Annotated in this window: 113 protein-coding genes and 4 tRNA genes; 39 read left to right on the top strand and 78 right to left on the bottom strand. The window is 69.8% G+C overall.

Annotation, left to right across the window (positions count from 1 at the left end; translation table 11 throughout):
- Positions 1 to 14: 14 nt before the first annotated feature.
- Positions 15 to 4,856, bottom strand: a complete 4,842-nt coding sequence (locus ACFYUS_RS00585) for an FG-GAP-like repeat-containing protein (protein WP_388844099.1) — start codon at positions 4,854 to 4,856, stop codon at positions 15 to 17.
- Positions 4,857 to 5,439: 583 nt separating this feature from the next.
- On the opposite strand from ACFYUS_RS00585, the gene ACFYUS_RS00580 reads away from it, so the two are divergent.
- From ACFYUS_RS00580 to ACFYUS_RS00570, 3 genes are all read left to right on the top strand, one after another.
- Positions 5,440 to 12,444, top strand: coding sequence for a polymorphic toxin-type HINT domain-containing protein (locus tag ACFYUS_RS00580; RefSeq protein ID WP_388844098.1), 7,005 nt, complete (start codon positions 5,440 to 5,442; stop codon positions 12,442 to 12,444).
- Between the two features lie 600 nt (positions 12,445 to 13,044).
- Positions 13,045 to 14,124 carry a type I pantothenate kinase gene (coaA, locus tag ACFYUS_RS00575; RefSeq protein WP_388844096.1) on the top strand — a complete coding sequence of 360 codons (1,080 nt, stop codon included), beginning with the start codon at positions 13,045 to 13,047 and terminating at the stop codon, positions 14,122 to 14,124.
- A gap of 18 nt (positions 14,125 to 14,142) precedes the next feature.
- Entirely contained in the window at positions 14,143 to 15,093 is a 951-nt protein-coding gene (locus ACFYUS_RS00570) for a DUF389 domain-containing protein (RefSeq protein ID WP_388844094.1), read from the top strand.
- Between the two features lie 95 nt (positions 15,094 to 15,188).
- On the opposite strand, the gene glmM is transcribed toward ACFYUS_RS00570, so the two are convergent.
- The 4 genes from glmM to ACFYUS_RS00550 all read right to left on the bottom strand — a co-directional run bounded on the left by glmM (position 15,189) and on the right by ACFYUS_RS00550 (position 19,552).
- Positions 15,189 to 16,547 (bottom strand): phosphoglucosamine mutase, encoded by a 1,359-nt coding sequence (glmM, locus tag ACFYUS_RS00565; RefSeq protein ID WP_388844092.1) that lies wholly within the window; start codon positions 16,545 to 16,547, stop codon positions 15,189 to 15,191.
- 113 nt (positions 16,548 to 16,660) lie between these two features.
- Positions 16,661 to 17,173 (bottom strand): 30S ribosomal protein S9, encoded by a 513-nt coding sequence (rpsI, locus tag ACFYUS_RS00560; RefSeq protein ID WP_030750225.1) that lies wholly within the window; start codon positions 17,171 to 17,173, stop codon positions 16,661 to 16,663.
- A 44-nt stretch (positions 17,174 to 17,217) separates the two neighbouring features.
- Complete coding sequence (gene rplM, locus ACFYUS_RS00555; protein ID WP_388844090.1) at positions 17,218 to 17,661, bottom strand: 50S ribosomal protein L13; 444 nt, start codon at positions 17,659 to 17,661, stop codon at positions 17,218 to 17,220.
- Positions 17,662 to 17,929: 268 nt separating this feature from the next.
- The gene (locus ACFYUS_RS00550; RefSeq protein ID WP_388844088.1) at positions 17,930 to 19,552 is read right to left on the bottom strand and encodes an ABC-F family ATP-binding cassette domain-containing protein; all 1,623 of its coding nucleotides are present in this window, start codon (positions 19,550 to 19,552) and stop codon (positions 17,930 to 17,932) included.
- 56 nt (positions 19,553 to 19,608) lie between these two features.
- Between ACFYUS_RS00550 and ACFYUS_RS00545 the strand changes: the two genes are divergently transcribed.
- On the top strand, positions 19,609 to 20,625 hold the full coding sequence (locus ACFYUS_RS00545; protein WP_388844086.1) for a hypothetical protein: 1,017 nt from the start codon (positions 19,609 to 19,611) through the stop codon (positions 20,623 to 20,625).
- On the opposite strand, the gene truA is transcribed toward ACFYUS_RS00545, so the two are convergent.
- The 33 genes from truA to ACFYUS_RS00380 all read right to left on the bottom strand — a co-directional run bounded on the left by truA (position 20,599) and on the right by ACFYUS_RS00380 (position 40,705).
- The gene (gene truA, locus ACFYUS_RS00540; protein ID WP_388844084.1) at positions 20,599 to 21,453 is read right to left on the bottom strand and encodes a tRNA pseudouridine(38-40) synthase TruA; all 855 of its coding nucleotides are present in this window, start codon (positions 21,451 to 21,453) and stop codon (positions 20,599 to 20,601) included. The genes ACFYUS_RS00545 and truA overlap by 27 nt on opposite strands.
- Before the next feature lie 82 nt (positions 21,454 to 21,535).
- On the bottom strand, positions 21,536 to 22,006 hold the full coding sequence (gene rplQ / locus ACFYUS_RS00535; RefSeq protein WP_031012120.1) for a 50S ribosomal protein L17: 471 nt from the start codon (positions 22,004 to 22,006) through the stop codon (positions 21,536 to 21,538).
- Between the two features lie 181 nt (positions 22,007 to 22,187).
- Positions 22,188 to 23,210, bottom strand: coding sequence for a DNA-directed RNA polymerase subunit alpha (locus tag ACFYUS_RS00530; protein ID WP_004946635.1), 1,023 nt, complete (start codon positions 23,208 to 23,210; stop codon positions 22,188 to 22,190).
- Between the two features lie 132 nt (positions 23,211 to 23,342).
- Positions 23,343 to 23,747, bottom strand: coding sequence for a 30S ribosomal protein S11 (gene rpsK / locus ACFYUS_RS00525; protein WP_003956432.1), 405 nt, complete (start codon positions 23,745 to 23,747; stop codon positions 23,343 to 23,345).
- A gap of 66 nt (positions 23,748 to 23,813) precedes the next feature.
- Entirely contained in the window at positions 23,814 to 24,194 is a 381-nt protein-coding gene (gene rpsM, locus ACFYUS_RS00520) for a 30S ribosomal protein S13 (protein WP_351192692.1), read from the bottom strand.
- Between the two features lie 190 nt (positions 24,195 to 24,384).
- Positions 24,385 to 24,498: a 50S ribosomal protein L36 gene (gene rpmJ, locus ACFYUS_RS00515; protein ID WP_003956441.1), complete on the bottom strand. Its 114-nt coding sequence runs from the start codon at positions 24,496 to 24,498 to the stop codon at positions 24,385 to 24,387.
- A 59-nt stretch (positions 24,499 to 24,557) separates the two neighbouring features.
- On the bottom strand, positions 24,558 to 24,779 hold the full coding sequence (gene infA, locus ACFYUS_RS00510; RefSeq protein WP_003956442.1) for a translation initiation factor IF-1: 222 nt from the start codon (positions 24,777 to 24,779) through the stop codon (positions 24,558 to 24,560).
- A 788-nt stretch (positions 24,780 to 25,567) separates the two neighbouring features.
- Positions 25,568 to 26,419: a type I methionyl aminopeptidase gene (map, locus tag ACFYUS_RS00505; protein WP_388844081.1), complete on the bottom strand. Its 852-nt coding sequence runs from the start codon at positions 26,417 to 26,419 to the stop codon at positions 25,568 to 25,570.
- Between the two features lie 96 nt (positions 26,420 to 26,515).
- The gene (locus ACFYUS_RS00500) at positions 26,516 to 27,163 is read right to left on the bottom strand and encodes an adenylate kinase (protein ID WP_388844079.1); all 648 of its coding nucleotides are present in this window, start codon (positions 27,161 to 27,163) and stop codon (positions 26,516 to 26,518) included.
- On the bottom strand, positions 27,163 to 28,482 hold the full coding sequence (gene secY, locus ACFYUS_RS00495; protein ID WP_359507655.1) for a preprotein translocase subunit SecY: 1,320 nt from the start codon (positions 28,480 to 28,482) through the stop codon (positions 27,163 to 27,165). The genes ACFYUS_RS00500 and secY overlap by 1 nt, the downstream gene beginning before the upstream one ends.
- 214 nt (positions 28,483 to 28,696) lie before the next feature.
- Positions 28,697 to 29,152: a 50S ribosomal protein L15 gene (gene rplO, locus ACFYUS_RS00490; RefSeq protein ID WP_388844077.1), complete on the bottom strand. Its 456-nt coding sequence runs from the start codon at positions 29,150 to 29,152 to the stop codon at positions 28,697 to 28,699.
- A 1-nt stretch (position 29,153) separates the two neighbouring features.
- Complete coding sequence (gene rpmD / locus ACFYUS_RS00485; protein ID WP_041130781.1) at positions 29,154 to 29,336, bottom strand: 50S ribosomal protein L30; 183 nt, start codon at positions 29,334 to 29,336, stop codon at positions 29,154 to 29,156.
- Complete coding sequence (gene rpsE, locus ACFYUS_RS00480; RefSeq protein ID WP_015035588.1) at positions 29,336 to 29,938, bottom strand: 30S ribosomal protein S5; 603 nt, start codon at positions 29,936 to 29,938, stop codon at positions 29,336 to 29,338. Before rpsE ends, rpmD begins: the two co-directional genes overlap by 1 nt.
- Positions 29,939 to 29,983: 45 nt before the next feature.
- A complete protein-coding gene (gene rplR / locus ACFYUS_RS00475; RefSeq protein WP_030687809.1) occupies positions 29,984 to 30,367 on the bottom strand; it encodes a 50S ribosomal protein L18 in 384 nt (127 codons plus the stop codon).
- A 3-nt stretch (positions 30,368 to 30,370) separates the two neighbouring features.
- Positions 30,371 to 30,910 (bottom strand): 50S ribosomal protein L6, encoded by a 540-nt coding sequence (rplF, locus tag ACFYUS_RS00470; protein ID WP_388844075.1) that lies wholly within the window; start codon positions 30,908 to 30,910, stop codon positions 30,371 to 30,373.
- A gap of 21 nt (positions 30,911 to 30,931) precedes the next feature.
- A complete protein-coding gene (rpsH, locus tag ACFYUS_RS00465) occupies positions 30,932 to 31,330 on the bottom strand; it encodes a 30S ribosomal protein S8 (RefSeq protein WP_015035585.1) in 399 nt (132 codons plus the stop codon).
- A gap of 208 nt (positions 31,331 to 31,538) precedes the next feature.
- Positions 31,539 to 31,724, bottom strand: a complete 186-nt coding sequence (locus ACFYUS_RS00460; protein WP_003948630.1) for a type Z 30S ribosomal protein S14 — start codon at positions 31,722 to 31,724, stop codon at positions 31,539 to 31,541.
- A gap of 5 nt (positions 31,725 to 31,729) precedes the next feature.
- A complete protein-coding gene (gene rplE, locus ACFYUS_RS00455) occupies positions 31,730 to 32,287 on the bottom strand; it encodes a 50S ribosomal protein L5 (RefSeq protein ID WP_388845926.1) in 558 nt (185 codons plus the stop codon).
- Positions 32,284 to 32,595 carry a 50S ribosomal protein L24 gene (gene rplX, locus ACFYUS_RS00450; RefSeq protein WP_388844073.1) on the bottom strand — a complete coding sequence of 104 codons (312 nt, stop codon included), beginning with the start codon at positions 32,593 to 32,595 and terminating at the stop codon, positions 32,284 to 32,286. The genes rplE and rplX overlap by 4 nt, the downstream gene beginning before the upstream one ends.
- A gap of 2 nt (positions 32,596 to 32,597) precedes the next feature.
- Positions 32,598 to 32,966, bottom strand: coding sequence for a 50S ribosomal protein L14 (gene rplN / locus ACFYUS_RS00445; RefSeq protein WP_003956455.1), 369 nt, complete (start codon positions 32,964 to 32,966; stop codon positions 32,598 to 32,600).
- Between the two features lie 127 nt (positions 32,967 to 33,093).
- Positions 33,094 to 33,375, bottom strand: a complete 282-nt coding sequence (gene rpsQ, locus ACFYUS_RS00440; protein ID WP_123454679.1) for a 30S ribosomal protein S17 — start codon at positions 33,373 to 33,375, stop codon at positions 33,094 to 33,096.
- Positions 33,375 to 33,599 (bottom strand): 50S ribosomal protein L29, encoded by a 225-nt coding sequence (gene rpmC / locus ACFYUS_RS00435; protein WP_056552388.1) that lies wholly within the window; start codon positions 33,597 to 33,599, stop codon positions 33,375 to 33,377. Before rpmC ends, rpsQ begins: the two co-directional genes overlap by 1 nt.
- Positions 33,599 to 34,018: a 50S ribosomal protein L16 gene (gene rplP / locus ACFYUS_RS00430; protein WP_017239579.1), complete on the bottom strand. Its 420-nt coding sequence runs from the start codon at positions 34,016 to 34,018 to the stop codon at positions 33,599 to 33,601. The genes rpmC and rplP overlap by 1 nt, the downstream gene beginning before the upstream one ends.
- Before the next feature lie 5 nt (positions 34,019 to 34,023).
- The gene (gene rpsC, locus ACFYUS_RS00425; protein ID WP_015035579.1) at positions 34,024 to 34,863 is read right to left on the bottom strand and encodes a 30S ribosomal protein S3; all 840 of its coding nucleotides are present in this window, start codon (positions 34,861 to 34,863) and stop codon (positions 34,024 to 34,026) included.
- Positions 34,863 to 35,210: a 50S ribosomal protein L22 gene (rplV, locus tag ACFYUS_RS00420; RefSeq protein ID WP_030359020.1), complete on the bottom strand. Its 348-nt coding sequence runs from the start codon at positions 35,208 to 35,210 to the stop codon at positions 34,863 to 34,865. The genes rpsC and rplV overlap by 1 nt, the downstream gene beginning before the upstream one ends.
- 42 nt (positions 35,211 to 35,252) lie before the next feature.
- A complete protein-coding gene (rpsS, locus tag ACFYUS_RS00415) occupies positions 35,253 to 35,534 on the bottom strand; it encodes a 30S ribosomal protein S19 (protein WP_015035577.1) in 282 nt (93 codons plus the stop codon).
- A 12-nt stretch (positions 35,535 to 35,546) separates the two neighbouring features.
- Positions 35,547 to 36,383 (bottom strand): 50S ribosomal protein L2, encoded by an 837-nt coding sequence (gene rplB, locus ACFYUS_RS00410; RefSeq protein ID WP_030208986.1) that lies wholly within the window; start codon positions 36,381 to 36,383, stop codon positions 35,547 to 35,549.
- A gap of 40 nt (positions 36,384 to 36,423) precedes the next feature.
- On the bottom strand, positions 36,424 to 36,747 hold the full coding sequence (gene rplW / locus ACFYUS_RS00405; protein ID WP_041130775.1) for a 50S ribosomal protein L23: 324 nt from the start codon (positions 36,745 to 36,747) through the stop codon (positions 36,424 to 36,426).
- Complete coding sequence (gene rplD / locus ACFYUS_RS00400; protein ID WP_041130774.1) at positions 36,747 to 37,397, bottom strand: 50S ribosomal protein L4; 651 nt, start codon at positions 37,395 to 37,397, stop codon at positions 36,747 to 36,749. Before rplD ends, rplW begins: the two co-directional genes overlap by 1 nt.
- A 7-nt stretch (positions 37,398 to 37,404) precedes the next feature.
- On the bottom strand, positions 37,405 to 38,049 hold the full coding sequence (gene rplC, locus ACFYUS_RS00395) for a 50S ribosomal protein L3 (protein ID WP_030687820.1): 645 nt from the start codon (positions 38,047 to 38,049) through the stop codon (positions 37,405 to 37,407).
- A gap of 13 nt (positions 38,050 to 38,062) precedes the next feature.
- Positions 38,063 to 38,371: a 30S ribosomal protein S10 gene (gene rpsJ / locus ACFYUS_RS00390; protein ID WP_003948644.1), complete on the bottom strand. Its 309-nt coding sequence runs from the start codon at positions 38,369 to 38,371 to the stop codon at positions 38,063 to 38,065.
- 446 nt (positions 38,372 to 38,817) lie between these two features.
- Complete coding sequence (locus tag ACFYUS_RS00385) at positions 38,818 to 40,059, bottom strand: RNA polymerase sigma factor (protein WP_388844069.1); 1,242 nt, start codon at positions 40,057 to 40,059, stop codon at positions 38,818 to 38,820.
- Positions 40,060 to 40,342: 283 nt separating this feature from the next.
- Complete coding sequence (locus ACFYUS_RS00380; protein WP_388844067.1) at positions 40,343 to 40,705, bottom strand: YciI family protein; 363 nt, start codon at positions 40,703 to 40,705, stop codon at positions 40,343 to 40,345.
- A gap of 213 nt (positions 40,706 to 40,918) precedes the next feature.
- Here ACFYUS_RS00380 and ACFYUS_RS00375 point away from each other — a divergent pair, with 213 nt between their 5' ends.
- On the top strand, positions 40,919 to 42,892 hold the full coding sequence (locus tag ACFYUS_RS00375; protein ID WP_388844065.1) for a PIG-L family deacetylase: 1,974 nt from the start codon (positions 40,919 to 40,921) through the stop codon (positions 42,890 to 42,892).
- Positions 42,893 to 42,985: 93 nt separating this feature from the next.
- On the opposite strand, the gene tuf is transcribed toward ACFYUS_RS00375, so the two are convergent.
- From tuf to ACFYUS_RS00350, 5 genes are all read right to left on the bottom strand, one after another.
- Entirely contained in the window at positions 42,986 to 44,179 is a 1,194-nt protein-coding gene (gene tuf / locus ACFYUS_RS00370) for an elongation factor Tu (RefSeq protein ID WP_388844063.1), read from the bottom strand.
- 148 nt (positions 44,180 to 44,327) lie between these two features.
- Positions 44,328 to 46,454 carry an elongation factor G gene (fusA, locus tag ACFYUS_RS00365; protein WP_388844061.1) on the bottom strand — a complete coding sequence of 709 codons (2,127 nt, stop codon included), beginning with the start codon at positions 46,452 to 46,454 and terminating at the stop codon, positions 44,328 to 44,330.
- 39 nt (positions 46,455 to 46,493) lie between these two features.
- A complete protein-coding gene (rpsG, locus tag ACFYUS_RS00360) occupies positions 46,494 to 46,964 on the bottom strand; it encodes a 30S ribosomal protein S7 (protein WP_015035567.1) in 471 nt (156 codons plus the stop codon).
- Positions 46,965 to 46,966: 2 nt separating this feature from the next.
- Positions 46,967 to 47,338, bottom strand: a complete 372-nt coding sequence (gene rpsL, locus ACFYUS_RS00355) for a 30S ribosomal protein S12 (protein WP_003948652.1) — start codon at positions 47,336 to 47,338, stop codon at positions 46,967 to 46,969.
- Between the two features lie 335 nt (positions 47,339 to 47,673).
- Entirely contained in the window at positions 47,674 to 48,123 is a 450-nt protein-coding gene (locus ACFYUS_RS00350) for a helix-turn-helix domain-containing protein (protein WP_388844059.1), read from the bottom strand.
- A gap of 250 nt (positions 48,124 to 48,373) precedes the next feature.
- Here ACFYUS_RS00350 and ACFYUS_RS00345 point away from each other — a divergent pair, with 250 nt between their 5' ends.
- The 3 genes from ACFYUS_RS00345 to ACFYUS_RS00335 are packed head-to-tail and all read left to right on the top strand — an operon-like array spanning position 48,374 to position 49,840.
- Complete coding sequence (locus ACFYUS_RS00345) at positions 48,374 to 48,649, top strand: WhiB family transcriptional regulator (RefSeq protein WP_388844057.1); 276 nt, start codon at positions 48,374 to 48,376, stop codon at positions 48,647 to 48,649.
- Entirely contained in the window at positions 48,642 to 49,643 is a 1,002-nt protein-coding gene (locus ACFYUS_RS00340) for a hypothetical protein (protein ID WP_388844055.1), read from the top strand. Before ACFYUS_RS00345 ends, ACFYUS_RS00340 begins: the two co-directional genes overlap by 8 nt.
- A complete protein-coding gene (locus ACFYUS_RS00335; RefSeq protein ID WP_388844053.1) occupies positions 49,637 to 49,840 on the top strand; it encodes a hypothetical protein in 204 nt (67 codons plus the stop codon). The genes ACFYUS_RS00340 and ACFYUS_RS00335 overlap by 7 nt, the downstream gene beginning before the upstream one ends.
- A 53-nt stretch (positions 49,841 to 49,893) precedes the next feature.
- Here the strand turns inward: ACFYUS_RS00335 and ACFYUS_RS00330 are convergent, their stop codons facing one another.
- On the bottom strand, positions 49,894 to 50,718 hold the full coding sequence (locus ACFYUS_RS00330) for a hypothetical protein (protein WP_388844051.1): 825 nt from the start codon (positions 50,716 to 50,718) through the stop codon (positions 49,894 to 49,896).
- Positions 50,719 to 51,396: 678 nt separating this feature from the next.
- Between ACFYUS_RS00330 and ACFYUS_RS00325 the strand changes: the two genes are divergently transcribed.
- From ACFYUS_RS00325 to ACFYUS_RS00310, 4 genes are all read left to right on the top strand, one after another.
- Positions 51,397 to 51,804, top strand: coding sequence for a hypothetical protein (locus ACFYUS_RS00325; RefSeq protein WP_388844049.1), 408 nt, complete (start codon positions 51,397 to 51,399; stop codon positions 51,802 to 51,804).
- Between the two features lie 107 nt (positions 51,805 to 51,911).
- Positions 51,912 to 52,523: a phage tail protein gene (locus tag ACFYUS_RS00320; RefSeq protein WP_388844047.1), complete on the top strand. Its 612-nt coding sequence runs from the start codon at positions 51,912 to 51,914 to the stop codon at positions 52,521 to 52,523.
- Between the two features lie 88 nt (positions 52,524 to 52,611).
- Positions 52,612 to 52,902, top strand: coding sequence for a hypothetical protein (locus ACFYUS_RS00315; protein WP_388844045.1), 291 nt, complete (start codon positions 52,612 to 52,614; stop codon positions 52,900 to 52,902).
- 119 nt (positions 52,903 to 53,021) lie between these two features.
- Positions 53,022 to 53,315, top strand: a complete 294-nt coding sequence (locus ACFYUS_RS00310) for a hypothetical protein (RefSeq protein WP_388844043.1) — start codon at positions 53,022 to 53,024, stop codon at positions 53,313 to 53,315.
- A gap of 30 nt (positions 53,316 to 53,345) precedes the next feature.
- Here ACFYUS_RS00310 and ACFYUS_RS00305 read toward each other — a convergent pair whose 3' ends face one another.
- A complete protein-coding gene (locus ACFYUS_RS00305) occupies positions 53,346 to 54,104 on the bottom strand; it encodes a hypothetical protein (protein ID WP_388844041.1) in 759 nt (252 codons plus the stop codon).
- 306 nt (positions 54,105 to 54,410) lie between these two features.
- Between ACFYUS_RS00305 and ACFYUS_RS00300 the strand changes: the two genes are divergently transcribed.
- The 15 genes from ACFYUS_RS00300 (at position 54,411) to ACFYUS_RS00230 (ending at position 66,885) form a co-directional block, all read left to right on the top strand.
- Positions 54,411 to 54,626 (top strand): hypothetical protein, encoded by a 216-nt coding sequence (locus ACFYUS_RS00300; RefSeq protein ID WP_388844039.1) that lies wholly within the window; start codon positions 54,411 to 54,413, stop codon positions 54,624 to 54,626.
- 93 nt (positions 54,627 to 54,719) lie between these two features.
- On the top strand, positions 54,720 to 55,706 hold the full coding sequence (locus tag ACFYUS_RS00295) for a hypothetical protein (RefSeq protein WP_388844037.1): 987 nt from the start codon (positions 54,720 to 54,722) through the stop codon (positions 55,704 to 55,706).
- 29 nt (positions 55,707 to 55,735) lie between these two features.
- Positions 55,736 to 56,938 carry a phage tail protein gene (locus tag ACFYUS_RS00290; protein ID WP_388844035.1) on the top strand — a complete coding sequence of 401 codons (1,203 nt, stop codon included), beginning with the start codon at positions 55,736 to 55,738 and terminating at the stop codon, positions 56,936 to 56,938.
- Positions 56,935 to 58,185, top strand: a complete 1,251-nt coding sequence (locus ACFYUS_RS00285) for a tape-measure protein (protein WP_388844033.1) — start codon at positions 56,935 to 56,937, stop codon at positions 58,183 to 58,185. The genes ACFYUS_RS00290 and ACFYUS_RS00285 overlap by 4 nt, the downstream gene beginning before the upstream one ends.
- Positions 58,186 to 58,249: 64 nt before the next feature.
- The gene (locus ACFYUS_RS00280; protein WP_388844032.1) at positions 58,250 to 59,173 is read left to right on the top strand and encodes a phage distal tail protein; all 924 of its coding nucleotides are present in this window, start codon (positions 58,250 to 58,252) and stop codon (positions 59,171 to 59,173) included.
- Positions 59,174 to 59,224: 51 nt separating this feature from the next.
- On the top strand, positions 59,225 to 60,421 hold the full coding sequence (locus ACFYUS_RS00275; protein WP_388844031.1) for a hypothetical protein: 1,197 nt from the start codon (positions 59,225 to 59,227) through the stop codon (positions 60,419 to 60,421).
- 34 nt (positions 60,422 to 60,455) lie between these two features.
- On the top strand, positions 60,456 to 61,637 hold the full coding sequence (locus ACFYUS_RS00270; RefSeq protein ID WP_388844030.1) for a hypothetical protein: 1,182 nt from the start codon (positions 60,456 to 60,458) through the stop codon (positions 61,635 to 61,637).
- Positions 61,638 to 61,679: 42 nt separating this feature from the next.
- A complete protein-coding gene (locus ACFYUS_RS00265) occupies positions 61,680 to 62,825 on the top strand; it encodes a hypothetical protein (RefSeq protein ID WP_388844028.1) in 1,146 nt (381 codons plus the stop codon).
- A 12-nt stretch (positions 62,826 to 62,837) separates the two neighbouring features.
- Positions 62,838 to 63,968: a hypothetical protein gene (locus ACFYUS_RS00260; protein WP_388844026.1), complete on the top strand. Its 1,131-nt coding sequence runs from the start codon at positions 62,838 to 62,840 to the stop codon at positions 63,966 to 63,968.
- Positions 63,968 to 64,537 carry a hypothetical protein gene (locus ACFYUS_RS00255; RefSeq protein ID WP_388844024.1) on the top strand — a complete coding sequence of 190 codons (570 nt, stop codon included), beginning with the start codon at positions 63,968 to 63,970 and terminating at the stop codon, positions 64,535 to 64,537. Before ACFYUS_RS00260 ends, ACFYUS_RS00255 begins: the two co-directional genes overlap by 1 nt.
- A 17-nt stretch (positions 64,538 to 64,554) precedes the next feature.
- Positions 64,555 to 64,935, top strand: coding sequence for an ATP-binding protein (locus ACFYUS_RS00250; protein WP_388844023.1), 381 nt, complete (start codon positions 64,555 to 64,557; stop codon positions 64,933 to 64,935).
- A 70-nt stretch (positions 64,936 to 65,005) separates the two neighbouring features.
- On the top strand, positions 65,006 to 65,917 hold the full coding sequence (locus tag ACFYUS_RS00245; RefSeq protein WP_388844022.1) for a peptidoglycan-binding protein: 912 nt from the start codon (positions 65,006 to 65,008) through the stop codon (positions 65,915 to 65,917).
- Between the two features lie 17 nt (positions 65,918 to 65,934).
- The gene (locus ACFYUS_RS00240) at positions 65,935 to 66,168 is read left to right on the top strand and encodes a hypothetical protein (protein ID WP_388844020.1); all 234 of its coding nucleotides are present in this window, start codon (positions 65,935 to 65,937) and stop codon (positions 66,166 to 66,168) included.
- Complete coding sequence (locus ACFYUS_RS00235; protein WP_041130749.1) at positions 66,155 to 66,418, top strand: hypothetical protein; 264 nt, start codon at positions 66,155 to 66,157, stop codon at positions 66,416 to 66,418. Before ACFYUS_RS00240 ends, ACFYUS_RS00235 begins: the two co-directional genes overlap by 14 nt.
- A 170-nt stretch (positions 66,419 to 66,588) precedes the next feature.
- Entirely contained in the window at positions 66,589 to 66,885 is a 297-nt protein-coding gene (locus ACFYUS_RS00230; RefSeq protein WP_388844018.1) for a hypothetical protein, read from the top strand.
- A gap of 60 nt (positions 66,886 to 66,945) precedes the next feature.
- Here the strand turns inward: ACFYUS_RS00230 and ACFYUS_RS00225 are convergent, their stop codons facing one another.
- The 10 genes from ACFYUS_RS00225 to ACFYUS_RS00180 all read right to left on the bottom strand — a co-directional run bounded on the left by ACFYUS_RS00225 (position 66,946) and on the right by ACFYUS_RS00180 (position 80,096).
- Complete coding sequence (locus tag ACFYUS_RS00225) at positions 66,946 to 70,845, bottom strand: DNA-directed RNA polymerase subunit beta' (protein WP_189800405.1); 3,900 nt, start codon at positions 70,843 to 70,845, stop codon at positions 66,946 to 66,948.
- A 98-nt stretch (positions 70,846 to 70,943) separates the two neighbouring features.
- The gene (rpoB, locus tag ACFYUS_RS00220) at positions 70,944 to 74,426 is read right to left on the bottom strand and encodes a DNA-directed RNA polymerase subunit beta (RefSeq protein ID WP_388844016.1); all 3,483 of its coding nucleotides are present in this window, start codon (positions 74,424 to 74,426) and stop codon (positions 70,944 to 70,946) included.
- A 549-nt stretch (positions 74,427 to 74,975) separates the two neighbouring features.
- Positions 74,976 to 75,359, bottom strand: a complete 384-nt coding sequence (rplL, locus tag ACFYUS_RS00215; RefSeq protein ID WP_388844015.1) for a 50S ribosomal protein L7/L12 — start codon at positions 75,357 to 75,359, stop codon at positions 74,976 to 74,978.
- Between the two features lie 111 nt (positions 75,360 to 75,470).
- Positions 75,471 to 76,001: a 50S ribosomal protein L10 gene (gene rplJ, locus ACFYUS_RS00210; protein ID WP_030687887.1), complete on the bottom strand. Its 531-nt coding sequence runs from the start codon at positions 75,999 to 76,001 to the stop codon at positions 75,471 to 75,473.
- A 251-nt stretch (positions 76,002 to 76,252) separates the two neighbouring features.
- Positions 76,253 to 77,188 (bottom strand): hypothetical protein, encoded by a 936-nt coding sequence (locus tag ACFYUS_RS00205; protein ID WP_388844013.1) that lies wholly within the window; start codon positions 77,186 to 77,188, stop codon positions 76,253 to 76,255.
- Positions 77,189 to 77,305: 117 nt separating this feature from the next.
- On the bottom strand, positions 77,306 to 78,034 hold the full coding sequence (rplA, locus tag ACFYUS_RS00200) for a 50S ribosomal protein L1 (RefSeq protein ID WP_388844011.1): 729 nt from the start codon (positions 78,032 to 78,034) through the stop codon (positions 77,306 to 77,308).
- 77 nt (positions 78,035 to 78,111) lie between these two features.
- Entirely contained in the window at positions 78,112 to 78,546 is a 435-nt protein-coding gene (rplK, locus tag ACFYUS_RS00195; protein ID WP_030687894.1) for a 50S ribosomal protein L11, read from the bottom strand.
- A 158-nt stretch (positions 78,547 to 78,704) separates the two neighbouring features.
- Positions 78,705 to 79,586 (bottom strand): transcription termination/antitermination protein NusG, encoded by an 882-nt coding sequence (gene nusG / locus ACFYUS_RS00190; protein ID WP_388844009.1) that lies wholly within the window; start codon positions 79,584 to 79,586, stop codon positions 78,705 to 78,707.
- Positions 79,587 to 79,630: 44 nt separating this feature from the next.
- Positions 79,631 to 79,918: a preprotein translocase subunit SecE gene (gene secE / locus ACFYUS_RS00185; RefSeq protein ID WP_388844007.1), complete on the bottom strand. Its 288-nt coding sequence runs from the start codon at positions 79,916 to 79,918 to the stop codon at positions 79,631 to 79,633.
- Between the two features lie 105 nt (positions 79,919 to 80,023).
- Positions 80,024 to 80,096, bottom strand: a tRNA-Trp gene (locus ACFYUS_RS00180).
- A 205-nt stretch (positions 80,097 to 80,301) separates the two neighbouring features.
- On the opposite strand from ACFYUS_RS00180, the gene ACFYUS_RS00175 reads away from it, so the two are divergent.
- Together ACFYUS_RS00175 and ACFYUS_RS00170 are read left to right on the top strand one after the other, a co-directional pair.
- Entirely contained in the window at positions 80,302 to 81,528 is a 1,227-nt protein-coding gene (locus ACFYUS_RS00175) for a pyridoxal phosphate-dependent aminotransferase (protein WP_388844005.1), read from the top strand.
- Between the two features lie 152 nt (positions 81,529 to 81,680).
- Entirely contained in the window at positions 81,681 to 82,700 is a 1,020-nt protein-coding gene (locus ACFYUS_RS00170; protein WP_388844003.1) for an adenosine deaminase, read from the top strand.
- A gap of 60 nt (positions 82,701 to 82,760) precedes the next feature.
- Here ACFYUS_RS00170 and ACFYUS_RS00165 read toward each other — a convergent pair whose 3' ends face one another.
- From ACFYUS_RS00165 to ACFYUS_RS00125, 9 genes are all read right to left on the bottom strand, one after another.
- Positions 82,761 to 84,041 (bottom strand): RNA-guided endonuclease InsQ/TnpB family protein, encoded by a 1,281-nt coding sequence (locus ACFYUS_RS00165; RefSeq protein ID WP_388844001.1) that lies wholly within the window; start codon positions 84,039 to 84,041, stop codon positions 82,761 to 82,763.
- A gap of 166 nt (positions 84,042 to 84,207) precedes the next feature.
- Positions 84,208 to 85,362, bottom strand: coding sequence for a UDP-N-acetylmuramate dehydrogenase (locus ACFYUS_RS00160; RefSeq protein WP_388845923.1), 1,155 nt, complete (start codon positions 85,360 to 85,362; stop codon positions 84,208 to 84,210).
- Positions 85,363 to 85,382: 20 nt separating this feature from the next.
- Positions 85,383 to 86,915, bottom strand: a complete 1,533-nt coding sequence (locus tag ACFYUS_RS00155; protein WP_388843999.1) for an MFS transporter — start codon at positions 86,913 to 86,915, stop codon at positions 85,383 to 85,385.
- Between the two features lie 111 nt (positions 86,916 to 87,026).
- Entirely contained in the window at positions 87,027 to 87,596 is a 570-nt protein-coding gene (locus ACFYUS_RS00150; protein ID WP_388843998.1) for a TetR/AcrR family transcriptional regulator, read from the bottom strand.
- A gap of 90 nt (positions 87,597 to 87,686) precedes the next feature.
- Positions 87,687 to 88,115, bottom strand: a complete 429-nt coding sequence (locus ACFYUS_RS00145; RefSeq protein WP_388843997.1) for a MaoC family dehydratase — start codon at positions 88,113 to 88,115, stop codon at positions 87,687 to 87,689.
- A gap of 2 nt (positions 88,116 to 88,117) precedes the next feature.
- Positions 88,118 to 88,570 (bottom strand): MaoC family dehydratase N-terminal domain-containing protein, encoded by a 453-nt coding sequence (locus ACFYUS_RS00140; protein ID WP_030687915.1) that lies wholly within the window; start codon positions 88,568 to 88,570, stop codon positions 88,118 to 88,120.
- 101 nt (positions 88,571 to 88,671) lie between these two features.
- Positions 88,672 to 88,836, bottom strand: coding sequence for a 50S ribosomal protein L33 (gene rpmG, locus ACFYUS_RS00135; RefSeq protein ID WP_003956487.1), 165 nt, complete (start codon positions 88,834 to 88,836; stop codon positions 88,672 to 88,674).
- An 88-nt stretch (positions 88,837 to 88,924) separates the two neighbouring features.
- Positions 88,925 to 88,997, bottom strand: a tRNA-Met gene (locus ACFYUS_RS00130).
- Positions 88,998 to 89,041: 44 nt separating this feature from the next.
- Positions 89,042 to 89,114: transfer RNA gene (locus ACFYUS_RS00125), tRNA-Thr, on the bottom strand.
- 205 nt (positions 89,115 to 89,319) lie between these two features.
- Here ACFYUS_RS00125 and ACFYUS_RS00120 point away from each other — a divergent pair.
- Together ACFYUS_RS00120 and ACFYUS_RS00115 are read left to right on the top strand one after the other, a co-directional pair.
- Positions 89,320 to 90,600, top strand: a complete 1,281-nt coding sequence (locus ACFYUS_RS00120; protein WP_388843995.1) for an amidohydrolase family protein — start codon at positions 89,320 to 89,322, stop codon at positions 90,598 to 90,600.
- 2 nt (positions 90,601 to 90,602) lie between these two features.
- Positions 90,603 to 91,259: an SDR family oxidoreductase gene (locus tag ACFYUS_RS00115; RefSeq protein ID WP_388843993.1), complete on the top strand. Its 657-nt coding sequence runs from the start codon at positions 90,603 to 90,605 to the stop codon at positions 91,257 to 91,259.
- A 90-nt stretch (positions 91,260 to 91,349) separates the two neighbouring features.
- On the opposite strand, the gene ACFYUS_RS00110 is transcribed toward ACFYUS_RS00115, so the two are convergent.
- Positions 91,350 to 91,431: transfer RNA gene (locus ACFYUS_RS00110), tRNA-Tyr, on the bottom strand.
- Positions 91,432 to 91,604: 173 nt separating this feature from the next.
- Here ACFYUS_RS00110 and ACFYUS_RS00105 point away from each other — a divergent pair.
- From ACFYUS_RS00105 to ACFYUS_RS00090, 4 genes are all read left to right on the top strand, one after another.
- Positions 91,605 to 92,096 carry a YajQ family cyclic di-GMP-binding protein gene (locus tag ACFYUS_RS00105; RefSeq protein ID WP_041130732.1) on the top strand — a complete coding sequence of 164 codons (492 nt, stop codon included), beginning with the start codon at positions 91,605 to 91,607 and terminating at the stop codon, positions 92,094 to 92,096.
- A 107-nt stretch (positions 92,097 to 92,203) separates the two neighbouring features.
- Positions 92,204 to 92,758 (top strand): methylated-DNA--[protein]-cysteine S-methyltransferase, encoded by a 555-nt coding sequence (locus ACFYUS_RS00100; protein ID WP_388843991.1) that lies wholly within the window; start codon positions 92,204 to 92,206, stop codon positions 92,756 to 92,758.
- Positions 92,755 to 93,387: an alpha-ketoglutarate-dependent dioxygenase AlkB family protein gene (locus ACFYUS_RS00095; protein WP_388843990.1), complete on the top strand. Its 633-nt coding sequence runs from the start codon at positions 92,755 to 92,757 to the stop codon at positions 93,385 to 93,387. Before ACFYUS_RS00100 ends, ACFYUS_RS00095 begins: the two co-directional genes overlap by 4 nt.
- 22 nt (positions 93,388 to 93,409) lie before the next feature.
- On the top strand, positions 93,410 to 94,648 hold the full coding sequence (locus tag ACFYUS_RS00090; protein WP_388843988.1) for an APC family permease: 1,239 nt from the start codon (positions 93,410 to 93,412) through the stop codon (positions 94,646 to 94,648).
- Between the two features lie 34 nt (positions 94,649 to 94,682).
- Here ACFYUS_RS00090 and ACFYUS_RS00085 read toward each other — a convergent pair whose 3' ends face one another.
- From ACFYUS_RS00085 to ACFYUS_RS00025, 13 genes are all read right to left on the bottom strand, one after another.
- Complete coding sequence (locus ACFYUS_RS00085; RefSeq protein ID WP_388843986.1) at positions 94,683 to 95,075, bottom strand: YccF domain-containing protein; 393 nt, start codon at positions 95,073 to 95,075, stop codon at positions 94,683 to 94,685.
- On the bottom strand, positions 95,072 to 95,935 hold the full coding sequence (gene htpX / locus ACFYUS_RS00080) for a zinc metalloprotease HtpX (RefSeq protein WP_388843984.1): 864 nt from the start codon (positions 95,933 to 95,935) through the stop codon (positions 95,072 to 95,074). The genes ACFYUS_RS00085 and htpX overlap by 4 nt, the downstream gene beginning before the upstream one ends.
- Before the next feature lie 156 nt (positions 95,936 to 96,091).
- Entirely contained in the window at positions 96,092 to 96,541 is a 450-nt protein-coding gene (mscL, locus tag ACFYUS_RS00075; RefSeq protein ID WP_388843982.1) for a large conductance mechanosensitive channel protein MscL, read from the bottom strand.
- 32 nt (positions 96,542 to 96,573) lie between these two features.
- On the bottom strand, positions 96,574 to 98,094 hold the full coding sequence (locus ACFYUS_RS00070; protein WP_388843980.1) for an NADH-quinone oxidoreductase subunit N: 1,521 nt from the start codon (positions 98,092 to 98,094) through the stop codon (positions 96,574 to 96,576).
- Complete coding sequence (locus ACFYUS_RS00065) at positions 98,091 to 99,644, bottom strand: NuoM family protein (protein ID WP_388845920.1); 1,554 nt, start codon at positions 99,642 to 99,644, stop codon at positions 98,091 to 98,093. Before ACFYUS_RS00065 ends, ACFYUS_RS00070 begins: the two co-directional genes overlap by 4 nt.
- Before the next feature lie 27 nt (positions 99,645 to 99,671).
- Positions 99,672 to 101,648, bottom strand: coding sequence for an NADH-quinone oxidoreductase subunit L (locus tag ACFYUS_RS00060; protein WP_388843978.1), 1,977 nt, complete (start codon positions 101,646 to 101,648; stop codon positions 99,672 to 99,674).
- Positions 101,645 to 102,004 carry an NADH-quinone oxidoreductase subunit NuoK gene (gene nuoK, locus ACFYUS_RS00055; RefSeq protein WP_388843976.1) on the bottom strand — a complete coding sequence of 120 codons (360 nt, stop codon included), beginning with the start codon at positions 102,002 to 102,004 and terminating at the stop codon, positions 101,645 to 101,647. The genes ACFYUS_RS00060 and nuoK overlap by 4 nt, the downstream gene beginning before the upstream one ends.
- Positions 102,004 to 102,552, bottom strand: a complete 549-nt coding sequence (locus ACFYUS_RS00050) for an NADH-quinone oxidoreductase subunit J (RefSeq protein WP_388843975.1) — start codon at positions 102,550 to 102,552, stop codon at positions 102,004 to 102,006. The genes nuoK and ACFYUS_RS00050 overlap by 1 nt, the downstream gene beginning before the upstream one ends.
- Complete coding sequence (locus ACFYUS_RS00045; RefSeq protein ID WP_388843973.1) at positions 102,549 to 103,124, bottom strand: NuoI/complex I 23 kDa subunit family protein; 576 nt, start codon at positions 103,122 to 103,124, stop codon at positions 102,549 to 102,551. The genes ACFYUS_RS00050 and ACFYUS_RS00045 overlap by 4 nt, the downstream gene beginning before the upstream one ends.
- Positions 103,125 to 103,126: 2 nt before the next feature.
- Positions 103,127 to 104,095 (bottom strand): NADH-quinone oxidoreductase subunit H, encoded by a 969-nt coding sequence (locus tag ACFYUS_RS00040; protein ID WP_388843971.1) that lies wholly within the window; start codon positions 104,093 to 104,095, stop codon positions 103,127 to 103,129.
- Positions 104,092 to 105,438, bottom strand: coding sequence for an NADH-quinone oxidoreductase subunit C (locus ACFYUS_RS00035; RefSeq protein WP_388843969.1), 1,347 nt, complete (start codon positions 105,436 to 105,438; stop codon positions 104,092 to 104,094). The genes ACFYUS_RS00040 and ACFYUS_RS00035 overlap by 4 nt, the downstream gene beginning before the upstream one ends.
- Positions 105,435 to 105,998, bottom strand: coding sequence for an NADH-quinone oxidoreductase subunit B (locus ACFYUS_RS00030; RefSeq protein ID WP_388843967.1), 564 nt, complete (start codon positions 105,996 to 105,998; stop codon positions 105,435 to 105,437). The genes ACFYUS_RS00035 and ACFYUS_RS00030 overlap by 4 nt, the downstream gene beginning before the upstream one ends.
- Complete coding sequence (locus ACFYUS_RS00025) at positions 105,989 to 106,417, bottom strand: NADH-quinone oxidoreductase subunit A (protein ID WP_174518279.1); 429 nt, start codon at positions 106,415 to 106,417, stop codon at positions 105,989 to 105,991. The genes ACFYUS_RS00030 and ACFYUS_RS00025 overlap by 10 nt, the downstream gene beginning before the upstream one ends.
- A gap of 160 nt (positions 106,418 to 106,577) precedes the next feature.
- On the opposite strand from ACFYUS_RS00025, the gene ACFYUS_RS00020 reads away from it, so the two are divergent.
- The 4 genes from ACFYUS_RS00020 to ACFYUS_RS00005 all read left to right on the top strand — a co-directional run.
- A complete protein-coding gene (locus tag ACFYUS_RS00020; RefSeq protein WP_388843966.1) occupies positions 106,578 to 107,759 on the top strand; it encodes a sensor histidine kinase in 1,182 nt (393 codons plus the stop codon).
- A gap of 119 nt (positions 107,760 to 107,878) precedes the next feature.
- Positions 107,879 to 109,177 (top strand): sensor histidine kinase, encoded by a 1,299-nt coding sequence (locus tag ACFYUS_RS00015; protein WP_388843964.1) that lies wholly within the window; start codon positions 107,879 to 107,881, stop codon positions 109,175 to 109,177.
- A gap of 112 nt (positions 109,178 to 109,289) precedes the next feature.
- Complete coding sequence (locus ACFYUS_RS00010; RefSeq protein WP_388845917.1) at positions 109,290 to 109,961, top strand: LuxR C-terminal-related transcriptional regulator; 672 nt, start codon at positions 109,290 to 109,292, stop codon at positions 109,959 to 109,961.
- 283 nt (positions 109,962 to 110,244) lie between these two features.
- Positions 110,245 to 111,587 (top strand): 2-oxoacid:acceptor oxidoreductase family protein (locus tag ACFYUS_RS00005; RefSeq protein ID WP_388843962.1); only part of this gene is annotated, 1,343 nt, incomplete at its 3' end.

The following is a 111,587-nucleotide window of genomic DNA, read 5'->3' as shown; positions in this document are numbered from 1 at the left end:
AGTGCGTCAGTGCGTCACCAGGTTCCGGCGTCCGCGTACCACTGGCGCGTCGGCCAGTCCACGGTTCCCGCGAGGTTGCCGTAGAAGGTGAACAGCCGTGTCTTGCCGTCCCCGTAGTTGTACGACACGGTGATGTCGGGGCGTCCGTCGCCGTTCACGTCGCCGGAGATCAGGTTCCCGGTGCTCGTGGCGTACCAGTCGCCGGGCTTGCTGGAGTACGGCACGACGAAGCCGTCGAAGCCGCCGTCGGCACGGGCGTGGAAGATCCGGATCTCGGTCCGGCCGTCGTCGTACCCGTACATCACGGCGAGGTCCTCGCGACCGTCCTTGTTGTAGTCGGCCGTGGTCATCTTGACCCGCTCGCGCTCCCAGGTGCCGGCCGGCACGTACCAGGAGCCCACGCCGCGGCCGAGCGTGCCGTCGGCCTGCGCCGTGAAGGTGTAGAGGCGGGCCTCTCCGGTGGCGTAGCCGTAGAAGCCGATGAGGTCGTCACGGCCGTCGCCGTTCGTGTCCCCGACGGTGTAGCGGGCGCTCGACGACCACCAGTTGCCCGCTCCCGTCCGGTACGACAGAACCGGGTTGTCGAAGGTGCCGTCGGTGCGGGCGAGGGCCTTGAAGAAGCCCGTGTCGCCGTTGCCGTAGTCGTACACGAAGACGAGGTCGTCGCGGCCGTCGCCGTTGAGGTCGGCGGCCATCGGCGTGCTCCGGTTCCAGTCCCAGCCGGTGGTGATGTTGATGCTGCTGCGGTGGATCGGCAGCCCCGCCGGCTGGGTCAGGAACGAGAAGGCGGTGACGTGGCCGTCCGAGTAGCCGTAGAAGCCCATGAGGTCGTCACGGCCGTCGCCGTCGAAGTCTCCGGCGGCCCACTTGCTGTGGCTGTTGTTCCAGTCGCCCGGGTCCTCGGAGGAGTACTCCTGCGGCGGGTTGTGCCCGCCGTCGGCGTTGGCCTTGGCCACGTACAGGCCGATGCTGTCCTTCAGGTAGTCGTAGACGGTGAAGATGTCGGTCCTGCCGTCGCCGTCGTAGTCACCGGCCAGATCCGTCCGCAGGCTCGCGGTCCGGTCCGTCCAGGCGTGCGAGGCGACCTGGCCGCTCTCCCGGTTCCAGCGGATGTACCCGGTCTGGAAGTCCGAGCGCCGGCCGCCGAAGACCGTCTTCTCGGGCGACTTGGGGAACCCGAGGGCTCCGGTGTGACCGCCCAGGCTCAGCCAGTGGTCGCGGATGGCTCCGCCGACCGGCCAGGCGCCGGTCGTGCTGCTCCAGTAGAAGGAGATGTTGTCGGTGGTGGAGCTGCCCTGGCGGAAGTGCTGGACCGACCCCGGCTTGGTCGCCGTCGCCGTCTCGTCACCGGTCGGGTAGCCGTACACGGCGACGCCGCCGAGCTTCAGGTACTGGCTGTAGATGCTGCCGCGGATCATCTGCGATCCGATGCCGTTCCGCCAGTAGATCGCTCCGGCCTTGCCCGCCTTGCTGAAGGTGATGGACGTGCCGCCCTGGACGTTCGTCGGCCGCTCGTCGGAGGTCGGGTAGCCGAGGACACCGGTCTCGCGCCCGGTGCTGTTCCACTTGCTGAAGACGCCGTCGGAGACGGCCCAGGCGCCGGTCGACTTGCTCCAGGAGATGGTGCGGTTGGTCGTGGTCGTGCCGGCCTCGGCGAAGTTGACGAACCGGCCGCCGTCGCTGACGTTGGTGACGCCGGACGTCGGCTTGCCGTAGCCGGTCGCGCCGCCGAGCGCCAGGTACTTGCCGAGGATCGGTCCGCAGACGGAGAAGGTTCCGGTGCCCGACGCGGCCGGGAAGCTCTGGCAGTCCGCCCAGTCGTAGCCCGTGGTGGCGAGGTACCGCTCCGGCCCGAAGGCGGAGCCGCCGGAGAGCGCACGGCCCGGGAACTCGACCGTGCGGCCGGCGCCGTTGCGCGACCACAGGTCGGCGTAGCCGTCGTTCTCGAAGTCACCGGTCGTCGTCAGGTGCGGGAAGGCGGTGCCGGTGAAGCCCGTACCGATGGAGGTGGCCCGTACCGCAGCGTCACCGAACACGGCGAGGTCGAGGGCGACACCGCTCGGGTCGGGCGTCTCCGGCTTGCGGCTCCGGTACTCGTGGATGGTGCCCTTGACCTTGTCCCGGGCCCAGATCTCCGGCAGACCGTCCTTGTTGAGGTCGCCGGGGGTCATGAGGGTCATGTCCTGCCAGTCGGCGTTGCCGAGGGCGATCGGGGCGAAGAGGATGTTGCCGCCCCGTGAGCCCAGGTAGAGCCAGAGCGAGGAGCCTTCCTTGACCAGCAGGTCGGGGTTGTCCAGGTCGCTGATCAGGCCGTCCTCGTTGTCGTCGTTGACGCTGGGGACGGAGAGGATCTCGGCTCCGTTCCTCCAGTGCGCGTTCTCCGACAGCGAGGCGCCGGCGTCGTCGACGTCGTCCTCGTCGAGGGTCTTCAGGCGTCGGACCGCGTTGTCGCTGTTGAGCAGCCGGCCGTTGCCGTCGCCCCGGTAGGCGTTCAGCTCGTACACGCCGTCCTTGTCGGCGGCGGGCTGCAGGGCCAGGACGTCCTCGTAGTAGTCGGCGTCGTCCCAGCTGCCGCCGTTCGTCACCGGTCCCGCCGCGAACGAACTGTCGTCAGCGACCTGCCCCGTGGCGAAGGTGCCGTCGCCGCGCCCCGGGTACGTCCAGAGCGATCCCGATCCGGGGTCCACGGAGACCAGGTCGACGAGCGTGTCGCCGTTCAGGTCGCCCAGCCGGTCACGCGTGGCGGAGCGTGTGGGAAGGAACATGTACGCCTTCACCGGGGAACGGTTGTTGGCCGAGTCCTCACCGCGTACGTACAGGTACTGGGGGCCGGCGCTCAGCGGCCGGATCTTGAGGGTGACCGATCCGCCGGTCGTGGCGGGCTTCGCCGACTTCTCCTTCGTGTCGGAGTCGGTCCACCAGACGTACTCGACGATGTCCTTGACGGGCTCGCGGGAGTCCATCGAGAAGACGAAGTTGCCGTCCGTCCGGGCGGGCATGTCGCACGTGCCGTTGGCCACGCCGTTGGGGCACGCCCCGGGAGTGACCGTGGGGGTGTGCTCGGGGAACTCGTACGAGCTGACCTTCGGCGCGTACTTCGGCGGCTTCCAGTCGTAGGTGAAGTTGCAGCGGCCCGCCCAGAGGCTGCTGCCGACACCGTCCTTGACGACGGCGTCGTACCAGTACGTCCCGGACGGCAGGGTCGTGCCCGCCGGGATGCGCAGCATGGCGGTCCCGCCGCTGCTGGCGTTGACGGTCCTGACCGTGGCGCTCTTGGCCGTCGTGAGCGCGTACCGGAACTCGACCGTGAGGTCGGCGTCCTCCGCGTCCTTGAAGCCGGTGGCCTTCAGCACGATCTCGTCGGTCGTGCCGATGACGCCGCCCGCGCACGGGAGCGACGGGTCGATGGAGGTCTTCGGCTTGGTCGGGAGAGTGTTGTACCAGGTGGACACCCGCGCCGAGTTGGGGTCGAACTTGCGCCACGAGGTGTCGATGGTGTTGGACTTCGAGGTCAGGACGAAGGCCCAGTTGCCCCAGTCGGCGGCGGTGGCGTCGGCGATCGCGTCCGTGACGTCGAACTCCACCAGGCCCGCGGTGTCCGTCGGGCAGTTGCGGCCGCCGAAGGACTCGCCGGAGGAATCCACGACCGCGCCCCACGCGGGCTGGTTGTTGTAGGTGATGTTCTTCGGCAGGGTCTTGCCGATCGTCCGCACCTGGACGTCACCGGAGTTGCAGGACCAGGAGCCGGCGTGAGTCTGCTTGATGCGCAGCGTCGACTTGATGATCTGCTTGTCCCAGAGGCTGGAGACGGGGATGTTGAAGTACGTGTTGGCGCGGACGGTGCCGCCGATGGTGGTGTCGTTGGCGTAGCCGACGCGCGCGTAGTCCGAGATGGTGCCGCCGTTGTAGTAGACGGTGTTCTCGGAGCCGGGGTACGCGGTGTGCTTGTACGCGATCGACCAGGCGTTCTTCCAGGCGTCGGGCGCCCACTTCGGGTCGATGACGACCGGGTACACGGTCTTGGGGTCGTCGAGGAGCGCGGCGTCGGGGGTGAGGGTGAGCTTGCCCGCTCCGAGCTTCACGCCGAGCTTCGCCTGCCGGCTGCCTTCGGTGGCGCCGTCGAGGGTGTCCTGGAGGGACCGCGCGGCCGGCCGGGCCGCGGCCTTGGGCGTCTTCGCGTCCACCGGGGTCGCCGCCTCGGAGCCCGCGGAGTCCCACATCTGCGGCTGCGGGGCGACGAAGAGGGAGTTGCGCGAGGGGGTCTTGGCGAGGACCTCGCCGGCCGCACCCGTCGCGAGCTGGAGTCCGCGCGTCTTCACGCCGAACTCGACGGACCTGACGGCCCGGTTCTTCGCGGCCGCGGGCGTCTTGACGACCAGGGCGTGCGAGAAGGAGACGTCGTCCGCGGTCGCGGTGAGGTCGACGCCGGGCAGCACGTTCGCGTACGTGGCGGTGCGGCCGCTCACCGTCGGCTTGGGCAGCTTCCCGTACGGCCAGGTGAGGGTGACGGTCCGGCCCTCGCGGAACATGGTCGCGAAGACGTCGTCGCCGCCGCCGGAGAAGGTGACGGACATCGCCGAGGCCTTGGGGGCGATGCGGCCGTCGGAGCGCTCCGCCAGGTCGGGGTCGATGGCGACGAGCTCGCCGCCCTGGCGGACGCGGACCGGGAGGAGCGCCCGGTCGACGCGGGCCGTGCCGTCGGGGTTGACGTACACCTCGTCGGTCTCGGTGCGCCGGGACACGATCTCGACGGGCTTGCCGGTGCGCTTGGCCTCCTTGAGGGCCTGCGCCGTCACCCGGGCCTCCTGCTCCGCCTGGGTGGCGGCGGGAGCGTCGCCCGCCGACGGCGTCCCCACACTGGCGTACCCGGGCGGTGCTGCGGAAAGGAGCCCTGCGGACATCGTCGCGACGACGAGTGCCGAGAGCCCTCTCCTCATGACCCCCCCGGGGTCGGACGTTCTCGATCTGAACAGTGTCATGAAGTGGGTTCCGTCCCCATTCTTGATGGTGAATTCCGTTTATCCGGGACCGTGCGACACTCCCCCAAATTCCGGCGGAAGCGTCCCCCTTGCGCGATCGTCAGGAGTCGAACGGAATCGTTCAGGCTGCTTTGTAGCAGGCAACTCGGACACCGGGCGACGAAAGTCCGGCCGACTTGACATATTCCAAGCAACTTCGTCGGCGACATGTGCAGGAATGGCCATGACGTGCCCTTTTTGCACACAGGTGGCACATAGGCTGCTCACAGCCACTCCTTGTTAGCCGTTCTCCGCGCTGCATAACCTGCGCCCCAATCGTCCGATCAACGAATTAGGGGTGGGGATCAACGTGCCATTTCGGCATGCCAGAAAACACTTCAGACATACATCACGGAGATGGCGCTCCGGGATTTCCGCGCTCGCCTTGGCCCTGCTGGCCTCCGGGGCGTCTCTCTCTCCCGTGGCCGCGCAGACCGCGGGAGGCAAGGGCCTTCCCGAACTCCAGAAGGTCACGGACGTCCCGGCGGCGCCCGCGACCTCCAAGCCGCCCACCGCACCGCAGGACCAGAGCAGCCGCGCGGCCCTCAAGACGGCCCCGAGTGTGAAGTGGCCGGCTCCGGCGACCGCCGAGGCCACCGTGCCCGCGGGCGACCAGACCGCCCGGTCCGCGCTGCGCGTCGCCACCGGTCAGCAGGACAAGGCCGCACCCGTCGGCCCCTCGGCCCGCGCGGGATCCCTGCCGGTCCGACTCGCGGCCGGCAACGCGGCCGTCACCAAGGGCGCCACCGCCCCCGCCGCCGGCGCGCCCGCCGTCACGGCGAAGGTCTCCGTCCACGGCGAGGAAGCCGCCCGCAAGGCCGGAGTCCGCGGCCTGCTCCTCTCCGTCCAGCGCACCGACGAGGGCAAGGGCACCAACCCGGTCTCCGTCGAACTGGACTACCGCTCCTTCTCCCACGCCTACGGTGGCGACTGGGGCTCCCGCCTGCACTTCAGCGCCATGCCCGCCTGCGCGCTGACCACGCCGCAGAAGCCCGAGTGCCAGGCGTCCGTCCCCGTGCCGAGCGTCAACGACACCGAGTCGGGCACGCTGACCGGCACCTACGCGGCGCGTTCCGCCGCGGCCGGCTCCGGGGCCATGGTCCTCGCCGCCACCGCGGGCGCGTCCGGGTCCAAGGGCACCTACAAGGCGACCTCGCTCAGCCCCACCGGCTCCTGGTCGGCCGGCGGCTCCACCGGTGACTTCTCCTGGACCTATCCGATGGAGATCCCGTCGTCCCTCGGCGGCCCGGGCCCTTCCCTCTCCATCGGCTACAACTCCGGCAGCGTGGACGGCCGCACCCTCGCGACCTCCCAGCAGCCCTCCTGGGTCGGTGACGGCTGGGACACCGGATCCAGCTTCATCGAGCGCACCTACGTGGCCTGCGCCGAGGACCGCGCGAAGGACAGCGGGTTCAACAACCCCACGACCCACCCGACGGGCGACCTCTGTCACGGCCCTCCGATGGTCACCCTCTCCCTGAACGGGTCGTCCACCGCTCTCGTCCTCAACGACGCCGACCACAAGTGGTACACCGCCAATCAGGACGGCTCCAAGGTCGAACTGGAGACGGGCGCCGAGAACGGCGACAAGGAGGGCGAGTACTGGGTCGTCACCAACTCCGAGGGCGTCAAGTACCACTTCGGCCTCAACCATCTGCCCGGCTGGACGAGCGGCAAGCCCGAGACCAACTCGGCGCTCAACGTGCCCGTCTACGGCAACCACGAGGGCGAGCCCTGCCACGCCGCCAGCTACGCGGCCTCGGTCTGTGACCAGACCTACCGCTGGAACCTCGACTACGTCGTCGACCCGCGCGGCAACGCCCTCACCTACTGGTACGGCAAGGAGCGCAACTACTACGGCTCCAACGTCACCGACACCGGCACCTCGACCGCCCGCGGCTACGACCGCGGCAGCTGGCTGCAGCGCGCCGCGTACGGCCTGCGCTCCGACGACCTGTTCGCCCCCGCGCCCGCCGAGGTGACGTACGACGCCCGCGAGCGCTGCATCGTCACGACGTCCTTCGACTGCGCCGAGGAGAAACTCACCTCCAAGTCCTCGTACGACGTCGCCAAGAACTGGCCGGACGTACCCTCCGACCAGCTCTGTGCCTCCGGCGAGACCTGCACGGACCGGTACTCGCCCGCCTTCTTCACCCGTAAGCTCCTGAGGAGCATCACCACCAAGGTCCTCAAGAACGGTGTCTCGACCCCGGTCGACACCTGGACCCTGGATCAGGACTTCCAGTCCACGGGCGACGGCGCCGTCAACGGCGAGTACCCGCTCTGGCTGAAGAGCATCCAGCGCACCGGTCAGAACGGGGCGCCGCTCACGCTGCCCGCCGTGACCTTCACGGGCATCCAGCTGCCCAACCGCGTCGACAACGACACCGACGGCAACCCGCCGTACCTGCGCTGGCGGGTCCAGCAGATCCAGACCGAGACCGGCGCCCGCACGGTCGTCAAGTACGCGCCCACGGAATGCTCCACCGTCCCTGGCGCCGTCAACCTCCCGTCCGCGCCGGACAGCAACACCCTGCGCTGCTACCCCGTCGTCGTCGAGACCAACGACCCCACCGATCCGACGGGCCTGAAAAAGCTCTACTCCACCGACTGGTTCCACAAGCACCGCGTCGACCAGGTCCGGGAGGAGGACAAGAACGGCACCTCGCCGACCCGCGAGGCCAACTACGAGTACCTCGGCACGCCCGCCTGGGCGTACGACGACGCGAGCGAGCTGACCAACAAGCCCGCCCGCACGTGGTCGGTGTACCGCGGCTACTCCAAGGTCCGCGTCCTCAACGGCGTCGAGCCCGACGTGCGCACCCGCACGGAGACCCTCTTCTACCGGGGCCTCGACGGCGACCTCAAGTCCGACGGCACCCGCCGCTCCGTCCAGGTGACGGACTCCGAGAAGAATTCCGTCGACGACCACCCGATGCTCGCCGGCCAGGTCAGGGAGACCCAGTACTTCGACGGTGTCACGGGCTCGCTGCACTCCGCGACGATCAACACCCCGTGGCTGTACGGTCCGGTCGCCTCGCGGAACCGCTCCGCCACCGGGGCCGCGCCCCTGGAAGCCTGGGTGCAGGGCCTGAAGTCCACCTCCTCGCGCACGATCCTGTCGGGCAGCCGCGGCGAGCGCCGCACCGCCGTCGAGCACAGCTACGACAACAGCGGCCGCACCGTCTGGACCTGGTCCAAGGGCGACACCACCGACGCGAACGACGACCAGTGCACGCGGTTCGAGTACCTCGACGATGCCGCGAAGTGGTTCAAGTCCCAGCAGACCAGGGCCGTAACCGTCACCATGCCGTGCGACATCGGCACGATCTACGACGCCGACACCGTCGTCTCCGACGTCAAGGTCCAGTACGACGCCGTGGGCAACGTCGTGAAGACGGAGTCGCTCTCCGGCTTCGAGAACCGCGTCCCGCAGTACACCACCCAGGGCACCGCGACCTTCGACGACTACGGCCGCATCACCTCCGCGACCGACGTCTACGGCAAGACCACCACGACGGCCTACACGCCGGCCTCCGGCTCGGTCGTCACCAAGACCGTCACGACGAACGCCCTCGGGCACACGGCCACCACCGAGGTCGACCCCGGACGTGGACTTCCCCTCGTCCAGACGGACACCAACGGCCGCAAGACCGTCATGGAGTACGACGCGCTCGGGCGGACGAAGAAGGTCTGGTCGCCCGATCGCAACTCGACCACGACCACTCCGGACGCGGAGTTCGACTACACCGTGGGCCAGAACGCCCCGGTCGTCATCACCAACAAGCACCTCCTGGAGAACGGCACCTACCGGGTCAGCTACGACTTCTACGACGGCGCGCTGCGCCTGCGGCAGACCCAGAACCCGGCGATGAACGGCGGCCGGGTCGTCACGGACACCTTCTACGACAGCCTCGGCCGGGTGTGGAAGGAGAACGGCGGCTACTACAACAGCGACAGCGGTCCGACCGCGACGATGTTCCCGCCGACCGACAACACCGTCCCCTCGTCCACGGTGACGAAGTACGACGGCGTCGGACGTCCGACCGACACCATCGCCCGGTCCAAGGGCCTGGAGACCTGGCGGACGACCACCACGTACGGCGGTGACTGGACGGCGGTCGATCCCCCGGCCGGCGAGACGCCGACGATGGCGATCCTCGACGCCTTCGGCCGGAAGACCGAGCTGCGGCAGTACAAGGGCGACGGTCCCTCCGGCGCGTACGACAAGATCAGCTACACGTACACCCGCAAGGGGCAGCTGGACACGGTCACCGACCAGGCCGGCAACAAGTGGTCGCAGACCTACGACATCCGCGGCCGCGTCAAGACGACCTCCGACCCCGACAAGGGCACGACGACCCTCGAGTACGACAACGGCGACCGCGTCGTCTCCATGACGGACGGCCGGACGCCCGGCCGGACCATCGCGATGGCCTACGACGCCCTGGGCCGCGTCACCGCCACGCACGACGGCTCGCTCACCGGGCCGAAGCTGACGTCGCAGACGTACGACACGGTCCCGGGCGCCCTGGGCCTCCCGGCCTCCTCGACCCGCTACGTCACCACGGACGCCGGCACGAACGCGTACACGCAGGCCATCACGGCCTACGACACCGAGTACCGGCCCAAGACGACCACGGTGACGATCCCGCCCAGCGAGGGCAAGCTCGCCGGCACGTACAAGTACACCAACACGTACACCTCGCGGACCGGTCTGCCGGAGTCCACGACCCATCCGGCGGTCGGCGGCCTCCCCGCGGAGACGGTGTCGATCGGGTACAACGCGCTCGACGCCATCAACACCATGACGGTGGGAACCAGCACCTTCGTCGCGGCGACCGAGTACACCTCGCTCGGCGACGTGGTGCGCACCCGGGTCGACTCGGCGGGCAAGGCGCTGATCACCAGCAACCTGTTCGACGAGCAGACGCGCCGGGTCACCCGCACGACGAACCACCAGGAAGTCGGCACGGTCGACACCGTCACGCTCAACGACGTGGTGACCGACTACGACGCCGTCGGCAACGTGAAGCGGATCACGGAGACCACCGGCGACAACCCGACGCCGGCCACCACCGACGTCCAGTGCTTCGCCTACGACCACCTGCGCCGGATGACCGACGCGTGGACGGCGAGCGACGCGTGCGCCCTCAAGCCCGGCGCGTCCGGGCCGGGCTCGGCACCGAAGGTCGGCGGCCCGGACTCGTACTGGCACTCCTACACCTTCGACGCCGCCGGCAACCGTCTCAGCGAGACGAAGCACGACCCGCTCGGCGACACCAAGAAGGACGTCAACCGCGCGTACACCTACGCGACCGGCCTGCCCACGAAGAGCCGGCTGGAGAAGGTCAACACGACGGGTCCCCAGGGCCAGCGTGAGGAGCTCTTCGGCTACGACGACGCGGGCAACACCACCTCCCGGACCGTCCAGGGCGACACGCAGAACCTCCTGTGGAACCTGGAGGGCCGCCTGGAGAAGGTGACCGCCGGCACCAAGGAGACCTCCTTCGTCTACGACGCGGGCGGCAACCGCCTCATCAAGCGGGACCCCAGCGGCACGACCCTGTACCTGCCCGGCACCGAGCTCCAGCTCGACACCGCCGGCAACGTCGCCAAGACGACCCGGTACTACGGCCACCCCGCCGGACCCGCGATGGTCAAGGTCGCCCAGGGCGGCACGATCAAGAAGTCGTACCTGCTCGGCGACCGCAACGGCAGCTCGACGGCCTCGGTCGACGCGGCGACCAAGACGGTCACGCGCCGCAAGTTCACCCCGTACGGCGAGGAACGCGGCACGGCCCCGTCGGTCTGGCCCGACGACAAGGGCTACCTCGGCGGCACGAAGGACGCCTCGACGGGCCTGACCCACCTGGGCGCCCGCGAGTACGACCCGACACTGGGCCGGTTCATCTCGGTCGACCCGAAGATGAACATCGCCGAGTCGCAGACGATGAACCCGTACGCGTACGCCAACAACAGCCCGATCACCTTCGCGGATCCGTCGGGCCAGGCGTTCTGCGAAGGGCCCGGGGACAGCTGCGGCAAGAAGATCCAGACGGAGGGCAAGACCACCAATCAGGTCTACGAGGACGCCGGAGTCAAGGACGTCTACATCCCCCCGCCGCCGACGAAGCCGACGACGACCCTCAGCGAGGACGACGTCAAGAAGGCGTCGAACATCCGGAAGAAGTCCAAGGCGGACGTGATCCTCGAGATCGCGTGGGAGGTCGCCAAGGGCATCAGCGGATTCGACGACATCCAGGCCTGCCTCGGCGGCGACGTCTGGGCATGCGGGTCACTGGCGCTGGACATAGCCGTGCCGTTCGCCGCCAAGTCCAAGAGACTCGCCAAGGCCCTTGAAAAGGCCTGGAAACTGTACGACCGCTGGAGCGACGAGGTCCGCTGGGCCACGGGACTCCTGAAGCGGGCGGACAACGAAGCCGCGGCCATGGCGAAATACGCCGAGGACATGGCGAACTGGAAGAAGGAGGCGAACGCCGCGAAGGCGGCGGCCAGAAAGGCCGACGACGCGGCGGCGGACGCGGCGAGAAAAGCCGACGGAGGCGACGCGGTCTCCAGCGGGTCCTGCCCCATCAGAAACAGCTTCACCCCCGAGACGAAGGTCCTGCTCGCCGACGGCTCCACGAAGCCGATCAAGGACCTGAAGCCGGGCGACAAGGTCCTCGCGACGGACGAGAAGACCGGCGAGACGGCCGCCAAGGACGTCGCCGCGACGATCATCGGCAACGGCGAGAAGCACCTCGTCCGCATCACGATCGACACGGACGGCGCCAAGGGCACCAAGACGGCCCCGATCACGGCCACGGACGGCCACCCCTTCTGGGTCCCGTCCCTCCGCAAGTGGGTCGACGCCAAGGACCTGAAGCCGGGCCAGTGGCTCCGCACGAGCGCCGGCACCCACGTCCAGATCACCGCGGTCCAGGCCTGGACCCAGACCGCCAGCGTCCGCAACCTGACGGTCGCCGACTTCCACACGTACTACGTGCTGGCGGGCCCGGCTCCGGTTCTGGTGCACAACTGCGGTGAAGGTGGCGGAGGCCGCGCGGCTCAGGAATCTGGTGATTCTTATGAGGAATTCCTCGTTGACCACCTTGGTGGTGGCGGAGGCTTCTTCGAAAGAAAGGCATCCGGCGGAAACACTCGCCAATTCGACGGCGCATTCATCGATAACGCCACAGGCCGCGGCACTTGGTACGAGGCGAAGTCAGGAAGATTCTGGACCGACACACTGGCCGACCCTGATCGCTTGGAGAAGTTCAAGGGCGTAGAGGGAGAGAAGATCTCTATAGCACGGGCAAAGGGGATTGACTACCGGATCATCTCAGAGAATCCGATCCCGACAGAATTCACTTCCTGGTTCGACAAAAAGGGCATACCCTGGGCAGTGATCCCTAGATCTTGACGCCCTCAAGAGCCCTTGCTCAGCGCGGGTATCGTGTAGATTTCGGGGTGTTCGCCCTTGGTCGACCACCGATCAAGGGCGAACACCCCTCGACGTTAACGGAGAAGGTTCTAATGGGGTTGTGCCTGTTCCCTGATGACGGAGACGTCAATGGGCCAGACGCATGCTTTTCGTACCGTGAATTCTCATCGTTCCGCAGACGCCTGGCTTCCGAGGAAGGGTTCCCTTTGGAGAACATGGAGGGGTTCGGTGGAGACACTCCGTGGAGTGACGTCACCACAGTCCTTGAACCACTCCTCAACCATCCAGATGACCACGGAAGAAATCTTTCACTCAAAGAGTGCACTCTAATGCTGCCGCGCCTTGAAGATATACTGTCCACTTGGGTGCCGGACTCGAACTTGGACTCTGAGCTCCGAAATCAACTAAGAGAACTTCGCGATCTCGTCGCCGTCCTCCGAGTTTGTGTGAAAAAGAAGGTAGAACTGTCCTTTGTCTGAGGCGATGGCGAGGGAGGGCTGGCGCCTGGTTCTCCCGCCCCGGCCGCCACGTGATCCACCCCACCCCCCACACCCCCGCCCGACCCGGGACAATGGCGGGGTGATCACTTCGCCGCCACGAAGCCCCGACGGAGTCCCCGGCAACGGCGCCGGGACCGGAGAGGGTGCCGGAAACGGGAGCCCCCGCAACGGGGCCGGCACCGGCACCCCCCGGACCGGGACCGGGCACCGCAAGCCGTCCGAGGCGACCCCGTACGTCGACCTCACCCGGGCCGAGTGGAGCGCCCTGCGCGACAAGACGCCGCTGCCGCTGACCGCCGACGAGGTGGAGCGGCTGCGCGGCCTCGGGGACGTCATCGACCTCGACGAGGTCCGGGACATCTACCTGCCGCTCTCCCGGCTGCTCAACCTGTACGTGCAGGCCACCAGCGGCCTGCGCGGAGCCCTGAACACCTTCCTCGGAGAGAGCGCGGAGCAGCGCGGAACGCCCTTCGTCATAGGGGTGGCCGGTTCGGTGGCCGTCGGCAAGTCGACGGTCTCCCGCCTGCTCCAGGCGCTGCTGGCCCGCTGGCCGGAGCACCCGCGGGTGGAGCTGGTGACGACGGATGCCTTCCTCTACCCGATGGAGGAGCTGAAGGCGCGCGGCCTGATGTCCCGGAAGGGTTTCCCCGAGTCGTACGACCGCCGGGCCCTGACCCGCTTCGTCGCGGACGTCAAGGCGGGCAAGGAGGAGGTCACGGCCCCGGTCTACTCGCACCTGATCTACGACCGGGTGCCCGGCGAGCGGCTCGTCGTCCGCCGCCCGGACATCCTCATCGTGGAGGGGCTGAACGTCCTCCAGCCGGCGCTTCCCGGCAAGGACGGCAGGACCCGCGTCGGCCTCGCCGACTACTTCGACTTCTCGGTGTACGTGGACGCCCGCCCCGAGGACATCGAGCGCTGGTACCTCAACCGCTTCCGCAAACTGCGCGACACCGCCTTCCAGGACCCGTCCTCGTACTTCCGGCGCTGGACGCAGGTCTCCGAGGAGGAGGCCTTCGACTACGCCCGCACGATGTGGCGGACCATCAACAAGGTGAACCTCCTGGAGAACGTGGCCCCGACCCGCGGGCGGGCGACCCTCGTCGTCCGCAAGGGACCGGACCACAAGGTGCAGAGGCTGAGCCTGCGCAAGCTCTGAGGTCCGTAAGCTCGGCCCATGCTGCATTTGCGGATGATCGTCCCTGCGGACCGCACGGCGGCCGCGGTCGAGCTGATCGAGTCGACGGTCGGCACCACCCATCTGGTGGTGCTGCCCGGCGTGGCCAGGGAACCCGTCGGTGACCTGGTCCTGTGCGACATGGCGCGCGAGTCGGCCGACGAACTGCTGCACGGGCTGCGGAACATGGAGATCGACCGGGACGGGTCGATCGCGGTGGAGAACATCGACCTGTCGATGTCCACGCGGGCGGACACGGCCGAGGAGGAGGCCCCCGGCGAGGGCGCGGACGCCGTGATCTGGGAGCAGCTGGCGGAGGCGACGCACGAGGAGTCGACGCTCTCCTTCACCTATCTCTCGTTCATGGGGCTCGCGACGATGATCGCGGCCTGCGGCGTCGTCCTGGACAACACGATCCTGATCGTGGGCGCCATGGCGGTCGGCCCGGAGTTCGGCCCGCTCGCCGGAGTGTGCACGGCGATCGTGCAGCGGGCGCCGAGGCTGGCGGCCCGCTCGCTGACGGCGCTGCTCTTCGGCTTCCTGTCGGCGATCCTGGCGACGACCCTGTTCAGCCTGCTCATGGACTGGCTGGGCCTGTTCAGCGCCTCGATGCTGGACGCGGAACGTCCGCAGACCAGCTTCATCTGGCAGCCGGACCCGTTCTCGTTCGTGGTGGCGCTGCTGGCGGGCGCGGCCGGCACGCTCTCCCTGACCTCGTCCAAGTCGGGCGCCCTGGTGGGGGTGGCGATCTCGGTGACCACGGTCCCGGCGGCGGCGAACGCGGCGGTGGCGCTCAGCTACGGCGAGTTCGGGCAGATGGGAGGGTCGATCGGACAGCTGCTGCTCAACCTGCTGGGGATCATGCTGGCGGGTACGGCGACCCTGGCCCTGCAGCAGCGGCTGTGGCGGACCCAGCGCGGGCGCCTCAAGCGTCGGCTGCGCAGGGGCTGACGCGGGCCGGGGGCACCTCGTACGAAAGGGCCCGCCGCACCGGATCCCCGGCGCGGCGGGCCCTCACGCATGTGCATGACGGTGCCTCAGAAAGGCTAGCCCAGTGCGGACTTCACGACGTCCGCGAGGCGCTGCGCGACCGCGCGGGCCTGCTCGATGTCGGCGGCCTCGACCATGACACGGACCAGCGGCTCGGTGCCGGAGGGGCGCAGCAGGACGCGGCCGGTGGAGCCGAGCTCGCGCTCGGCGTCGGTGACGGCGGCGGCGAGCTCGGCGGAGGTGGTGACCCGGGACTTGTCGACGTCCTTGACGTTGATGAGGATCTGCGGCAGCCGCTCCATGACGCCGGCGAGCTCCGCGAGCGACTTGCCGGTGGCGGCGACGCGGGCGGCCAGCATGAGGCCGGTGAGGGTGCCGTCGCCGGTGGTGGCGTGGTCGAGCACGATGACGTGGCCCGACTGCTCGCCGCCGAGGGCGTAGCCGTTCTCCTTCATGGACTCCAGGACGTAGCGGTCGCCGACCGCGGTCTGGACGAGGTTCAGGCCCTCGCGCTCCATGGCGAGCTTGAAGCCCAGGTTGGACATGACGGTCGCGACGACGGTGTCGCCGCGCAGGGTGCCGGCCTCGCGCATGGCGAGGGCGAGCACGGCGAGGATCTGGTCGCCGTCGACCTCGTTGCCGGAGGCGTCCACGGCGAGGCAGCGGTCGGCGTCACCGTCGTGGGCGATGCCCAGGTCGGCGCCGTGCTTGACGACGGCGGCCTTGAGCAGCTCCAGGTGGGTGGAGCCGCAGCCGTCGTTGATGTTGAGGCCGTCGGGCTCGGCACCGATGGTGACGACGTCGGCGCCGGCCCGGGCGAAGGCGGCGGGCGAGACGCGGGCGGCGGCGCCGTGGGCCTCGTCGAGGACGATCTTCAGACCGTCGAGACGGTTGGGGAGGACGGCGAGGAGGTGGGCGACGTACGTGTCGAAGCCCTCGTCGTAGTCGCGGACGCGGCCGACGCCGGCACCGGTCGGGCGCTCCCAGGGGGCGCCGGTGCGGTGCTCCTCGTACACGGCCTCGATCTTGTCCTCCAGCTCGTCGGCGAGCTTGTGGCCGCCGCGGGCGAAGAACTTGATGCCGTTGTCGGGCATGGCGTTGTGGCTGGCGGAGAGCATCACGCCGAGGTCGGCGCCGAGGACGCCGGTGAGGTGGGCGACGGCCGGGGTGGGCAGGACGCCGACGCGCAGCACGTCGACGCCGGCGCTGGCGAGGCCCGCGACGACGGCCGCTTCGAGGAACTCTCCGGAGGCGCGCGGGTCACGTCCGACCACGGCGGTCGGCCGGTGGCCCTCGAAGGTGCCCGCCTCGGCGAGCACGTGCGCGGCCGCGACGGACAGGCCGAGCGCCAGCTCCGCCGTCAGGTCCGCGTTGGCGACGCCGCGTACGCCGTCCGTGCCGAAGAGTCGTCCCACAGCTGTCCTCCGAAAATACGTGCCCAAAGCTTTGAAAGGGGTTATGAAAAAACGTACGCCCCGACGGCACGGGCAGTGCCGCCGGGGCGTACGAAAGCAGCGAGCAGGCGTGATTAGCGCTTGCTGTACTGCGGAGCCTTGCGGGCCTTCTTGAGACCGGCCTTCTTCCGCTCGACCGCACGGTCGTCACGGGAGAGGAAGCCGGCCTTCTTCAGCGCCGGGCGGTTGTTCTCGACGTCCGCCTCGTTCAGCGCACGGGCCACGCCGAGGCGCAGGGCGCCGGCCTGGCCGGAGACACCGCCACCCGCGATGCGGGCGATGACGTCGTAGCGGTTGTCGAGCTCGAGCACCTTGAAGGGCTCGTTGACTTCCTGCTGGTGCACCTTGTTGGGGAAGTAGTCCTCAAGGGTGCGACCGTTGATCTTCCACTTGCCGGTGCCCGGAACGATCCGGACGCGGGCGATGGCGTTCTTGCGACGGCCCAGGCCGGCGGCCGGCTGCGGGTCGCCGAAGCGGGACGCGAGGGACTCGGAGGTGTAGTCACCCTCGACGATCTCGGTCTCGGTGGTGTACTCCTCGACGCCCTCGAACTCGTCGACGGGGGTCTCGGGGGTGGTCTCGGCCACGATGCTCCTCAGATTTCTTTCGTTCTTAGGGGGTGTGGCCGGAATTACTGCGCGACCTGGGTGATCTCGAACGGAACCGGCTGCTGGGCAGCGTGCGGGTGGTTCTCGCCCGAGTAGACCTTCAGCTTCGAGAGCATCTGACGGCCCAGGGAGTTCTTGGGGATCATGCCCTTGATGGCCTTCTCGACGGCCTTCTCGGGGTTCTTGTCGAGCAGCTCGTCGTAACGGACGGAGCGCAGACCACCCGGGAAGCCAGAGTGGCGGTAGGCCATCTTCTGGGTCTTCTTGTTGCCGGACAGGTGGACCTTGTCAGCGTTGATGATGATGACGAAGTCGCCCATGTCCATGTGCGGGGCGTAGACCGGCTTGTGCTTGCCTCGCAGGAGGTTCGCAGCCGTCGTGGCCAGACGGCCCAGGACGATGTCCTGCGCGTCGATGATGTGCCACTGGCGAGTGACATCGCCGGGCTTGGGGCTGTACGTACGCACTTCGTAGCCTTCGCTTCTTCAGTGGATGGAGTCCAGACACACCTGAAGCGATCATGCAGCTGGGGCCTGCACTGCCGGGACACCGCCCGTATGCGAGCCACTGGTAACTGCTCCAGGGAACCTGCGTAAGGGCCCCTCGCGTGAGAACGACGAAGCCAATACGCATAACAAACCGCAACAGTACCCGCGCCACCCCGGACGGGTCAAAACACCGGGGCCCCGGCAAACCCCGGGGCCCGGGGCCGGGTCCCCCGCCGGCCGCCCGAGGTCACCGCGCCCGCTCGACCCGCCGCTCGTCCCACACCGGCTCGCTGGTCTCCCGTACGACGCCGTCGGAGCCGAAGACCAGGAAGCGGTCGAAGCTCTTCGCGAACCAGCGGTCGTGCGTGACGGCCATCACGGTGCCCTCGTAGGACTCCAGGCCCTCCTGGAGGGCCTCGGCCGACTCCAGGTCCAGGTTGTCCGTGGGCTCGTCGAGGAGGAGTGCCGTCGTGCCCGCGAGCTCCAGGAGGAGGATCTGGAAGCGGGCCTGCTGGCCGCCCGACAGTCGGTCGAAGGACTGGTCGCCCTGGCGCTCCAGCTCGTACCGCCGCAGCATCGACATCGCCGCGCCGCGGTCCTTGGCGTGCTCGGTCCACAGGATGTCGACGAGCGGCCGCCCGGCCAGCTCGGGGTGGGCGTGGGTCTGCGCGAAGTGCCCCGGCACGACCCGGGCGCCCAGCTTCCACGTCCCCGTGTGGGCGACCGAGGGGTCCCCCGCGAGCAGCCGCAGGAAGTGCGACTTCCCGGAGCCGTTCGAGCCGAGGACGGCGACCCGCTCCCCGTAGAAGATCTCCAGCGAGAACGGCTTCATCAGACCGGTCAGCTCAAGGTTCTCGCAGGTCACGGCCCGCACCCCGGTCCGCCCGCCGCGCAGCCGCATCCGGATGTCCTGCTCGCGCGGCGGCTCCGGCGGCGGCCCCGCCTCCTCGAACTTCTTCAGCCGGGTCTGCGCCGCCGCGTAGCGGGAGGCCATCTCGTGGCTGACCGCGGCCGCCTGCCGCAGGTTGACCACCAGCTTCTTCAGCTGCGCGTGCTTCTCGTCCCAGCGCCGCTTCAGCTCCTCGAAGCGGGCGAACCGCTCCCGCCGGGCCTCGTGGAAGGTGTCGAAGCCGCCGCCGTGCACCCAGACGTCCGACCCGGCCGGGCCGGGCTCGACCGCGATGATCTTCTGCGCGCCCCGGGAGAGCAGCTCCCGGTCGTGGGAGATGAAGAGCACGGTCTTGCGGGTCTCCCGCAGCCGCTCCTCCAGCCACCGCTTGCCGGGCACGTCGAGGTAGTTGTCCGGCTCGTCCAGGAGCAGCACCTCGTCGGGGCCGCGCAGCAGCGACTCCAGGACCAGCCGCTTCTGCTCGCCGCCGGAGAGGGTCCGTACCTGACGGAACTGCGCCTTCTCGTACGGGACGCCCAGCGCGGCCATCGTGCAGATGTCCCAGAGGGTCTCGGCCTCGTACCCCTGCACCTCCGCCCAGTCGCTGAGGGCCTGCGCGTACTTCATCTGCGCGGCCTCGTCGTCGACCGTCATGATCAGGTGCTCGGCCTCGTCGACGGCCTTGGCGGCCTCCCGGATCCGGGGCTGGGCGACCGAGACCAGCAGGTCGCGGACGGTGGACTCGTCCCGTACGGAGCCGACGAACTGCGGCATCACGCCGAGCCCGCCGCTGACCGTGACGGTGCCGCCGTGCGGCTGGAGCTCTCCGGCGATCATCCGGAGCAGTGTGGTCTTGCCGGCGCCGTTGGCCCCGACGAGGGCGACGACGGCCCCCTCCCCGACCCGGAAGGAGGCGTCCCCGAGAAGGACCCTCCCGTCGGGAAGGTAGTACTCCAGATGCGCGGCCTCGACATGTCCCATGGGAGGCATTGTCACCGCCCGCTCGGCTCCGGCCCAACCGGTTTAGGATGCGCGGCATGAGCTTTGGGGGACCGCAGTGGCCGCAGGAGCCGCAGCAGCAGGGGCAGCAGGGGTACGGACAGCAGCCCGGCTACGGGTATCCGCCGCCGCAGGGGAACGGGCAGCAGCCCGGCTACGGGTACCCGCCGCAACAAGGGCACGGGCAGCAGCCGGGCTACGGCTACCCGCAGCCCCAGCAGCCGGCCCAGCCGAACCCCTTCCCCGGCGCGCAGGGCAGCGGTGACACCCCCGACTGGGGCGCCATGGCCGACGCCTCGGCCTCCCGCGGCCGCCGCAAGCGCCTCCTGCTGATCGCCGGCGGGGTCCTGGCGACGGCGGCCGTGGGCGCGATCGTCGCGACCGCCGTCGTGAGCACCAACAAGAAGAACGACGACGCCAAGAACCACCCGGTCCCCACCGGCACGGTCGCCCCCACCGGCGAGCCGACCCCCGACCCGACCTTCTCCTCGGTGGCGCCGCCGCCCCCGCCGAACCCGAAGGACTACATCTCGGACCCGAAGAAGGACAAGGCCCCGCTCACCGCCGAGGGCCTCTTCCCGGGCAAGAAGCTGAGCATGAACGACCGCCCGTACAAGAAGGGCGCGACCTCCTCGACCACGAACTGCGCGGCCGTCACCCAGGGCGGCCTCGGCACGGTCCTGAAGCGGAACGGCTGCCAGCGGGTGCTCCGGGCCACATACGTGAAGGACGGCGTGGCGATCACCGTCGGCGTCGCCGTCTTCCCCTCCGAGGCCTCCGCCCAGAAGGCGAAGGAGCAGGCCACCGGCGGGATCGCGCCGCTGACGGGCGCGGGCGTGGGTGATTTCTGCCACGCCACGGTCTGTCTGCGCCGCTCGAACGCGATCGGCCGGTACGCCTACTTCACCCAGGCCGGCTTCGCCAACGGCAAGAAGGTCTCCCTGGCCGACAAGCCGGTCTTCCAGGCCAGCGACGACCTCGGCACCTTCGCCTTCAACCAGATCTACGCCCGGGGCCGTGCCCAGGCCTCAGCAGCAGCCGCCGCCGGGGAGTGACCGCTTGTTGCGGGCCTCCTTGCTGCGGGCGGCGAGCAGCGCGTCCTCCGGGTAGCCGACCTCTTCGAGGGTGAGGCCGTGCGGCCGCACGACGTGGACGGCCGAGTCCCGCACACCGGCGGCGAGCACCTTGCCGGGCCAGTCGACCGGCCGGTGGCCGTCGCCGACGAAGAGCAGGGCGCCGACGAGCGAGCGGACCATGTTGTGGCAGAAGGCGTCCGCCTTCACGGTCGCCTCCAGGATGCCGTCCTCGCGCCGCTCCCAGCGCAGCACCTGGAGCGTGCGGATCGTGGTGGCGCCCTCGCGCTTCTTGCAGTACGCGGCGAAGTCGTGCTCGCCGACGAGCGCGGTGGCGGCCTCGTTCATGGCGTCCATGTCGAGGGCCCAGTCGTGCCACAGCACGTGCCCGCGCAGCAGCGGGTCGACTCCGCCGGGGTTGTCGGTGACGCGGTAGGCGTAGCGGCGCCAGACGGCGGAGAACCGCGCGTTGAACCCCGCGGGGGCCTCCTCCACCTTCCACACCCGCACATCGTGCGAGAGCCGCCCCGCGAGCCGCCGGAGCAGCTTGTCCCGGTGCTCGGCCCACAGCTCCACGGGCAGGTCGACATGGGCGACCTGGCCGCGCGCGTGCACCCCGGCGTCGGTCCGGCCGGCGACGGTCAGCTCGTACGTCTCCTTGGACCGGGTCACGGTCCGCAGGGCGTCCTCGATCTCGCCCTGTACGGTCCGCTGCCCCTGGGCCTGCTTGGCCCAGCCGGAGAAGTCCTTGCCGTCGTACGAAAGGTCAAGGCGTACCCGTACGAACCCGTCCTGCACGTCATCGCTCACGCGAAGATCCTCTCAAAGACACGGGAGCGGGCCCGCACCCCAGGGGGTACGGGCCCGCTCACGAGAAACGTACGAAAAACGCTTACGCGTCCTTCGCCTCGTCCTCGGTCGCCTCGACGGCGGCGGCCTCGTCGGCCTCCTTGACGGCGCGCTTGGTGGCGGCCTCGGCCTCGGCAACGGTCGCCTTCTTGGCGATCTCGCCCTCGACCAGCTCGATCACGGCCATCGGGGCGTTGTCGCCACGACGGTTGCCGATCTTGGTGATGCGGGTGTAGCCACCCGGACGCTCCGAGTAACGCGGGGCGATCTCGGTGAAGAGGGTGTGGACGATGCCCTTGTCGGTGATCGTCTGCAGCACCAGGCGACGGTTGTGGATGTCGCCCTTCTTCGCCTTGGTGATCAGGCGCTCGGCGACCGGACGCAGGCGACGGGCCTTGGCCTCGGTCGTGGTGATGCGGCCGTGCTCGAAGAGCGACTTCGCCAGGTTGGCGAGGAGCAGCTTCTCGTGCGCGGCGGAACCGCCGAGGCGGGCACCCTTCGCGGGACGCGGCATGGTGTTTCTCCTTGGTGTCTGCCCCGGCCGTATGAGGTACCGGGGTCAGTATCCGAGCAGGCGGTCGCCTGTCGGAGATCCGGGAGCAGCCCCGAAGGGACGCTCCCGGAAGGGGCGCGGGGAACTGCGCGATCAAGCACAGTGCACCCGCACCAGGGTACGGACCGTAAGGCCCGAGCTCTTAGTACTGCTCGGTCTCGACGAAGCCCGCGTCCGCGTCGTCGTCGGCGCCGAAGGCGTCCGCCGCGGCGGTCGGGTCGAATCCGGGCGGCGAGTCCTTGAGCGCGAGGCCCATACCGGCCAGCTTCGCCTTGACCTCGTCGATCGACTTCGCACCGAAGTTGCGGATGTCGAGCAGGTCGGCCTCGGAGCGGGCGACGAGCTCACCCACGGAGTGGATGCCCTCGCGCTTGAGGCAGTTGTACGAGCGAACGGTGAGCTCGAGCTCCTCGATCGGCAGCGCGAGGTCGGCGGCGAGGGCGGCGTCCGTCGGGGACGGGCCCATGTCGATGCCCTCGGCGTCGATGTTCAGCTCGCGGGCGAGACCGAACAGCTCGACCAGGGTCTTGCCGGCGGACGCCATGGCGTCACGCGGGCGCATGGCCTGCTTGGTCTCGACGTCGACGATGAGCTTGTCGAAGTCGGTGCGCTGCTCGACTCGGGTCGCCTCGACCTTGTAGGTGACCTTCAGCACGGGGCTGTAGATGGAGTCGACCGGGATGCGGCCGATCTCCTGGCCGACCTGCTTGTTCTGGACGGCGGAGACGTAGCCGCGACCGCGCTCGACGGTCAGCTCCATCTCCAGCTTGCCCTTGGCGTTCAGGGTCGCCAGAACGAGGTCGGGGTTGTGCACCTCGACACCGGCCGGGGGCGCGATGTCGGCGGCGGTGACCAGACCCGGGCCCTGCTTGCGCAGGTACATCACGACCGGCTCGTCGTGCTCCGAGGAGACGACCAGCTGCTTGATGTTGAGGATGAGGTCGGTGACGTCCTCCTTGACGCCCGGCACGGTGGTGAACTCGTGCAGGACGCCGTCGATGCGGATGCTGGTGACAGCGGCACCCGGGATCGAGGAGAGGAGGGTACGGCGGAGGGAGTTGCCGAGGGTGTAGCCGAAGCCCGGCTCGAGCGGCTCGATCACGAACCGCGAGCGGAACTCGTCGACGACCTCTTCGGTCAGCGACGGACGCTGAGCGATAAGCATGTCTGTGATTCCTTCAGTCGTGGACGCCCACTATTTGACGCCCTCGGGGGTACTGCGTACTGCAAGGGTACGGGCGGTACGTCCCACGAAGGGTCGCACCGCCCGAAAAGTCCTGCTCAAGCAGCCCGTGCGTCAGACGCGGCGGCGCTTGGGGGGACGGCAGCCGTTGTGCGGCGTGGGGGTGACGTCCTGGATCGAACCGACCTCGAGGCCCGTGGCCTGGAGGGAACGGATCGCGGTCTCGCGGCCGGAGCCCGGACCCTTGACGAAGACGTCAACCTTGCGCATGCCGTGCTCCTGCGCGCGGCGAGCGGCCGACTCGGCGGCCATCTGCGCGGCGAACGGGGTGGACTTGCGCGAGCCCTTGAAGCCGACGTGGCCGGCGGAGGCCCAGGAGATCACGTTGCCCGAGGGGTCCGTGATCGAGACGATCGTGTTGTTGAACGTGCTCTTGATGTGCGCGTGGCCGTGAGCGACGTTCTTCTTTTCCTTGCGGCGCACCTTCTTGGCAGCGCCCTGACGACCCTTGGGGGGCATGTCGTTCTCCTACGGGAGGTGGTCGGTCCTACAGCGAAGACCGCTTGGTCAAGCGTCCGCTGAGGACTACTTCTTGCCCGGCTTCTTCTTACCGGCGATGGCGCGACGCGGGCCCTTGCGGGTACGGGCGTTCGTGCTGGTGCGCTGACCGCGGACGGGCAGGCCACGACGGTGGCGCAGACCCTGGTAGCAGCCGATCTCGACCTTGCGGCGGATGTCGGCGGCGATCTCGCGGCGGAGGTCACCCTCGGTCTGGAGGTTGGCGTCCACGTACTCGCGGATCTTGACGAGGTCTTCCTCGGCAAGGTCGCGGACACGGGTGGACTCGTTCACGCCGGTGGCGGCGAGGATCTCCTCGGACCGGGTGCGCCCGATACCGAAGACGTAGGTGAGTGCGACCACCACACGCTTGTCGCGCGGGATGTCAACACCGGAAACGCGTGCCATTCAATGGCTCCTGTGTTCTCGGGGGTCTGCTGCAGAACCGTTCCCGGCTGCCGTATGAGGTACAGGTCGGGTCCCCGGCCCCCGCCGGAGGTGCCGTCAGCCGTGGGACACGGCCGGACGGGCTCTGCGTATGTACGTATTGCTATGCGTCGCGCGAAGAACTGCGAAGTTGCAGGTCGGTCGGCGTGCGTCAGCCCTGGCGCTGCTTGTGGCGCAGGTTGTCGCAGATGACCATGACCCGGCCGTGACGGCGGATCACCTTGCACTTGTCGCAGATCTTCTTGACGCTCGGCTTGACCTTCATGGGATGTGAGGTTCTCCGGGTCAGTGCCACCACCCGCGCGGAGGCGGGTACGGCAAGATCTACTTGTACCGGTAGACGATCCGGCCACGCGTCAGGTCGTACGGAGAGAGCTCCACGACGACCCGGTCGTCCGGGAGGATTCGGATGTAGTGCATCCGCATCTTGCCGGAGATGTGCGCGAGGACCTTGTGACCGTTCTGGAGCTCCACCTTGAACATGGCGTTCGGGAGGGACTCGATCACGGTGCCCTCGATCTCGATGGCACCTTGCTTCTTGGCCACGCTTCGCCTTTCGAATCGGCTACCTTGATCGACTCTCGCCGCCGCATGCGGACACACGGGTACACGAGAGCCGACGCATCAGTCTACGTCAGGCCCCAGGAAAAGACGAATCGGGAAGTCTGCCCACCGTAGAAGATCATTACGCGAAGACCGAAATCGGTCTCCGCCCTACGCCGGCGGGACGCCTTCTCCGACGCCGCCCCCGCGAGCGAGGCACCCGGGGGCACCTCACAGGCTTCGGCCTCCTGCGCCGGACTCCGCCCCATCCCCCGCGCAGCCCTCGCGGGCTCGGCGCCCGGGGGCGCCTCACAGCCTTCGGCCTGCCGCGCCGGCCTCCGTCCCTCGGACCTGGGCTCCGCGCGCCGGCCGCCAGGCCGCCGTACTACGCCAGCGGGTCCGGCGCCGCCGTCACGCCCAGCTCCGCGAGCTTGGCCCTGCCGCCGACCCATCCCCCGACGCAGCCCTCGCGGGCTCGGCGCCCGGGGGCGCCTCACAAGCTTCGGGCCGCTGCGACGGCCTCCGACCGCCGGGCACGATGGCCCCGGGGCCCGTCCAGGTGCGGGGCCTCCCTCGCGTGGGCTACGCCAGCGGGTCCGGCGCCGCCGTCACGCCCAGCTCCGCGAGCTTGGCCCTGCCGCCGACCCATCCCCCGACGCAGCCCTCGCGGGCTCGGCGCCCGGGGGCGCCTCACAAGCTTCGGGCCGCTGCGGCGGCCTCCGACCGCCGGGCACGATGGCCGGGACGATGACCCCGGGGCCCGTCCAGGTGCGGGGCCTCCCTCGCGTGGGCTACGCCAGCGGGTCCGGCGCCGCCGTCACACCCAGCTCCGCGAGCTTGGCCCTGCCGCCGTCGACCGCGGTGAGGACCAGGGGGCCCTCCTCGGTGAGGGCGATGGAGTGCTCCCAGTGGGAGGACCAGGTGCCGTCGGTGGTGATGACGGTCCAGTCGTCCTTGAGGACCTCCGTGTGCGGGGTGCCGAGGGAGACCATCGGCTCGATGGCGAGGCAGAGGCCGGGGACGAGCTTCGGGCCCTTGCCGCGCTTGCGGGAGACGTAGTTCAGGAGGTGGGGGTCCATGTGCATCTCGGTGCCGATGCCGTGGCCGCCGTAGTCCTCGATGATGCCGTAGCGGCCCAGGCTGTGGTCGCCGACGGCGGGACGGGGCTGGCGCTTGATGTACGTCTCGATCGCCTTCGAGATGTCCACCAGACGGTTGCCGAGCTTCATGGCCGCGATGCCGGCCCACATCGACTCCTCCGTCACCCGGGAGAGCTCGATCAGCTCCGGGGCGTGACCGGTGCCGACGAAGGCGGTGTACGCCGCGTCGCCGTGCCAGCCGTCCACGATCGCGCCGCAGTCGATCGAGATGATGTCGCCGTCCTTGAGGACGGTCTTGTCGTCGGGGATGCCGTGGACGACGACCTCGTTCACCGAGGTGCAGATCGTCGCGGGGAAGCCGCCGTACCCGAGGAAGTTCGACTTCGCCCCGTGGTCGGCGATGACCTTCCGCGCGACCTCGTCGAGGTCCTTCGTCGTGGCGCCCGGCACGGCCGCCTCACGGGTCGCCGCGTGGATGGCCGCGACGACCAGCCCCGCCTCGCGCATCTTCGCGATCTGCTCGGGGGTCTTGATCTGCACCATCGTGGCCGCGGCCTTTCCATCGAGTACGGGGAACAGAACAACGATACGGCCGCGGCGCCCCCGAGGGGCACCGCGGCCGTATCGAACGAACCGGGGTTACTTCTTGAGCGCGTCCATCGCCTTGGCGGTGACCTCGTCCACCTTGCCGAGCGCCGAGATCGTCACGACCAGGTCCTGCGCCCGGTAGTAGTCGATGATCGGCTCGGTCTCCGTGTGGTAGACCGCCAGGCGCTTGCGGACGGTCTCCTCGTTGTCGTCCTCGCGCTGGTACAGCTCGCCGCCGCAGACGTCGCAGACGCCCTCGGTCTTCGGGGCGTTGTACGTCACGTGGAAGACGTGCGCGGATTCGTTGCGGCAGATGCGGCGACCCGCGATCCGCTTCACGACCTCGTCCTCGGGGACCTCCAGGTCCAGGACCGCGTCCAGCTCGATGCTGTTGGCCTTGAGGAACGCGTCCAGGGCCTCGGCCTGGGCCACGTTCCGCGGGAAGCCGTCGAGCAGGAAGCCGCCCTCGGCGTCCGCCTGGCGCATGCGGTCCTCGGCCATCCCGATCGTCACGGAGTCCGGCACGAGCTGGCCGGCCTTCATGTACGACTGCGCCTCTACGCCCAGCGGCGTGCCCTGCGAGATGTTGGCACGGAACAGGTCGCCCGTAGAGATGTGCGGGATGCCCAGGTTCTTGGCGAGGTACGCGGCCTGCGTGCCCTTGCCCGCACCGGGCGGTCCGACGAGGACGATTCGCATCAGCGGAGGAACCCTTCGTAATTGCGCTGCTGGAGCTGGCTCTCGATCTGCTTCACGGTCTCCAGCCCCACACCCACGATGATCAGGATGCTCGTTCCACCGAAGGGGAAGTTGGCATTGGCACCGCCGAAGCCTGCCAACGCCATCGTCGGCACAAGAGCGATCAGACCCAAGTACAGCGAGCCCGGCCAAGTGATCCGGTTGAGCACGTAGCTCAGGTACTCGGCAGTAGGTCGACCAGCCCGGATACCCGGGATGAAGCCACCATACTTCTTCATGTTGTCCGCAACTTCCTCGGGGTTGAACGAGATCGCCACGTAGAAGAAGGCGAAGAACACGATCAGGAGGAAGTAGGCAGCGATGTAATACGGGTGGTCACCCTTGACGAAGTGGGCTTCGATCCAGGTCTTCCAGCCCGCGGTGCTGTTCGAGAACTGCGCGATCAAGGCCGGGATGTAGAGCAGCGACGACGCGAAGATGACAGGAATCACACCCGCCTGGTTCACCTTCAGCGGGATGTAAGTGGACGTACCGCCGTAGGAGCGCCGGCCGATCATGCGCTTCGCGTACTGCACGGGGATGCGTCGCTGGGCCTGCTCGACGAAGACCACGAGGGCCACCATCACGAAGCCGATGAGGATGACGGTCCCGAACTCGATCCAGCCCTTGGCGAGCTTGCCGCTCTGCTTGATGGCCCACAGGGCGCCCGGGAAGCCGGCCGCGATCGAGATGAACATCAGGATCGACATGCCGTTGCCGATGCCACGGTCGGTGATGAGCTCACCGAGCCACATGACGACACAGGTGCCGGCGGTCATGGTGATGACCATGGTGGCGATGGTGAAGATCGACTGGTCGGGCACGACCTGGTCGGCGACGATGCAGCCGCTGAAGAGCGCACCGCTCTTGGCGGTGGCGACGAGGCCGGTGCCCTGGAGGATGGCGAGCGCCACGGTCAGGTACCGGGTGTACTGCGTGATCTTGGCAGTACCGGCCTGACCCTCCTTCTTGAGGGCTTCGAGGCGGGGGATCACGACGGTCAGCAGCTGCAGGATGATGCTCGCCGTGATGTACGGCATGATGCCGAGCGCGAAGATGGTGATCTGCAGCAGCGCCCCGCCACTGAACATGTTGACCAGGCCGAACAGGCTGTTGTTGCCCTCGCTGGCCTGCTTGACACACTGCTGGACGGCCTCGTAGCTGACGCCGGGCACCGGGATGTGGGCCCCGAGGCGGTACAGCACGATGATGGCGAGCGTGAAGAGCAGCTTCTTGCGCAGGTCGGGCGTCTTGAACGCCCGGGCGAACGCGGTGAGCACGGTGCCTCCTGCGACCCCCGCGCTATGCGTCAAGGGTGACGGTCTTGAGGTTCGACGATTTGGGTATCGGTCATGAATCGCGTGCGGGCATACCGCACGGAGCCTAGACAGTGCACGCCACCTTACCGGCGACCATGCCCCCCTAGGAACGACCAATCGGGGATGCCCCTTTTGGGAGGCATCCCCGATCGGATGTTCAGGCCATCGAGTCGTCTCAGACGAGCTCGGTGACGGTGCCGCCGGCGGCGGCGATCTTCTCCTTGGCGGAGCCGGAGACGGCGTCAACCGAAACCTGCAGCGCCACGGAGACCTCGCCCTGGCCCAGGACCTTGACGAGCTGGTTCTTGCGAACGGCACCCTTGGCGACCAGGTCGGCCACCGTGACCTCGCCACCCTGCGGGTAGAGCGCGGCCAGCTTGTCCAGGTTCACGACCTGGTACTCGGTGCGGAAGGGGTTCTTGAAGCCCTTCAGCTTCGGGAGGCGCATGTGGAGGGGCATCTGGCCACCCTCGAAGCGCTCCGGAACCTGGTAGCGGGCCTTCGTACCCTTCGTACCACGACCGGCCGTCTTACCCTTCGAGCCCTCACCGCGACCCACACGGGTCTTCGCGGTCTTGGCGCCCGGGGCGGGACGGAGGTTGTGGGCCTTCAGCGGGTTGTTCTCCGCCATGTCAGTCAACCTCCTCGACCGTCACGAGGTGGCGGACGGTGTGCACCATGCCGCGGAACTCGGGGCGGTCCTCCTTGACAACCACGTCACCCAGGCGCTTGAGGCCCAGGGAACGCAGGGTGTCGCGGTGGTTCTGCTTGCTGCCGATGTACGACTTCGTCTGCGTGACCTTGAGGCGAGCCATTACGCACCCGCCCCAGCACGCGCACGGAGCAGAGCCGCGGGAGCGACGTCCTCGAGGGGCAGACCACGGCGAGCCGCGATCTCCTCGGGACGCTGCAGGCCCTTGAGGGCCTCCACGGTCGCGTGCACGATGTTGATCGCGTTGTCGGAGCCGAGCGACTTCGACAGGATGTCGTGAACGCCGGCGCACTCGAGCACGGCGCGCACCGGGCCACCGGCGATAACACCGGTACCGGGGGAAGCCGGCTTGAGCAGGACGACGCCCGCGGCCTTCTCGCCCTGGATCGGGTGAGGGATGGTGCCCTGGATGCGGGGAACCTTGAAGAAGTTCTTCTTGGCTTCCTCGACGCCCTTGGCGATGGCCGCGGGAACTTCCTTGGCCTTGCCGTAACCGACACCTACGGTGCCGTCACCGTCACCCACCACGACGAGCGCGGTGAAGCTGAAGCGACGACCACCCTTGACAACCTTGGCGACGCGGTTGATCGCGACAACGCGCTCAACGTACGCGGTCTTCTCGGCGGCAGCGCCACCGTCGCGGCCCTTCCGGTCCCGCCGCTCGCCGCCACCGGCACCGCTACCGCGGCGCTGGGGTCCAGCCATTGGATTACCTCTCTCTGTTACGTCCGTTAGTCCCGGAACCGGGGCTTAGAACTTCAGCCCGGCTTCGCGGGCGGCGTCAGCCAGAGCGGCAATGCGCCCGGCGTACCTGTTGCCACCACGGTCGAACACGACAGCCTCGACGCCGGCGGCCTTGGCGCGCTCGGCGACCAGGGCGCCGACCTGCTTGGCCTGCGCGGACTTGTCACCCTCGCCGCCGCGGATCGACGCGTCCAGGGTCGACGCCGACGCAAGGGTGTGGCCCTTGAGGTCGTCGATGACCTGAGCGGTGATACCGCGGTTGGAACGCGTCACGACGAGGCGCGGACGCTCCGCCGTACCCGACACGTTCTTGCGGATGCGGATGTGGCGGCGCTTCTTGGCGGCGCCCTTGTAGGCGTCGCCCTTGGCGATCTTCACACCGTATGCCATGGCTTACTTACCAGCCTTTCCGACCTTGCGGCGGATGACCTCGCCCGCGTACTTCACGCCCTTGGCCTTGTAGGGGTCGGGCTTGCGAAGCTTGCGGATGTTGGCGGCGACCTCGCCGACCTTCTGCTTGTCGATGCCCTCGACCGAGAACTTGGTCGGCGACTCGACCTTGAACGAGATGCCCTCGGGCGCCTCGACCAGGATCGGGTGGCTGTAGCCGAGCTGGAACTCCAGAGCGGAGCCCTTCGCGGCCACGCGGTAACCGACACCGCTGATCTCGAGCGCCTTGACGTAACCCTGGGTCACACCGGTGATCATGTTGGCCACCAGCGTGCGGGACAGGCCGTGCAGGGCCTTGTTCTGACGCTCGTCGTTCGGGCGGTTGACGTTGAGCACGCCGTCCTCGCCCTTAACGATCTCGATCGGAGCGGCGACGGTGTGGGTCAGGGTGCCCTTGGAACCCTTGACCGTGACCGTGCGGCCATCGATGGTGACGTCCACGCCGGCGGGAACCTGGATAGGCAGCTTGCCAATACGCGACATTAGCTATTCCTCCGTTCCCGACTACCAGACGTAGGCGAGGACTTCCCCACCTACGCCCTTCTTTCCTGCCTGCTGGCCGGTCAGGAGACCGTGGGACGTGGAGATGATCGCCACGCCCAGGCCGCCGAGGACCTTCGGCAGGTTGGTGGACTTCGCGTAAACCCGGAGACCGGGCTTCGAGATCCGCTTGATGCCCGCGATGGAGCGCTCACGGTTCGGACCGAACTTGAGCTCGAGGACGAGGTTCTTGCCGACCTCGGCGTCCTCGACCTTCCAGCCCGTGATGAAGCCCTCCTGCTGGAGGATTTCCGCGATGTGAGACTTGATCTTGCTGTGCGGCATCGTCACGGAGTCGTGGTATGCCGAGTTCGCGTTACGCAGACGAGTCAGCATGTCCGCGATCGGATCAGTCATGGTCATGAATTGGCCTTCGGCCTCTCTCGCCGGGGTTTCCTGTATGCGCCATCCCTCTCCCCACACAGGGGCGGGACGGGTGCGGCGCGGGGACCTACGGCGTAGTAAGTCGTACGGGCGGCGGACGCCCAACCCCACAAGCCTAAGGCATGCGAGGGTGGGCCTCCGCCGACCCAATGCTTACCGAGAGACTCCGGTCATCCCAACTAGGGGATTACCAGGAGCTCTTGGTCACGCCCGGCAGCTCGCCACGGTGAGCCATCTCACGGAGGCACACACGGCACAGGCCGAACTTGCGGTACACGGAGTGGGGACGACCACAGCGCTGGCAGCGCGTGTAGCCACGCACGCCGAACTTGGGCTTGCGGGCAGCCTTCGCGATGAGAGCCTTCTTCGCCATCTCGCTTACGCCTCCTTGAACGGGAAGCCGAGGTGACGCAGAAGGGCACGGCCCTCGTCGTCGTTGGTCGCCGTGGTCACCACGGTGATGTCCATACCCCGGACACGGTCGATCTTGTCCTGGTCGATCTCGTGGAACATGACCTGCTCCGTGAGACCGAAGGTGTAGTTGCCACGGCCGTCGAACTGCTTGGGGGACAGGCCGCGGAAGTCGCGGATGCGCGGGAGCGCGAGCGACAGGGTGCGGTCCAGGAACTCCCACATGCGGTCGCCACGGAGGGTGACGTGCGCACCGATCGGCTGGCCCTCACGCAGCTTGAACTGCGCGATGGACTTGCGAGCCTTGGTGATCGCCGGCTTCTGGCCGGTGATCGTGGTGAGGTCACGGACGGCACCGTCCATGAGCTTCGAGTCACGGGCGGCGTCGCCGACACCCATGTTGACCACGATCTTCACGAGGCCGGGGATCTGCATGACGTTCTCGTACTTGAACTCGTCACGCATCTTGCCCGCGATCTCCTCGCGGTACTTCGTCTTGAGACGCGGAGTGGTGGTAGCCATCAGATGTCCTCACCCGTCCGCTTGGCAACGCGGATCTTGTTGCCCTCGTCGTCGAAGCGGTAACCGACACGCGTGACGACCTTCTTGCCGTCCTTCTCCACGACCAGCTGGACGTTGGAGACGTGGACCGGAGCCTCGGTCGTCACGATGCCGCCGGCCTGGTTCGGGCCGGCCTTGGTGTGCTTCTTGACCCGGTTGACACCCTCGACCAGGACGCGGTTCTCGGCGGGGAAGGCCGTGATGACCTTGCCCTGCTTGCCCTTGTCCTTACCGGTGATGACCTGGACCAGGTCGCCCTTCTTGATCTTCATGCTTACAGCACCTCCGGCGCGAGCGAGATGATCTTCATGAACTTCTTCTCGCGCAGCTCACGGCCGACCGGGCCGAAGATACGGGTGCCACGAGGGTCGCCGTCGTTCTTGAGAATGACAGCGGCGTTCTCGTCGAAGCGGATGTACGAGCCGTCCTGGCGGCGGCGCTCCTTGACGGTGCGAACGATGACCGCCTTGACGACGTCACCCTTCTTCACGTTGCCACCGGGGATCGCGTCCTTGACGGTGGCGACGATGACGTCACCGATGCCCGCGTAGCGGCGACCCGAGCCACCGAGAACACGGATGCAAAGGATCTCCTTGGCACCAGTGTTGTCGGCGACACGCAGTCGCGACTCCTGCTGGATCACGTCTATCTCCTGATTGTCTGCCGGTTCCCGGCAGGGGCTTCAGAGGAAGCCCCTGCCGAGCCTGGCGGAACTGACCTGAGGGATACCCCTCAGGCTGAACTTTTGGATTTCCCTTGCGGGAAATTCCTTACTTGGCCTTCTCGAGGATCTCGACGACGCGCCAGTGCTTCGTGGCGGACAGCTTCCGGGTCTCCATCAGGAGGACGCGGTCGCCGATGCCGGCAGCGTTCTGCTCGTCGTGAGCCTTGAGCTTGTTCGTACGGCGGATGACCTTGCCGTACAGCGCGTGCTTGACGCGGTCCTCGACAGCGACGACGACGGTCTTGTCCATCTTGTCGCTGACGACGAGGCCCTCGCGGACCTTGCGAGCGTTGCGCTCGGTCTTCTCAGTCACGTTGTTCTCGCTCATCAGACGTTCTCCACCGTCTCGATGCCCAGCTCACGCTCGCGCATCAGGGTGTAGATCCGGGCGATGTCCTTACGGACGGACTTGAGCCGACCGTGGTTCTCGAGCTGACCCGTCGCCGCCTGGAAGCGGAGGTTGAACAGCTCTTCCTTGGCCTCGCGGAGCTTGTTGAGAAGCTCCTCGTTGCCCAGCTCGCGCAGCTCGGACGCCTTGGTACCGGCCGACATCACAGCTCACCTGCTTCGCGCTTCACGATCTTGCACTTCATCGGCAGCTTGTGGGCCGCACGGGTCAGGGCCTCGCGCGCGATCTTCTCGTTCGGGTAGGACAGTTCGAACATCACCCGACCCGGCTTGACGTTCGCGATCCACCACTCCGGAGAACCCTTACCGGAACCCATGCGGGTCTCGGCGGGCTTCTTCGTCAGCGGGCGGTCCGGGTAGATGTTGATCCAGACCTTGCCGCCACGCTTGATGTGGCGGGTCATCGCGATACGAGCCGCCTCGATCTGGCGGTTGGTCACGTACGCCGGCGTGAGGGCCTGAATGCCGTACTCGCCGAACGCAACCTGCGTACCACCCTTGCTGGCGCCGGAGCGCTTCGGGTGGTGCTGCTTGCGGTGCTTGACCCTACGGGGGATCAGCATGTCGGTCAGGCCTCCGTTCCGGTGCTCTCAGCCGGAGCAGCGGCGGCAGCCTCGGCCTTGGGGGCCTCGGCGGCCGGAGCCGACTGCTGCGGCTTGCGGCCGCGGCCGCCACGCTCGCCACCGCGGCCACCACGGCCGGCCGGGCGGTCGCCAGCGCCGGCGCCACGGGCCGGGCGGTTACCCGCACGGGCAGCGGCGTTCTCGGCGCGGACCTCGGCGATGTTCTTGACGTCGCCCTTGTAGATCCAGACCTTGACGCCAATGCGACCGAAGGTCGTCTTGGCCTCGAAGAAGCCGTAGTCCACGTTCGCGCGGAGCGTGTGCAGCGGCACACGACCCTCGCGGTAGAACTCCGAGCGGGACATCTCGGCGCCGCCGAGACGACCGCCGCACTGGATCTTGATGCCCTTGGCGCCGGCCTTCATCGTGCCCTGCATGCTCTTACGCATGGCGCGACGGAAGGAGACGCGGGAGGAGAGCTGCTCGGCAACGGCCTGGGCGACCAGCTGGGCGTCCATCTCGGGGTTCTTGACCTCGAGGATGTTCAGCTGGACCTGCTTGCCCGTGAGCTTCTCGAGGTCGCCGCGGATGCGGTCGGCCTCGGCGCCACGGCGGCCGATGACGATGCCGGGACGCGCGGTGTGGATGTCCACCCGCACGCGGTCACGGGTGCGCTCGATCTCAACCTTCGAGATGCCGGCGCGCTCCATGCCGGACGTCATCATCCGACGGATGGCGACGTCTTCCTTGACGTAGTCCTTGTACAGCTTGTCGGCGTACCAGCGGGACTTGAAGTCCGTGGTGATGCCGAGCCGGAACCCATGCGGGTTAACCTTCTGGCCCATTACCGGGTTCCTTCCTTGCTGCTGACGACCACGGTGATGTGGCTGGTCCGCTTACGGATCCGGTAGGCACGGCCCTGGGCACGCGGACGGAACCGCTTCAGGGTCGGGCCCTCATCGACGAACGCCTCGCTGATGAACAGCGAAGAGGCGTCCGTGTGGTCGTAGTTGTGCGCGGCGTTGGCGATGGCGCTGTCCAGCACCTTGCCAACCGGCACGCTCGCGGCCTGCGGGGCGAAACGCAGGACCGCCTGAGCCTCCGTGGCGTCCATGCCACGGATAAGGTCCACCACGCGGCGGGCCTTCATGGGCGTGACGCGGATGTACCGCGCCTGGGCCCTGGCTTCCATGGTTGTCCTTCCAGTGTCTGTCATGGTCATTCCACCCCGCTACTAGCGGCGCTTCGACTTCCGGTCGTCCTTCACGTGACCCCGGAAGGTGCGCGTCGGCGAGAACTCGCCGAGCTTGTGGCCGACCATCGACTCGGTGACAAACACCGGAATGTGGGTCTTGCCGTTGTGCACCGCGATCGTGTGGCCGAGCATGGCCGGGATGATCATCGAGCGACGGGACCAGGTCTTGATGACGTTCTTGGTACCGGCTTCGTTCTGGGCGTCCACCTTCTTGACGAGGTGGCCGTCGACGAAGGGTCCCTTCTTGAGACTGCGCGGCATCTAAACCCGCTCCTAGCGCTTCTTGTTCGTCTTGCGGCGGCGGACGATGTACTTGTTCGAAGCCTTCTTAGGCGAACGCGTACGACCCTCCTTCTGACCCCACGGGGAGACCGGGTGGCGACCACCGGAGGTCTTGCCCTCACCACCACCGTGCGGGTGGTCGACCGGGTTCATCGCCACACCGCGGACGGTCGGGCGAACGCCAAGCCAGCGCTTGCGGCCGGCCTTGCCCCAGTTGATGTTCGACTGCTCGGCGTTGCCGACCTCGCCGATGGTGGCGCGGCAGCGGGCGTCGACGAGACGGATCTCACCGGACGGCATGCGGAGGTGGGCCATGGTGCCCTCCTTCGCCAGCAGCTGCACGGAGGCACCGGCCGAGCGGGCGAACTTGGCGCCGCCACCGGGACGGAGCTCGATCGCGTGGATCGTGGTACCGACCGGGATGTTGCGGAGCGCCAGGTTGTTGCCGGGCTTGATGTCCGCGCCCGGGCCGTTCTCGACGCGGTCGCCCTGGGTCAGACCCTTGGGGGCGATGATGTAGCGCTTCTCGCCGTCCACGTAGTGGAGGAGCGCGATGCGCGCGGTGCGGTTGGGGTCGTACTCGATGTGAGCGACCTTGGCCGGCACGCCGTCCTTGTCGTGACGACGGAAGTCGATCACACGGTAGGCGCGCTTGTGGCCACCGCCCTGGTGACGGACGGTCACACGACCGGTGTTGTTACGGCCGCCCTTGCTGTGCAGGGGGCGGACCAGCGACTTCTCCGGCGTGGACCGCGTGATCTCGACGAAGTCGGCTACGGAGGAGCCACGACGGCCCGGCGTAGTCGGCTTGTACTTGCGGATTCCCATTTCTCAGTCCTCGTCCGATTCCGGACGATCCAGACCGCCGTTAGGCGGTCGGACCGCCGAAGATGTCGATACGGTTGCCCTCAGCAAGGGTCACGATGGCGCGCTTGGTGTTGGCGCGCTTGCCGAAACCGGTGCGGGTGCGCTTGCGCTTGCCCTGACGGTTGATCGTGTTGACCCCGGTGACCTTGACCGAGAAGACCGCCTCGACGGCCTGCTTGATCTGGGTCTTGTTGGAGCCAGGCGCGACGATGAACGTGTACTTGTTCTCGTCCAGCAGGGCGTAGCTCTTCTCCGAGACGACCGGCTTGACGAGAATGTCGCGCGGGTCCGAGAAGGTCTTGCTGGTGACGACGGCCTCAGTCATCAGGCGTCGCTCCCTTCGGTCTCAGCGGTCTGGGGGCCAGACACGAAGGACTCGAGGGCGGCCTGGGTGAAGACCACGTCGTCGGAGACGATCACGTCGTACGTGTTGAGCTGGCCCGGCTCCAGGATGTGCACCTGGGGCAGGTTGCGGGCGGACAGCCACGCGGCCTCGTCGGAGCGCTCGGCGACCAGGAGCAGGTTCTTGCGCTCCGAGATCTTGCCGAACAGCGTCTTGGCGGCCTTGGTGGAGATGCCACCCTCGACCACGCCGGTGACGACGTGGATGCGGGAGTGGTTCGCCCGGTCCGACAGGGCACCGCGGAGGGCGGCGGCCTTCATCTTCTTCGGGGTCCGCTGCGAGTAGTCACGCGGCACGGGACCGTGCACGACGCCACCACCGGCGAACTGCGGGGCGCGGGTCGAACCCTGACGGGCGCGGCCGGTGCCCTTCTGGCGGTAAGGCTTCTTGCCACCACCGCGGACTTCGCCACGGGTCTTGGTCTTGTGCGTGCCCTGACGGGCCGCGGCCAGCTGCGCGACGACGACCTGGTGGATCAGCGGGACGCTGACCTTGGCGCCGAAGATCTCCGCGGGGAGCTCGACGGTCCCGGCCTTGTCGCCAGACGGCGAAAGGATGTCAATGGTGCTCATCGGTTCCTCAAACCCCCTTGGCCGCGGTGCGGACCAGGACGAGGCCACCGTTGGGGCCGGGGACGGCGCCCTTGATGAGCAGCAGACCCTTCTCGGCGTCAACGGCGTGGACGGTCAGGTTCTGGGTGGTCACACGCTCGTTGCCCATGCGACCGGCCATGCGCATGCCCTTGAAGACGCGGCCCGGGGTGGCGCAGCCACCGATCGAACCGGGCTTGCGGTGCACGCGGTGGGCACCGTGCGAGGCCTTGCCACCACGGAAGTTGTGGCGCTTCATCGCACCGGCGAAGCCCTTGCCCTTGCTCTTGCCGGTGACGTCGACCTTCACGCCGGCCTCGAAGACCTCGGCGGTGATCTCCTGGCCGAGCGTGTACTCGGAGGCGTCAGCGGTGCGGAGCTCCACCAGGTGGCGGCGCGGGGTGACGTCGGCCTTGGCGAAGTGACCCTTGAGGGGCTTGTTCACCTTGCGCGGGTCGATCTCGCCGAAGGCGATCTGGACCGACTCGTAGCCGTCGACGTCGTTCGTACGGACCTGGGTCACGACATTCGGGCCGGCCTTGACGACGGTCACCGGGACGACCCGGTTGTTCTCGTCCCAGACCTGCGTCATGCCGAGCTTCTCGCCCAGGATGCCCTTGATGTTCTTAGCCATCTCGCGCGTCACCTCAGAGCTTGATCTCGATGTCGACGCCAGCCGGCAGGTCGAGGCGCATGAGCGAGTCAACCGTCTTCGGCGTGGGGTCGAGGATGTCGATGAGGCGCTTGTGCGTGCGCATCTCGAAGTGCTCGCGCGAGTCCTTGTACTTGTGCGGCGACTTGATGACGCAGTACACGTTCTTCTCAGTGGGCAGCGGCACCGGGCCCGCGACCGACGCACCAGTGCGGGTCACCGTCTCGACGATCTTCTTCGCCGAGGAGTCGATGACCTCGTGGTCGTAGGCCTTGAGCCGGATGCGGATCTTCTGTCCCGCCATGGCTACTAGTAGTCCTTTGTCTCGTATAACGCTCTGGAACCCGGTGCGTTTGCGTCTGTCTCCGACCCACGCGGTCGGGCGTGTCGCGTTCCCTCTACGCAGAAATCCCTAGGGATCTCCCAACCAAGGGGACGCGGTCTCCATGACCGCAGGCCGGGGGCAGAACACCCACCGGGTGCCTGGCCGGCACCCCGCTGACGCTTCCCAGAAGATTCCCGTACGTCCGCTCCTGATGAGGAGCGACGAGTACTGTGGGACTCGCTTCCGGTCCTCCCGACGGGAGGCGCGCAGCATCGGCACTCAACCGAGCAACTTGGACAGTCTGCCATACGGGGGCTTCCGGCCGCCAATCGGGGGCGAAGACTGTACCCCACGTCACGTACGTCCATGCGCCGGGGCGCATGGACCTGCCGCGCGCGCCCCTCTCCCCCGTCGTCCGGTGCCCCTCAGCCCAGGCGCCGGGCCCGCTCCGTCAGATGGCGCCGCTCGGGTGCGCTGGTCGTGTGGCGGGCCGCCTCCCGGTAGGCGGCGGCCGCCCCCTCCTCGTCGCCGAGGAGTTCGAGCAGGTGCGCGCGGGTCGCGAGGAGACGGTGGTTCCGGGCGAGCCGCCGGTCCTCCGCCAGCCCGTCCAGAAGCTCCAGACCGGACTTCGGGCCGTGGACCATGGCGACGGCGACCGCCCGGTTGAGGGTCACCATCGGGTTCGGCCCGGCGCGCTCCAGGAGCTCGTACAGGGCGAGGATCTGCGGCCAGTCCGTGGCCTCCGCGGACGCGGCCTCGTCGTGCACGGCCGCGATCGCCGCCTGGAGCTGGTACGGGCCGACCCGGCCCGCCGGCAGGGTGCGGCTGATCAGCTCCACGCCCTCGGTGATCAGCGCGCCGTCCCAGCTCCCCCGGTCCTGCTCCGCGAGCGGGACGAGCTCCCCGTCCGGGCCCGTGCGGGCCGGGCGGCGGGCGTCGGTGAGCAGCATCAGCGCGAGCAGACCCGCCGTCTCGGTGTCCTCGGGGGCGAGCCGGTGCAGCATCCGGGTGAGCCGGATCGCCTCCGTGGACAGCTCGGGCGCGGTGAGCGCGTCGCCTCCGCTGGCCGTGTAGCCCTCGTTGAAGACGAGGTAGAGCACGTGCCGCACCTCGGCGAGGCGGGCGGTGCGCTCCTCGCCCTCCGGCAGCGCGAGGGACAGGCCCCCGGTCCTGATCGTCTGCTTGGCCCTGCTGATCCGCTGCGCCATGGTCGACTCGGGCACGAGGAAGGCGGCGGCGATCTGCGCGGTGGTGAGGCCGCCGACGGCGCGCAGGGTCAGCGCGATCCGGCTGGGCGGCGACAGGTCCGGGTGGCAGCAGAGGAAGAGCAGGGACAGGGAGTCGTCCCGGTCGGGGTCCGGAGCCTCGTCGGCGGCGCGGGCGAGGAGCTCGGAGTCGGGCGTGGCGAGCGCGACGGCGTCCTCGCGGCGCCGGCGGGCGGACTCGCTGCGCACGAGGTCCACGTACCGGCGGGTGGCGACGGTGAGCAGCCACCCGCGCGGCTGCTCGGGCACCCCCTCCTCGGGCCACTGCCGTGCGGCCGCGATCAGCGCCTCCTGAACGGCGTCCTCACAGAGGTCGAAGGCCCCGTACCGGCGCACGAGCGCGCCGAGGACCTGCGGCGCGCACGCACGCAGCAGGTCCTCGATCCCACGGGGCCCCGTCACAGCGCCCGCCCCCCGGCCACATGGGCGACGGCCACAACGGCGGGCCCCCGGCCACGCGGGGCAGCGGCCACAACGGCAGGCCCCCGGCCACGCAGGGCGACAGCCACAGCGGCAGGTCCCCGACCACGCAGGGCAACAGCCACAGCGACAGGTCCCCGACCACGCGGAGCACCGGCCACAGCGCCCGGCCCCCGGCCACGCGGGGCGGCGGTCACAGCGGCCGGCCCCCGGCCGCACGGGGCGGCGGCCGGGGTGGTCGGCTCTCGGTCTTGTGTCGTGCCCGTCACACGTCCGCCGCGGACTCGTGCAGGATCGGCCACAGCTCGACGGGCTCGACGTCCGCGAAGGGCATGTCCGCGGCGATCTGCTGGGCGCGCTCCAGGCTGTCGCAGTCGAGCAGGTAGAAGCTGGCCAGGTACTCCTTGGTCTCCAGGTAGGGGCCGTCGGTGACCGCGGGGGCCCCGTCCACGCGGCGGACGAGCTGGGCGGCGGCCGCGTCGGCGAGGCCGTACGCGCCGATCAGCTCGCCGCTCTCCCGGTACCTGGTGTTGAAGGCCTCCTGCCGGGCGATCGCCTCGGGCCAGGCCTCGGCCGGGAAGGAGTCCCACTTGGCCTGGTTGCCGTAGATCATCGCGACGTACTTCATCTCGGGTGTCCTCCCCGTCCCGCCCGCCCCGGTGGCGCGCTGTCACCCTTCGGTCGGAACCAGGATCGCCTTCTCGACATCCGTCCGCACGATCTCGAAGATCTTTTTCCGGTGATCTTTTCGGGTGATCCTCCCGGCCGGCCCCGCCCCGCACACAACCGCCCCGGTCGCACATCCGTCCTCCAGGGGAGCAGATGAGCGAAAGGTCCTGTCGTGCACACTCCACCCCGTCGACGGACGGTTCTCGCCGCCGCCCTCGCGGTCGTCTCGGCCGCCGCCGGGTGTTCCGTACCGGAGCCGCGCCGGACCGCGCCCACCGCCGACCCGGCGCCGGGCAGGCCGGTCGCCTCCTCGCGGGCCGGGCGGGCGCTGCTCATGCAGTTCTCCGCGCATCCGGACGACGACCTGTACTTCATGAACCCGGACACGCAGCGGCTGCTCGACGCGGGCGTCCCGCTCGTCTCCGTGTACGTGACGGCCGGCGAGCACAACGGCCGGAACCGGATCGCGGGGATGCCCGAGACGCCCCCGGACCGGGCGGCCTACTCCGCCGCCCGCCGCCAGGGCCTGCGCCAGTCGTACGCGGTGGCGCTCGGCCTCCCGGTGTTCACGCCGTGGCGGCGGGAGGCCCTGACGCTCCCCGGCGGGCGGCGGGCCGAGTCCGACACCCTCGTCCACGGCGCCCGCAGGGTCGAGCTGGTCTTCCTCGACCTGCCGATGCACGCCGGCCGCCGCTACATGGCCCTGCCCGCCCTCTGGCAGGACCGGGCCCTGGAGCTGCGGACCCATCTGTCGGCCGGCTCCCCCGTCACCCGCGCCGGGACCTACGACTACGACCAACTGGTCGACGTCCTCACCGAGTTGCTCCGCCGCCACCGGCCCACGGTCGTGCACACCCTGGACCCGGACCCCGACATCCAGCTCGGCGACGAGGCCACCCGGAGGCGGAACTCCGAACAGCCCGGCTACTCCGACCACGGGGACCACACGGCGGCCGCCTCCTTCACCTGGGCCGCGCTGTGCCGCTGGGTCGCCGAAGCGGTCCGGGACGGCGAACCGGTCCCGGCCTTCACGACCACCGCCTTCCGCGGCTACTACAACCGCCACTGGCCCAAGAACCTCCCGCCCGAGGTCCTCGAGGAGAAGGCGGCCCGGCTCGTCCCGTACGGCGGCGGCCCCTCCTGGCCGTGCGGGAACCCCTCGGGCTGCGGCGACTACGGCGTCGGCGGCGACCGGCCGCTGACCAACCGCAAGGGCTGGGTCCGCTCCACCCACCACCGCTGGCCGGGCCCGGCCCCGGCGCTCGCCGAGGAGCCGGACGGCCGGCTCGCCGCGTACGGGGTGCTCGGTCTTCGCGCGGTCCGCTGGCGGGAGTCCGCGCCGGGCGTCTGGGGCGAGCCGGTGGACCTGGGCGGCGGCCCGCTCGCCCCGGCGCTCGGCTCGGCGGTCCTCGGCGACGGCCGGGTGCTGCTCCTCGGGGTGCGGTTCGCCGCGCTCGACGGGCACGGCGCGGCCAACCGGCGCGAGGTGGTGCTCCTGGAGCAGCGCTCCCCCGGCGGCGGCTTCCTGGCCTGGCGGGGCCTGGGGAACCCGGAGCGCGGGGACGACCGGGGGCGCCGGATCGGTGCCCCGGTGGCGGTGGCGGCCCCCGACGGCCGGGTCCACCTCTTCGTACGGAACGCGGGCAAGGGCGTCTCGACGCGGGTACGGGCGGCGGACGGCGCCTGGTCCCCGTGGCGGCCCCTCCCCGGCGGCGCGGAGGTCCAGGACGGCCTGACGGTCTCGCTCGACGCGGCCGGCCGGGTGCACCTGTACGCGGCCGGGCGGGAGCGCGTACGGCACTGGGTGGACGGGGTCCCGCAGCGGGCTCCGCTGCCGCTCTCCGGCTCCACCGTGGCGAGCGCGGGCGGCGAGCTGTACTCCCGGGCTCCGGCGGCCGCGCGGCTGACCGGCCCGGACGGCGACGCCGGTCTCGACGGGTACGGAGGCGTGGTCGCCGCCCGGTCCCCGGCGCTCGGGACCGTCCTGCTCGGCACGGACGAGGAGGGCCGCGTCGCCCTCAGGGCCGGCGGCCGGCTCCGTACGCGGGAGAGGCCGGCCGTCTCGACCGCGCTCCACCTGGGCGCGCGGGGGGCGACCGTGGTGGGCCTGGGCGCGGACGGGCGCCCGTGGAGCTGGCGGCCGTAGGACCTCCGGGAACGCGAGAAGGCCCCGCACCTTCCGGTGCGGGGCCTTCCCTCACTGCTAGCAGCTCGTACGAGCTACCAGGTCAGTTCAAGATCAGGCAGTGATCTTGACGACCTGGCCGGCGCCGACGGTCCGGCCACCCTCACGGATGGCGAACTTGAGGCCCTCCTCCATGGCGACGGGCTGGATCAGCTCGACGGACATGGCGGTGTTGTCGCCCGGCATGACCATCTCGGTGCCCTCGGGGAGGGTCACGACGCCGGTCACGTCCGTGGTACGGAAGTAGAACTGCGGGCGGTAGTTGTTGAAGAACGGGGTGTGACGGCCACCCTCGTCCTTCGACAGGATGTAGGCCTGGGCCTCGAACTGGGTGTGCGGCGTGACCGAACCCGGCTTGATGATGACCTGGCCGCGCTCGACGTCCTCGCGCTTGATGCCACGGAGGAGCAGACCGACGTTCTCACCGGCCTGGCCCTCGTCGAGCAGCTTGCGGAACATCTCGATGCCGGTGACCGTGGTGGTGGTCTTCTCGGTCTTGATGCCGATGATGTCGACGGTCTCGTTGACCTTGAGGACACCACGCTCGATACGACCGGTGACGACGGTGCCACGACCGGTGATCGTGAAGACGTCCTCGATCGGCATCAGGAACGGCTTGTCGACGTCACGCTCGGGCTGCGGGATGGACTCGTCCACGGCCTTCATGAGGCCGAGGAGCTTCTCGCCCCACTCCTTGTCGCCCTCGAGCGCCTTGAGCGCCGAGACGCGGACGACCGGCAGGTCGTCGCCCGGGAACTCGTACTCGGAGAGGAGCTCACGGACCTCGAGCTCGACGAGCTCCAGGATCTCCTCGTCGTCCACCATGTCGGCCTTGTTCAGGGCGACGACGATGTACGGAACGCCGACCTGGCGAGCAAGGAGGACGTGCTCCTTGGTCTGCGGCATCGGGCCGTCGGTGGCGGCGACCACGAGGATGGCGCCGTCCATCTGCGCGGCACCCGTGATCATGTTCTTGATGTAGTCAGCGTGACCGGGGCAGTCGACGTGAGCGTAGTGACGCTGCTCCGTCTGGTACTCGACGTGCGCGATCGAGATCGTGATACCGCGCTGGCGCTCCTCGGGAGCCTTGTCGATCTGGTCGAAGGCCGAGGCCTCGTTCAGGTCCGGGTACGCGTCGTGCAGCACCTTGGTAATGGCGGCCGTGAGGGTCGTCTTACCGTGGTCGATGTGACCGATGGTGCCGATGTTGACGTGCGGCTTAGTCCGCTCGAACTTCGCCTTCGCCACTGGGGTCCTCCTGGAGTGGTTCTGAACGCCTTGCTTCATCGGCGCCAGGTGATCTTTGCTGGGATGCCAGTCGCCGGGGCCGTACCTCGGGGTTCCGGGGCCGAGCCCCGACGACTGGTGTCAAGCCTAAAGCGTGAACTCGGGAGAGTTACTCGCCCTTGGCCTTCGCGATGATCTCCTCGGCGACGTTCCGCGGAACCTCGGCGTAGGAGTCGAACTGCATCGAGTAGCTTGCGCGACCCGAGGTCTTGCTGCGGAGGTCTCCGACGTAGCCGAACATCTCCGAAAGCGGCACGAGGCCCTTCACGACGCGGGCGCCGCTGCGCTCCTCCATGGCCTGGATCTGGCCACGGCGGGAGTTGATGTCACCGATGACCTCGCCCATGTAGTCCTCGGGCGTGACGACCTCGACGGCCATCATCGGCTCAAGGATGACGGGAGAAGCCTTGCGCGCGGCCTCCTTGAAGGCCTGCGAGCCAGCGATCTTGAAGGCGAGCTCGGAGGAGTCGACCTCGTGGTAGGCACCGTCGTGCAGGATCACACGCACACCGGTCATCTCGTAACCGGCGAGGATGCCGAACTGCATGGCCTCCTGCGCACCCGCGTCGACCGAAGGGATGTACTCCTTCGGGATGCGGCCACCGGTGACCTTGTTCACGAACTCGTACGAGGCGTCGCCCTCGGTGATCGGCTCGATGCCGATCTGGACCTTGGCGAACTGACCCGTACCACCGGTCTGCTTCTTGTGCGTGAAGTCGACGCGCTCGACGGCCTTGCGGATCGTCTCGCGGTACGCGACCTGCGGCTTGCCGACGTTCGCCTCGACCTTGAACTCGCGACGCATGCGGTCGACGAGGATGTCGAGGTGAAGCTCGCCCATACCACCGATGATGGTCTGGCCGGTCTCCTCGTCCGAGTGAACCTGGAAGGAGGGGTCCTCCTCCGCGAGACGCTGGATGGCGACACCCAGCTTCTCCTGGTCACCCTTGGACTTGGGCTCGATGGCGACCTGGATGACCGGGGCCGGGAAGTCCATGGACTCCAGGATGACCGGGGCCTTGTCGTCGCACAGCGTCTCACCGGTGGTGGTCTGCTTGAGGCCCATCACGGCGACGATGTCGCCGGCGCCCACCGAGTCGATCTCCTCACGCTTGTTCGCGTGCATGCGGTAGATCTTGCCGATGCGCTCCTTCTTGCCCTTGACGGAGTTCAGCACCGCGGTGCCGGCCTCCAGGCGACCGGAGTAGATCCGGACGAAGGTGAGCTTGCCGAGGTGCGGGTCGCTCGCGATCTTGAACGCGAGGGCGGCCAGCGGCTCGTCGTCGGACGGCTTGCGCTTGACGACGAGCTCGGCGTCCTTGACGTCGTGGCCCTCGATGGCCTCGACGTCCAGGGGGGACGGCAGGTAGCGGACGACAGCGTCGAGCAGGGGCTGGACGCCCTTGTTCTTGAACGCGGTGCCACAGAACACGGGGGTGACCGTGGTCTCGCCGCCCTTGCCGGAGGCGATGGTGATACGACGGATCGCCGCGTAGAGCTGCTCCTCGGTGGGCTCGGTGCCCTCGAGGAAGAGCTCCATGAGCTCCTCGTCGTTCTCGGAGACGGCCTCGACGAGCTTGCCGCGGTACTCCTCGGCGAGCTCCTGCTTGTCCGCGGGGATGTCGACGACGTCGTACATCTCGCCCTTGGTGGCCTCGGCGGACCAGACAAGAGCCTTCATGCGGACGAGGTCGATGACGCCCTCGAAGTCGGCCTCGGCACCGATCGGGAGCTGCATGACGATCGGGGTCGCGCCGAGGCGGTCCACGATCATGTCGACGCAGCGGAAGAAGTCGGCGCCGGTCCGGTCGAGCTTGTTGACGAAGCAGATACGCGGAACGCCGTAGCGGTCCGCCTGACGCCAGACGGTCTCGGACTGGGGCTCGACACCGGCCACACCGTCGAACACGGTGACAGCACCGTCGAGCACGCGCAGCGAACGCTCCACCTCGACGGTGAAGTCGACGTGACCCGGCGTGTCGATGATGTTGATCGTGTGATCGACATTCTCGAGCGGCCAGTGGCAGGTCGTCGCGGCGGACGTGATCGTGATGCCGCGCTCCTGCTCCTGCTCCATCCAGTCCATCGTGGCAGCGCCGTCGTGGACTTCACCGATCTTGTACGAGACGCCGGTGTAGAACAGGATCCGCTCGGTGGTGGTCGTCTTGCCCGCGTCGATGTGGGCCATGATGCCGATGTTGCGCACCTTGGCCAGGTCAAGCGAAGTGGTAGCCATAAGGCTTCAGTCTTCTCTCGGTCTCGATGTGGGTTGCGACTACCAGCGGTAGTGCGCGAAGGCCTTGTTGGACTCGGCCATCTTGTGCGTGTCCTCGCGCTTCTTGACGGCAGCACCGAGGCCGTTGGAGGCGTCGAGGAGCTCGTTCATGAGGCGCTCGGTCATGGTCTTCTCGCGACGGGCGCGGGAGTAACCGACGAGCCAGCGGAGGGCCAGCGTGGACGCGCGGCCCGGCTTGACCTCGATCGGCACCTGGTAGGTGGCGCCACCGACACGGCGGGACTTGACCTCGAGGGCCGGCTTGACGTTCTCGAGAGCGCGCTTCAGCGTGATGACCGGGTCCTGGCCGGTCTTCTCACGAAGACCCTCCATGGCGCCGTACACGATGCGCTCGGCGGTGGAACGCTTGCCGTCCAGCAGGATCTTGTTGATCAGCGAGGTGACAAGAGGAGAGCTGTAGACCGGGTCGATGATGACCGGGCGCTTCGGGGCGGGGCCCTTACGAGGCATTCTTACTTCTCCTTCTTGGCGCCGTAGCGGCTGCGAGCCTGCTTACGGTTCTTGACGCCCTGCGTGTCGAGGGAACCGCGGATGATCTTGTAACGAACACCCGGCAGGTCCTTCACACGGCCACCGCGCACGAGCACGATGGAGTGCTCCTGCAGGTTGTGACCCTCACCCGGGATGTAGGCCGTGACCTCGATGCCCGAGGTCAGACGCACACGCGCGACCTTACGGAGGGCCGAGTTCGGCTTCTTCGGGGTGGTCGTGAACACACGCGTGCAGACGCCGCGACGCTGAGGGGAACCCTCGAGTGCGGGCGTCTTGTTCTTCTCGACCTTGTCCTGCCGGCCCTTACGGACCAGCTGCTGGATCGTAGGCACTACTTCTCCGGTTTCTGTGTGCCGTCGGTAAAACTAACCTGGAACATTCGCCGACCCACGCGGTCGGGTGTGTCGAATCTCGCGGCCTTCCGCACGGGGCGGAGAAGGCGCGGATCACGGTGGCCGATATATGACTCGCCGTGCGGTTGAGGACACGCACGGGAGCCCAGGCACACCCCAGGCACAAGGCATGAGCGTACCTATCGCATGGACTCCGGTCAAAACAAATGCCCTCGCGCACGGACCCCCGGCCGGAGCGGGCCGGGACCTGGGCGGATCGTTCCGGCGGACGGGACGGGCCGCGCGCCGGAGCGGCCCGGGGCGGCCCGCGCCGGTCAGTCGCGGGCGGTGCGGCGGGGCTCGGGGGCCTCGGCGGGGGGCGCCTGCTCGGTGTCGGGCTCCAGGAACTGGTTCACGACCTTGACGAAGACGCCCATGCGCTCGTCGGGCACCCCCAGCCAGCGGGCGAAGTCCTCCATCGAGGGCTGCCAGTCGCTCGGCGGCAGCAGGTCCGCCGCCATCGGGAGCTCCTCGGGGGTCACGCGCCCGGACCGGATGAGCATGTCGCGGACGGAGACGCCGAGCAGCGGGGCGATCCGGCGCATGGTCTCCAGGTCGGGCATGCTCTGGCGCTGCAACAGGCGCGTGACGGCGGCGCGATGGACGCCGGCCTCGTCCGCGATGCGGGACTTCCCGCCGCCGCGCGGGCTGTCGATGTCGTAGCCGCGCTGTCTCATCAGGCCTTCGACCCAGCCTGCGAACTCGTCGAGCCCTTGAGTGCTCATGTTCCGCTCCTCTTTCCCCACCCTCCGGATCCCATACCTTAGCGTGCTTGCGCGCACGGAATTACGTGCTTTCGGGCACGCAATCGTGTCGAATCGGTGAAGGGGAGGCCGGGCCGCCTCCGATTTTCGTTGCGCGCTCGCACGCAACGTGTAAGTCTGGCTCGCCGCCGCACTCGTCGGCCCCCTGAGCCCCAGGCGCCCCACCGGCCCCATGGACGGCCCGGGCGGGCCCCGGACCGTGGAGAACCCCTTGTTCGATCCCGACCCGTCCCCCTGGCAGGCCTCCGCCGCGTGCGCCGGCCTCTCCCCGTCCGTCGTCTTCGCCCGCCGCGCCAAGGAGGCGGCCCTCGCCCTGCGGGCCTGCGCCGGCTGCCCCGTCCGCAGCGAGTGCGAGACCGCGGTCGCCCCCGCCGAGAGCTACTTCGACGGCGTCTGCGCGGGCCGCCTCTGGCGCAACGGCCGCCCCGCAGACGCCCGCCGCGTCGCGAAGGCCCTCGCCACGACGGGAAGCGGCCGCCGTGACTGACCGCACCTCCCCCGGGACCGACCGCACCGCCCCGTCCACACCGCGCGACACCGCCACGCCCGGCCGGACCGCCGAGGCCTCGCGCACCGCCCCCGCCGTGTCCGCCCCGGCCACCGAGACCCCGCGCACCGCCCCCACCCGCGCGGCCCGGCCCGCGCGGCGCGACACCGTCGCGCCCGGCCAGGCCCCCCGTACCGCCCCCACCCGCACCGTCCGGCCCGCACCGCGTGACGGCGCCGCGTCCGGCCCGGCCGCCGAGGTCCCCCGCACCGACCCCGCCACCGCGCTGGTCCTGCGGGACGTCGCGCTCTGGACCGCTTCCCTCGTGCGGCAGTTCCCCGAGCTCGCGGAGGAGCTCGCGCCCGGGCGGCGGGGGCCTGCCGGGAGCGCGCCGGTGCCGCCCCCGGCAGGGCGTGACGAGCTCATCAGGGAGGAGCGGCGGGAGGCCCTGCTGCTTCAGCAGCGGCATGGGCTGGCCGTGCCCGGCCAGGGAGCGGCCCCGATCCGGCTGCACGTCTCGGACGCCATCCGGGACATCACCGACGGGGTGGTGGAGCTGGAGGAGGCGGTGTGCGCCCGGCTCACGCTGCCCCGCCCGCCCCGCGCCGGGGTGATCGACCGGCTCCGGCGCCTCGTGGGGCTGCTCGACCCGATCGCGGCCCACCCCGACCTGGCCCGGCACGTGCGGGACGAGATCCGCCGGATGGCCCGGCGGTGCGCCCGGACGCTCGGCGACACGGAGACGATCGTGCGGGTCTCGGGCCGCTGCCCCTGGTGCGACTCGGTGTCGCTGCGGGCGTTCCCGGACCGGCGCGCGGTGCTGTGCGTGAACCCGGCCTGTGTCTGCACGGACGAGGTGTGCGGCTGTCAGGACGACCCCGCCTACCGGCACCTGTGGACGGAGGACCGGTGGGAGGAGCTGTCGGAGGCCTCGGGGACCCGTACCGAGGAGATCGAAGCCGCGATGGACGACACGGAGGAGACCCCATGCTGAGCACGCCCGCCCTGCCCACGATGGTCCCCGGCCCGCTGGCCGCCGAGGAGGCGGGAGTGGCGCCCGCGACGATCCGCAAGTGGGTCCAGCTGGGCCACCTGCGGGCCGCGGGCCGGGCGGGCCGGGCGCAGCTCTTCCGCCTGGAGGACGTCTTCGCGGCGGAACGGCTGGCCCGCCGCCGCCCGCGTACCGCCTGACCGCCCGTCACCGCAGCGCCCCGAGTCCGGTTCCCCGGACTCGGGGCGCTTCGTCATGCCTCCAGGAAGCGGCGCAGCGAGTCCGTCAGGACGGTGGCGAAGCGGTCGCGGGTCTCCTCGGGGACGCGGTCGAGGGAGAGGTACGGGTTGAGGTCCTCCAGCTCGACGAGGAGCAGCCCGCCGTCGGGGGCGCGGCAGGCGTCGACGCGCTGGATGCCGTGGTCGAGGGTGTTCCAGTCGATGAAGCGGCGGGCGAAGTCCAGGTCGTCGGGGGTGGGTTCGTACGGCTCCAGGACCCAGCGGCGCTCGGGGTCGGGGGCGTACAGCGCGTACTGGAAGAGGTCGTCGACGAAGTAGAAGGAGACCTCGTACCGGAAGTCGACGCGCGGCTGTACGAGGACCTCCCCGTACGCGAGGCCGGCGAGCTCCTCGTACGGGAGGAACCTCAGCCCTATGGAGTCGGCGCCGGCCTTGGGCTTGACCGCGTAGCGCTCGGCCTCCGGCAGGAGGTGGAGGTCCTCGGGCCGGTCGGCGGTGGGGATGACGGGGAGCCCTGCGGCGGTCAGGTCGAGGAGGTACTGCTTGCCGGCCATGTCGCCGCGGCCGTTGAGCGGGTTGTAGACGCGGGTGCCGCGGGCCAGGGCCTGCTCGCGGAAGGCCTCGTACTCCTCCTGGTACCCGAGGACGGGTCCGCTGTTGCGCACGACGACGGCGTCGAAGCCGTCCATGAGCGCGGCCGCGTCGAGCGGATGACAGAGCGCCAGGTCGAAGGCCGCCCGCAGCCGGGCGGTGAGCTGGACGTCCTCGTCGCCGTAGCGGCGCCCCCGGGCCGGATAGGCGAGGTCGGTCACGTAGAGCAGGCGGGGGCGGGCGGACACGGGGCGGCTCCTGTGGTCGGGGCGATCAACCTATCGGCCACCTGCACGATGCCTGGGGTACGGGGCGGCCCCGCCGACGGGGCCCGGCCGCGCGGGTCGCCCGTGCGGGGCGCCCGTGCGGGGCGCCCGGAGGGCCGTCCGACGGAACCGTCCACACGGAGCCCGTCCGGCGGGGCCTGTCCGCGCAGAGCCCCTGGAGGATCGCCCGCACCGGGGCCGTCCACGCAGGACGCCCGGAGGGCCGCCCGACGGAACCGTCCACACGGAGCCCGTCCGGCGGGGCCTGTCCGCGCAGAGCCCCTGGAGGATCGCCCGCACCGGGGTCGCCCACGCAGGGCGCCCGAAGGGCCGCCCGCACGGGGGCCGTCCGACGGGGTCGCCCGCGCAGGGCCCGGGGGGATCGCCCGCGCAAGCCCTCCGCGCAGGGCACCGTGCAAGCCCTCCGCGCAGGGCGCCGCGCAGGGTGTCCGGAGGTTCGTCCACGGATCGCGTCCAGAACTAGTTGCGTGCGCGCACGCTCCCTGTCACAGTTGGTGCAGCGGCGGAGCTGTGCCCGCGAGACGGGCCGCAGTCTCCGCCGTCCGCCGTCCGGGAGCGCTCCGCGCCCCCTCCCCGTCCCGCGTCGAGCGCCCCGGACGGCCGGCCTTTCCGCCCCTCTTCCTCCTGAGGAGAACCGTCATGACCACTCCCCCGAGTGCGTTCCCGGACGTCGAGAAGCTGGTCGTCGACGTCCTCAAGGCCGACCCGGCGCTGGCCGGCGTCACGGTCGCCGCGCAGGCGCCGGCCGGCTTCGACGGGACGCAGAGCACGGTCCTGGTGAACCGCCGCGGCGGCGCCTGGATCGGCGATCTGCACGTCGACAAGCCGCTGATCGAGTTCGAGGTGTACGGGCCGAGCAAGACCGCGGCCCACGTCCTCGCCAACGCCGCCCGGAAGGCCCTGCTCGCCACCCTCGGCAAGCAGCTCGGCGCCAACTTCGTCAGCGACGTCGAGGAGCAGGACGGGCCGCGCTGGATGCCCGACTACCTCTACCGGGGCGCCAACCGCTACCTCTGCGTCATCCAGCTCTCGCTGAACGTCTTCTAGACCTCCAGCGACCCACAGACCAGGCCTCGCCGTCCGGCGGGGCCTTTGCCGTACCCGGAGCCGGTCTCCGGGGACCGGCAGCCCTCATCACACAAGGAGAAACCACCATGGCAGGAAACAACTCCGCCGAGATCCGCGTCGCAGGCATCGGCAAGCTCTACGTCGCCGACGCCGGCACCTCCCTCCCCGCCGCCTTCGGCACGGACTCCGCCGCCGACTGGTCCGGCGCGGGCTGGAAGGACCTCGGCTTCACCTCCGGCGACGGCGTCACGTTCTCGAAGAAGGACAAGCTGGAGGCCATCGACTCGTGGCAGTCGGTCTCCCCGGTCCACTACATCTACTCGAGCCGTGACCTGTCGCTGAAGTTCTCGATGCTCCAGTTCAACGAGGACACGCTGCCGTTCTTCATGGGCGGCGACTCCGTCAAGGCGGAGCCGACCCCGGCCGTCGACACGTACCGCTACGAGATCGCCGAGCGTCCGTTCTCGGACGTGCGCGCCCTCGGCCTGGAGTTCACCGACGTCAAGGCCGGTGGCACGACCGCGGTGAAGTACCGCTTCATCATCCCGCGCGGCCAGGTCACCGCCACCGACGACATCAAGCTGGCCCGCAAGGCGGCGTCCCAGCTGGGCGTCACCTTCACGGCCATGTCGAAGGGCGACGGCAAGCCGCTGGCGACCTTCCTCATGAAGGACAACCAGTACTCCGCGACCGTCTGATCCTTCTCCACCCGGGGCGGGACGGCCGACCGCCGTCCCGCCCCGCCCCTCTCCTCTTCACTCACTCGAACAAGGAGTACGCATCACCATGGCCCGTTTCGACGTCAACGCCGCCCGCGCCCAGCGACTGGAGGCCCACGGCCGCAGCTGGTCGTTCGAACTGGACGGCGAGTCCTACACGCTTCCCACCGAGCTGTCCCGCAAGACCGCGAAGGCGCTGCGCAGGCTCGACGACAACGACGTGGACGGTCTGCTCGAACTCCTGATGGGTGAGGAGCAGTACGCCCGCTTCGAGGAGCACGACCTCACGATGCAGGACGTCGCCGCCATCCTGGAGGCCTACGGCAAGGAGACCGGGCTCGGCCTGGGGGAAGACTGAGCCTCGTCGAGTTCGCCGACGAACACGCCGAGGCCCTCGAAGCGGACCTGCTCCGCTACTACGCCGCCGATCTCCTCGACTGGTACCGGGGCGAGCTCTCCAGCCGGCGCCTGACGGTCATGATCAAGCACCTTCCGGCGGACAGCGCGGTGCAGCGCGAGATCCACGGGGAGGCGGCGGAGTGGTCGCTCACCGACCATCTGCTCGCCGCCACCGTGGACCACCTGGCCGCCGCCAACTGGATGTTCCAGTGCGTCAACACCGGCGAGGACGACGAGACCCCGGACCCGCCGAAGCCCGTCCCCCGGCCCGGCGTCGCGGACGAGGGCGGGGAGGAGCAGGGCGAGGGGTCCGCGGAGGAGGGTGCCGGTCCGGCGGTCTCCCCTTCGGCGCTCGCCCGCTTCTTCGGCTGACGCCCCCTGCGCCCCCGGATCCCGCTCCCCTCAGGAGGCGGGGTCCGGGGGCACTTCCTGTGCTCGCTCGGCCAGTTCGTCCTCCAGGGTCCTGGCCCGTTCGGAGAGCCGGCGGCCGCGCCGCTCGGGGGTCCCGCCGGTCTGGCCGGGGACGCCGTTGAGCGGGGGCACGATCGGGCGGCCGCCCTTGCCGCGGACGACCTTCCGTACGGGCTGGGTGTTCCTTCGGGGGCGGCTGTCCTGGGAGTTCACCCGCTCGTCCGGTTCGGGCTCGGGCTCCGCCTCGGGTACGGGTACGGGCTCCGGCTCGGCCTCGTGCGCGGGCGCGGGCTCCGGCTCGTGCTCCGGCTCGGGGCGCTGTTCGAACAGTTCGCGCTCCCGGCGGACGCGCTCCTCGGCGTCGACCACCGCGGCCGGGGGTTCCATGAGCCGGGCGAAGGGCAGCGCGATGACGCGGGCGCCCTCGCCGTGGGCGTCCGTGCGCCGCTGCGGGCGCCGTATGCCCCGCGCGTCGCCCTGCCCCTGGGCGTACGCGTCGGCCACGCGCCGCTCGTACTCCCTGCGGATGCGCGGGAGTTCGTCGGAGACGGCCTCGGCCCAGCCGGCGGTGAACGCGGCGGTCTCGCGGCGGTCCACCTCGGCGCGGGGCAGCACGACGAGGTCCTCCGGGGCGTACCCGGCGACGTGGACGAGTTCGGCGAGCCGCGCGAAGAGATGAGGCAGATCAGGGTGGGATTCGAGCCAGTCGGTGACCTGCTCGCGCCGGTTACCTGCCGGCTCCGTTTCCATGCGTCAGCACTGCCTTCCAACCCCCTGGGGTCCCCACGCGCCCCTCGCGTCCCCCGGCTCCCCGAATAAGTCAGGTCCAGGGAACGCGTCCTCCAGAGTACCCCGGGTCGAACACCAGCTCCGTTCCGGACCAATACCCCTGAGGAACCCGCAGGAAGACACACCGTCAGACGTTTCCCGCTCGACAAACATCGAGCACTTGTTCCACACTCTGTTCGCACAACAGTTCGAACACGTGGTGCCCCCGCTCCTCACTCCGCGGCGCCGCCACACCCGCACGGGTAAGCAACCGGAAGGCAGGCGTCCATGACTCAGCAGGCCGAGGCATCCCGACCGCACATCCCGCTCCAGGACCGCCTCCGCCAGCTCCTCGACGGACCCGTCGCCCTCGACAAGAGAGCGCTGCTCGGCACGCTGTGCGCCGAGGTCTCCCGCTACGAGACCCTCGCGTACACGGCGGGCTGGAACGACGCCCTCGCGACGACGCGGCGCGGCTCCCGCCGGGGCGAGGACGCCGTGTAGCCGCGCCGGCTGCCCCCTTACGAACGAGCCCCTGCCGGGACCGGCAGGGGCTTTTCGGCGCTTGGCCCTCACCGGCCGGAAGCGGAGCAATCCATGGCAGACCAGCATGACGAGATCCTCGCCAAAATCGCCGAGGTGAAGACGGAGCTCGACGAGGTCAAGAAGGAGGTCGGCACACCGAAGGCCGCCACGAACACGGACCTCGACAAGAAGACCCAGGAGATCATCGCCGCGGTCAAGGAGGGAAAGGACGAGAAGAAGGAGGCCTGGGAAGCCGTCCTCGAAGGACTCGGCTTCAAGGACATGGTCGCCGCCTTCAAGGACCAGTCCTCGCTGACCAGCGCCCTCCCCCTGGCCTTCGGCGCCCTCGGTGTCCTGCTGATCGGAAAGATCTTCGATCTCGGAAAGCTCTTCAACGCGGGCCTCGAGAAGCTCACGAGGGCGATCGGCCGCGCGCGCGGCAACGCGGGCGCCGAGGGCCGGATCCTCGCGATGACCGACAGCGGTCTCCCCTGGGCGCGCAGGCGCGCCGAGGCGGAGGCGGCGCCGGTCATCGCCATGGCCGCGAGCACGCTCACCCCCACCGAGCTCACGAACCTCAAGTCCGCGCTCGAAGCCGTCAACCCCCGCATCCGGGACTTCAACACCGAGGCCCGGAAGATGCCCTCCCACCGCAAGCTGACCCAGGCGGGCAACGCGATCAGCACCAAGCTCAACCCCGCCGTCTCGGCGGCCAACCCCACCCTGATCGGCCAGATCGCCGAAAAGCTCGACAAGCTCACCGACGCCGTGAAGGAGTACAACACCCACCGCCTGGACGTCGGCGCGCTCAACAAGCTCAACAAGGCCGTCGACAAGTCCAACCCCGAAAAGGTCAAGGACCTCGCCAAGGCGATGGGCAAGCTCGTGGGCGCCCAGCAGCGCTTCACACCAGGGGCCCTTCCCGACCCGGGCCAGATGAGGACGGCGGCTCAGGCCGCGAAGGAACTCGCCCGCGCGGGCGGAGACGTGGCCCGGGCGTTCAACGACCTCAAGCTGGCCGCTCGCCGCGCCAGGGACGAAATCGCCCCCACCGCCTGATCCCCACCCACCTCGGAAGGAGGTAACCCATGTCTCTCTTCAGCGCCTCGAAGAAGGCGGCCGACACCCTGCGCGGCCTCAAGACGCAGGCATCCGGCGCCGCCGGCGACATCAAGAAGGTCGGGGACGCCGGCAACGGCGCGTCCGGTCAGCTCAAGAACCTCAAGTCCGGTGCCCAGGACTCCAGTACCCAGCTCAAGAACCTCAAGACCGCCTCGGACAACGCCGAGAAGGCCATGACGAAGGCCGGCAAGACCGGCGAGACCGCCGGGACGAAGCTCGGCAAGTACGAGTCCGGCGCGGGCAAGGCGTCCAAGGGCCAGGACAAGCTCAACAAGTCGATGAAGGGCAATCTCCTCGCCCGCCTCGTCGAGCTCTTCATGCCTCTCATCGAGAAGGTCGTCGAGATGGCGATGCAATCGAAGACGATGCAGAAGATCATCAAGAAGGCCTTCGACGCGATCAAGGTCGTGATCAGCGCCGTCATGAAGGCCATCGGCCCGATCATGAAGCAGGCCGGGCAGCTGATCAAGAAGGTCTGGGACGGCATCAAGAAGGCCGTCTCCGTCGTCGTCAAGGCCGTCGCCACCGTCATCAAGACGTACGTCAACATCTGGAAGACCGTCATCACCACGGTGATGAAGGCGATCAAGACGGTCATCAGCACCGTCTGGAACGGCATCAAGTCCGTCATCACCCCGGTGGTGAACTGGATCAAGTCGGCGATCCCCAGCGCCTTCACCGCCGTCAAGGACAAGATGTCCTCCATCTGGAACGGCCTCAGGGACATCGCGTCCCGGGCGTTCGAGGGCATCAAGAGCGGTGTGTCCGGACCGGTCAACGCCGTCATCAGCCTGATCAACCGCATGATCAACGCGGTCAACGGGGTCAAGGTCAGCGTCCCCGGCTGGGTCCCGATCGTCGGCGGCAAGACCTTCGGCGTGCACATCCCGACCATCCCGATGCTCGCCACCGGTGGTGTCGTCATGCCCCGCAACGGCGGTGTCCCGGCGATCCTCGCCGAGGCCGGCGAGGCCGAGGCCGTCCTGCCGCTGTCCAAGCTGGACCGGCTGCTCGCCATGACCGCCCGCCGCGCCCGCATGACCGCGCAGCTCCAGGCGGGCAGCGGCGGCGGTGCCGGGCTGCACATCGAGCACTACCACGCGGCCCGTAACAGCGACCCGCAGTCCACGGCGGACGCGCTGATGTACCTGGCGAAGGCACGCGGATGAGTGCCGTCGCGGCCTTCCCGAACCCGTTCCGCGGCGGCCTGCCGGTGATGAACTCCCTCAAGCGGGGCCTCGGCCAGGCGGGCGACGGACTGAAGCGGCTCACACAGGACGCGCAGCGGGCGTCCGGCGGTCTGGACAAGTTCGCCGCCGGGCTCCGTACGGCAGGCACCTCCGTACGCACCATCGGCAGGAACGCGTCCGGCGCCGTCGGCTCCGTCCGCCGGATCCAGCGGTCCAAGGCCGTCACCGGCATGAAGAAGATCGGCACTGCGGCGGGCAAGGCGGGGACCGTGGCCGGGCTGTTCGCCGGCCCCGCCGTCGGCATGCTCCTGGAGATGCTCCTCCCGCTGCTGCCCTTCGTCGACACGATCACCAAGCTCATGGACACCTACGGCACGGTGATGGAGATCGCCTCCGTCGCCATGACCGGCGTCAACCTCGCGATGCGCGGCAACCCGCTCGGCTTCCTCGCCGGCATCCTCGTCCCGGTCGCCGCGTGGCTCATCGAGTACGCGGTGAACACCGAGACCGGCCAGCGGATCATCAAGCAGGTCATGCAGCAGGCCCTGAAGGGCTTCCAGGCGGTCTGGAAGTTCCTCCAGCCGGTCCTGGAGCTGATCGGCCAGGCGGTCTCGACCTACTTCAAGGCCTACCTGACCGTCTTCACGACCTTCCTCAAGGTCATCGGGGATGCCGTCAACGGCTTCTCCCACGTCCGGTCCTCCGTCGCCTCCGCCACCAACGCCCTGCACGGCATCGCCTCCCGCACCATCGGCGGCATCAAGGACGCGATCCACCCCTTCCTGTCCTTCTTCACCGACAAGGTCCCCGGGTTCTTCCGGCACGCCAAGGACGCCGTCGGCAAGGCCCTGCACGGCATGGGCGAGCTGATCAAGGGCGCCCTGACCGCCGTGCTGGGGGTCGTGAAGGGACCGATCAACGGGCTCATCGCCTTCGCCAACTGGATCATCGACGGGCTCAACAAGCTGAGCTTCGACTTCCTCGGCAAGCACTTCGGCGTCGACATCGACAAGATCCCGATGCTCGCCGAGGGCGGTCTCGTCTTCCCCGGCGCCGACAGCGCGCCGCGCATCGACCCGCTCACCGTCCTCGAACAGCGGCGCGTCCCGGCCCTCGCCGAGGCCCCCCGGCAGCCCCACCGCATCACGGAGTTCCACGAGGATCCGGGCGCCGGCCCGCGGTCGACCGCCGAGGACCTGCTGTTCCTCCTCGCCGCCCACGGCTGAGGCCCCACGCACCAGACAGACCGCCAGAAGCCCGACAGCCCCTCAGAAGTGAGGTGACGGCCCCATGGCCGAGACCACAACCACATACGCCGGAAGCAGCCTCACCGCCGACCTCGCGCCCGGCTCGCTGATCACCCAGGACGGGCAGATCCAGTGGGCCGGGCTCCTCATCGGCCCCGGCACGCCGTTCAACGTCGACCGGACCGGTCTCCAGGGCTGGGAGGACCTGCCCGAGTACGACTCCTCCGATGCCGACCGGCCCACCTCGCACGGCGCCTGGCCCGGCTCCCGCTACGCCAAGCCGCGCAAGATCAGCGGCACGATCGTGCTGATGCCGGAGTACGACGCCGCCGCGGAGGCCATCCGCGCCCTGCGCCAGTCGCTCGCCCTCCTCGACGAGGAGCGCTGGTTCACCGTCCGGCTGCACGGCGAACTCCTCGCCGTCCGCGCCCGGATCGCCCAGCGCGTGGTCCCCGCGGACCAGGGCTTCGCCACCCAGGGCAGCTCGAAGATGTCCATCCAGTGGCTCGCCTCCGACCCGCGCCGCTACACGGTCTACGAGCAGTCCGCCTCCACCACCCCGCCGCAGCCCGAGTCGGGCCTGACCTGGCCGCTGGTCTGGCCGCTCGACTGGGGCCAGGCCAAGTCCACCGGTGACGCCGTCGCCGAGAACACCGGCTCCGCCGCCACCCACCCGGTGATCGTCTTCCGCGGCCCCTGCTCCATGCCGACCGTCACCGAGCGGGTCTCCAAGCGCCGGCTGCGGTACGCGATCGACCTGGCCGCCGGCGACGAGCTCGTCGTCGACACCGCCAACGGCACGGTGACGCTCAACAACACCGCCTCCCGCCGGCACACCGCGATGGCCGACTCCAGCCCCGAGGAGCTGTTCCTCCTCGAACCGGGCCGCACGGAGCTGGCGTTCCGGCCCGACGCGGCCACCCCCGAGGCGCTGATGACCGTCCGCTGGCGCAGCGCCGAGTGGTGACCGCCGCCTAGGCGACGCCCCCCCTCCCGACCCCACAGAAGAGGTGAACCCATGACCGTACGGGCCGCCTGGCTCCAGACCAACGGGCAGACCCGCGAGGACACCCGGATCGCCCTGTCCGCGCTGCTCACCCCCAGCAGCGGGAGCGCCACCTCGCCCCCGCTGCGCTCGCGGCCCGGCATCGTGCCGGGCGGCTTCGCGCTGACCGGTGACTCCGCGATGCAGTGCAGCATCGGCACCGGCCGGGCCGTCGTCCAGGGCTACGAGACCGCCCAGGGCGCGTACATGATCGCGGTGACCGCCCCCGAGACGTTCACCGTCGCCGACGGCGACCCGCAGTACGGCCGGATCGACGTCATCGAACTGGCCGTCCTCGACGACGCCTACGACAAGAGCGGCGCCACCAACGCCGTGATCCGGCTGGTCAAGGGCACGCCCTCGGCCACCCCCCAGATCCCGGCCTCGGGCCCCGGCAGCTCCTTCCAGCTCTACACGATCTCCGTCCCGGCCGGCACCTCCGCCGGCACCGGCGGCGTCCAGTGGAACGCCCCGGGCGTCGTCACCACCAAGCACTATCCGATGACGGCGCTCGGCGGCATCATGCCGACCAGCGGTTTCAACGGCGTGTACGTCGGCCAGTACCGGGACGTCTCGGGACAGCTCCAGCGCTGGGACGGCACGACCTGGCAGCCGTACGCGAAGGCGATCGGCGGCATCGCCCCGAACGGCACGATGACCACCGGCGGCTACACCGGCCAGTACCGCGACAACGCCGGCATCCTGCAGCGCTGGGACGGCTCGGCCTGGCAGTACGCCGAAGGCAAGGCGACCATCCTCTTCAGCGCCTCGCAGACCTCGATGCAGAGCGTGCCGCAGAACGCCTGGACGACGATCACCCTGAACTACGTCGACATCGACGACTTCAACGGCTGGAACGGCACCGACAGCTTCGTCGTCCCGCGCACCGGCTGGTGGCGGGTCGGCGCCAACATCAACTGGTACGGCGTCGACTCCACCAGCGGTGTGCGCGGCGCCCGCCTCCTCGTCGGCGGCGTCGGCTACTCCCGGATGACCTGGATGACCGCGGCGTCCATGGGCACCACGAGCGTCGGCGGCGACGGCCTGGTCAAGCTCACCGCCGGCAACGTGCTCCAGCTCGCGGGCTACCACAACGCCACCGCGCCGGTCCGCACCCTCGGCGGCTCCGGCTACTACACGACCCTCACCGCCCAGTGGATCCGGTCCTGAACCGCCTTCCCCGTACACCTTCTTGGAGAAGTCCATGAACCTGCGCAGCAGCTGGGTCGCCGAGACCGGCCAGACCCGCGAGGACACCCGCCTGACCCAGACCCCGACCACCATGATCAACCCCGTCCAGGTGCGCTCCGGCATCCTGCCGGGCTCCTACAGCGGCCAGTGGCGGCTCTCCGGCTTCTGGATGACCGGCGCCTCCGCGATGACGGCGACCGTCTCCGAGGGCCGGGCCGTCATCCAGGGAGACATCTCGCAGGGCGTCTACCCGGTGACCCTGCCGGCCTCCGAGCCGGTCACCTTCACCGCCGGCAACGCCACCTACGGCCGGATCGACCTGGTCGTCCTCAAGGTCTACGACAAGCTCTACGACGGCGGCACCCGCAACGAGGCCGTCATCGAGGTCATCCAGGGCGTGCCGGAGGCCAGCCCGAAGGCGCCGGCCACCCCGGCGCGCAGCCTCCCGCTGTACGAGGTGACGGTGCCCGCGAACGCCAGCGCGGGCAACGGCGGCATCCCGTGGAACACCTCCCTGAAGGACCTGCGCACCCCGGTCGTCGCGGCCGGCGGCATCCTCCCGGTCGAGGGCCCGGTGCTGCCGGGCGCCCACCCGGGCGCGTACCAGGACGCCCCGAACAACCAGCTGCAGCGCTGGGACGGCGGCAAGTGGGTCGCCTACCCGGAGGCGATCGGCGGCATCGTGCCGAGCTCGGCGTCCACCCTGCCGGGCAGCTACGTCGGCCAGTACCGGGACGGCGCGGGCGGCCGGATCGAGCGCTGGAACGGCTCGGCGTGGGCGCCCGCCGTTCCGGGGCCGTACTTCACCGACTCGCTGACCTCCAGCTACACCACCTCGACGACCTGGGTGAACACGCTCACCAACCGGGACGTGGTGTCCCTCTCCTTCGTCGCCCCGGCCTCGCGGCAGGTCCTGCTCTCCTACGGCTCTCGGATCCAGCTCGTCGGCACGGGCTCCGGGGTCGGCTTCATGGGCGTGAAGGTCACCACGGGCGCGACCGTCCACAGCGACGTGAACGACTCGAACGCGGTGGTCGCCGCCTCCCCCGGCAACGTCTCCATGGCCACCGTCCAGCGCCTCCAGAACCTCACGGCCGGCGCCACGTACACGGTCACCGCCTACTACCGGGGCACCAACAGCGCGCTGCAGACCTGGTTCAACAACACGTACCTCCAGGTCACCCCGCAGCACTGAGCCCAGGCCACCCGCCCGCCGCCCACCGACAGGAGTCCACCCATGCCCGTACGTTCCGGATGGCTGATGCCCACCGGGCAGACCCGCCAGAACACCCGCATCACCAACATCGGCGCCACCACCCCCGTCAACCCGCTCGGCGTCCGGTCCGGCATCCTGCCCGGCACGTACGACGGCAAGTACCGGGTCGGCGGCCTGTGGATGAGCTCGACCGGCCCGATGACGGCCACCGTCTACGCCGGCAGGGCCGTCGTCCAGGGCGCCGCCGTCACCGACGGCGCCTACCCGGTCGCCCTCGACGAGGACATGACCGTCACCTTCGCCGACGGCGACCCGCTCAACGACCGCATCGACCTCGTGGTGGTCCGCGTCTACGACAACGACGTGGACGCCACCGGCAAGTACGACGCCGGCATCGAGATCGTCAAGGGCACCCCGGCGGCCGCCCCCGTCGCCCCGGCCGCCCCCGCCCGCTCCCTGACGCTGTTCACGGTCAAGGTGAAGAAGGGCGCGTCGGCCGGCACCGGCGGCATCGACTGGGCGGGCGGCGCCTCCACCGACCTGCGCACCACGACCGTCTCCTCCGGCGGCATCCTGCCCGTCTACAACAACGCGGGCGTGCCCGGCGCCTACCCGGGCCAGTACCAGGACAACGACAACGCCCACTTCCTCCAGCGCTGGGACGGCACCGCCTGGGTCGCCTACCCCAAGGAGATCGGCGGCATCGCGCCCAGCGGCACGGTGACCACCGGCAGCTACAGCGGCCAGTACCGGGACTACAACGGCGGTCAGCTCCAGCGCTGGAACGGCAGCGCCTGGGTGGTCTACCAGCCGCCGGTCGAGATCGAGACCACCAACACCGGCGCCACGCCGTACGTCAACTGGACGGTGACGTCCTTCAACGGCCGCAAGACCAAGGGCGGCCTGTGCACCATCAACATCCTCGTCACCCGCACCGGCGCCGACGTCACCTCCAGCGCCGCCGGCAACGTCCCCGACGAGCAGCTGTGCGTCCTCCCGGCCGGCTGGCGGCCCGGCCTCGACTACGAGGCCACCGCCAGCGACGGCTACGGGGACGGCGCCGCGACGGTCTACACCAGCGGCGAGGTCAAGCTCCGCACCTGGTCCGCCAACGGTCTCCTGACCGCGGGCCGCGGCATCCGCATCACCGCCACCTACGTCCTGTAAGGAGGTCCCCCGATGGCCATCGACACGCCCTACCGGGCGATCTTCTGCGACCTGCTCACCGACCAGACGCTCGACATCCTCCCCCTGCGGGACGTCTCGTTCGACGACTACATCGGCAAGGCCGGCTCGCTCTCCGGCACGATCCCCATCCCCGACAAGGCCATCGCCGACCGCGTCAAGAAGGTCCGGGAGGGCCGCACCGCGGTCTACCTGGAGCGCGGCGGCGACCTGTGGTGGGGCGGCATCGTCTGGACCAGCACCCTGCAGTCCAGCGGCCGCGGGGTGCTGACCCTCGGCATCCAGGCCGCCACCTTCGACTCGTACGCCGGACGCCGCCGCATCCGTACGGACATCACGTACAACACCCCCACCGACCAGGTGGAGATCGCCCGCCGGCTCTGGCGCGAGCTCGACGTCCAGACCTACCCCGACGCCCCCGAGGGCCAGGACCCCCGCCGCCTCGGGATCTCCTACGGCGACGAGGTCCCCAAGTACAAGAAGACGGCCTCGTGGCGCAAGGGCGACGAGACCGTCTACCTGGAGGCGCTCGACCAGCTCGCCGCCACCGAGAACGGCTTCGAGTACCAGATCCTGGTCTACCGCGACCCGGTCACCGGGCAGCGGATCCGGCAGCTCCGCCTCGGCGAGCCCAAGATCGTCATCGGCGCGACCGACCTGGTCTTCGACCGGCCCGGCGTCATCCTGTCGTACTCCTTCCCGTACGACGCCACCCGCGGCGGCACCACCGCCCTGGCCCGCGGCGCCTCCACCAACACCAACGCGGCCGCCGAGTCCCGGCCGATCTACTCCACCCAGCAGTACGCCAGCGACCTGCTCGTGGACGGCTGGCCGCTGATCGACCTGTCCTCGGACCACAACGAGATCACCGACCCGCTCGCGCTCGACTCGGTGGCCGCCACCGAGCTCGACCAGGCCCGCGGCGCCGTCGTGATCCCCTCGGTCTCCATCCACCTCGGCGGGATCGTCCCGCCGCAGCTCCTCGGCCGCGTCGCCCGCATCCGGATCACCGACGAGTGGTACTCCCAGGGCCTCGACGCCCGCTACCGCATCATCGGCGCCAAGGTCACTCCCCCGGAGCGCGGCCGCCCCGACACCGCCGAGCTCTACCTCGAGGAGGCCTGATGCCCCAGCTGCCCGAGGACATCATCGACCGGCTCAACCAGATGGAACGCCGGATCAAGGCCCTGTCCACGGCCGTGAACACCCGTCCCGCCGTCAACGAGTTCCGCCCCCCGCCGTCCGACAGCGTCACCATCACCCGGCCGCTGTTCCGGATCTTCGACGGCTACAACCACGAGATCTTCGCCGACGACATCATGACCGGCGGCCTCGCCCGGCCCTGGCTCCAGCTCATGCCGCCGCTGGCCACCGACCCGGCCAAGTGGCCCTCCACCACCGCCCCCGCCTTCACCACCGTCGCCCGCTGCATGAACCCCATCTGGCAGCCGAAGATGCGCCTCTCCGTCTACACGGCGGCGTCGAGCGGCGGCACCGGCCAGGTGCGGGTCCTCGTCGACGGCGCCCCCTTCGGCCCCACGGTCACCGCGGGCACCACCTACGACTACCTCGGTCTGCTCCCCGGCGACATGAAGACCCGGTTCGGACAGACGATGACCATCGAGATCCAGGCCCTGGCCAGTGCCGGCACGGTCTACGCCCAGCCCGCCCTCATCCACGGCGCCCAGACCTGACCCGGGAGGACCACCCCATGAACATCGACCCCACCCAGCCCTGGGGCGTGGCCATCGACTACGCGGGCCGCGCCACCGTCACCGAGGGCGGCCACACCCTCGTCGTCCGCGTGTACGACAACACCATGGGCTACACCCTGCAGCGCGACCCGGTCACCGGCCAGTACCCCTCGGTGTACGTCACCGCCGAGGTCACCGAGAAGGGCACCGGCGACGCCGTCCTGCGCGGCTCCGGCCTGATCGTCGTGGACGCGCGCGACGGCGTCCCGGCCGTCCCCGACCAGACCGCCGTCCAGCGCGCGGTGACGGCCGCCCTCGCCGACTTCGAGGCCGGCCGGGCCGCCTTCACGGCCCTGTGCGCGGCCTGGGCCCCGACGGCCCCGGCGCCCGCCCCGTAACAGTCCCCCCACCCCGCACGCCCGACCGGCTTCCCCGGCTCGGGCCTTTTTCATGTCCGGAGGACACCAGATGGCCACTCCCCTCACCGCGGACCGGTTCGTCGCCGCGCTCCGCGCCGAAGGCGTCGACGTCGTCGAGCACCCCGGCTGGCGCACCCACAACCGCAACCACGTCGGCGCCTGGGGCCCGGTCACCGGCGTGATCATCCACCACACCGTCTCCGCCGGCACCGCCAACTCCGTCGAGATGTGCTTCAACGGATACGAAGGACTCCCGGGCCCGCTCTGCCACGGCGTCATCGCCAAGGACGGCAGCGTCCACCTCGTCGCCAACGGCCGCGCCAACCACGCCGGCGGCGGCGACCCGTCCGTCCTCCGGGCCGTGATCAGCGAGACGTACGGCGAGCGGCCGCCCACCCCGCGCGAGCACCAGGGCAGCGCCGGCGCCGTCGACGGCAACTCCCGCTTCTACGGCTTCGAATGCGTCAACCTCGGCGACGGCACCGACCCCTGGCCGCCCGCCCAGCTCGACGCCATCGAACGGGTCTCCGCCGCCCTGTGCCGGGCCCACGGCTGGGGCGCCCGCTCCGTCATCGGCCACAAGGAGTGGTCCGACTGGAAGGACGACCCCAGGGGCTTCGCCATGCCGACGATGCGCGACCGCGTCCAGGCCCGGCTGAACAAGGCCCCCGCCAAGTCCTCCCCCGACGCGGGCAAGCCGGCCGCCCCCCGCCTCCAGCCCTTCCCGGGCACCTCGTTCTTCCGCGCGGAGACGAGCTCCCCGATCATCACCGCCATGGGCCGCCGCCTCGTCGCCGAGGGCTGCTCCGCGTACACCGTCGGCCCGAGCCCCCGCTGGGGCGAGGCCGACCGGCTCAGCTACGCCAAGTGGCAGCACAAGCTCGGCTTCCGCGGCTCCGACGCCGACGGCATCCCGGGCGCCGCCTCCTGGAACGCCCTCAAGGTCCCGTACACGAAGTAACCGCAAGGAGCACAGTGATGTCCGATGCCGCCAAGCGCACGGCCCGTACCGTCCTCCAGTCCGCCGTCGGCATCGCCGTCGTGCTCCCCGCGATCGTCGACGCCTCCGGCATCCCCGCGACCCTCCCCTGGGTCGCCGGGGCGCTGGCCGTCGCCGGCGGACTGGCCCGGGTGATGGCCCTCGACCCGGTGCAGAACCTGCTGCCGTCCTGGCTGCGCCCCACCCAGGGCGGTGCCGATGACCGAGCCTGACCCGAACGACCCCGTCGCCGTCGCCCTCGAACTGGAGCGGCTCCGCGGCACCCTCGAGGCCGGCTTCGCCCGCGTCGACGGCTCGCTCGCCCTGCTCGTCCAGCGCAGCGACCAGACCGACAAACAACTCGCCGACCACGAGGCCCGCCTCGACGCCCTGGAACGCGCCCGCTGGCCCCTCGCCAGCATCGGCGCCCTCGCCGCGGTCGCCACGGTCGCCGTCACGGCCTGGGAACTCGCGGCCCGCTGAAACCCCACCCCCGGCGGCGGGGCCCCGACCCCACCGCCGGGACGGCCCCGCCCCTTGCCGGGCCCCGGCAGGAAGAACCTCCCCGTACGGCCGGTTCGCGGCCCTGTCCCCCCGGGCCGTCCGGGCGGACACTGCAGAAGAGCTCGACCAGCCGACGAAGGGGGACCGTCATGGCGACGGACGACCGAGACCCGCCCGTATCCCCGCACCTCCCGTCCAGCGATCCCGACGCGGGCGTCGACGTCGACGTCGACGTCCGGCTCACCGTCATCGAGTACGGCGCGGTGGCCGCCGAGTACGCCGCCGCCGCGACCCATCCGGACACGCCCCGGGCGATCGTGGACGACTACGCCATCGTGGTCGACGCCCTCGCGCTCGCCCGCCGGGTCCCCGCCGAGGACGCCCCCGCCGTCCTCGCCGTCGGCACCCGCGCGCTCCTGCGCGTGCACCGCGCGCTCCTCGGCTAGCGGAACGCCGAAGGGCGGCCACCCCGCACGGGGTGACCGCCCTTCGGTCAAGCGACTCGCTTACTGGTTGTACGGACCGTAGTCGTAGTCCTCCAGCGGAACGGCCTGGCCGGAGCCCGAGCCGAACGGCGAGTAGTCGATGTCGTCGTAGCCGACGGCCGAGTACATCGCGGCCTTGGCCTCCTCGGTCGGCTCGACCCGGATGTTGCGGTAGCGGGACAGACCCGTACCGGCCGGGATGAGCTTACCGATGATGACGTTCTCCTTGAGGCCGATGAGGCTGTCGGACTTGGCGTTGATCGCCGCATCCGTCAGGACTCGGGTCGTCTCCTGGAAGGAGGCGGCCGACAGCCAGGACTCCGTCGCCAGCGAGGCCTTGGTGATACCCATCAGCTGCGGACGGCCGGAGGCGGGGTGACCGCCCTCGGTGACCACACGACGGTTCTCGGTCTCGAACTTCGAACGCTCGACCAGCTCGCCCGGCAGGAGCTCCGCGTCGCCGGACTCGATGATCGTCACGCGGCGCAGCATCTGCCGGATGATGATCTCGATGTGCTTGTCGTGGATCGACACGCCCTGCGAGTTGTAGACCTTCTGGACTTCGCCGACCAGGTGGACCTGGACCGCGCGCTGACCGAGGATCCGGAGCACGTCGTGCGGGTTGGTGGCACCCACGGTGAGCTTCTGGCCCACCTCGACGTGGTCGCCCTCGCCCACGAGCAGACGGGCACGCTTCGAGATCGGGAACGCCGTCTCGTCGGTGCCGTCGTCCGGGGTGACGACGATCTTCTTGGTCTTCTCGGTCTCCTCGATGCGGACGCGACCGGCCGCCTCGGAGATCGGGGCGACACCCTTCGGCTGCCGCGCCTCGAAGAGCTCGACGACACGGGGCAGACCCTGGGTGATGTCGTCACCGGCCACACCACCGGTGTGGAAGGTACGCATCGTCAGCTGGGTACCGGGCTCACCGATGGACTGGGCGGCGATGATGCCGACCGCCTCACCGATGTCGACCAGCTTGCCGGTGGCGAGCGAACGGCCGTAGCAGAACGCACAGGTGCCGACGGCGGACTCACAGGTCAGGACCGAACGGGTCTTGACCTCCTCGACGCCCGCGTTGACCAGGGCGTCGATGAGCACGTCACCCAGGTCGACGTTGGCCGGCGCGATGACCTTGCCGTCGACGACGACGTCCTCGGCGAGCATCCGCGCGTACACGGAGGTCTCGACGTCGTCCGTCTTCCGCAGGACACCGGCCTCGTCCTTGGCCGCGATCCGCAGCTTCAGACCGCGCTCGGTGCCACAGTCCTCCTCGCGGATGATGACGTCCTGCGAGACGTCCACCAGACGACGGGTCAGGTAACCCGAGTCGGCGGTACGCAGGGCGGTGTCGGCGAGACCCTTACGGGCACCGTGCGTGGAGATGAAGTACTCGAGGACGGTGAGGCCCTCGCGGAACGACGCCTTGATGGGACGCGGGATCGTCTCGTTCTTGGCGTTGGACACCAGACCACGCATACCGGCGATCTGACGCATCTGCATCATGTTTCCTCGGGCACCCGAGTCAACCATCATGAAGATGGGGTTCGTCCGCGGGAAGTTCGCGTTCATCGCCTCGGCGACCTCGTTGGTCGCCTTGGTCCAGATCGCGATGAGCTCCTGCGTGCGCTCTTCCTTGGTGATCAGACCGCGCTCGTACTGCTTCTGGACCTTCTCGTCCTGCGCCTCGTAGCCCTTGACGATCTCCTTCTTCGCCTCGGGAACGACGACGTCGGAGATGGCCACGGTGACGCCGGAACGGGTCGCCCAGTAGAAGCCCGCCGCCTTCAGGTTGTCGAGCGTCGCCGCCACGATGACCTTGGGGTAGCGCTCGGCGAGGTCGTTGACGATCTCGGAGAGCTGCTTCTTGCCGACGGAGTAGTCGACGAACGGGTAGTCCTCGGGCAGCAGCTCGTTGAAGAGCGCGCGGCCCAGGGTCGTCCGCAGACGGAACGTGTCACCCTGCTGCCACTCCGGCTCGCCCTCCTCCGCGACCGGGGGAACCCAGCCACGCGGAGCGACGGTGCCGACGGGGAAGCGGATCTCGATCTCCGACTGGAGCGCGAGCTCGCCGGCGTCGAACGCCATGATCGCCTCGGCCGTGGAGCCGAACGCGCGGCCCTCGCCCTTGGTGTCACGGAGCTCGCCGTCGGTGGTCAGGAAGAACAGACCGAGGACCATGTCCTGGGTCGGCATCGTGACCGGACGGCCGTCGGCCGGCTTCAGGATGTTGTTCGAGGACAGCATCAGGATGCGGGCCTCGGCCTGCGCCTCCGCGGAGAGCGGCAGGTGGACGGCCATCTGGTCACCGTCGAAGTCCGCGTTGAACGCGGTGCAGACGAGCGGGTGGATCTGGATGGCCTTGCCCTCGACCAGCTGCGGCTCGAAGGCCTGGATGCCGAGGCGGTGCAGCGTGGGCGCACGGTTCAGCAGGACCGGGTGCTCGGCGATGACCTCTTCGAGGACGTCGTACACGACCGTGCGGCCGCGCTCGACCATCCGCTTGGCGGACTTGATGTTCTGCGCGTGGTTCAGGTCGACCAGGCGCTTCATCACGAACGGCTTGAAGAGCTCCAGCGCCATGGCCTTCGGCAGACCGCACTGGTGCAGCTTGAGCTGCGGGCCGACGACGATGACGGAACGCGCCGAGTAGTCGACACGCTTGCCGAGCAGGTTCTGACGGAATCGACCCTGCTTGCCCTTCAGCATGTCGCTGAGGGACTTCAGCGGACGGTTGCCGGGGCCCGTGACCGGGCGACCACGACGGCCGTTGTCGAAGAGGGCGTCGACCGCCTCCTGGAGCATCCGCTTCTCGTTGTTCACGATGATCTCGGGGGCACCGAGGTCGAGCAGACGCTTCAGACGGTTGTTGCGGTTGATCACGCGGCGGTACAGGTCGTTCAGGTCGGAGGTCGCGAAGCGGCCACCGTCCAGCTGCACCATCGGACGCAGGTCCGGCGGGATGACCGGCACGCAGTCGAGAACCATGCCCTTGGGGCTGTTCGCGGTCTGCAGGAACGCGGAGACGACCTTGAGGCGCTTGAGCGCACGGGTCTTCTTCTGGCCCTTGCCGGTACGGATGATCTCGCGGAGGCGCTCGGCCTCCTCGTCGAGGTCGAAGGACTCCAGGCGCTTCTGCAGCGCCGCGGCACCCATCGAACCGTCGAAGTACGTGCCGAAGCGGTCACGCAGCTCGCGGTAGAGGAGCTCGTCGCCCTCCAGGTCCTGGACCTTGAGGTTCTTGAAGCGGGACCAGACCTCGTCCAGACGGTCGATCTCGCGCTGCGCGCGGTCGCGCAGCTGCTTCATCTCGCGCTCGGCACCCTCGCGCACCTTGCGGCGCACGTCGGCCTTGGCGCCCTCGGCCTCCAGCTCGGCGAGGTCGTTCTCGAGCTTCTTGGCGCGGGCCTCCAGGTCGGAGTCGCGACGGTTCTCGATCTGCTGACGCTCGACGGAGACGTGCGCCTCCAGGGAGGGCAGGTCACGCGTACGACGCTCGTCGTCGACGTACGTGATCATGTACGCCGCGAAGTAGATGACCTTCTCCAGGTCCTTCGGGGCGAGGTCGAGCAGGTAGCCAAGGCGCGAGGGAACGCCCTTGAAGTACCAGATGTGGGTGACGGGGGCGGCGAGCTCGATGTGGCCCATCCGCTCACGGCGCACCTTGGCGCGGGTGACCTCGACGCCACACCGCTCACAGATGATGCCCTTGAAGCGGACGCGCTTGTACTTGCCGCAGTAGCACTCCCAGTCCCGGGTCGGACCGAAGATCTTCTCGCAGAAGAGTCCGTCCTTTTCGGGCTTCAGGGTGCGGTAGTTGATGGTCTCCGGCTTCTTGACCTCGCCGTGGCTCCACTGACGGATGTCGTCAGCGGTGGCCAGACCGATCCGGAGCTCGTCGAAGAAGTTGACGTCGAGCACTATGCGTCAATCCCTCTCAGGGTTGTAAGGCTGTGGGGTCTGATACGGGGGTCCTGGGGCCGGCGGGGGCTCATCGCTGAGCCCCCGCCGGACTCCCGTCAGACCTCTTCGACGCTGCTCGGCTCGCGCCGGGACAGGTCGATGCCGAGCTCCTCCGCTGCGCGGAAGACGTCCTCGTCGGTGTCGCGCATCTCGATGGACATGCCGTCCGAGGACAGCACCTCCACGTTGAGGCACAGGGACTGCATCTCCTTGATGAGGACCTTGAAGGACTCGGGGATGCCGGGCTCAGGGATGTTCTCGCCCTTGACGATGGCCTCGTAGACCTTCACGCGGCCGGTCACGTCGTCGGACTTGATCGTCAGCAGCTCCTGGAGGGCGTACGCGGCGCCGTAAGCCTCCAGCGCCCACACCTCCATCTCACCGAAGCGCTGGCCACCGAACTGGGCCTTACCACCCAGCGGCTGCTGGGTGATCATCGAGTACGGACCGGTCGAACGCGCGTGCAGCTTGTCGTCGACCAGGTGGTGCAGCTTGAGGATGTACATGTACCCGACGGAGATCGGGTCCGGGAACGGCTCGCCGGAGCGGCCGTCGAACAGGCGCGCCTTGCCGGACGGGAGCACCATGCGCTCGCCGTCGCGGTTCGGGATGGTGTGCTGGAGCAGACCCGCGAGCTCGTCCTCACGCGCACCGTCGAAGACCGGGGTCGCGACGTTGGTGCCGGGGGCGACCTGGTCGGCGCCGATCGCCTGGAGGCGCTGCGCCCACTCGTCCGCGAGGCCGGAGACGTCCCAGCCGCGGCTGGCGAGCCAGCCGAGGTGGATCTCCAGGACCTGTCCCGGGTTCATTCGGGACGGGACACCCAGCGGGTTGAGGATGATGTCGACCGGGGTGCCGTCCTCGAGGAAGGGCATGTCCTCGATCGGGAGGATCTTGGAGATGACACCCTTGTTGCCGTGACGGCCGGCGAGCTTGTCACCGTCGGTGATCTTGCGCTTCTGGGCGACGTAGACGCGGACCAGCTGGTTCACGCCCGGGGGAAGCTCGTCGCCCTCCTCGCGGTCGAAGACGCGGACGCCGATGATCTTGCCGATCTCGCCGTGCGGCACCTTCAGCGAGGTGTCACGGACCTCACGGGCCTTCTCGCCGAAGATCGCGCGGAGCAGGCGCTCCTCCGGGGTCAGCTCGGTCTCACCCTTCGGGGTGACCTTGCCGACCAGGATGTCGCCGGCGACGACCTCGGCACCGATGCGGATGATGCCGCGCTCGTCGAGGTCCGCGAGGACCTCCTCGGAGACGTTCGGGATGTCCCGGGTGATCTCCTCGGGGCCGAGCTTGGTGTCACGGGCGTCGACCTCGTGCTCCTCGATGTGGATCGAGGAGAGGACGTCGTCCTGCACGAGGCGCTGCGACAGGATGATCGCGTCCTCGTAGTTGTGGCCCTCCCACGGCATGAACGCCACGAGGAGGTTCTTGCCGAGGGCCATCTCGCCCTCTTCGGTGGCGGGACCGTCGGCGAGGACCTGGCCCTCGATGACGCGCTGCCCCTCGTCCACGACGACCTTCTGGTTCACAGAGGTGCCCTGGTTGGAGCGGGAGAACTTGTGCAGGCGGTACGTGATGTACGTGCCGTCGTCGTTGGCGACCGTGATGTAGTCGGCCGACAGCTCCTGGACGACACCGTCCTTCTCGGCCTTGAGCACGTCGCCGGCGTCGGTGGCGCAGCGGTACTCCATGCCGGTGCCGACGAGCGGGGCCTCCGACTTAATCAGCGGGACGGCCTGACGCATCATGTTCGCGCCCATGAGGGCACGGTTGGCGTCGTCGTGCTCGAGGAACGGGATCATGGCGGTCGCGACCGACACCATCTGGCGCGGCGAGACGTCCATGTAGTCCACGTCCGACGGCTCGACGTAGTCGACCTCGCCGCCACGCTTGCGGACCAGGACGCGGGCCTCGGTGAACTGCAGCTCGTCGTTGAGCGCGGCGTTGGCCTGCGCGATGACGAACCGGTCCTCCTCGTCGGCGGTGACGTAGTCGACCTCGTCGGTGACCTGGCCGTCGACGACCTTGCGGTACGGCGTCTCGATGAAGCCGAACGCGTTGACGCGGCCGTACGAGGCGAGCGAACCGATCAGACCGATGTTCGGGCCTTCGGGGGTCTCGATCGGGCACATGCGTCCGTAGTGGGACGGGTGCACGTCTCGGACCTCGAAGCCGGCCCGCTCACGGGAGAGACCACCAGGGCCCAGCGCCGAGAGACGACGCTTGTGCGTCAGACCCGACAGCGGGTTGTTCTGGTCCATGAACTGGGACAGCTGGCTGGTGCCGAAGAACTCCTTGATGGAGGCGACGACCGGCCGGATGTTGATCAGGGTCTGCGGCGTGATCGCCTCGACGTCCTGGGTGGTCATCCGCTCGCGGACGACGCGCTCCATACGAGCCAGACCCGTGCGGACCTGGTTCTGGATGAGCTCGCCGACGTTGCGCAGACGACGGTTGCCGAAGTGGTCGATGTCGTCGGTCTCGACGACGATCTCGTTGCCGTTCTCACCGATCGTCTCGGTCTCGCCCGCGTGGAGCTTGACCAGGTACTTGATCGTGGCGATGACGTCGTCGGTGGTGAGCACGCCGGCGTCCAGCGGCTCGTCGGCGCCGAGCTTCTTGTTCACCTTGTAGCGGCCGACCTTCGCGAGGTCGTAGCGCTTCGGGTTGAAGTAGAGGTTCTCGAGCAGCGTCTGAGCGGCCTCACGGGTCGGCGGCTCGCCCGGGCGCAGCTTGCGGTAGATGTCGAGCAGCGCGTCGTCCTGGCCCTGGGTGTGGTCCTTCTCCAGGGTGGCGCGCATGGACTCGTACTCGCCGAACTCCTGCAGGATCTGCTCGGTGGTCCAGCCGAGGGCCTTGAGGAGGACGGTGACGGACTGCTTGCGCTTGCGGTCGATGCGGACACCGACCAGGTCGCGCTTGTCGATCTCCATCTCCAGCCAGGCACCCCGGGACGGGATGATCTTGGCGGAGAAGATGTCCTTGTCGGACGTCTTGTCGATGGAGGAGTCGAAGTAGACACCCGGCGAGCGGACGAGCTGCGACACGACGACACGCTCGGTGCCGTTGATGACGAAGGTGCCCTTGTTCGTCATGAGCGGGAAGTCGCCCATGAAGACCGTCTGGGACTTGATCTCGCCGGTCTCGTTGTTGGTGAACTCGGCGGTGACGAAGAGCGGGGCGCCGTACGTGAAGTCACGGTCCTTGCACTCGTCGATCGAGTTCTTCGGCGGCTCGAAGCGGTGGTCGCGGAAGGTCAGCGACATCGACCCGGAGAAGTCCTCGATCGGGGAGATCTCCTCGAAGATCTCCTCCAGACCGGACTTCGTGGGGACGTCCTGTCCCGACTCAAGGGCAGCCTCGACGCGAGCCTTCCAGGCGGCGTTGCCGAGCAGCCAGTCAAAGCTCTCGGTCTGCAGCGCGAGGAGGTTCGGAACCTCGAGGGGCTCCTTGATCTTTGCAAAGGAGATGCGCAGCGGGGCGGTGCTTGCGCCGTTGTTCGTATTGGTCGAGGCGTTGCGCGAGGCGGCCAAGAGGGGGTCCTTCCGAGGGCTCGGACTCACTACGCGCGTACCGGTCCCCAGCAACACTTCACGGCAGACTTTTCCTGAGATGACCAAAAGGCCAGGTCAGACGGGGTCGGTCCACGAAGCTGATGCGAAGGTATGCCCCTGGTGACGGGCAGGAGGCAGCTAACAGGCAGCGCAAAGGGTCAGTGTAGCCACTTGGCTCACTGATGTCCAGGGCGACTTCTTCGCGACCCTCGTTGCTCTCAACTCCGCGGTACCTCGCGCCGTGCGGCGCACCTCGATACTGCCCGTTCAGTCGTCGATCCATGCCTCGGAAACGGATCGTTGTGACGACGCGTCCTGAGAATTGCGCGCTGCGTGCGGTTCGTCAAGGCCCCCCGGTCAGCGGGGCGCACGGCGAAGATCACCATACTCCGCTCGCGGCGGCCTTGAGGCCCCCCGCCACGCCCGCTTCCGGGGAACGCCGAAAGGCGACCACCCAGATGGATGATCGCCTTTCGCTGCCCCCGCGTTACACGGGGGCAGAAGTCAGCTCAGCGAGCCGAAACGGTCTTACTTGACCGTGACGGAGGCGCCAGCGGCCTTGAGGGCCTCGGCGGCCTTCTCAGCGGCCTCCTTGGCAACCTTCTCGAGGACCGGCTTCGGGGTGCCGTCGACGAGGTCCTTGGCCTCCTTGAGGCCCAGGGAGGTGAGCTCGCGCACGACCTTGATGACCTGGATCTTCTTGTCGCCGGCACCCTCGAGGATGACGTCGAACTCGTCCTGCTCCTCGGCGGCCTCGGCAACGGCGCCCGTGGCGGCCGGGCCGGCGACGGCGACGGCGGCAGCGGCGGTGACGTCGAACTTCTCCTCGAAGGCCTTCACGAACTCGGAGAGCTCGATGAGGGTCATCTCCTCGAACTGGGCGAGGAGGTCGTCCTGAGAGAGCTTCGCCATGATGGGCGATCCTTCCACTAATTCGGCAGGTGCCGATGTGTCTATAGAGGCGGGCGTAACGGCCCGCTACGACCCGCGCACTAGGCGGCGCGGATCAATGCGCGAGCCGAATTACTCGGCACCGCCCTGCTCGGCGAGCTTGACGCGAAGCGCTTCCGCGGTGCGGACGAACTTCGACGGCAGCGCCTGGAAGAGCGAGGCAGCCTGAGACTGCTTGCCCTTGAAGGCACCGGCCAGCTTGCTGAGCAGAACCTCGCGGGACTCGAGGTCCGCAAGCTTCTTGATGTCGTCGGCGGAGAGAGCCTTACCGTCAAGGACACCGGCCTTGATGATGAGGTTCGGGTTCTCCTTGGCGAAGTCACGCAGGGCCTTCGCCGACTCCACCGGGTCACCGGTGACGAAGGCGACCGCGGTCGGACCAGCGAAGTGCTCGTCCAGTGCGGTGATCCCGGCCTCGTTGGCCGCAATCTTGGTCAGCGTGTTCTTCACCACGGCGTACTGGGCGTTCTCACCGAGAGAGCGACGCAGCGTCTTGAGCTGCGCGACGGTGAGACCCCGGTACTCGGTCAGCACGGCGGCGTTGGAGCTCTGGAACGCGTCCTTGAGCTCGGCCACCGATGCAGCCTTGTTGGGCGTCGGCATAGTGCGTCGGCCTCCTTCCGGGTGATGAGGACCGCTCAGAAGGGGGCTGGACAAAACAAAACGCCCCGGGCGCAGGCGCACGGGGCTGAGCTCGACCGGACGATGAAGTCCGGGAACACTTCCACAGTCACCTGCGCGGGTCGTCCGTTGTCAGCGGATCCTTCGGCCACCGCACCCGGTAAGGGCACAGCAACGACCAGCGGTCTTTGGCTTCTGTGGAAGCGTACGCGACCGGGGCGCCCAGGGGCAAATCAGGCTGTGCCCATCCCCTTGAGCATCTCGAAGAGGTCGAAGGTGTCCTTGGCCGGCGGGGCCTGTACGGCGATCTGGGTGCCGTAGTCGGTGTAGTCGGCCCGGACCCGCATCGTGCCCTCGGCCATGGTCATGCCGATGTCCATGCGGGCCGGGTAGCCGTCCTCGGTGACCCAGAGCTCGGTGTCGTAGCCCTTGAGACCCGTCTTCTTCACGTTGGCGATGAGCTTGTCGTGGTCCTCCTTGGAGAGGAGCTTCGACGACTCGTTGGACTTGAGCATCTGCTCGAAGGTGAGCGTGCCCTTGTAGTGCTGGGTCTGCAGGCCGTCGATCTTCTCGGCGCCGATGTGCTTCAGGTCCGGGGAGTCCAGGAGCAGGGCGAGCTGCTGGGCCGGGTCCTGGTTCATGTTGTCCAGGCCGCCGGTCAGCTGCTTCTGCATCGCCTTGTCGCCGGTGGCCCCGGCCGCGGCGCCCAGGTCCAGCTTCATCCAGCGCTTGCCGTCCATCTCGGCGGCCTGCTTGGCACCCGCGTCCATGTACATGACGTCGTCGAGCATGATCATGCGCATCTGCTCGGGCGCGTCCGGGTTGCCCTTGGAGAGCATGGAGCCCTTCATGGTGATGTCCATCGCCGCCGGGGCCCAGCTCTGGACGCCGCTCATCTCGATGGCACCCGACTCGGCGCCGACGCCCTCCACGCTCATGGTCATCTTGACCTTGGCGGCCTTGGCCTGCGAGGTCTTCTCGTACGCGGCCTGGATGACCTTCGTGGCGTCCCCGTGGCTCTGCGCCCCGGAGGAGGCCTCGGCGGAGGCCTTGGGGGCCTCCTTGGGGGCCGCCTTGGAGTCCCCGTCGTCCTGACAGCCCGCGACACCCGTCACGACGGCCACGGCCGTCAGGGCGACACCGGCACGCTTCCAAGCGGACTTGCTCATCAGAGTTCCCCACCCCTTGATCGAAGTCTTTACGGTTCTTTGAACCGTAACAAAGAGCCGGCCCCGCACCTCCGGAGAGGTGCGGGGCCGGCTGACCACTCAGCGAACCTGTGAGGTTCAGACCGCGGCCGGGTCCTCCTCGACGAGGAGGTTGCGGGTGCGGTTGGAGTCCAGCGGGATGCCGGGGCCCATCGTCGTCGTGATGGCCGCCTTCTTGATGTAGCGACCCTTCGCGGCGGACGGCTTCAGACGGAGGATCTCCTCCAGGGCCGCGGCGTAGTTCTCGACCAGCTTCGTCTCGTCGAAGGAGACCTTGCCGATGATGAAGTGCAGGTTCGAGTGCTTGTCGACGCGGAACTCGATCTTGCCGCCCTTGATGTCGTTGACAGCCTTCGCGACATCGGGGGTGACGGTGCCGACCTTGGGGTTCGGCATGAGACCACGCGGGCCGAGGACGCGGCCGAGGCGGCCGACCTTGCCCATGAGGTCCGGGGTGGCCACAACGGCGTCGAACTCGTTCAGGCGGTTGCCCTTGGAGATCTCGTCGATGAGCTCGTCGGAGCCGACGATGTCGGCGCCCGCGGCGATCGCGGCCTCGGCACGGTCACCGGTCGCGAAGACCAGGACCCGGGCGGTCTTACCGGTGCCGTGCGGAAGGTTCACGGTGCCACGGACCATCTGGTCGGCCTTGCGCGGGTCGACACCCAGGCGGAAGGCGACCTCGACGGTGCCGTCGAACTTCGTGGTGGCGGTCTCCTTGGCGAGGCGGACGGCCTCGAGGGGAGCGTAGAGCCGCTCGCGGTCGACCTTGGCGTCCGCGTTGCGGAGAGCCTTGCTGCGCTTCACTGCTTCTCCTGTTGGTTCAGGTATGGAGTCGTGGTGCGGACCGCGCCGGCCCTACCACTAGGTCAAACGGGGGGTGATCAGCCCTCGACCGTGATGCCCATGGAGCGGGCGGTGCCAGCGATGATCTTGGACGCGGCGTCCAGGTCGTTGGCGTTGAGGTCGGGGAGCTTGACCGTGGCGATCTCGCGGACCTGGGCGGCCGTGAGCTTGGCGACCTTGGTCTTGTGCGGCTCGCCGGAGCCCTTCTCCACACCCGCGGCCTTGAGGATCAGCTTGGCGGCCGGCGGAGTCTTGGTGATGAAGGTGAAGGTGCGGTCTTCGTAGACCGTGATCTCCACCGGCACGACCATGCCACGCTGCGACTCGGTCGCGGCGTTGTAGGCCTTGCAGAACTCCATGATGTTGACGCCGTGCTGACCCAGCGCGGGGCCGACCGGCGGGGCCGGGTTGGCCGCACCAGCGTTGATCTGGAGCTTGATAAGCCCCGTGACCTTCTTCTTCTTGGGAGGCATTGCTCTCTCCGGGTCCTAGTGAGAGTGTTCAGCCCGCCTTCCGGTCATCCGGATGCAGGCATACCGCACAACGATAACGGGTATAGACGTGCGGCCAAAAACCGAGCAGGTCAGAGCGGCTGCGAGAGCCACTCTGACCTGGTCGGAAGACGGTGAGATCAGTTCTTCTGGATCTGGTCGAAGCTGAGCTCGACCGGGGTCTCGCGACCGAAGATCTCGACGAGGCCCTTGACCTTCTTCGAGTCCGGGTTGATCTCGTTGATCGTGGCCTGGAGGGTCGCGAACGGGCCGTCGGTGACGGTGACCGAGTCGCCGACCTCGAAGTCCAGGACCTGGACCTCCAGCTTGCGGGCCGGAGCCGGCTTGCCCTCGGCCTCGGCGGCCTCGCGGGCGGCCTTCTCCTCGGCCTCCGGGGCGAGCATCTTGACGATCTCGTCCAGGGTCAGCGGGTACGGGTCGTAGGCGTTGCCCACGAAGCCGGTGACGCCGGGGGTGTTGCGGACGACGCCCCAGGACTCGTTCGTCAGGTCCATGCGGACGAGGACGTAGCCGGGGAGCTTGTTCTGCTTGATGTTCTTCCGCTCGCCGCCCTTGATCTGGACGATCTCTTCCTCGGGGACCTCGGCCTGGTAGATGAAGTCCTCGACGTTGAGCGAGACGGCACGCTGCTCGAGGTTGGCCTTCACGCGCTTCTCGTAGCCCGCGTAGGTGTGGATGACGTACCACTCGCCGGGGAGGGTGCGGAGCTCCTCGCGGAGCGCGGCGACCGGGTCGACCGGGGCGGCCGGCTCGGCCTCCTCCTCGGCGTCCTCGTCCTCGACGTCCTCGTCCTCGACGTCCTCGACCTCGACGTCCTCGTCCTCGGCGTCCTCGTCGGCCTCGACGTCCTCGTCGATCTCGACCTCGACGTCCTCGTCCGCAGCGTCCTCAGCAGCGTCGACCTCGACGTCCTCGTCGTCCTCGTCGGCGGCCTCGATGATGTCCAGCTCGTCCTCGACGGACTCGGACTCGAAGGCGTCGTTCAGGTTCGCGTCAGACACGGTGGCTGCTTCTTCCTGCGATACAGATGGGGTGGAACAAAAAGTCAGCCGAAGACGTACTTGACTGCTTCCTGGAAGCCATAGTCAATCACGGTGACAAGGCCGATCATGATGACGACGAAGACAATCACCACGGAGGTGTACGACGTCAGCTGGTTCCGCGTGGGCCAGACGACCTTGCGAAGCTCGGCGATGATCTGGCGGTAGAAGAGCGCGAGACGGCCCAGGGGGCCCTTCTTTCCGCGCTTCCCGCCCTTGCGGGACTTCTTCTTCGACTCAGCGGTGTCGTCGTCGGCATCAGGCGTGTCGATGGAGCCTACGGCGTCCGTCACGATGTCTCACCTGATTCCGGGTCGGCCGTGCCGCGCCCGGGTGGAGCCGCACGGCGGTGCAATGAAGTACGTACACATGCGCACAACACCTGGCGGTGTGTGTAGCAGGGCCGGAGGGACTTGAACCCCCAACCGCCGGTTTTGGAGACCGGTGCTCTACCAATTGAGCTACGACCCTTTGTCGGTGCCCCCAACGTACCGCATCGTGAGATGTGGTCGGTGCGGGCCAACGAGGAGTGAGCATACGTGGTCTTGGGCCCCTACGTCGAACAGAAACCGCGCCGACCTGCTCCCGGACGCGCGTACGACCGGTAATGACCGGTCCTGTCCGGTCCGTGAAACCTGCGTGCCGGGCCTCGTCGCGGTCTGGGACGATGGCTCTCATGAGCGCTGCTACCCCTCCCACCGAGCGTCGGGTCTCCGCCCGTATCGGTGCGATCTCCGAGTCCGCCACCCTCGCCGTCGACGCCAAGGCCAAGGCCCTCAAGGCCGCCGGGCGCCCGGTGATCGGTTTCGGCGCCGGTGAGCCCGACTTCCCGACGCCGGACTACATCGTCGAAGCGGCCATCGAGGCCTGCAAGAACCCGAAGTACCACCGCTACACGCCGGCCGGCGGTCTGCCCGAGCTCAAGGAGGCGATCGCCGCCAAGACGCTGCGCGACTCCGGTTACGAGGTCGACGCCTCCCAGGTCCTGGTGACCAACGGCGGCAAGCAGGCGATCTACGAGGCCTTCGCCGCGATCCTCGACCCGGGCGACGAGGTCATCGTCCCGGCGCCGTACTGGACGACGTACCCCGAGTCGATCCGTCTCGCGGGCGGTGTCCCGGTGGAGGTCGTCGCCGACGAGACCACCGGCTACCGGGTCTCGGTGGAGCAGCTGGAGGCGGCGCGCACGGAGCGGACCAAGGTCGTCCTCTTCGTCTCCCCCTCGAACCCGACCGGCGCGGTCTACAGCGAGGCGGACGCCGAGGCGATCGGCCGCTGGGCCGTCGAGCACGGCCTGTGGGTCCTGACGGACGAGATCTACGAGCACCTGGTCTACGGCGACGCGAAGTTCACCTCGCTGCCGGCGATCGTGCCCGAGCTGCGCGACAAGTGCATCGTGGTCAACGGTGTGGCGAAGACGTACGCCATGACGGGCTGGCGCGTCGGGTGGATCGTCGGCCCGAAGGACGTCGTCAAGGCCGCGACGAACCTCCAGTCGCACGCCACGTCCAACGTGAGCAACGTCGCCCAGGTGGCCGCGCTCGCCGCCGTCTCCGGCGACCTGGACGCGGTCGCGGAGATGCGCACCGCCTTCGACCGCCGCCGTCTGACGATCGTGCGGATGCTGAACGAGATCGACGGCGTGTACTGCCCGACGCCGGAGGGCGCGTTCTACGCGTACCCGTCGGTGAAGGGTCTGCTCGGCAAGGAGATCCGCGGCAAGCGCCCGCAGACCTCGGTCGAGCTGGCCGCCCTGATCCTGGACGAGGTCGAGGTCGCGGTCGTCCCGGGCGAGGCCTTCGGCACCCCGGGCTACCTGCGCCTGTCGTACGCGCTCGGTGACGAGGACCTGGTGGAGGGCGTGTCCCGGATCCAGAAGCTCCTGGCCGAGGCGACGGACTGAGCCAGCGACGTCGCCAGATGGGCCACCAGCCGGCGACGTCACCAGGCGGGCCCCCGGTTCTCCGGAACCGGGGGCCCGTTTTTGCGTTCTAGCAAGGTCCCGATCGGGGAAATGGACTTCATTCGTCCATTCGAGTGCGGCAGTATCGGCCAATGGAGCACGTACGCGATCTCACCCTGCTGCCCAAGGCCCATCTGCACCTGCACTTCACCGGTTCGATGCGGCCCACGACGCTCATCGAGCTGGCCGACAAGTACGGCGTGCATCTCCCGGAGGCGCTGAGCAGCGGTACGCCTCCGAGGCTGCGGGCGACCGACGAGCGCGGCTGGTTCCGTTTCCAGCGGCTGTACGACATCGCCCGCTCCTGCCTGCGCGCGCCCGAGGACATCCAGCGGCTCGTCCGCGAGGCGGCCCAGGAGGACGTCAGGGACGGCTCGGGGTGGCTGGAGATCCAGGTCGACCCCACCTCGTACGCCCCGCATCTCGGCGGTCTGATCCCGGCCCTGGAGATCATCCTCGACGCGGTCGACGCGGCCTCGCGGGAGACCGGGCTCGGGATGCGGGTGCTGGTCGCGGCGAACCGCATGAAGCACCCCCTGGAGGCCCGTACGCTCGCCCGGCTCGCGGTGCGGTACGCGGACCGCGGGGTGGTCGGCTTCGGGCTGTCCAACGACGAGCGGCGGGGCATGGCCCGGGACTTCGACCGGGCGTTCGCGATCGCGCGGGAGGGCGGCCTGCTGGCGGCCCCGCACGGCGGCGAGCTGACGGGGCCCTCGTCCGTACGGGACTGCCTGGACGATCTGCGGGCGGCGCGGGTCGGCCACGGGGTGCGGTCGGCGGAGGACCCGCGGCTGCTGCGGAAGCTCGCCGAGCGGGGCGTGACCTGCGAGGTCTGCCCGGCGTCGAACGTGGCCCTGGGCGTGTACGAGAAGCACGAGGACGTCCCGCTGCGGGCCCTCTTCGAGGCGGGCGTCCCGATGGCCCTCGGCGCCGACGACCCCCTCCTCTTCGGCTCGCGGCTGGCCGCCCAGTACGAGATCGCCCGCCGGCACCACGGGTTCACCGACGCGGAACTGGCGGAGCTGGCCCGTCAGTCGGTGCGGGGCTCGGCGGCGCCGGAGGACGTCAGGGCGAAGCTCCTGGCGGGGATCGACGACTGGCTGGCAGTGTGAATGAGCCACCGGGAAGGTCTGCTCTTGGAGTGCTCTCCCCGTGTGTGGGGAGATTCCGCCCTACCTTGCGGTGGGTGGCTTGACGCGGCGTGCGCGTCTGACGACTGCCCTCCCGGCAGCCGGGATGGCCACGAGGCCGATCCGGTACAGGTGTAAGACGTTCCGGGCGCCGTTGTGGTCGGCGTTGCCGGACCATCCGCAGTCCGGGTTCTTGCACACGAACGCGGCCTGGGACTCCCGGCTGCCCGGAGTGGTGTGCCCGCAGACCGAGCAGCGCTGGGAGGTTCCGGGGGCGGGAACCTTGACCAGGTTTCCACCATTGCGGGCGGTCTTGTACGTCAGCATCGTGACCGTGCGGCCCCACGCCTCAGCGGCGATGGCGCGGTTCAGCCCGGCTTTCTGCGCGACGTTCTTCCCCGGCGCATCGATGGTCCCCTTCGCGGACTTGACCATGTTTGTGATGGCGAGTGCCTCAACCACGACCGTGCCGTAGGCACGGGCTATGGCGGTGGTCGTCTGCTGCTGCCAGTCGTTGGCTCGTCGCTTGGCTTTCGCTCGGAGCTTCGCGATCTGGTCATAGGTGCGGTGCGGGCGACGCGAGGTGTGCTCGCCGGGCTTGCGGTGTGTCTTGCGATGAGCGGCGCGCTGCTCCAGGAGCAGGAGCTTGTTCTTCTCCTTCTCGGTCAGCCACTCCCCGTGGGTGAACGTCGTTCCATCGGACAGGGTGAGCGGCACGGCCACACCGACGTCGATGCCGACCTCCGGCCCCGGGTGGGGCTCGGGTTCGGCTTCGACGGTCGTCAAGCGAAAGGCGATGTGCCAGCCGACCGCATCCCGGACAAGTCGGGCTCCGGTCAATCGGTTCTCGGAGCCGGCGGCCTTCCCGACGGGAAGGCCCTTGGTCCAGCGGAACCGCACACGCCCGACCTTCGGCAGATTGACCTGGCCCCACCGCCGGTGCACCCGCTGAACGTGAAGGTCTCGCCCCTGCGGAACATCCACCGACATGGCGGACCTGAACCGGCCCTTGAACTCTGGAGCACCCGCACGACCCTCCCAGCAGTTCTTCCATGCCTGCACGTACGCCTTGAGCACCGCCTGCGCGGCCTGCGCGGGGAGGACAGCAAGGAAGTCGACGTCCTTGCGAGCCTGACGGATCGCGGCGTCCGCGTCAGCGAACGTCCGCTTGTCCTTCGGCATCATCTGCCACCAGGCATGCAGCAGGTTCCACATCGTGCGGGCCGCGTGCGCCTGAGCGTCAGCTGCCGAAACCTCGACAGGCGACAGCGCAAGCCGGGCACGATGCCCGAACTGCCGCTTCACTGTCGCACGCCCACTCACACCCCGAAGCTAGGCCGACCTGACGGCCCCATGTGTCCGATGTTCGCGATTCAGCGAATATCGACTCCAGCGTGTTTGCGTACTTACCTCTCGGAACCATTGTCGGCATGGCGTGATCAGTAACTGCGCCATGGACAGCACTGCCCGGATCGGCGAGCGACAGCCCTCAGATGCTGACGCCCACCGTCACCGGCTCGTTGACGAGGGTGACCCCGAAGGCGTCCCGCACCCCGGCGACGACCTCGCGGGCGAGGGCGAGGAGGTCCTCGGTGGTCGCCTCGCCGCGGTTGGTGAGGGCGAGGGTGTGCTTGGTGGAGATCCGGGCGGGCCCGGAGCCGTACCCCTTGGTGAAGCCGGCCTTGTCGATCAGCCAGGCCGCCGAGGTCTTCACGGCGCCGTCCTCGCCCGCCGGGAAGGCCGGCGGGGTGACGTCCGGGCCGAGCCGCTCGGCCACGCGCGCGAGGAAGGTCTCGTGCTCCCCCGCCGTGAGGATCGGGTTGGTGAAGAAGGAGCCGGCGGACCAGGTGTCGTGGTCGGCCGGATCCAGGACCATGCCCTTGCTCGCGCGGAGTTCGAGGACGGTCTCGCGGGCGTGCGCGAGCTCCACCCGCTCGCCCATCGCGACCCCGAGGGCGCGGGCGGTCTGCTCGTACGCGAGGGGCGCCGACATCCCGTCGGCGTCCTCCAGTTCGAAGCGGACCCGCAGCACGACGTACCGGTCGGGCTGGTCCTTGAAGAGGCTGTGCCGGTACGAGAAGGCGCACTCGGCGTTCGTGAGGGTGACGGTCTCCTCGGCGCGCCGGTCGTAGGCGACGACCTCGGTGAGGGTGGCGGAGACGTCCTGCCCGTACGCGCCGACGTTCTGGATGGGGGTCGCGCCGGCGGAGCCGGGGATGCCGGCCAGGCATTCGATCCCGGCGAGCCCGGCCCCGACGGTCCGCGCCACGGCGTCCGTCCAGACCTCGCCGGCGGCGAGCTCCAGGCGGGTCCCGTCCAGGTGGAAGCCGGTGGTGGCGATGCGCAGCGCCGTGCCGTCGAAGCCCTTGTCCCCGATGACCAGGTTGGAGCCGCCGCCGATGATCAGCAGCGGGGTCCCGGCGGCGTCGGCCTCGCGGACGGCCGCGATCACCTCGTCGTCGGTGGTGGCGGTGACGAGCCGGGTGGCGGGCCCGCCGAGCCGGAAGGTGGTCAGGGGCGCGAGGGGGGCGTCTGCGATCTGCTGCACGGGCTCAAGGGTACGGGCCGTGGTCTCCGCCGGAGGAAAGGCGACGGCCCCGCCCGGAGGGGCGGGGCCGTGCGCGGCGCTGTACCTCTTCGCTATCGGCCCGGACGGGGGCGCCGTCACGCGACGATCAGACCCGGCTTCTCGGCCTCGGTCCCGGCCGGGGTTCCGGCCGCGGACTCGTTCCCGGTCCCGGCTGCGGACTCGTTCCCGGTCCCGGCTGCGGACTCGTTCCCGGTCCCGGCCGCGGCCTCCGCCTCCGCCGCCCGTCGGGCCTGGCGCCGCGAGGGGGTGAAGAGCACCGCCACCGCGGCGAGCGCCACCGCTCCGGCGCCGACCCACAGGGCGGGGACCAGGCCGTCGATGAAGCTCTGGCCCGACTCGTATCCGCCCTGGGCGGAGAAGATCGAGGCCATGACGGCGACGCCCAGCGCACCGCCGACCTCGCGCAGCGCGTTGTTGGCGCCGGACGCGATGCCCTGCTCGGAGGGACGGACGCTGGACATCACGAGGTTGGCCGCGGGGGCGAAGAACAGGGCCATGCCGATGCCGCTGACGACGAAGGCGGGGAGCTGGGCGGCGTACGAGGTGTCGGGGGTCAGGACGAGGCCGAGCCAGGCGAGGCCGAGCGCCTGGAGGGCGAGGCCCGCGGCGACGACCGGGCGGCCGCCGATCCGGTCGGAGAGGGCGCCCGCGATCGGCGCGACGATCATCGGCATGCCGGTCCAGGGCAGCATCCGCAGGCCCGCCTGGGTGGGCGAGTAGCCCAGGACGCCCTGCATGTACTGGCTGAGCAGGAAGATCGCGCCGAACATGCCGAGGAACATCAGCAGGCTGGCCACGTTGATGCCGGTGAAGGCGCGGCTGCGGAAGAGCCGCATGGGCAGCATCGGCGCCTTGCCGTGGATGCCGTGGTAGACGAATCCGCCGAGGAGCGCGGCGCCGGCGATCAGCGCGGTGAGGACGGTGGTGGAGGTCCAGCCGGCGATCGGGCCCCGGATCAGCCCGTACACGATGCCGAAGAGGCCGCCGCTGGCGAGGATCGTGCCGGTGATGTCGAGGCGGGCGCCGGGGCCGTACGACTCGGCGAGCCGCAGCCGGGCGAGCGGCAGGAGGGCGAGGCCGAGCGGGACGTTCAGCCAGAAGATCCACGGCCAGGAGATGTGCTCGGTGAGGCTGCCGCCGATGAGCGGGCCGGCGGCGACGGCGAGGCCGTTGACGGCGCCCCAGATGCCGAAGGCCATTCCGCGCTTGGCGGGCGGGACGGCCGCGGTGAGCAGGGTGAGGGTGAGCGGCATCATGACCGCGGCGCCGACGCCCTGGACGGCGCGGGCGGCGATCAGCGCGTCGATGCCGGGGGCGAGCGCGGCGGCGGCGGAGGCGCCGGTGAAGACGGCGAGGCCGGCGACGAAGAGCCGGCGGCGGCCGAAGCGGTCGCCGAGGGCGGCGCCGAACATGAGCAGGACGGCGAAGGTGAGGGTGTAGGCGCTCACCGTCCATTCGAGGTCGTGCAGCGCTCCGCCGAGGTCCTTCCGGATGGAGGGCAGGGCGGTGGTGACCACGAGGTTGTCGAGGGCCGCCATGAAGCCGGCGACGCTGGTGATGACAAGGGCCCAGGCGGCGGAGCCGCGGCGGGCTTCGGGCTGATTCATTGCTGCTCACCCTTCGGGTTAGTTATTGATGACTAACTTCTACGAGCATGGGTCGGCCTGAACATGGGGCGACCGGTCCCCGGGCCGGAGCCCGGGTGTGTGGCACGCGTCCTACTTCTCCAGCCGTTCGAGCCGGCGGGCGGAGGGATAGAACCCCTCCCAGACCCGGTGCTCGGACGGGAATCCAAGGGCGACGAGGGTGTTGACGAGCATGCCGTACGCCAGGAAGGTCGTGGTCTCGGCGGTGTCCGCGCCGAGCGGCAGGTGGACGGTCTCCCACAGCTCCATCCAGCCGGCCCGGACGGCCTCGCCGAACTCGTGGTCCCCGGCCTCCTCCGCGGCGGCCACCGCGACGTACACCTGCATCTGCATCAGGAGCTGGTCCGGCCGCTCGGCGACGAGCCGGGTGTAGGCGTTGGCCATGGCATGCAGGGCCTCCTCCCCCGACAGCCCCTCGGAGGCCTCCTCGAAGACCCGCCGGGTGTCCGCCAGACAGCGCTCGGACGCCGCCAGGAAGATCGCCTTCTTCCCGGGGAAGAGACGGAAGAGGTACGGCTGCGAGACGCCGACACGGCGGGCGATCGCCTCCGTGGAGGTGCCGTAGTAGCCACCCCGGGCGAATTCCTTCATCGCCGCGCGGATCACGCTCTCGCGCCGCTCCTCTGCACTCATCCTCGTCATGCAGATGAAGTTAGTACTCAATCACTAACTCTGTCAACCCGGGAAGGGGGGCGGCCTCGTCGGGACGGCCGCCCCCTCGGAAATCCCAGGTCAGGCGAGGCGCACGACGGCCCGGGACATGCCCAGGACCTTCTGCCCGGCGCTCATGGCCGTGATGTCGACCCGCACCTGCCGGTCGTCGAGCTTCGCGGCGACCTTGGCGGAGACCTCGATCAGGGCGCCGGTCCCGTCGTTGGGGACGACGACCGGCTTGGTGAAGCGGACGCCGTACTCGACGACGGAGGCCGGGTCGCCGGCCCAGTCGGTGACGACGCGGACCGCCTCGGCCATGGTGAACATGCCGTGGGCGATGACGTCCGGGAGGCCGACCTCGACCGCGAACTTCTCGTTCCAGTGGATCGGGTTGAAGTCCCCGGAGGCGCCGGCGTACTGCACGAGCGTGGCGCGGGTCACGGGGAAGGTCTGGGCGGGCAGCTCGGTGCCGACCTCGACCTCGTCGTAGGCGATCTTCGCGGTCATGGTCAGGCCCCCTCGGGCGCGCGGGAGACGAGCTTGGTCCAGGCGGTGACGACGTGCTCGCCACTGGCGTCGTGGACCTCGCCGCGGATGTCGAGGATGTCGTTGCCCGCGAGGGACTTGATCGCCTCGATGGTGGAGGTGACCGAGAGCCGGTCCCCGGCGCGCACGGGCCGGGTGTAGGCGAACTTCTGGTCGCCGTGGACGACTCGGCTGTAGTCGAGACCCAACTGCGGGTCCTCGATGACGGCGCCGGCCGCCTTGAATGTGATGGCGAACACAAAAGTCGGCGGGGCGATCACATCGGAATGTCCGAGCGCCTTGGCCGCCTCGGTGTCGGTGTACGCGGGATTCGCGTCACCGATCGCCTCGGCGAACTCGCGGATCTTCTCGCGGCCGACCTCATAGGGCGCGGTGGGCGGATAGGTCCGGCCCACGAAGGACTGGTCGAGCGCCATGGACTCGATACCTCCTGGATTTGTTGCCGATGTCGTCGGGGGGAGCCGACAAACGACACGAGGCCGCCCCCGAGTGGGGACGGCCTCGTGTACGAGCCTGATTAGCGCGTCTCGCGGTGCGCGGTGTGCGAGTTGCAGCGGGGGCAGTGCTTCTTCATCTCAAGACGGTCCGGGTTGTTACGCCGGTTCTTCTTGGTGATGTAGTTCCGCTCCTTGCACTCCACGCAGGCCAGCGTGATCTTCGGGCGGACGTCGGTGGCAGCCACGTGAGTGCTCCTTGACGGACGGATGGACGGATGAACGCATAGAAGAGTAGCCGATCGCAGGACCGACCCCACAATCGGCTACTGTCTGTAGCGGTGACCGGACTTGAACCGGTGACACAGCGATTATGAGCCGCTTGCTCTACCGACTGAGCTACACCGCTTTGATGATCCGGATCCCGCCCGAAGGCGGGATCCCTCTCACCAGAGCCCCAATACGGAATCGAACCGTAGACCTTCTCCTTACCATGGAGACGCTCTACCGACTGAGCTATTGGGGCGAGCGAGGAAGACATTACACGGTCTCCGGCCCATCACCCAAATCCGTTTCCCCGAGGCCCCGCGACGGCTCCCATCAGGCGTCCCGTACGCCACTCGTGGCCTCATCGGTACGACTATTGCGCTCCTCCTCGAAGGTCGCTCCGAGCGCCCCTAGGCTCGGCCCCACGCTGCGTGATCTTGATCCTGAAGAGCCTTGAGGAGCCGATGTCAGCCGACAGCAAGCAGCCCCAGCCGCCTGAGGACGGGGCCGCCACCACCGCCGACTCGACCTCGCTCCTGCTCTCCCGCGCGCGGCTCGCCGACGGCCGGACCGTGGACGTGCGGCTCGTCGGCGGCCGGATCGAGGCCGTCGGCACCGCGGGCAGCCTCGCCGCCCCGGGCGCGCGGGTCGACCTCACCGGCTATCTGCTGCTGCCCGCCGCCGCCGAACCCCACGCCCACGCCGACACCGCGCTCTCCGCCGACACCCCCGGCCCCGTCTCGTACGCCCCCGAGGAGGTGCAGCGGCGGGCCACCGAGGCCGCGCTGCTCCAGCTCGGCCACGGCGCGACGGCGCTCCGCGCGCACGTGCGCATCGGCGACGTCCAGGGGCTCGGCCCGCTCGAAGCCGTGCTCCAGGCCCGGCGCTCGCTGCGCGGCCTCGCCGACCTGACGGCCGTCGCCGTGCCCCGGCTGCTCACGGGCGTGGCGGGCGCGGACGGGCTCGCGATGCTGCGGGACGCGGTGAAGATGGGCGCCGGAGTGGTCGGCGGCTGCCCGGACCTCGACCCCGACCCGGCCGGATACGTGGAGGCGGTCCTCGGCGTCGCGGCCGAGCACGGCGTCCCGGTCGACCTGCACACCGACGGGGACGACCCGGCGCGCCTGGCCCGGCTCGCGGCGATGGCGGGCGGGCTGCGGCCGGGCGTGACGATCGGGCCGTGCGCGGGGCTCTCCCGGCTCCCCTCCGACGCGGCGCACCGGGCGGCGGACCGGCTGGCGGCGGCGGGGGTGGCGGTGGTGTGCCTGCCGCAGGGCGGCTGCGGGGGCACGGAGCTGCGCGGGGCGGCGCCGGTGCGGCTGCTGCGGGCGGCCGGGGTGCGGGTCGCGGCGGGCGGCGGGACGCTGCGGGACGTGGCCAACCCGGTGGGCCGCGGGGACCCGCTGGAGGCGGCCTACCTGCTGGCCTCGCTCGGCGGTCTCGCGCCCCAGGAGGCGTACGGGGCGGTGGGCGCGGAGGCGCGGGCGGTGATGGGCCTCCCGGAGGTGCGGGTGGAGGCCGGCTTCCCGGCGGAGCTGCTCGCGGTGCGCGGCGAGCACCTGGCGGGCGTGCTGTCCCTGGCGTACAGCCGGATCGTGGTGCACCGGGGGCGGGTGGTGGCCCGGACGAGCGCGGTGCGGGAGTACTGCGACTCGGCGGCGGCCCTGGACCTGCCGCGCCAGGCGCGCCCGGAGCGGCCGCCCGAGCCGGGAAGCCCTCCGGCCGGACCCGTCGTACGGTCGTGAGTATGCGCATCGTCATCGCTGGAGGACACGGACAGATCGCCCTGCGCCTGGAGAGGCTGCTCTCGGCGGCGGGGCACGAGGTCGCGGGGATCATCCGCGACCCTGAACAGGACGACGACCTGCGGGACGCGGGCGCCGAACCCGTCGTCCTGGACCTGGAGTCGGCGTCGGTGGAGATGATCGCCGCGGTGCTCCAGGGCGCCGACGCGGCCGTCTTCGCGGCGGGCGCGGGCCCGGGCAGCGGGGCCGCCCGCAAGGACACGGTGGACCGCGGGGCGGCGGTCCTGTTCGCCGACGCGGCGGAACGCGCGGGCGTGCGGCGCTTCCTCGTCGTCTCCTCGATGGGCGCGGACGCGTCCCACCCGGGCGACGACGTCTTCGACGCCTACCTCCGCGCCAAGGGGGCCGCCGACGACGAGGTCCGCTCCCGTACGGCCCTGGAGTGGACGATCCTGCGCCCCGGCTCGCTGACGGACGACGCGGGCACGGGCATGGTCCGCCTGGAGGCCCGCACGGGCCGCGGTCCGGTCCCCCGGGACGACGTGGCCGCGGTCCTCGCCGAACTCCTCGACACCCCGGCGACCGCCGGCCTCACCCTGGAGCTGATCGCCGGTTCGGTCCCGCTCTCGGTCGCGGTGAAGGACGTGGCCGGCAACTGACCCCCGGATCCATCCCCGTTCGTTCCCGGAAAGTTCGTCCCCGGAAACGAGTGAAGGCCCCCGGTGCAAGCACCGGGGACCTTCTTCACGTGGCGACGCCAGGATTCGAACCTGGGTAGGCTAAGCCGACGGATTTACAGTCCGCTCCCATTGGCCACTCGGGCACATCGCCATGGGTTCGTTGCCTTGGTTCTCCGCGTTTCTGCGGTGTTCCCCGGCAACGACGTAAACAATACCTGATCCCGGGGGGTGCTTCGCCACCGGATTGATCAGCGGTTCGGTCGGCGGCTCACCCCCTAGGCTTCTGGGGGTACCCCACAGCATCAGAGCAAGGAGCCACGAGTCATGGCCGACTCCAGTTTCGACATCGTGTCCAAGGTCGATCGGCAGGAGGTCGACAACGCCCTCAACCAGGCCGTGAAGGAGATCTCCCAGCGCTACGACTTCAAGGGAACCAACGCCTCGATCTCCTGGTCGGGCGAGAAGATCCTGATGCAGGCGAACGGCGAGGAGCGCGTCAAGGCGATCCTCGACATCTTCCAGTCCAAGCTGATCAAGCGCGGGATCTCGCTGAAGTCGCTGGACGTCGAGGGCGAGCCGCAGCTGTCCGGCAAGGAGTACAAGCTCTTCGCCTCCGTCCAGGAGGGCATCTCCCAGGAGAACGCCAAGAAGGTCGCGAAGGCCATCCGCGACGAGGGCCCCAAGGGCGTCAAGGCGCAGGTGCAGGGCGACGAGCTGCGCGTCAGCTCGAAGAGCCGGGACGACCTCCAGGCCGTGCAGGCGCTGCTCAAGGGCAAGGACTTCGACTTCGCGATCCAGTTCGTGAACTACCGCTGACCTTGCCGTGAGGTCGTGAGGGTGGTGTCCGAATACCGCCAGCCCCGGGCTCGGCGGTCCCCGCACACTGGGTCCGAGGAAGACCCGTGCGGGGAGAGGAACCAGTCATGACCGTGTACGCGTACGTCGACGGCCCCCTGGGCGAGATGCTCCTCGTCGGAGAGCTCGCCGAAGGGGGCCGTGCCGTGCTGCGCTCGCTGTCCCTGCCGGGGCAGAAGGGCGCCGTCGAGGTCGAGGACGGGTGGACGCCCGACCCCGAGGCGTTCGCCGAGGCCGCCCGGCAGCTGGGCGAGTACTTCGCCGGGCGCCGCGACCGCTTCGACCTCCCGCTCGCCGGCGACGCCGGGACCCCGTTCCAGCGGCGCGTCTGGCGGGCCCTGGAGGAGATCCCGTACGGGACGACCGTCTCGTACGGGGAGATCGCCCGGCGCGTCGGCTCGGCCGGCGCCGGGGTGCGGGCCGTGGGCACCGCGATCGGGCGCAATCCGCTGCTCGTGGTGCGGCCCTGCCACCGGGTGATCGGGGCCGACGGGAACCTCCGCGGGTACGCCGCCGGGCTCGACCGCAAGGAGCGGCTCCTCGGGCTCGAAGGGGCCCTGGAGGGAGCCCTGGAGGCCCCTGGGTCCCTCGGGGCCCCTGAGACCCCTGGGACCCTCGTGTGACCGATGACGGGCTCTTCCCCCGCGAGCGGGCCGTGGTGGCGCCCGGGGCGGTGCACGTGCCCGCGTGGCTGCCGTTCGCGCGGCAGCGGGAGCTGGTGGACGCCTGCCGGGAGTGGGGGCGCGGGCCCGTCCCGTACCGGCGGACGGTGCTGCCCGGCGGCGGCGTGATGTCCGTGCGGTCGCTCTGCCTGGGCCGGCGGTGGGTGCCGTACCGCTACCTCGACGCCGTCGGCGTCGCGCTGCCGGACCGGCTGGTCGCGCTGGGCCGGGAGGCGCTCGTCGAGGCGTACGGGGACCACGGCGGTTTCACGCCCGACACCGCGCTGGTGAACTTCTACGCGCCGGGGGCGCACATGGGCATGCACCAGGACCGGGAGGAGCGGTCCGGAGCGCCGGTGGTGTCGCTGAGCCTCGGGGACCGGTGCGTGTTCCGCTTCGGGAACGAGGAGAACCGGGGCAGGCCGTACCAGGACGTCCAGCTGGCCTCCGGGGACCTCTTCGTCTTCGGCGGGGCTTCGCGCTGGGTTCACCACGGGGTTCCCCGGGTGTTCCCGGGGACGGCCGAGCCGGCGCTCGGTCTGGCCGGGCGCCTGAACATCACGCTCAGGGAGACCGGCCTCGGCGCCTGATGCGGCGTCTAATGTGCGGAGCATGACACCGGAACTGCGCCGCTCCCTCGGCCTCTTCGACGCGGTCGTGATCGGCCTCGGCTCGATGATCGGGGCGGGGATCTTCGTCGCGCTCGGGCCCGCGGCCGGCTCCGCCGGCTCCGGGGCGGGGCTGCTCTGGGCCCTCGGGGCCGCCGCCGTCGTCGCGTACTGCAACGCCATGGCCTCCGCACGGCTCGCCGCCCTCTACCCCGCCTCCGGCGGCACCTACGTGTACGGTCGCGAACGCCTCGGCTCCTTCTGGGGATACCTGGCCGGCTGGGCGTTCGTCGTCGGCAAGACGGCCTCCTGCGCGGCGATGGCGCTGACCGTCGGGGCGTACGTGCGGCCGGAGCAGGCGCACGCGGTGGCGGTCGCCGCCGTGGTCGCCCTGACAGCCGTCAACTACCGGGGAGTTCAGAAGTCGGCGCTGCTCACCCGGGTGATCGTGGGGGCGGTCCTGGCGGTCCTCGCGTGTGTCGTCACGGTCTCCTTCGGGGCGGGCGGGGCGGGGCTCCCGGCCCTCGGCGGGGAGGTCACGGCGGGCGGGGTGCTCCAGGCCGCGGGTTTGCTCTTCTTCGCATTCGCGGGGTACGCGCGGATCGCCACGCTCGGCGAGGAGGTCCGCGATCCGGCCCGCACCATCCCCCGCGCGGTGCCGCTCGCGCTCGGCCTCACGCTCGTCGTCTACGGGCTCGTCGCGGTGAGCGTCCTCACCGTCCTCGGCCCCTCGGCCCTCGCCCACTCCCCCGCCCCGCTCGCCGACGCGGCCCGCGCCGCCGACGCCGGCTGGCTGGTGCCGCTGGTCACGGTCGGCGCGGCGGTCGCGGCCCTGGGCTCGCTCCTCTCCCTGATCCTCGGAGTGTCCCGTACGACCCTCGCGATGGCCCGCGACGGCCACCTGCCGACGGCCCTCGCGGCCGTCCACCCGCGCTTCCGGGTGCCGCACCGGGCGGAGCTCGCGGTGGGCGCGGTCGTGGCCGTGGTCGCGGCGACCGTGGACGTCCGGGGCGCGATCGGCTTCTCGTCCTTCGGCGTCCTCGTCTACTACGGCATCGCCAACGCCTCCGCCTGGACCCTCGGCCCCCGCTCCCGTCCCCTCGCCGCCCTCGGCCTCGCCGGCTGCGCCGCCCTCGCCCTCGCGCTCCCCGTGAGCTCGATCCTGGTGGGCTCGGGGGTGCTGGCGGCGGGCGTGGTGGCGTGGTCGGTGAGCCGCGGGCGGACGGTGCCGCCGCAGGCGTAGGCCCGCGGGCAGGCGGGGGCGTCGCGCGGGCTCGCTAGCGGGTGGCGTACGGCTGGTCCGTCGGGACGATCTCCTTGCCCAGGGGGAGGAGCGAGACGGGGATCATCTTGAAGTTGGCGATGCCCAGCGGGATGCCGATGATCGTGATGCAGAGGGCGATGCCGGTGGTGATGTGCCCGAGCGCCAGCCACCAGCCCGCCAGGATCAGCCACAGGACGTTGCCGATGCAGGACGGCGCGCCCGCGTCGCGGCGGTCCACGACCATGTGGCCGAAGGGCCAGAGGGCGTAGATGCCGATGCGGAAGGCGGCGAGTCCGAAGGGGATGCCGATGATCGTGATGCAGAGCAGGACGCCCGCGAGCATGTAGCCCAGGAACATCCAGAATCCGCACAGGATCAGCCATATGACGTTGAGGATCGTCTTCACGGGCGTCGACCTGCCATCTGTTCGAGCCGGGCGATCCGCTCGGCCATCGGCGGATGGGTGGAGAACATCTTGGAGAGGCCCTGTCCGGGCCGGAACGGGTTCGCGATCATCATGTGGCTCGCGGTCTCGATCTTCGGCTCGGGCGGCAGCGGCAGCTGCTGCGTGCCGGCCTCCAGCTTCCGCAGGGCGCTGGCGAGGGCGAGCGGGTCGCCGGTGAGCTGGGCGCCCGAGGCGTCGGCCTCGTACTCCCGGGAGCGGGAGATGGCGAGCTGGATGATCGAGGCGGCGATCGGTCCGAGGATCACGATCAGCAGGTAGCCGAGGATGCCGGGGCCGTCGTCGTCGTTGGAGCGGCCGACCGGGATCAGCCAGGCGAAGTTGACCAGGAACATCACGACGGAGGCGAGTGCCCCGGCGACCGAGGAGATGAGGATGTCCCGGTTGTAGACGTGGCTCAGCTCGTGGCCGATGACCCCGCGCAGCTCGCGCTCGTCGAGGATCGCGAGGATGCCCTCGGTGCAGCAGACGGCGGCGTTGCGCGGGTTGCGGCCGGTCGCGAAGGCGTTGGGCGCCTGCGTCGGCGAGATGTAGAGCCGGGGCATGGGCTGCCGCGCCTGCGTGGAGAGCTCGCGCACCATCCGGTAGAGCGCGGGCGCCTCGAACTCGCTGACCGGTCGGGCGCGCATGGCCCGCAGCGCGAGCTTGTCGCTGTTCCAGTAGGCGTACGCGTTGGTGGCGATCGCGATGACGAGTCCGACGATCAGCCCCGTACGCCCGAAGAAGCTGCCGATGACGATGATGAGGGCCGAGAGCCCTCCGAGGAGTACGGCGGTCCTCAGCCCGTTGTGCCGGCGGTGCACGGTACGCCCTCCAGGTGGTGCGGCAGGGGAACCCTTTTCTTCGTGGTGGTTTCCACTCGTCCAGTGGACCCTCCCGCACTGGTCAACGCCAGGCGGGAGGTTCGGGTTCCCCGGCTCGCGCGGGGTGCCGTGTGGGCCGTACGGGTGAGGCGGTCCTCAGCGGGCGGCCGGGACCTTCTGCAGGCCGCCGACGGTGGGCTCGACCTCGCTGGTGCAGTGGGCGCAGCGGGAGGCGATGGCCGGGATCTCGGTGAAGCAGCGGGGGCAGTCGCGCTTCTCCGACTTCGGGTCCTTCGCCTCCTCCTTGGCGAACTTCTCCTGGATCTTCGTCATCGGGACGACGATGAGGAAGTAGAGGACCGCGGCGGTGATGACGAACGCTATGGCGGCGGCGATCGCCAGGCCGTACGGGAAGACGGTCTGGCCGACGGTGAAGCTGGCCTCGCTGAAGTCGCCGACCGAGCCCGTCGCCAGGCCGATGAGCGGGGTGATGAACGCCTTGCTGAAGCCGGTGACGACGGCCGTGAACGCCGAACCGACGGCCAGACCGATGGCCATCGAGATCACGTTCCCGCGAAGTATGAAGTCCTTGAATCCGTTCAGCACGGGGTGTCGCTCCTCGGTTCTCTGTGGGGGGATCAGAAGAGGCTGCCCGTCGCGAAGCGGAGGGCGAACTGCGGGTAACCCGACAGGACGACTCCGATGGCGGCGGTCAGCACGATCGCCAGGGTGACCGGCGCGGAGCCCCTGTGCGTGACGGGGGCGCCCTCCGGAGCGGCGCCCTCCGGCGCGCGGAAGAGCAGGGCCGTCCAGCGCAGGTAGTAGTACAGCGCGATCACGACGTTGACGCCCATGATCACGGCCAGCCACCCGAGGCCCGCGTCGACGGCCGACGAGAAGACGGTCACCTTGGCGAAGAGCCCGATGATACCCGGGGGCAAACCGGCCAGATTCAGGAGGAAGAAGGCGAGTGCGAGGGCGGCGCCGGGGCTGGACGCGTACAGGCCCCGGAAGTCCGCGATCCGGTTCTCGGGGCGGGTACGGGCGACGAGCGCGACGACCGCGAAGGCCCCGAGGTTCACGACGGCGTACATCAGGGCGTACGCGACGGTGGCGCCGACCTGGTCGTCGCTGGAGTACGCGGCGGCCGCGATCGGCACCAGGAGGTAGCCGGCCTGGGCGACGGAGGACCAGGCGAGCAGCCGGACCGCGCTCCGCGCGCGCGTGGACAGCTGGCGGAGCGCGGCGACGTTCCCGGCGGTCATGGTGAGCGCGGCGAGGGCGGCGAGCGCCGGGCCCCACACGTCCGCGTACGACGGGAAGGCGACGACCGTCACCAGGATCAGGCCGGTGAAGCCGACGGCCTTGCCGACGACGGAGAGGTAGGCGGCGACGGGCAGCGGGGCGCCGACGTAGGTGTCGGGCACCCAGAAGTGGAAGGGGACGGCGGCCGTCTTGAAGGCGAAGCCGACGAGGGTGAGGGCGACTCCGGCCTCGGCGAGGGTCTGGAGCTGTCCGGGGACGTCGTCGAGGCGCTGGGCGATCTCCGTGAGGTGGAGGGTGCCGGTCGCCGCGTACACGAAGCTGACGCCGAGCAGGGTGACGGCGGTCGCGGTGACGGAGGAGAGGAAGAACTTGAGCGCCGCTTCGCCGGACATGCGGTCGCCGCGCTTGAGGCCGACGAGCGCGAACGCGGGCAGCGAGGCGACTTCGAGGGCGACGACGAGGGTGGCGAGGTCGCGGGAGGCGGGCAGCAGGGCGGCGCCGGCGGCCGAGGACAGCAGCAGGAACCAGAACTCGCCGGCCGGGAGCCTCTCGCGGGTCTCGTCCATGGAGAGGAGCGCGGCGAGCAGCGCTCCGGCGAGGACGAGGAGCTGGATGACCAGGGTGAAGTGGTCGGCGGTGTAGCTGCACGCGGGCGCGTGGCCCTCGGCCTGGGCCTGGGCGGTCAGGCAGAAGGTGGAGCGGTCGCCGTCCCGCAGCGGCAGGAGGAGGGCGAGGGCGGCGGTGAGGCCGCCGATCGCGGTCCAGCCGAGGAGCTGCTTGCGCTCCGGCGGCAGGAAGAGGTCGGCGACGAGGACGACGAGGGCGACCACGGCCGTGAGGGTGGGGGGCGCGATCGTGAGCCAGTCGACGGACTGGACGAGGGACGACGTCATCGGGGGCCTCCCGCGAGGAGCTGCTGGACGGCCGGGTCGGTGAGGCCGAGGAGGACCGCGGGCCAGAGTCCGGCGAGGACGGTGAGGGCGACGAGCGGGGTCCAGGCGGCGAACTCGTACCCCTGGACGTCGGCGATCGCCGTCTCCCCCGCGGGTCGCGGGCCGCCCATGCAGACGCGGCGGACGACGAGGAGGAGGTAGGCGGCGGTGAGGAGGGTGCCGAAGCCGCCGATCGCCATGAAGGTGAGGAAGGCGGGGCGGCTGAGGCCCTCGGCCGGGTCGAACGCGCCGAAGAGGGCGAGCATCTCGCCCCAGAAGCCGGCGAGGCCGGGCAGTCCGAGGGAGGCGACGGCGGCGAAGGCGAGGAGGGCGCCGAGGCGGGGGGCGCGGCCGTAGAGGGCGGCGCCGGTGGCTCCGGCGAGGGTGTCGAGGTCGGCCGTCCCGTACCGGTCCTTGACGGCGCCGACCAGGAAGAACAGCAGGCCGGTGACGAGGCCGTGGGCGATGTTGGCGAAGAGGGCGCCGTTGACCCCGGTGGGGGTCATGGTGGCGATGCCGAGGAGCACGAAGCCCATGTGGCCGACGGAGGAGTACGCGATGAGGCGCTTGAGGTCGCCCTTGTTGCCGGGCTTCACCAGGGCGAGGCAGGCGAGCGATCCGTAGATGATCCCGGCGACGGCGAAGGCCGCGAGGTAGGGGGCGAAGGTCGCCATGCCCTCGGGGGCGATCGGCAGGACGATCCGGACGAATCCGTACGTGCCCATCTTCAGCAGGACGCCGGCGAGGAGGACGGAGCCGACGGTCGGGGCGGCGGTGTGGGCGTCCGGGAGCCAGCTGTGCAGCGGCCACATCGGGGTCTTCACGGCGAGCCCGAGACCGATCGCGAGAACGGCGATGACCTGCACGGACGTGGTCAGTCCACGGCCGTTGTCAGCGGCGAGCGCCACCATGTCGAACGTGCCCGCCTTCACGCCGACGAGGAGCAGGCCGAGCAGCATGACGACGGAGCCGAGCAGCGTGTAGAGGATGAACTTCCAGGCGGCGGCCTGCCTGCCCTCGCCGCCCCAGCGGGCGATGAGGAAGTACATCGGGATGAGGACCGTCTCGAAGGCCAGGAAGAACAGGACGAGGTCGAGGACGGCGAAGGTGGCGAGGGTGCCGGACTCCAGGACGAGCAGCAGGGCGACGAAGGCCTTCGGGGACGGGCCCGCGGGCATCTTGAAGTAGCTGTACAGCGCGCAGAGGAAGGTCAGCAGCGCGGTCAGGACCAGGAGGGGGAGGGAGATGCCGTCGACACCGAGGTGGATGCGCACGTCGAGTGCCCTGATCCAGCTGATGTCCGTCGTGGCCTGCATCTTCGACGGGTGGTCGTGGTCGAAGCCGAGGGCGAGGACGAGCGCGGCGAGCAGGATGACGCCGGTGACGGTGACGCCGTGGCGGAGCACGGCCTGGTCGGGTGACTTCCCCTTCAGCCCGGGCGGGGCGGGCAGGAGAGCGGCGGCGGCGCCGAGGAGCGGGCCGACGACGATCAACGCCAGGAGGAACTGCATCACGGATTCGCTGATATCGATCACGGGTCACGCTCCGGCGGCGTTGGCGAGGGCGACGGCGACGATCGCCAGGACGACGGAGCCGGCGAGCAGGGCGCTCAGATAGGTCTGCACGTTGCCGGTCTGGGCGCGGCGGACGAGCCAGCCGAGCCCCTTGGCGGAGTTCCCCGCGGCGCTCACGTACGTGTCGACGACCTCGCGGTCCAGGAAGCGGACCAGGGAGGCGGCGGCGAGTACGGGGCGGACGAAGGCGGCCCGGTAGACGGCGTCCAGGTGGAAGCCGTCGGCGGCGGCGCCGTGCAGCGGCCCCAGGAGGGCGCGGCCGGGGTCGGCCGGGTCCTCGGCGGGGTGCGGCAGGTGCAGCGCCTCGGCCTCGACCTGGCCCGCCTCGGCGTCCGGGTGGGCGACGTGCGGGACGGGGGCCGTGACCGGGGTGCGGGCGGCGAGGGTGCGCCAGACCGCGTAGGTGATGACGGCTCCTGCGGCGGCGAGGCCCGTGCCGAGGACGGCCGTGGTCAGGGTCGGGGTGAGGGGGTGCCCGTCGAACCAGTCGTCGAGGTACGTGACGGTCAGACCGAATCCGAGGGAGGGGATCGCGAGGACCCACAGGACGCTCGTCATGGCGATCGGCTGACGGCCGTGATCGGGGGCTTCGGCGCCGCGGCCGCGGAAGGTCCGCAGCCAGAGGCGGAGCGCGTACGCGGCGGTCAGCAGGGCCGTGAGCAGTCCGGCGACGAGGACGATCCAGCCGGCCCCGGCGGGGGCGACGTCCCGCTCGCCGAGGGCGGTGTGCTCGGCGGCCACGAGGACGGCTTCCTTGGAGAAGAAGCCGGCGAAGGGCGGGATCGCGGCGAGCGCGAGGAGGGCGACGGTCATCGTCCAGTACGCGTCGGGGATGCGCTTCGCGAGGCCGCTCATGCGGGACATGGCGGTGAGCGAGTTCGTACCGGCGGCGTGGATGACCGCGCCGGCGGCGAGGAAGAGCAGCGCCTTGAAGGCGGCGTGCGAGAGGAGGTGGAAGACGGCGGCACCCCGGTCGCCGACGGCGAGGGCGCCGGCCATGTAGCCGAGCTGGCCGATCGTCGAGTAGGCGAGGACCCGCTTGATGTCGTCCTGGGCGAGCGCGGCGAGCCCCGAGCCGACCATCGTGATCGCGGCCATCACGGCGAGCACGGTCATCGCGGCGGCGGAGGCGGCGAAGACGGGCAGCAGCCGGGCGACGAAGTAGATGCCGGCGGCGACCATCGTCGCCGCGTGGATGAGCGCGGAGACGGGGGTGGGGCCGGCCATGGCGTCCGGGAGCCAGGTGTGCAGCGGGAACTGCGCGGACTTGCCCGCGACGCCGGCGAGCAGCAGCAGCGCGATCAGGGTGGGGTGGTCGAGGCCGCCGCTCGCGACGGCGCCGAGGACGCCCCTGATCTGGAAGGTGCCCGCGTCGGTGGCGAGCGCGAAGAGACCGATGAGGAAGGGGACGTCGCCGAGCTTGGTGACGAGGAAGGCCTTCAGGGAGGCGGAGCGCGCCTCGGGGGTCTCCCAGTAGTGGCCGACGAGGAAGTACGAGCAGATGCCCATGACCTCCCAGCCGACCAGGAGCACCATCAGATCGCCGGAGTAGACGACGAGCAGCATGGCGGAGGTGAAGAGGGAGACGAGCGCGGCGTACGAGGGGTAGCGCGGGTCGTCGCGGAGGTAGCCGGTCGAGTAGATCTGCACGCAGGTCGCGACCACGCAGACGAGGACGGCGACGAGGGCGGCGAAGCCGTCGATGGAGAGGCTCAGGTCGATGGGGATCGAGCCGGTCGGGGTGAGCTCGGTGGCGGCGTCGATCGCCCTGCCCCCGCCCTGGCGGGCGGCGACGACGACGGCCAGGACCGCGGCGGCGAGCGTCGGCAGCACGGCCAGCGGGCGGACGAAGCCGGGCGCGGTGCGGCCGAGCAGGAGTCCGGCGGCGGAGCCGAGGAAGGGGAGGAGGGGGACGAGGACGGCGAGGGTGGTCGTGGTCACGCGGCGGCCTCGGCCTTCTCCTCGGCGGACGGCTGTTCCTCGGCCGCCGGCTGTTCCCTGGTGTCGCGGAGCCGGTCGATGTCCGCGGTGCCGCGGTTGCGGTGGACCATCAGGACGATCGCGAGACCGATGCCGATCTCCGCGGCGGCGATGGCGATGGTGAAGAGGGTGAGGGCCTGGCCGGCGTGGAGGGTGTCGCGGAGCCAGACGTCGAAGGCGACCAGGTTGAGGTTGACGGCGTTGAGCATCAGCTCGACGGACATCAGGACCAGGATCGCGTTGCGGCGGGCGAGGACGCCGTAGAGGCCGACGGCGAAGAGGAGGGCGGCGAGGACGGCCGGGTAGGCGAGGTGCATCAGCTCTCGTCCTCCTTCTTCTTCCGGGAGAGGACGATCGCGCCGACCAGGGCGGCGAGCAGCAGGACCGACAGCGCCTCGAAGGGCAGCACCCAGTGCTGGAAGAGGATCTCGCCGGTCACGTCCGTGGAGCCCTGGGCGGGTCCGTCGAGGTCGATCCAGGTCGTGCGGAACGCGTCGACGACGACCCAGACGAGGGCGGCCGCGGCGGTCAGCGCGACGGCGAGGGCGACCGGCCGGTTACCGGAGTCGGCGTCGGGGGAGCGGCCGATGGGGGCCTTGGTGAGCATGAGACCGAAGAGGAGGAGGACGACGACGGAACCGACGTAGATCAGGACCTGGACCCAGGCGATGAACTCGGCGGTCAGGAGGAGGTACTCGACGGCGAGCCCGCCGAGCGCCACGACCAGCCAGAGGGCGGCGTGCACCAGCTGGCGGGTGGTGACGGTGACGAGGGCGGCGCCGAGGGTGGCGAGGCCGACGAGGAGGAAGGCGACTTCGACGCCGGTGGGCGAGAGGAAGCCGGCGCTCTGTGCTGCGAGGGTCACTGCTGGTCCTCCTGGGCGGCCTCGGCGGCGGCCTGGGCCTCGGCGGCGGCCTGGGCGGCCGCCTTCTCCGCCGCCTTGCGGGCCGCGGCGATCTCCTTCGGCTCCTCCGCGCGCGGGTCGAGCGCGGGCGGCTCGGGGACCGTCCACATCCACTCGCGGAGCTTGTCGCGCTCGTGGGTGAGCTCGTGGATGTCGGTCTCCGCGTACTCGAACTCGGGCGACCAGAACAGCGCGTCGAAGGGGCAGACCTCGATGCAGATCCCGCAGTACATGCAGAGCGAGAAGTCGATGGCGAAGCGGTCGAGGACGTTCCGGCTGCGCTCACGGCCGCCGGGGGCGGCGGGCGGCACCGTCTCCTTGTGGGAGTCGATGTAGATGCACCAGTCGGGGCACTCACGGGCGCAGAGCATGCAGACCGTGCAGTTCTCCTCGAACAGGCCGATGACCCCGCGGGTGCGGGGCGGCAGCTCGGGCTGCACGTCCGGGTACTGCGCGGTGACGGTCTTCTTCGTCATCGTGCGCAGGGTGACGGCGAGGCCCTTGGCGAGGCCGGAGCCGGGGATCGGAGCCATGATTACTGGATCGCCACCTTCACGATGCCGGTGAGCGCGATCTGCGCGAGCGCGAGCGGGACGAGGGTCGTCCAGGCGAGCTTCTGGAGCTGGTCCTCGCGCAGGCGCGGGTAGCTCACCCGCAGCCAGATCACCACGAAGGCCAGGACGGCCGTCTTGAGGAGGGTCCAGACCCAGCCGAGGCCGTCGGCGCCCATGGGGCCGTGCCAGCCGCCGAGGAAGAGGACGGTGGTGAGACCGCTGAGGACGACGATGCCCGCGTACTCGGCGAGCAGGAACAGCGCGAAGCGGAGACCGGTGTACTCCGTGTACGCGCCGAAGATGATCTCCGAGTCGGCGACCGGCATGTCGAACGGGGGCCGCTGGAGCTCGGCGAGCCCCGCGACGAAGAACACCAGCGCGCCGATGATCTGCCAGGGCACCCACCACCACTCGAAGGCGTTCAGGATGCCGGGCAGGGACACGGTGCCGGCCGCCATCGCGACGGAGGCGGCGGCGAGCAGCATCGGCAGCTCGTACGCGAGCAGCTGGGCGGCCGTCCGCAGGGCGCCGAGCAGCGAGAACTTGTTCGCGGACGCCCAGCCGGCCATCAGGCTGCCGAGGATGCCGACGCCCATCACCGCCAGCACGAAGAAGATGCCCGCGTCGACGACCTGACCGACGGCTCCCTCACCGGGCCCGATCGGAATCACGACGAGCACCAGCAGGTACGGGAGCAGGGCCACGGCCGGCGCGAGCTGGAAGATCCGCCGGTCCGCTTCCTTCGGGACCACGTCCTCCTTCTGCGCGAACTTCACGCCGTCGGCGACGAGCTGCGCCCAGCCGTGGAACCCGCCCGCGTACATGGGACCGAGCCGGCCCTGCATGTGCGCCATGACCTTGTGCTCCGTCTGCCCGACCACGAGCGGCAGCACGAGGAAGCACACGAAGACGACGAGCAGCCGGAGGGCGACGTCGAGTACGTCGTTCACGCGGGATCGCCTCCGGCGGGGTCGGTGGGTGCATCGGCGCCGTCCCGCCCGGCGGGCGGCTCAGCGGGTCCGCCTTCGGCGGGGGTGTCTTCAGCGGCACGGACGGCGCCGGGCGCCTCCGGCTCGGGGGCGTCCGCCGGCGCGGCCGGCTCAGGCGCCGGAGCCTCCTCCGGGCCGGGGCTGTCCGCCGGGGCGGCTGGTCCCGGTGCCGGGGGCTCGGCCCCCTCGGCCGCGGCCTCGGCCGAAGGTTCCGGTGCCGCCGGGCTCGCGGGCTCCGGCGCCGCCGAATCCTCGTCGAAGGCCGGGCGGGCGTGGTGCCAGGGGGCGTCCGAGCTGCGGGTACGCGGGGTGGCGGCCGTCGCGCGGGGCGCGGAGGCGTCCGTGTCCGGCGCCTCCGGGGCCGCCGGGGCCGCCTGGCTCACGGAGCCGTCGGCCGCCGAGCGGGAGCGGCGCGGCGGGCGGGCCGAGGGGGCCGAGGTGTCCGTGGACGCGTCCGGTGCCGGGGCCGCCTGGCTCGCCGAACCCTCGGCGGCCGAGCGGGAACGACGTACCGGAGCCCCCGGCTCCGAGGACGCCGAGGTCTCCGGGGCCGCCGGGGCCGTCTGGCTCGCCGAGCCCTCGGAGGCTGTGCGGGTGCGGCGGGCCGGGGTGGTCGGCTCCGGGGTGGCGGGGGTGGGCTGGGTTGCCGAGCCTTCTGTGGCCGAGCGGGTGCGGCGGGCCGGGCGGTCGCCGGCGGTGGCGCGGGCGGGGCGGGTGGGGGCAGGGGGGAGCTGGCCCTTGAGGGGGCCCCATTCGTTGGGGTCCGGGACGCCCGGCGGGAGCATCTGGCGGCGCTTGGGGCCGCCGCCGTCGTGGGACTCGCCCGGCTCCTTGGCGCCCGGCCAGGCCTTGGCGACCCGGGCGGCGAGGACGAAGTCCTTGCGGAGGGGGTGGCCCTCGAAGTTCTCGGGGAGGAGGAGGGGGACGAGGTGCGGGTGGCCCTCGAAGGCCACGCCGAACATCTCGTGGGTCTCGCGCTCGTGCCAGCCCGCGCCCGCGTACACCCCGGTCGCCGTCGGGAGGACGGGGGCGTCGTGCGGGACCGTCGTACGGAGGAGGAGACGGCGGGGGTGGCCGGCGAGGGAGACGACGTGCGCGCACACGCGGAAGCCCGTGCCCGGTTCGTCCACCGCGCTCAGCCAGTCGAAGAAGGTGCAGCCCAGCTCGTCGCGGGCGGTCTCGAGGGCCGTGAGCCAGGCCGCCGGCGGGACGTCGACCGTCAGCAGGTCGTACGCCTGCTCCGCCGTCGCTTCCTCGCCGAAGATCTCCGTCACGGAGCCGGGGAGGGAGTCGTACGCGTTCATGCCCGGCCTCCCGGCGGGGGCGTCAGCGGGCTCGTCAGCTGGGAGACCGTGGCGGCGGTCGCGTACCGCTCCGCCAGGCTCTCCCGGGCGATCTTCTCCTGGAGCTTGAGGATGCCCTGGAGGAGGGCCTCGGGGCGCGGCGGGCAGCCGGGGACGTACACGTCGACCGGGATGATCTGGTCGACGCCCTTCGTCACCGAGTACGAGTCCCAGTACGGGCCGCCGCAGTTCGAGCAGGCGCCGAAGGAGATGACGTACTTCGGCTCGGGCATCTGCTCGTACAGGCGCTTCACGGCGGGCGCCATCTTGTCCGTCACCGTGCCCGAGACGATCATCAGGTCGGCCTGGCGCGGGCCCGGCGCGAAGGGGATCACGCCGAGCCGGATGAAGTCGTGCCGGGCCATCGACGCGGCGATGAACTCGATCGCGCAGCAGGCGAGGCCGAAGTTGAAGACCCACAGGCTGTAGCGGCGGCCCCAGTTCAGGACCACCTTCATCGGCTCGGGGGCGAGCCGGGCGAGCGTTCCCAGCTTCGGGGCGGGGAGCGGGGTCACGTCCATGTCAGGACGCCCTTCTTGTATGCGTAGAGCAGTCCCACGGCGAGGAAGCCCAGGAAGACGAACATCTCGACCAGGGTCGTGGCGCCGTAGCCGGGCGCGGCGAAGACCGTCGCCCAGGGGAAGAGGAAGATCGAGTCGACGGCGAAGATGACGTAGAGGAAGGCGTACACGTAGTACCGGACCTGGGTGTGGGCCCAGCCCTCCCCCACGGGGTCGACGCCGCACTCGTAGGTGAGGAGTTTCTCGGGCGTCGGCACGACGGGCCTGAGCAGCCGGCCGGCGCCGAACGCCACGGCGACGAAGAGCACGCCGACGACGGCGAGCAGGCCGACGACGGAGTACGTCTGGAAGTAGTCCGCCGCGTCGGCCGCGACAACGGTCGGTTCCCGCACGTCCGCCCCTCGGTCTCGGTGTCTCATGAGTCACTTCTGTACGGACGCGAGTCTAGGCCCTGCTAAAGGGACCGTAAGCAGTCGCGGGTGGCTCGGCCGGGCCCCGGCCGGGTGGGGATAGCCCCCCCTTCCGCTCACCCACCTCCCCCATGGCGTCGCACCCTCCCCGACCGGCAGTCTGGGGACCATGAGCGTCGATCTTGATCCCGTCGAGTCCTCCGGCTCCTCGGAGGCCCCCCGTCCGCCGCTGCGGTTCGCCTACGGGAAGGAGACCTGGAAAGAGGTCGCCTTCCTCCTCTCCAACCTGTTCACGGCACTGGCCGGTTTCGTCTACGCGGTCGTCAGCGTCGCGCTCGGCGTGGGCCTCGCGGTCACCGTCGTCGGGCTGCCGCTGCTCGCCCTCGGCCTCAGCGGCGCCCGCCTCATCGGCCGGTCGGAGCGGGCGCGGGCCCGGGCGCTGCTCGGCGTGGAGATCGCCGAGCCGTCCCCGCTGCCCTCGCGCGGCGGCTTCCTCGGCTGGCTGTGGTCCACGCTGAAGGACCCGGTGGCCTGGCGGACCCAGCTGTACGGGCTGATCCGGCTGCCCTGGGGGATCCTGACGTTCACCGTCTCCCTGGTCTCGCTCGTCGTCCTCTGGCCCGTCCTGCCGTTCCTGACCTACGGCCTGTCGTACTGCGACCGGGCCATGGTCCGCGGGCTGCTCTCGCCCTCCGACGAGCTGGAGCGGCGGATCGCCGAGCTGGAGTCCGACCGGGGCGTGGTCGTCGACACCGCCGCCGCCGACCTGCGACGCATCGAGCGCGACCTGCACGACGGCGCGCAGGCCCGGCTCGTGGCCCTCGCCATGGGCCTCGGCCTCGCGAAGGAGAAGCTGCTCGAAGACCCGGAGGCCGCCGCGGCGATGGTCGACGAGGCGCACGGCGAGGTGAAGCTCGCCCTCCAGGAACTGCGGGACCTCGCCCGGGGCATCCACCCGGCGGTCCTCACCGACCGGGGCCTGAGCGCCGCCCTGTCCTCCGTCTCCGCGCGCTGCACCGTGCCCGTGAAGGTGGACGTGGACCTGGCGGAGCGGCCGGCGGAGGCCATCGAGGGCATCGCGTACTTCACGGTGTCGGAGCTCCTCCAGAACGTCTCGAAGCACGCGCGTGCCCGGTCCGCCTCGGTGGAGGTGTGGCGGGCCGGCGACCGGCTGATGCTCCAGGTCGCGGACGACGGGGCCGGCGGGGCGCGCTTCGACGGCGGTACGGGGCTCGCGGGGCTCGCGGAGCGGCTCGGCGCGGTCGACGGGCTGCTCGTCCTGGACTCCCCCGAGGGCGGTCCGACGACGGTCACGGCGGAGCTGCCGTGGCGGTCCCGGCCCACCCGGTGAACGCAGGTAGGGAAAACCCCCGCCCCTAGACGCCGACCTTCCTCATGGTCCGGCGGGGCGCGGAACGGAACCCTGGAACACGTACCGCCCGCCCCTCCCAGCAGAGAAGGAACACCGTGATGGCGTCCCGTCGACTCCCCGCCGCGATCCGCGCGCCGTTCGAGGCCCGCACCTGGCGCGCCTTCCTGTACGTGCTGATCGGGCTGCCGCTGAGCGTCCTGTGGTTCGCGCTCTCCGTCTCCTTCGTCTCGGCCGGTACGGGACTGCTCATCACCTTCCTCGGCGTGCCGATCCTCGCCGGGGCGCTCGGGATGTGCCGGGGCTTCGGCGCGGTGGAGCGGGCCCGGGCGCGCGGGCTGCTCGACCTCGACGTGGCGGCGCCGGAGCCGGTGCGCGGGCGGACCGGCGGGGCGTTCTCCTGGATGGGGGCCATGCTGAAGAGCGGCGCGTCGTGGCGGCACCTGCTGTACGCGGTCCTGCACATGCCGTGGGCCGTCTTCTCCTTCTCGGTGACCGTGGCGCTGTTCTCCTGGGGCTGGAGCCTCTTCACGTACCCGCTGTGGCAGTGGGTCTTCCCCACGTGGGTGGGGCAGGACGGGATCCAGCTGTACGGCGACGCGACCCACTCCTTCTACCTCGACGCGCCCTTCGAGATCGCCGTGACCAGCCTGATCGGGCTCGTGTTCGTCCTCATCGGACCGTGGGTGCTGCGCGGGCTGGTCTCCGTCGACCGGCTCCTCGTCTCCGGGCTCCTCGGCCCGTCGCGCCTCGCCTCGCGCGTCACCGAGCTGGAGTCCGACCGGGGCGTGGTCGTCGACACCGCCGCCGCCGACCTGCGACGCATCGAGCGCGACCTGCACGACGGCGCACAGGCCCGGCTCGCCGCGCTCGCCATGGACCTCGGGCTCGCGAAGGAGAAGCTGGCCCAGGACCCGCAGGCGGCGGCCGTCCTCGTCGACGAGGCGCACGGCGAGGTCAAGCTCGCCCTCCAGGAACTGCGCGACCTCGCCCGGGGCATCCACCCCGCGGTCCTCACCGACCGGGGCCTCGACGCGGCCCTCTCGGCGGTCGCCTCCCGCTGCTCCGTCCCGGTCTCCGTGGACGTCGACCTCCCGACCCGGCCGGTGCCCGCGATCGAGGGCATCGCGTACTTCACCGTCTCGGAGCTCCTCCAGAACGTCTCCCGCCACTCGGGCGCCCGGCGCGCCTGGGTGGACGTGTGGCGGACCGGTGACCGCCTGATGCTCCAGGTACGGGACGACGGCGTGGGCGGCGCGGGCGTCTCCGACGGCAGCGGCGGGGGGTCCGGTCTGGCAGGGCTCTCCGAGCGGGTGGGCGCGGTGGACGGGGTCCTGGCGGTGGACTCCCCTGCCGGCGGGCCCACGACGGTGACGGTGGAACTGCCCTGGCGGGCGTAGCTCCGGACCGCGCCCGTCGCGGGCCGCGCCCCGCCGGGGGCCCGCGAATGCCATGCTGGGGTTCCAGCGGATCACCGAGCATGGGGCGGGACAGAACGTGAGTGTGCAGGACGTGGCGGGGCGGGTACGGGTGGTCATCGCCGAGGATTCCGTACTGCTCCGGGAGGGGCTGACCCGGCTTCTGACCGATCTGGGGCACGAGGTCGTCGCCGGGGTCGGGGACGGCGAGGCACTGGTGGAGACGGTGGCGGGGCTCGCGAGCGAGGGCGCGCTGCCGGACGTGGTCGTGGCCGACGTACGGATGCCGCCGACGCACACCGACGAGGGCGTCCGGGCGGCGGTGCGGCTGCGGAAGGAGCACCCCGGCCTCGGGGTGCTCGTGCTGTCGCAGTACGTGGAGGAGCAGTACGCCACCGAACTGCTGGCCGGTTCCAGCCGGGGCGTGGGGTACCTGCTCAAGGACCGCGTCGCGGAGGTCCGCGAGTTCGTGGACGCGGTCGTACGGGTGGCCGGGGGCGGTACGGCCCTGGACCCGGAGGTCGTGCAGCAGCTGCTCGGCCGGAGCCGTCAGCAGGACGTCCTCGCGAACCTGACTCCCCGCGAGCGGGAGGTCCTGGGTCTGATGGCGGAGGGCCGGACGAACTCGGCGATCGCGAAAGCGCTGGTCGTGAGCGACGGCGCGGTCGAGAAGCACATCAGCAACATCTTCCTGAAGCTGGGCCTCTCCCCCAGCGACGGCGACCACCGCCGGGTTCTCGCGGTATTGACGTACCTGAAGTCCTGATCATCTGACACTCTGTCAGATAACCTGGTCCTAGACCCAAGGGATGAGGCGGAACCAGACTTTCCGGAACACTCCGGGTGGCGACAGAACGTGACGATTCAGGGCAAGAGGGCGTCTCAAAAAGAGGTCCAGGATGCGAGAAGTCCCGGGAAGGCCCCCCTTACCGTCGTAGGGTGGGCCTCGGGACGGTAGGTGATCTCCACACGGGAGCCGCCTGCCGCACCCCGAGCCTTCTCCCCGCCTCCGGCGGAGAGTCCCCTTGCCGCGAGGGAGGTCCAGTTCAGTGACCAGCCAGGTCAGTAGCGAGGCCGGTGAGGCCCTGGTCGGGGAGCAGCGCAGCGCCCCGGCGACGCCCCGCCACGGCACCGAGAAGGAAGTGCGCCGGCTCGACCGGGTGATCATCCGTTTCGCGGGTGACTCCGGTGACGGCATGCAGCTCACGGGTGACCGCTTCACCTCGGAGACGGCGTCCTTCGGGAACGACCTCTCCACGCTGCCGAACTTCCCCGCCGAGATCCGCGCCCCCGCCGGAACCCTGCCGGGCGTCTCGTCCTTCCAGCTCCACTTCGCCGACCACGACATCCTGACCCCCGGCGACGCCCCCAACGTCCTGGTCGCCATGAACCCCGCCGCCCTCAAGGCCAACATCGCCGACGTCCCCCGCGGCGGCGAGATCATCGTCAACACCGACGAATTCGCCAAACGCGCCATGGCCAAGGTCGGCTACACCACCTCCCCCCTGGAGGACGGCTCCCTCGACGGCTACCGGGTCCACCCCGTGCCGCTCACCACCCTGACCCTGGAGGCCCTGAAGGACTTCGGGCTCTCCCGCAAGGAGGCCGAGCGCAGCAAGAACATGTTCGCGCTCGGACTGCTGTCCTGGATGTACCACCGGCCCACCGAGGCCACCGAGGCCTTCCTGCGAACCAAGTTCGCCAAGAAGCCGCAGATCGCCGAGGCCAACATCGTCGCCTTCCGGGCCGGCTGGAACTTCGGCGAGACCACCGAGGACTTCGCCGTCTCCTACGAGGTCGCCCCCGCCACCCGGGCCTTCCCCACCGGCACCTACCGCAACATCTCCGGGAACCTGGCCCTCTCCTACGGGCTGATCGCCGCCTCCCGGCAGGCCGACCTGCCCCTCTACCTCGGCTCGTACCCGATCACGCCGGCCTCCGACATCCTGCACGAGCTGTCCCGGCACAAGAACTTCGGCGTGCGCACCTTCCAGGCCGAGGACGAGATCGCCGGCATCGGCGCCGCGCTGGGGGCGGCCTTCGGCGGCTCACTGGCCGTCACCACCACCTCCGGCCCCGGGGTGGCGCTCAAGAGCGAGACGATCGGGCTCGCGGTCTCCCTGGAGCTGCCGCTGCTGATCGTCGACATCCAGCGCGGCGGCCCCTCCACCGGCCTGCCCACCAAGACCGAGCAGGCCGACCTGCTGCAGGCGATGTACGGCCGCAACGGCGAGGCCCCCGTCCCGGTCGTGGCCCCGCGCACTCCGGCGGACTGCTTCGACGCGGCCCTGGAGGCCGCCCGGATCGCGCTCACCTACCGCACCCCGGTCTTCCTGCTCTCCGACGGCTACCTGGCCAACGGCTCCGAGCCGTGGCGGATCCCGGACGTCGG

Origin of the sequence: Streptomyces sp. NPDC004284, from assembly GCF_042874035.1 — a bacterium.
Taxonomy (GTDB): domain Bacteria; phylum Actinomycetota; class Actinomycetes; order Streptomycetales; family Streptomycetaceae; genus Streptomyces.
Note: the sequence above shows the minus strand (reverse complement) of the source record. Positions and strands in the feature narration are given on the sequence as shown.

What these genes read in the sequence shown, in the direction of transcription:
- ACFYUS_RS00230 (WP_388844018.1), top strand. Translation starts at nt 66,589, where the DNA reads ATGGCGACGGACGACCGAGACCCGCCCGTATCCCCGCACCTCCCGTCC.
- rplP (WP_017239579.1), bottom strand. Translation starts at nt 34,018, where the DNA reads ATGCTGATCCCCCGTAGGGTCAAGCACCGCAAGCAGCACCACCCGAAG.
- rpmC (WP_056552388.1), bottom strand. Translation starts at nt 33,599, where the DNA reads ATGTCGGCCGGTACCAAGGCGTCCGAGCTGCGCGAGCTGGGCAACGAG.
- ACFYUS_RS00025 (WP_174518279.1), bottom strand. Translation starts at nt 106,417, where the DNA reads ATGAGACACCGAGACCGAGGGGCGGACGTGCGGGAACCGACCGTTGTC.
- ACFYUS_RS00235 (WP_041130749.1), top strand. Translation starts at nt 66,155, where the DNA reads ATGACCGAGCCTGACCCGAACGACCCCGTCGCCGTCGCCCTCGAACTG.
- ACFYUS_RS00245 (WP_388844022.1), top strand. Translation starts at nt 65,006, where the DNA reads ATGGCCACTCCCCTCACCGCGGACCGGTTCGTCGCCGCGCTCCGCGCC.
- ACFYUS_RS00500 (WP_388844079.1), bottom strand. Translation starts at nt 27,163, where the DNA reads ATGCGAATCGTCCTCGTCGGACCGCCCGGTGCGGGCAAGGGCACGCAG.
- ACFYUS_RS00070 (WP_388843980.1), bottom strand. Translation starts at nt 98,094, where the DNA reads ATGACGTCGTCCCTCGTCCAGTCCGTCGACTGGCTCACGATCGCGCCC.
- ACFYUS_RS00045 (WP_388843973.1), bottom strand. Translation starts at nt 103,124, where the DNA reads ATGGCTCCGATCCCCGGCTCCGGCCTCGCCAAGGGCCTCGCCGTCACC.
- rpsS (WP_015035577.1), bottom strand. Translation starts at nt 35,534, where the DNA reads ATGCCGCGCAGTCTCAAGAAGGGACCCTTCGTCGACGGCCACCTCGTC.
- ACFYUS_RS00530 (WP_004946635.1), bottom strand. Translation starts at nt 23,210, where the DNA reads ATGCTTATCGCTCAGCGTCCGTCGCTGACCGAAGAGGTCGTCGACGAG.
- map (WP_388844081.1), bottom strand. Translation starts at nt 26,419, where the DNA reads ATGGTGCAGATCAAGACCCCCGAGCAGATCGCGAAGATGCGCGAGGCG.
- ACFYUS_RS00320 (WP_388844047.1), top strand. Translation starts at nt 51,912, where the DNA reads ATGGCAGGAAACAACTCCGCCGAGATCCGCGTCGCAGGCATCGGCAAG.
- ACFYUS_RS00570 (WP_388844094.1), top strand. Translation starts at nt 14,143, where the DNA reads ATGCTGCATTTGCGGATGATCGTCCCTGCGGACCGCACGGCGGCCGCG.
- ACFYUS_RS00150 (WP_388843998.1), bottom strand. Translation starts at nt 87,596, where the DNA reads ATGACGAGGATGAGTGCAGAGGAGCGGCGCGAGAGCGTGATCCGCGCG.
- rplX (WP_388844073.1), bottom strand. Translation starts at nt 32,595, where the DNA reads ATGAAGATCAAGAAGGGCGACCTGGTCCAGGTCATCACCGGTAAGGAC.
- ACFYUS_RS00295 (WP_388844037.1), top strand. Translation starts at nt 54,720, where the DNA reads ATGGCAGACCAGCATGACGAGATCCTCGCCAAAATCGCCGAGGTGAAG.
- ACFYUS_RS00315 (WP_388844045.1), top strand. Translation starts at nt 52,612, where the DNA reads ATGGCCCGTTTCGACGTCAACGCCGCCCGCGCCCAGCGACTGGAGGCC.
- rplL (WP_388844015.1), bottom strand. Translation starts at nt 75,359, where the DNA reads ATGGCGAAGCTCTCTCAGGACGACCTCCTCGCCCAGTTCGAGGAGATG.
- rplK (WP_030687894.1), bottom strand. Translation starts at nt 78,546, where the DNA reads ATGCCTCCCAAGAAGAAGAAGGTCACGGGGCTTATCAAGCTCCAGATC.
- ACFYUS_RS00105 (WP_041130732.1), top strand. Translation starts at nt 91,605, where the DNA reads ATGGCCGACTCCAGTTTCGACATCGTGTCCAAGGTCGATCGGCAGGAG.
- ACFYUS_RS00255 (WP_388844024.1), top strand. Translation starts at nt 63,968, where the DNA reads ATGCCCCAGCTGCCCGAGGACATCATCGACCGGCTCAACCAGATGGAA.
- ACFYUS_RS00550 (WP_388844088.1), bottom strand. Translation starts at nt 19,552, where the DNA reads ATGGGACATGTCGAGGCCGCGCATCTGGAGTACTACCTTCCCGACGGG.
- ACFYUS_RS00115 (WP_388843993.1), top strand. Translation starts at nt 90,603, where the DNA reads ATGCGCATCGTCATCGCTGGAGGACACGGACAGATCGCCCTGCGCCTG.
- rpsE (WP_015035588.1), bottom strand. Translation starts at nt 29,938, where the DNA reads ATGGCTGGACCCCAGCGCCGCGGTAGCGGTGCCGGTGGCGGCGAGCGG.
- ACFYUS_RS00325 (WP_388844049.1), top strand. Translation starts at nt 51,397, where the DNA reads ATGACCACTCCCCCGAGTGCGTTCCCGGACGTCGAGAAGCTGGTCGTC.
- ACFYUS_RS00265 (WP_388844028.1), top strand. Translation starts at nt 61,680, where the DNA reads ATGCCCGTACGTTCCGGATGGCTGATGCCCACCGGGCAGACCCGCCAG.
- ACFYUS_RS00015 (WP_388843964.1), top strand. Translation starts at nt 107,879, where the DNA reads ATGGCGTCCCGTCGACTCCCCGCCGCGATCCGCGCGCCGTTCGAGGCC.
- ACFYUS_RS00020 (WP_388843966.1), top strand. Translation starts at nt 106,578, where the DNA reads ATGAGCGTCGATCTTGATCCCGTCGAGTCCTCCGGCTCCTCGGAGGCC.
- ACFYUS_RS00035 (WP_388843969.1), bottom strand. Translation starts at nt 105,438, where the DNA reads ATGAACGCGTACGACTCCCTCCCCGGCTCCGTGACGGAGATCTTCGGC.
- rplV (WP_030359020.1), bottom strand. Translation starts at nt 35,210, where the DNA reads ATGGAAGCCAGGGCCCAGGCGCGGTACATCCGCGTCACGCCCATGAAG.
- rpsM (WP_351192692.1), bottom strand. Translation starts at nt 24,194, where the DNA reads ATGGCACGCGTTTCCGGTGTTGACATCCCGCGCGACAAGCGTGTGGTG.
- ACFYUS_RS00155 (WP_388843999.1), bottom strand. Translation starts at nt 86,915, where the DNA reads ATGAATCAGCCCGAAGCCCGCCGCGGCTCCGCCGCCTGGGCCCTTGTC.
- ACFYUS_RS00100 (WP_388843991.1), top strand. Translation starts at nt 92,204, where the DNA reads ATGACCGTGTACGCGTACGTCGACGGCCCCCTGGGCGAGATGCTCCTC.
- ACFYUS_RS00170 (WP_388844003.1), top strand. Translation starts at nt 81,681, where the DNA reads ATGGAGCACGTACGCGATCTCACCCTGCTGCCCAAGGCCCATCTGCAC.
- rplB (WP_030208986.1), bottom strand. Translation starts at nt 36,383, where the DNA reads ATGGGAATCCGCAAGTACAAGCCGACTACGCCGGGCCGTCGTGGCTCC.
- rplC (WP_030687820.1), bottom strand. Translation starts at nt 38,049, where the DNA reads ATGGCTAAGAACATCAAGGGCATCCTGGGCGAGAAGCTCGGCATGACG.
- rplR (WP_030687809.1), bottom strand. Translation starts at nt 30,367, where the DNA reads ATGGCATACGGTGTGAAGATCGCCAAGGGCGACGCCTACAAGGGCGCC.
- ACFYUS_RS00175 (WP_388844005.1), top strand. Translation starts at nt 80,302, where the DNA reads ATGAGCGCTGCTACCCCTCCCACCGAGCGTCGGGTCTCCGCCCGTATC.
- ACFYUS_RS00280 (WP_388844032.1), top strand. Translation starts at nt 58,250, where the DNA reads ATGGCCGAGACCACAACCACATACGCCGGAAGCAGCCTCACCGCCGAC.
- rpsJ (WP_003948644.1), bottom strand. Translation starts at nt 38,371, where the DNA reads ATGGCGGGACAGAAGATCCGCATCCGGCTCAAGGCCTACGACCACGAG.
- ACFYUS_RS00290 (WP_388844035.1), top strand. Translation starts at nt 55,736, where the DNA reads ATGTCTCTCTTCAGCGCCTCGAAGAAGGCGGCCGACACCCTGCGCGGC.
- ACFYUS_RS00090 (WP_388843988.1), top strand. Translation starts at nt 93,410, where the DNA reads ATGACACCGGAACTGCGCCGCTCCCTCGGCCTCTTCGACGCGGTCGTG.
- ACFYUS_RS00140 (WP_030687915.1), bottom strand. Translation starts at nt 88,570, where the DNA reads ATGGCGCTCGACCAGTCCTTCGTGGGCCGGACCTATCCGCCCACCGCG.
- ACFYUS_RS00145 (WP_388843997.1), bottom strand. Translation starts at nt 88,115, where the DNA reads ATGACCGCGAAGATCGCCTACGACGAGGTCGAGGTCGGCACCGAGCTG.
- ACFYUS_RS00275 (WP_388844031.1), top strand. Translation starts at nt 59,225, where the DNA reads ATGACCGTACGGGCCGCCTGGCTCCAGACCAACGGGCAGACCCGCGAG.
- rpsK (WP_003956432.1), bottom strand. Translation starts at nt 23,747, where the DNA reads ATGCCCCCCAAGGGTCGTCAGGGCGCTGCCAAGAAGGTGCGCCGCAAG.
- ACFYUS_RS00305 (WP_388844041.1), bottom strand. Translation starts at nt 54,104, where the DNA reads ATGGAAACGGAGCCGGCAGGTAACCGGCGCGAGCAGGTCACCGACTGG.
- rpsG (WP_015035567.1), bottom strand. Translation starts at nt 46,964, where the DNA reads ATGCCTCGTAAGGGCCCCGCCCCGAAGCGCCCGGTCATCATCGACCCG.
- ACFYUS_RS00030 (WP_388843967.1), bottom strand. Translation starts at nt 105,998, where the DNA reads ATGGACGTGACCCCGCTCCCCGCCCCGAAGCTGGGAACGCTCGCCCGG.
- ACFYUS_RS00545 (WP_388844086.1), top strand. Translation starts at nt 19,609, where the DNA reads ATGAGCTTTGGGGGACCGCAGTGGCCGCAGGAGCCGCAGCAGCAGGGG.
- ACFYUS_RS00120 (WP_388843995.1), top strand. Translation starts at nt 89,320, where the DNA reads ATGTCAGCCGACAGCAAGCAGCCCCAGCCGCCTGAGGACGGGGCCGCC.
- ACFYUS_RS00260 (WP_388844026.1), top strand. Translation starts at nt 62,838, where the DNA reads ATGGCCATCGACACGCCCTACCGGGCGATCTTCTGCGACCTGCTCACC.
- rplO (WP_388844077.1), bottom strand. Translation starts at nt 29,152, where the DNA reads ATGGCGGAGAACAACCCGCTGAAGGCCCACAACCTCCGTCCCGCCCCG.
- ACFYUS_RS00250 (WP_388844023.1), top strand. Translation starts at nt 64,555, where the DNA reads ATGAACATCGACCCCACCCAGCCCTGGGGCGTGGCCATCGACTACGCG.
- rpsH (WP_015035585.1), bottom strand. Translation starts at nt 31,330, where the DNA reads ATGACCATGACTGATCCGATCGCGGACATGCTGACTCGTCTGCGTAAC.
- ACFYUS_RS00380 (WP_388844067.1), bottom strand. Translation starts at nt 40,705, where the DNA reads ATGAAGTACGTCGCGATGATCTACGGCAACCAGGCCAAGTGGGACTCC.
- ACFYUS_RS00310 (WP_388844043.1), top strand. Translation starts at nt 53,022, where the DNA reads ATGATCAAGCACCTTCCGGCGGACAGCGCGGTGCAGCGCGAGATCCAC.
- ACFYUS_RS00460 (WP_003948630.1), bottom strand. Translation starts at nt 31,724, where the DNA reads ATGGCGAAGAAGGCTCTCATCGCGAAGGCTGCCCGCAAGCCCAAGTTC.
- ACFYUS_RS00065 (WP_388845920.1), bottom strand. Translation starts at nt 99,644, where the DNA reads ATGCAGTTCCTCCTGGCGTTGATCGTCGTCGGCCCGCTCCTCGGCGCC.
- rplW (WP_041130775.1), bottom strand. Translation starts at nt 36,747, where the DNA reads ATGACTGAGGCCGTCGTCACCAGCAAGACCTTCTCGGACCCGCGCGAC.
- ACFYUS_RS00240 (WP_388844020.1), top strand. Translation starts at nt 65,935, where the DNA reads ATGTCCGATGCCGCCAAGCGCACGGCCCGTACCGTCCTCCAGTCCGCC.
- ACFYUS_RS00335 (WP_388844053.1), top strand. Translation starts at nt 49,637, where the DNA reads ATGCTGAGCACGCCCGCCCTGCCCACGATGGTCCCCGGCCCGCTGGCC.
- rplJ (WP_030687887.1), bottom strand. Translation starts at nt 76,001, where the DNA reads ATGCCGACGCCCAACAAGGCTGCATCGGTGGCCGAGCTCAAGGACGCG.
- nuoK (WP_388843976.1), bottom strand. Translation starts at nt 102,004, where the DNA reads ATGCACCTCGCCTACCCGGCCGTCCTCGCCGCCCTCCTCTTCGCCGTC.
- rpmD (WP_041130781.1), bottom strand. Translation starts at nt 29,336, where the DNA reads ATGGCTCGCCTCAAGGTCACGCAGACGAAGTCGTACATCGGCAGCAAG.
- ACFYUS_RS00285 (WP_388844033.1), top strand. Translation starts at nt 56,935, where the DNA reads ATGAGTGCCGTCGCGGCCTTCCCGAACCCGTTCCGCGGCGGCCTGCCG.
- rpsQ (WP_123454679.1), bottom strand. Translation starts at nt 33,375, where the DNA reads ATGAGCGAGAACAACGTGACTGAGAAGACCGAGCGCAACGCTCGCAAG.
- ACFYUS_RS00270 (WP_388844030.1), top strand. Translation starts at nt 60,456, where the DNA reads ATGAACCTGCGCAGCAGCTGGGTCGCCGAGACCGGCCAGACCCGCGAG.
- rplD (WP_041130774.1), bottom strand. Translation starts at nt 37,397, where the DNA reads ATGAGCACCATTGACATCCTTTCGCCGTCTGGCGACAAGGCCGGGACC.
- rpsC (WP_015035579.1), bottom strand. Translation starts at nt 34,863, where the DNA reads ATGGGCCAGAAGGTTAACCCGCATGGGTTCCGGCTCGGCATCACCACG.
- ACFYUS_RS00205 (WP_388844013.1), bottom strand. Translation starts at nt 77,188, where the DNA reads ATGAGCAAGTCCGCTTGGAAGCGTGCCGGTGTCGCCCTGACGGCCGTG.
- rpmJ (WP_003956441.1), bottom strand. Translation starts at nt 24,498, where the DNA reads ATGAAGGTCAAGCCGAGCGTCAAGAAGATCTGCGACAAGTGCAAGGTG.
- rplQ (WP_031012120.1), bottom strand. Translation starts at nt 22,006, where the DNA reads ATGCCGCGTCCCGCGAAGGGTGCCCGCCTCGGCGGTTCCGCCGCGCAC.
- fusA (WP_388844061.1), bottom strand. Translation starts at nt 46,454, where the DNA reads ATGGCTACCACTTCGCTTGACCTGGCCAAGGTGCGCAACATCGGCATC.
- ACFYUS_RS00300 (WP_388844039.1), top strand. Translation starts at nt 54,411, where the DNA reads ATGACTCAGCAGGCCGAGGCATCCCGACCGCACATCCCGCTCCAGGAC.
- ACFYUS_RS00350 (WP_388844059.1), bottom strand. Translation starts at nt 48,123, where the DNA reads ATGAGCACTCAAGGGCTCGACGAGTTCGCAGGCTGGGTCGAAGGCCTG.
- rplF (WP_388844075.1), bottom strand. Translation starts at nt 30,910, where the DNA reads ATGTCGCGTATTGGCAAGCTGCCTATCCAGGTTCCCGCCGGCGTGGAC.